The organism is Candidatus Hydrogenedentota bacterium, assembly GCA_016791475.1.
Taxonomy (GTDB): Bacteria; Hydrogenedentota; Hydrogenedentia; order Hydrogenedentales; family JAEUWI01; genus JAEUWI01.
Window position 1 is genome coordinate 1 of record JAEUWI010000006.1, and the last position, 115343, is coordinate 115343.

83 protein-coding genes and 2 tRNA genes (1 of these 85 running past the window's edge) are annotated in these 115343 nt (G+C 60.1%); 39 read left to right on the forward strand and 46 right to left on the reverse strand.

Annotation, left to right across the window (positions count from 1 at the left end):
• Positions 1-143: transposase (locus JNK74_04495; protein MBL7645433.1), on the forward strand; the 143-nt coding region annotated here is incomplete at its 5' end.
• 20 nt (positions 144-163) lie between these two features.
• Positions 164-457: an inorganic diphosphatase gene (locus JNK74_04500; GenBank protein ID MBL7645434.1), complete on the forward strand. Its 294-nt coding sequence runs from the start codon at positions 164-166 to the stop codon at positions 455-457.
• Positions 458-733: 276 nt separating this feature from the next.
• Here the strand turns inward: JNK74_04500 and JNK74_04505 are convergent, their stop codons facing one another.
• From JNK74_04505 to JNK74_04515, 3 genes are all read right to left on the reverse strand, one after another.
• Positions 734-1678, reverse strand: a complete 945-nt coding sequence (locus JNK74_04505) for a hypothetical protein (protein MBL7645435.1) — start codon at positions 1676-1678, stop codon at positions 734-736.
• A gap of 70 nt (positions 1679-1748) precedes the next feature.
• Positions 1749-2228, reverse strand: coding sequence for a hypothetical protein (locus JNK74_04510; protein ID MBL7645436.1), 480 nt, complete (start codon positions 2226-2228; stop codon positions 1749-1751).
• Positions 2229-3096: 868 nt separating this feature from the next.
• A complete protein-coding gene (locus JNK74_04515) occupies positions 3097-3675 on the reverse strand; it encodes a response regulator (protein ID MBL7645437.1) in 579 nt (192 codons plus the stop codon).
• Positions 3676-4177: 502 nt separating this feature from the next.
• Here JNK74_04515 and JNK74_04520 point away from each other — a divergent pair.
• From JNK74_04520 to gltA, 11 genes are all read left to right on the forward strand, one after another.
• Entirely contained in the window at positions 4178-4867 is a 690-nt protein-coding gene (locus JNK74_04520) for a sigma-70 family RNA polymerase sigma factor (protein ID MBL7645438.1), read from the forward strand.
• Complete coding sequence (locus JNK74_04525) at positions 4864-6936, forward strand: redoxin domain-containing protein (GenBank protein ID MBL7645439.1); 2073 nt, start codon at positions 4864-4866, stop codon at positions 6934-6936. Before JNK74_04520 ends, JNK74_04525 begins: the two co-directional genes overlap by 4 nt.
• 83 nt (positions 6937-7019) lie before the next feature.
• The gene (locus tag JNK74_04530) at positions 7020-8057 is read left to right on the forward strand and encodes a MoxR family ATPase (GenBank protein MBL7645440.1); all 1038 of its coding nucleotides are present in this window, start codon (positions 7020-7022) and stop codon (positions 8055-8057) included.
• Positions 8058-8084: 27 nt separating this feature from the next.
• A complete protein-coding gene (locus tag JNK74_04535) occupies positions 8085-8981 on the forward strand; it encodes a DUF58 domain-containing protein (protein ID MBL7645441.1) in 897 nt (298 codons plus the stop codon).
• A 67-nt stretch (positions 8982-9048) separates the two neighbouring features.
• Positions 9049-11097 (forward strand): BatA domain-containing protein, encoded by a 2049-nt coding sequence (locus JNK74_04540; GenBank protein MBL7645442.1) that lies wholly within the window; start codon positions 9049-9051, stop codon positions 11095-11097.
• Positions 11098-11100: 3 nt separating this feature from the next.
• A complete protein-coding gene (locus JNK74_04545) occupies positions 11101-14700 on the forward strand; it encodes a hypothetical protein (GenBank protein ID MBL7645443.1) in 3600 nt (1199 codons plus the stop codon).
• A gap of 23 nt (positions 14701-14723) precedes the next feature.
• A complete protein-coding gene (locus tag JNK74_04550; protein MBL7645444.1) occupies positions 14724-16964 on the forward strand; it encodes a hypothetical protein in 2241 nt (746 codons plus the stop codon).
• Positions 16961-17785 (forward strand): DUF4159 domain-containing protein, encoded by an 825-nt coding sequence (locus JNK74_04555; protein MBL7645445.1) that lies wholly within the window; start codon positions 16961-16963, stop codon positions 17783-17785. Before JNK74_04550 ends, JNK74_04555 begins: the two co-directional genes overlap by 4 nt.
• 10 nt (positions 17786-17795) lie before the next feature.
• Positions 17796-21611 carry a tetratricopeptide repeat protein gene (locus JNK74_04560; protein MBL7645446.1) on the forward strand — a complete coding sequence of 1272 codons (3816 nt, stop codon included), beginning with the start codon at positions 17796-17798 and terminating at the stop codon, positions 21609-21611.
• Positions 21612-21628: 17 nt separating this feature from the next.
• The gene (locus JNK74_04565; protein MBL7645447.1) at positions 21629-22108 is read left to right on the forward strand and encodes a hypothetical protein; all 480 of its coding nucleotides are present in this window, start codon (positions 21629-21631) and stop codon (positions 22106-22108) included.
• A gap of 207 nt (positions 22109-22315) precedes the next feature.
• On the forward strand, positions 22316-24649 hold the full coding sequence (gltA, locus tag JNK74_04570) for an NADPH-dependent glutamate synthase (protein MBL7645448.1): 2334 nt from the start codon (positions 22316-22318) through the stop codon (positions 24647-24649).
• 146 nt (positions 24650-24795) lie between these two features.
• Here the strand turns inward: gltA and JNK74_04575 are convergent, their stop codons facing one another.
• From JNK74_04575 to JNK74_04660, 18 genes are all read right to left on the reverse strand, one after another.
• Positions 24796-28836, reverse strand: a complete 4041-nt coding sequence (locus JNK74_04575; protein ID MBL7645449.1) for a tetratricopeptide repeat protein — start codon at positions 28834-28836, stop codon at positions 24796-24798.
• A gap of 119 nt (positions 28837-28955) precedes the next feature.
• Positions 28956-31424 carry a hypothetical protein gene (locus JNK74_04580; GenBank protein MBL7645450.1) on the reverse strand — a complete coding sequence of 823 codons (2469 nt, stop codon included), beginning with the start codon at positions 31422-31424 and terminating at the stop codon, positions 28956-28958.
• Complete coding sequence (locus tag JNK74_04585) at positions 31421-32089, reverse strand: exosortase-associated EpsI family protein (protein ID MBL7645451.1); 669 nt, start codon at positions 32087-32089, stop codon at positions 31421-31423. The genes JNK74_04580 and JNK74_04585 overlap by 4 nt, the downstream gene beginning before the upstream one ends.
• Positions 32090-32206: 117 nt before the next feature.
• Complete coding sequence (gene xrt / locus JNK74_04590) at positions 32207-34831, reverse strand: exosortase (GenBank protein ID MBL7645452.1); 2625 nt, start codon at positions 34829-34831, stop codon at positions 32207-32209.
• Entirely contained in the window at positions 34828-35358 is a 531-nt protein-coding gene (locus JNK74_04595; GenBank protein MBL7645453.1) for a UDP-N-acetylglucosamine--LPS N-acetylglucosamine transferase, read from the reverse strand. The genes xrt and JNK74_04595 overlap by 4 nt, the downstream gene beginning before the upstream one ends.
• A 292-nt stretch (positions 35359-35650) precedes the next feature.
• Positions 35651-37450 (reverse strand): asparagine synthase (glutamine-hydrolyzing), encoded by a 1800-nt coding sequence (gene asnB / locus JNK74_04600; protein MBL7645454.1) that lies wholly within the window; start codon positions 37448-37450, stop codon positions 35651-35653.
• Positions 37451-37470: 20 nt separating this feature from the next.
• On the reverse strand, positions 37471-38688 hold the full coding sequence (locus JNK74_04605; protein ID MBL7645455.1) for a hypothetical protein: 1218 nt from the start codon (positions 38686-38688) through the stop codon (positions 37471-37473).
• A gap of 57 nt (positions 38689-38745) precedes the next feature.
• Positions 38746-39675 (reverse strand): glycosyltransferase family 2 protein, encoded by a 930-nt coding sequence (locus tag JNK74_04610; protein ID MBL7645456.1) that lies wholly within the window; start codon positions 39673-39675, stop codon positions 38746-38748.
• An 80-nt stretch (positions 39676-39755) separates the two neighbouring features.
• On the reverse strand, positions 39756-40691 hold the full coding sequence (locus JNK74_04615; GenBank protein MBL7645457.1) for a hypothetical protein: 936 nt from the start codon (positions 40689-40691) through the stop codon (positions 39756-39758).
• Positions 40692-40953: 262 nt separating this feature from the next.
• Positions 40954-41751, reverse strand: a complete 798-nt coding sequence (locus JNK74_04620; GenBank protein ID MBL7645458.1) for a glycosyltransferase family 4 protein — start codon at positions 41749-41751, stop codon at positions 40954-40956.
• A gap of 433 nt (positions 41752-42184) precedes the next feature.
• Entirely contained in the window at positions 42185-43447 is a 1263-nt protein-coding gene (locus JNK74_04625) for a hypothetical protein (protein MBL7645459.1), read from the reverse strand.
• Positions 43448-43608: 161 nt separating this feature from the next.
• Complete coding sequence (locus tag JNK74_04630; protein ID MBL7645460.1) at positions 43609-45633, reverse strand: glycosyltransferase; 2025 nt, start codon at positions 45631-45633, stop codon at positions 43609-43611.
• A gap of 4 nt (positions 45634-45637) precedes the next feature.
• Positions 45638-46489, reverse strand: coding sequence for a glycosyltransferase family 2 protein (locus JNK74_04635; protein MBL7645461.1), 852 nt, complete (start codon positions 46487-46489; stop codon positions 45638-45640).
• Complete coding sequence (locus JNK74_04640; GenBank protein MBL7645462.1) at positions 46486-47127, reverse strand: class I SAM-dependent methyltransferase; 642 nt, start codon at positions 47125-47127, stop codon at positions 46486-46488. Before JNK74_04640 ends, JNK74_04635 begins: the two co-directional genes overlap by 4 nt.
• Complete coding sequence (locus JNK74_04645) at positions 47127-48716, reverse strand: lipopolysaccharide biosynthesis protein (GenBank protein ID MBL7645463.1); 1590 nt, start codon at positions 48714-48716, stop codon at positions 47127-47129. Before JNK74_04645 ends, JNK74_04640 begins: the two co-directional genes overlap by 1 nt.
• Complete coding sequence (locus JNK74_04650; GenBank protein ID MBL7645464.1) at positions 48713-49477, reverse strand: FkbM family methyltransferase; 765 nt, start codon at positions 49475-49477, stop codon at positions 48713-48715. Before JNK74_04650 ends, JNK74_04645 begins: the two co-directional genes overlap by 4 nt.
• Positions 49478-49665: 188 nt before the next feature.
• Positions 49666-53187: an Ig-like domain-containing protein gene (locus tag JNK74_04655; protein ID MBL7645465.1), complete on the reverse strand. Its 3522-nt coding sequence runs from the start codon at positions 53185-53187 to the stop codon at positions 49666-49668.
• Positions 53188-53447: 260 nt separating this feature from the next.
• Positions 53448-55787: an SEL1-like repeat protein gene (locus JNK74_04660; GenBank protein ID MBL7645466.1), complete on the reverse strand. Its 2340-nt coding sequence runs from the start codon at positions 55785-55787 to the stop codon at positions 53448-53450.
• 219 nt (positions 55788-56006) lie between these two features.
• On the opposite strand from JNK74_04660, the gene JNK74_04665 reads away from it, so the two are divergent.
• Positions 56007-56876: a hypothetical protein gene (locus tag JNK74_04665; GenBank protein ID MBL7645467.1), complete on the forward strand. Its 870-nt coding sequence runs from the start codon at positions 56007-56009 to the stop codon at positions 56874-56876.
• A 90-nt stretch (positions 56877-56966) separates the two neighbouring features.
• On the opposite strand, the gene JNK74_04670 is transcribed toward JNK74_04665, so the two are convergent.
• Together JNK74_04670 and JNK74_04675 are read right to left on the reverse strand one after the other, a co-directional pair.
• Positions 56967-57042: transfer RNA gene (locus JNK74_04670), tRNA-Thr, on the reverse strand.
• An 18-nt stretch (positions 57043-57060) separates the two neighbouring features.
• Positions 57061-57136 (reverse strand) — tRNA-Phe (locus JNK74_04675).
• Between the two features lie 260 nt (positions 57137-57396).
• Here JNK74_04675 and JNK74_04680 point away from each other — a divergent pair.
• The 4 genes from JNK74_04680 (at position 57397) to JNK74_04695 (ending at position 61597) form a co-directional block, all read left to right on the forward strand.
• Positions 57397-58179, forward strand: coding sequence for a hypothetical protein (locus tag JNK74_04680; GenBank protein MBL7645468.1), 783 nt, complete (start codon positions 57397-57399; stop codon positions 58177-58179).
• Positions 58172-58843: a hypothetical protein gene (locus JNK74_04685; GenBank protein MBL7645469.1), complete on the forward strand. Its 672-nt coding sequence runs from the start codon at positions 58172-58174 to the stop codon at positions 58841-58843. Before JNK74_04680 ends, JNK74_04685 begins: the two co-directional genes overlap by 8 nt.
• Before the next feature lie 231 nt (positions 58844-59074).
• Positions 59075-60421 (forward strand): exo-alpha-sialidase, encoded by a 1347-nt coding sequence (locus JNK74_04690; protein ID MBL7645470.1) that lies wholly within the window; start codon positions 59075-59077, stop codon positions 60419-60421.
• 201 nt (positions 60422-60622) lie between these two features.
• On the forward strand, positions 60623-61597 hold the full coding sequence (locus tag JNK74_04695) for a dihydrodipicolinate synthase family protein (GenBank protein MBL7645471.1): 975 nt from the start codon (positions 60623-60625) through the stop codon (positions 61595-61597).
• Positions 61598-61747: 150 nt separating this feature from the next.
• On the opposite strand, the gene JNK74_04700 is transcribed toward JNK74_04695, so the two are convergent.
• The 3 genes from JNK74_04700 to JNK74_04710 all read right to left on the reverse strand — a co-directional run bounded on the left by JNK74_04700 (position 61748) and on the right by JNK74_04710 (position 64350).
• Entirely contained in the window at positions 61748-62626 is an 879-nt protein-coding gene (locus JNK74_04700) for a LysR family transcriptional regulator (protein ID MBL7645472.1), read from the reverse strand.
• Positions 62627-62700: 74 nt separating this feature from the next.
• Positions 62701-63864: a hypothetical protein gene (locus tag JNK74_04705; GenBank protein MBL7645473.1), complete on the reverse strand. Its 1164-nt coding sequence runs from the start codon at positions 63862-63864 to the stop codon at positions 62701-62703.
• Complete coding sequence (locus JNK74_04710; protein ID MBL7645474.1) at positions 63865-64350, reverse strand: LysR family transcriptional regulator; 486 nt, start codon at positions 64348-64350, stop codon at positions 63865-63867.
• A 417-nt stretch (positions 64351-64767) separates the two neighbouring features.
• On the opposite strand from JNK74_04710, the gene JNK74_04715 reads away from it, so the two are divergent.
• From JNK74_04715 to JNK74_04755, 9 genes are all read left to right on the forward strand, one after another.
• Entirely contained in the window at positions 64768-65829 is a 1062-nt protein-coding gene (locus tag JNK74_04715) for a phosphoribosylformylglycinamidine cyclo-ligase (protein ID MBL7645475.1), read from the forward strand.
• Complete coding sequence (locus JNK74_04720; GenBank protein ID MBL7645476.1) at positions 65822-68767, forward strand: phosphoribosylformylglycinamidine synthase; 2946 nt, start codon at positions 65822-65824, stop codon at positions 68765-68767. Before JNK74_04715 ends, JNK74_04720 begins: the two co-directional genes overlap by 8 nt.
• 137 nt (positions 68768-68904) lie before the next feature.
• A complete protein-coding gene (locus JNK74_04725; protein MBL7645477.1) occupies positions 68905-69705 on the forward strand; it encodes a phosphoribosylformylglycinamidine synthase subunit PurQ in 801 nt (266 codons plus the stop codon).
• 52 nt (positions 69706-69757) lie between these two features.
• On the forward strand, positions 69758-70183 hold the full coding sequence (locus JNK74_04730; protein ID MBL7645478.1) for a VOC family protein: 426 nt from the start codon (positions 69758-69760) through the stop codon (positions 70181-70183).
• 154 nt (positions 70184-70337) lie between these two features.
• A complete protein-coding gene (locus JNK74_04735) occupies positions 70338-71492 on the forward strand; it encodes an HRDC domain-containing protein (protein ID MBL7645479.1) in 1155 nt (384 codons plus the stop codon).
• A gap of 193 nt (positions 71493-71685) precedes the next feature.
• Positions 71686-72903: a PAS domain S-box protein gene (locus tag JNK74_04740; GenBank protein ID MBL7645480.1), complete on the forward strand. Its 1218-nt coding sequence runs from the start codon at positions 71686-71688 to the stop codon at positions 72901-72903.
• 176 nt (positions 72904-73079) lie between these two features.
• A complete protein-coding gene (locus JNK74_04745; GenBank protein ID MBL7645481.1) occupies positions 73080-74306 on the forward strand; it encodes a 6-phosphofructokinase in 1227 nt (408 codons plus the stop codon).
• Positions 74307-74498: 192 nt separating this feature from the next.
• The gene (locus tag JNK74_04750; protein MBL7645482.1) at positions 74499-75290 is read left to right on the forward strand and encodes a phosphatidylinositol-specific phospholipase C/glycerophosphodiester phosphodiesterase family protein; all 792 of its coding nucleotides are present in this window, start codon (positions 74499-74501) and stop codon (positions 75288-75290) included.
• A 284-nt stretch (positions 75291-75574) separates the two neighbouring features.
• Positions 75575-76963: an IS1380 family transposase gene (locus tag JNK74_04755; GenBank protein ID MBL7645483.1), complete on the forward strand. Its 1389-nt coding sequence runs from the start codon at positions 75575-75577 to the stop codon at positions 76961-76963.
• 310 nt (positions 76964-77273) lie between these two features.
• Here JNK74_04755 and JNK74_04760 read toward each other — a convergent pair whose 3' ends face one another.
• Entirely contained in the window at positions 77274-78509 is a 1236-nt protein-coding gene (locus JNK74_04760; GenBank protein MBL7645484.1) for an SUMF1/EgtB/PvdO family nonheme iron enzyme, read from the reverse strand.
• A gap of 282 nt (positions 78510-78791) precedes the next feature.
• Here JNK74_04760 and JNK74_04765 point away from each other — a divergent pair, with 282 nt between their 5' ends.
• The 3 genes from JNK74_04765 to JNK74_04775 all read left to right on the forward strand — a co-directional run bounded on the left by JNK74_04765 (position 78792) and on the right by JNK74_04775 (position 82726).
• Positions 78792-81890 carry a family 78 glycoside hydrolase catalytic domain gene (locus JNK74_04765; protein MBL7645485.1) on the forward strand — a complete coding sequence of 1033 codons (3099 nt, stop codon included), beginning with the start codon at positions 78792-78794 and terminating at the stop codon, positions 81888-81890.
• 162 nt (positions 81891-82052) lie between these two features.
• Complete coding sequence (locus JNK74_04770) at positions 82053-82208, forward strand: addiction module protein (GenBank protein MBL7645486.1); 156 nt, start codon at positions 82053-82055, stop codon at positions 82206-82208.
• 227 nt (positions 82209-82435) lie between these two features.
• Entirely contained in the window at positions 82436-82726 is a 291-nt protein-coding gene (locus JNK74_04775; protein ID MBL7645487.1) for a type II toxin-antitoxin system RelE/ParE family toxin, read from the forward strand.
• Between the two features lie 59 nt (positions 82727-82785).
• Here the strand turns inward: JNK74_04775 and murB are convergent, their stop codons facing one another.
• A complete protein-coding gene (murB, locus tag JNK74_04780) occupies positions 82786-83658 on the reverse strand; it encodes a UDP-N-acetylmuramate dehydrogenase (GenBank protein MBL7645488.1) in 873 nt (290 codons plus the stop codon).
• Positions 83659-84014: 356 nt separating this feature from the next.
• Here murB and JNK74_04785 point away from each other — a divergent pair, with 356 nt between their 5' ends.
• Positions 84015-84311, forward strand: a complete 297-nt coding sequence (locus tag JNK74_04785) for an XRE family transcriptional regulator (GenBank protein ID MBL7645489.1) — start codon at positions 84015-84017, stop codon at positions 84309-84311.
• A gap of 458 nt (positions 84312-84769) precedes the next feature.
• On the opposite strand, the gene JNK74_04790 is transcribed toward JNK74_04785, so the two are convergent.
• The 6 genes from JNK74_04790 to JNK74_04815 form a co-directional block, all read right to left on the reverse strand.
• Positions 84770-85543, reverse strand: a complete 774-nt coding sequence (locus tag JNK74_04790) for an HNH endonuclease (GenBank protein MBL7645490.1) — start codon at positions 85541-85543, stop codon at positions 84770-84772.
• Positions 85544-85586: 43 nt separating this feature from the next.
• Positions 85587-85922 carry a hypothetical protein gene (locus JNK74_04795; protein ID MBL7645491.1) on the reverse strand — a complete coding sequence of 112 codons (336 nt, stop codon included), beginning with the start codon at positions 85920-85922 and terminating at the stop codon, positions 85587-85589.
• A gap of 825 nt (positions 85923-86747) precedes the next feature.
• Positions 86748-87731: an exo-alpha-sialidase gene (locus tag JNK74_04800; GenBank protein ID MBL7645492.1), complete on the reverse strand. Its 984-nt coding sequence runs from the start codon at positions 87729-87731 to the stop codon at positions 86748-86750.
• A gap of 134 nt (positions 87732-87865) precedes the next feature.
• Positions 87866-89437, reverse strand: coding sequence for an exo-alpha-sialidase (locus tag JNK74_04805; GenBank protein MBL7645493.1), 1572 nt, complete (start codon positions 89435-89437; stop codon positions 87866-87868).
• 263 nt (positions 89438-89700) lie between these two features.
• Positions 89701-90273, reverse strand: a complete 573-nt coding sequence (locus JNK74_04810) for a transposase (protein MBL7645494.1) — start codon at positions 90271-90273, stop codon at positions 89701-89703.
• A gap of 398 nt (positions 90274-90671) precedes the next feature.
• Positions 90672-95618 carry a hypothetical protein gene (locus tag JNK74_04815; GenBank protein MBL7645495.1) on the reverse strand — a complete coding sequence of 1649 codons (4947 nt, stop codon included), beginning with the start codon at positions 95616-95618 and terminating at the stop codon, positions 90672-90674.
• Between the two features lie 217 nt (positions 95619-95835).
• Here JNK74_04815 and xylB point away from each other — a divergent pair, with 217 nt between their 5' ends.
• The 3 genes from xylB to JNK74_04830 all read left to right on the forward strand — a co-directional run bounded on the left by xylB (position 95836) and on the right by JNK74_04830 (position 99337).
• Positions 95836-97359: a xylulokinase gene (gene xylB, locus JNK74_04820; GenBank protein ID MBL7645496.1), complete on the forward strand. Its 1524-nt coding sequence runs from the start codon at positions 95836-95838 to the stop codon at positions 97357-97359.
• 125 nt (positions 97360-97484) lie between these two features.
• Positions 97485-98609, forward strand: coding sequence for an AAA family ATPase (locus tag JNK74_04825; GenBank protein MBL7645497.1), 1125 nt, complete (start codon positions 97485-97487; stop codon positions 98607-98609).
• Positions 98609-99337 carry a hypothetical protein gene (locus JNK74_04830; GenBank protein ID MBL7645498.1) on the forward strand — a complete coding sequence of 243 codons (729 nt, stop codon included), beginning with the start codon at positions 98609-98611 and terminating at the stop codon, positions 99335-99337. The genes JNK74_04825 and JNK74_04830 overlap by 1 nt, the downstream gene beginning before the upstream one ends.
• Before the next feature lie 169 nt (positions 99338-99506).
• Here the strand turns inward: JNK74_04830 and JNK74_04835 are convergent, their stop codons facing one another.
• A complete protein-coding gene (locus JNK74_04835; GenBank protein ID MBL7645499.1) occupies positions 99507-100319 on the reverse strand; it encodes a prolyl oligopeptidase family serine peptidase in 813 nt (270 codons plus the stop codon).
• A 322-nt stretch (positions 100320-100641) separates the two neighbouring features.
• Between JNK74_04835 and JNK74_04840 the strand changes: the two genes are divergently transcribed.
• Positions 100642-101916, forward strand: a complete 1275-nt coding sequence (locus tag JNK74_04840) for a PmoA family protein (GenBank protein ID MBL7645500.1) — start codon at positions 100642-100644, stop codon at positions 101914-101916.
• A gap of 445 nt (positions 101917-102361) precedes the next feature.
• Here JNK74_04840 and JNK74_04845 read toward each other — a convergent pair whose 3' ends face one another.
• Genes JNK74_04845 through JNK74_04855 form a run of 3 tightly spaced genes read right to left on the reverse strand, consistent with a single transcriptional unit; the run spans position 102362 to position 103433 of the window.
• Positions 102362-102712 carry a hypothetical protein gene (locus JNK74_04845; protein ID MBL7645501.1) on the reverse strand — a complete coding sequence of 117 codons (351 nt, stop codon included), beginning with the start codon at positions 102710-102712 and terminating at the stop codon, positions 102362-102364.
• Positions 102709-103047 carry a hypothetical protein gene (locus tag JNK74_04850; protein MBL7645502.1) on the reverse strand — a complete coding sequence of 113 codons (339 nt, stop codon included), beginning with the start codon at positions 103045-103047 and terminating at the stop codon, positions 102709-102711. Before JNK74_04850 ends, JNK74_04845 begins: the two co-directional genes overlap by 4 nt.
• Positions 103044-103433, reverse strand: coding sequence for a hypothetical protein (locus JNK74_04855; GenBank protein ID MBL7645503.1), 390 nt, complete (start codon positions 103431-103433; stop codon positions 103044-103046). Before JNK74_04855 ends, JNK74_04850 begins: the two co-directional genes overlap by 4 nt.
• A gap of 188 nt (positions 103434-103621) precedes the next feature.
• On the opposite strand from JNK74_04855, the gene JNK74_04860 reads away from it, so the two are divergent.
• On the forward strand, positions 103622-103849 hold the full coding sequence (locus tag JNK74_04860; GenBank protein ID MBL7645504.1) for a hypothetical protein: 228 nt from the start codon (positions 103622-103624) through the stop codon (positions 103847-103849).
• Between the two features lie 6 nt (positions 103850-103855).
• Positions 103856-104236, forward strand: coding sequence for a type II toxin-antitoxin system RelE/ParE family toxin (locus JNK74_04865; GenBank protein MBL7645505.1), 381 nt, complete (start codon positions 103856-103858; stop codon positions 104234-104236).
• 123 nt (positions 104237-104359) lie between these two features.
• On the opposite strand, the gene JNK74_04870 is transcribed toward JNK74_04865, so the two are convergent.
• Entirely contained in the window at positions 104360-104740 is a 381-nt protein-coding gene (locus JNK74_04870; protein ID MBL7645506.1) for a hypothetical protein, read from the reverse strand.
• A gap of 350 nt (positions 104741-105090) precedes the next feature.
• Entirely contained in the window at positions 105091-106656 is a 1566-nt protein-coding gene (locus JNK74_04875) for a citramalate synthase (protein MBL7645507.1), read from the reverse strand.
• 448 nt (positions 106657-107104) lie between these two features.
• Here JNK74_04875 and JNK74_04880 point away from each other — a divergent pair, with 448 nt between their 5' ends.
• Positions 107105-107533, forward strand: coding sequence for a hypothetical protein (locus JNK74_04880; protein ID MBL7645508.1), 429 nt, complete (start codon positions 107105-107107; stop codon positions 107531-107533).
• 10 nt (positions 107534-107543) lie between these two features.
• Complete coding sequence (locus JNK74_04885; protein MBL7645509.1) at positions 107544-108818, forward strand: sulfatase; 1275 nt, start codon at positions 107544-107546, stop codon at positions 108816-108818.
• Positions 108819-108946: 128 nt separating this feature from the next.
• On the opposite strand, the gene JNK74_04890 is transcribed toward JNK74_04885, so the two are convergent.
• The 6 genes from JNK74_04890 to JNK74_04915 all read right to left on the reverse strand — a co-directional run.
• Positions 108947-109357, reverse strand: coding sequence for a PIN domain-containing protein (locus tag JNK74_04890; protein MBL7645510.1), 411 nt, complete (start codon positions 109355-109357; stop codon positions 108947-108949).
• Complete coding sequence (locus JNK74_04895) at positions 109354-109563, reverse strand: hypothetical protein (GenBank protein ID MBL7645511.1); 210 nt, start codon at positions 109561-109563, stop codon at positions 109354-109356. Before JNK74_04895 ends, JNK74_04890 begins: the two co-directional genes overlap by 4 nt.
• A gap of 119 nt (positions 109564-109682) precedes the next feature.
• Complete coding sequence (gene ccsA, locus JNK74_04900) at positions 109683-111746, reverse strand: cytochrome c biogenesis protein CcsA (GenBank protein ID MBL7645512.1); 2064 nt, start codon at positions 111744-111746, stop codon at positions 109683-109685.
• Entirely contained in the window at positions 111743-112909 is a 1167-nt protein-coding gene (locus tag JNK74_04905; GenBank protein MBL7645513.1) for a cytochrome c biogenesis protein ResB, read from the reverse strand. The genes ccsA and JNK74_04905 overlap by 4 nt, the downstream gene beginning before the upstream one ends.
• 23 nt (positions 112910-112932) lie before the next feature.
• On the reverse strand, positions 112933-114714 hold the full coding sequence (locus JNK74_04910; GenBank protein MBL7645514.1) for a hypothetical protein: 1782 nt from the start codon (positions 114712-114714) through the stop codon (positions 112933-112935).
• A 306-nt stretch (positions 114715-115020) separates the two neighbouring features.
• Positions 115021-115343 carry the final stretch of a 1-acyl-sn-glycerol-3-phosphate acyltransferase gene (locus JNK74_04915; protein ID MBL7645515.1) on the reverse strand. The gene runs 811 nt beyond the window's last position, so only the last 323 of its 1134 coding nucleotides appear in the window; its start codon lies beyond the right edge, outside the window; its stop codon occupies positions 115021-115023.

Genomic DNA, 115343 nt, shown 5'->3' on the forward strand with positions numbered 1-115343 from the left:
GGGGCCAACTATTTCGGGACCTGAAGGCGCGTGGCCTCAACGGCGTGGAGATGTTGATTTCCGACGCGCACGAAGGCTGTACTTCCTCCACGACGCGGCGATGTTGGAAGTGCGACGGCACGACTCGCTTCCCGCGCGGGTAGGGTGAGGGAGCACGCGACTTGTGTGTGCAATTATAGGTGGCTGTCCCTGTTTATCCCTTCAGGGCGACCCGTCCTACGGTTACTGGCAGGACATATCCCAGTGTCCCTCCATGCTGGTGGAGCGCCTGCGCCACTACTTCCTCACCTACAAGCAGGCGCCAGACGCCATGCACAAGGCCTGCGAAATAACGCACGTTTATGGGGCGGAAGAGGCCCGGGAAGTCATCCGGCGCAGCCACGCGGACTGTCTCGAAAAGTTCGAAAAGCTCGCCAAGCAACTGGCCGCCACCTTCGCCACCGCCGAAGACGACTGAGCCACGGTACGGATCCGCGCGCTGGATCCGTAGATGTTTCCGGCGGCGGAATATCGGGCGACGCCGTCGCACACCGCGGATGGCTCCCCGGTTATCCACGCCAGCCGGGGGCTCCCCACTGCCGAATACCTCCCGCCCCCACACGACGCGGCGGTGTTGGAAGAGCGACTGCGCGACTTGGCTTCCCGCGCGGGTAGGGTGAGGGAGCACGCGACTTGTGTGTGCAATTATAGGTGGCTGTCCCTGTTTTCATAGGCGGCTGTCGTAGACATTGTCTCACTGTATGGTCTGCTTCTCTACTTTCTCAAACATTCTATAGAGCACCACATCTTTACCCACAGATTTTAGCTCCTCCCGTACAACGTCTACATTAGCACCATGCCGCACCAGGTACTTAAATAGCTCTGGCTTATCCAGAACGACCGCAGAAAAAAGACCTTGGGTCGGATTGGCACCAAGACTAAGTAGATATTCCAACATCCCGGCGTTGTCATCGTCGATTGCCGCCGCCACCGAGTTTCGGGAAATAACATTGAGTCTCGTAAGGGTCTTCAGCGTCTCGTCGCTATATTCCTGGGGTTTAGCTAACAATACCTGCCTGGCCGTGAGCGAAATCTCCGCGCCGAACAAGTCGTTTGCCCCGACGGGATTTAAATCAGCACCGTACTCTACAAGCAATTTAACCATTGCCTTGTTGTTCATCTCAACTGCGAGCGGCAGTAATGAAGACTGGGTAAAGCGTCCTCCCCCAATCTCGCGAATTCTGCCGTCAGCGGGTCCAACTCCTTCCAAGTTGAAAGCTAGCCTCCGTGCAGCCAGTTCCTCGTCACCGGATTCGACGGCATACTGGAGCGACTTATAGCCACTCAAGAGCACGCAAACACCCCAAAGCAGCACCAGTAGCGCAAGGAAAAATTTCCCAACAGGCAATGGCTGCACTGTTTCCCCCCGAAAGTTCTTGCCGGGAAATCGCGAAACTATTTTCCATAGTAGAAAACCCATGAACGATGCGATTGTCATGTCCGTTCCAGCCGCCCAGGCGTGGCTTCCCGTAACCAAATCGGCCAGCGCCCAACGCTCCTTCGCAAGTAAGTTTCCAGATTGATACCCAAAAGAAAGCGTGAGCCATGACCATGCAGGAACGAATGTCAGCCCCGCAATCGGTAGAGCCGCCCATCGCTTGTCAATTCTCCACAACAGCCATTGCAGAAGTGGCGTCAAGATTGATGTCCACACTATTGAGACTTGAGCAAGATGCAGGAGTGCTTGAACCATAACTTGGATCACAAACTCAGTATGGGAAGAAACCAATGTAGGCACCAACATACCCTCCCGCCTTTTCTCTGTTCCAATTTACTAATTCATATTGCCGCTCTGCCCGACTTCTAACTGTAAGTTCACCGTCCACCCTTATGGCAAGTCCAACTGAAGCTTGGGGGTCCGTCCTGAGTAAACTCCCATCGAAATTCAGCACCTGGCTGGCAATAAATCGTTGCTTCAGTACCGTCCCGGCATCTCCCATCTGTTGCGAAAACAGTGGAAAACGTGCGGTAGACCCGACTACCAGATAAGAATATTCACCGACCTCGTCTGTCGAGAGAGACAGCGCACCGACAAATCCCATTCGAACATCCATGACTGTTGGGGACATATCAAAAAGCTCAAGTCCATAGACCGCATTGTAGTCCAACGGATTGCCTAGTGCTGGATCCGATAAGGTATAATTTTTCGACTCCCACTCCTGCTGATTACTCTTGAAATACGGCTTCAACGTGGTAGGGTCACTTACTAGCCCATTCTTATCAGTTAGCTTCAACCTCGGAAAAAACAGGGACAGCCACTATTAACTTCCTTCCACAAAGCGCTAAAGCACGCTGTGATGGCACGGTGCGTTTTTCTAACTCCCCGGACCATTACGCATACCCCGACAATGGCGTGACTTTCGAGAAAGCCCTTGCCGCCACCTTGGTCTGTGCCGTTGTTACCATTGTGATGCACCCTCACCGTTGCTTCAACTCCCTGCGACCACCGCCACCGCGATTTCCACCATAGCAGCAGGCGCTGAACAAGTCAATACCCGTCCATATGAATACGCCTCTACCGAGAAGTGTCGGCCGCCCTCCCGCTATTTGTTCCCCTTGGGACGACCATGGGGCCGTGCGCGGACGGGGCGGTGTTGGAAGAGCGCCTGCGGGACTGGCCCCGCATGCCACCAAAAGGGGTTGACCATTCCTGGTCGACACAACCCACCCTGCGATTCGCGTCGTCACTTGAAGTCTGTGGTGCAGTCCGTCGGAATCGGTGGCCGCATTCGTCGGAATATACACAACCCGCAGTTGCCTTACATTACCCCGGTGGGCCCGAGCATGCCGGGCCCCGCTTGTGTCGACCAGGAATGGTCAACCCCCTGTTCCAGGATCTCTCGCCAGCGCGCTTCGTCTCCGACGTGCGCGCGCCACGTTTCCAGGTCGAGCAGGCCATCGTGTCGCGCCGCGGAAGCCTGCTGGGGGGGGCCTCTTTCCTGTAGAGCAGCGGTGGAACATTGTTGGTCTCTGCTTCGGCGATCCAACAAAAAAAGCCCAGGCGCTGAGCCTGGACCTTGTGATTCAATATCTGCTGGATTCCGCAGGACGCCCGTGTCAGACGACCTCCACCCCCACTTTGGCAAGCGCTCTTCGCAGATCGTCCGGGGTGAAGGGCTTCTGCATCAGCAGGGACGCGCCCATTTCGACGATGCGCTGGGCGACGTCGCCTTCATAGTAGCCGGTCATGGCGATGATGTGAGAGGCGGAGGTATCGGGGTCGGACTTGATGCGGCGGCACACCTCGAAGCCGTCCATCCCCGGCAGGCGCAGATCGAGGAAGATCACGTTGGGGCGGAAGGTGGCAATCTGGTGCCCCGCTTCGAAGCCGTCCAGCGCCACTTCGATCTGGAAGGGGGTCTGGGAACGTTCGAGGAAACGACGAATTACGGACACCACGGCCTTTTCGTCATCCACGACGAGCACCCGTATACCGGCATTGTCAAGATCTTCATGAATTGGGATCTTGTTCTCGCGCAGGAAGCGAACCAGATCATCGCGCCGGATGCGGCGGTGCCCGCCAGGCGTTTTGAACACGTGGATGCGCCCCGCTTCGGCCCATTTGCGGATCGTGTCTGCCGTGACGTGACAGTACTTTGCCACCTCTGAGGTACTGAAAGACTGCTTCGATTCCATCCGGTGCACCCAACTTTGGTAGGTTTAATGGTTTTCGATACCGGGTAAATATTAGCCCCTTGCCCCCGGAATTGCAAGTTTTTTCATTTTGATGACCGTGATCGGAAGGAACGCCCCCGATACACCGCTCCGGTTTCGATATTTTCACGTTTCACGCGTTCCGGCGCGCGCAGGGAGCGACTTGTCGGCGGGAGCGCGCCGGTTCAACGAGTATACGCGGGTACGTGAAGCCGCAATGAAGGTTTGCGCACGAAGGGACCCCGGGAATGTCCCATTTTGCCCGGCGGCGGCGTCTTTCAAGGTAATCGGGAAATCGGGCCCGGCTGCGGCACGTTGAATTAAAGCGCAAACGCTCGACCTGTTGGACCCGTCAGGTACCCGGATCGCCGCGCGGAATGCCGGGGCGAAAATTTCCATGGTGGTGTTCGTGCACCGTCAAGGTAAACTAGGTACCTGACGGGGCAGGACCCGCGGCAGTCCTAACATCGGAGAGGCAGCAAGGTTGACGGAACCCGACGTGGAGATGGGCGTACCCGGCCCCGGCTGGTACACCGGGAATCAGCCCGGTCGCATCGACGACCGGAAGTTGGTGCGCCAGGCGCTGGCCGGCGATGAACGGGCATGCTCCATCATCGTCGAACGCTACACGCCCGCGGTCATGGGGTGTATCGCCGGTAAAGTCCGCAGCCGTTCCGACATGGAAGACCTGGCGCAGGAAGTCTTCCTGCGGGCCTTCCGCTTTCTCCACACCCTGCGCGATCAGGAGCGCTTCGCGCCCTGGCTCATGGGTATCGCCCGGCGAAGTGTGGCCGACTACTATCGCCGCCATGGCCGGCGCCTTCAGGTGATTCCCAGTCCGGACGGCGATGAAAACCAGCGTTGCCCTCTGGAGAATTTCCCCGACCCCGCGCCGGGCCCCGCCGATCGGCTCATGGCGCGCCAGGAGCGGGAAATTGTCTTGGAGGAGTTGGCGCGGCTCGGTGAGAAGTACCGCGTCGTGCTGTATATGCGATTGGTCGGCGAGGAGTCTTCTTCGGACATCGCGCGGCTGATGGGGCTGGCCCCCGACGCGGTGCGCAAGCGCCTTCTCCGGGGTATGGAACAGTTGCGCAAAGGACTGAGGCGGCGCGGGCTTCACTTGGATGCGGGGATGGGTGCGGACTTTCAAGGTCGCGAGGAGGTGGATTCATGAAGCCCGTGAAGGTCGATACGCGCGAAATAGTCGATGTGCTGCTGGGCCACGCCGAGCCCGCGCTGGAGAACCGCGTCCACCGCGCCGTCCAGCGCGACCTGAAGGCGGCGGCCACGTATGCGGCGTGGAGCGGCACGGCGGAAACGCTTCGCCGAGGACTTTCAGAGCAGCCGGCGGCCAGCCAGCGCATTCACGACGGGGTGATGGCCCGGCTGCGCACTCCGCTGCCGGGGGACGAAGCGCTGGATCGCGCGCTGGCCGAAGAGAGGTGGACGCCAGCGTTTCGCCCCGAAGTCATTCGACGCCGCCGGGCCCCGATTGCCGCCGCCGCCGTGGCCATGCTGGCCGGGTTGGCCGGGGTGGCGGGCTACCTTCGGAGTGGCGATCGGCTGGTGGCCGAGAGTGTCAAGGGCACGGTGATGGTGGCGCGGGGCAACGACCGGGAGGTCTTCGAGCCCCTGCCGGCGGCGACGGAGCTCCGGCTGCCCGTGGCGCTGCTGCTGAGCGAGGGCGCGGTCGCGGAGATGACGCTTCCACCGTCGACCCACCTCCGGGCGCGTGGCCCTGGCAGACTGGAAGTGACCAGCCGCGCGAAAGTCGACCAGGCCGCCGGTGTGGTGGATTACCGGGTTACGACCCTGCCGGAAGACGGTTCGGGTTTCACCGTCCTCGTACCCCAGGGGGCGGTGGTGGATCTGGGCACGGAATTCGAAGTCCGTGTGAAGGAGTCCCAGCCCACCGTGGTACGGGTGCGCTCGGGCTCGGTGCGCGTGGAACCCGCGGACGGCGCACCGGCGATTATTCGCAAAGAGGAGCGGGCCATACTCAGCTCAAGTCGAGCGATACCGGAAGCGGATCCAGAAGTACCGCCGCCCGTCGACCCAGCACCCGCAATCGCCGCGGACGATCAGATTATCGTCGCCTATGAGCCCGTGGAGCGCGCCCTGGAATCCAACAGTCCACTCCTGACCTTTATCCGGCCACAGGAAATTACGCTGCACCCCCAGACGGGGCCATGGCGGGGCGTCAGCAAGGCACCGCCCTTCACATCGACTCCGGCCCGGGCTGGAACGGTCCGGACCTTCGTCAATGGCAGCCCGATGGAAATCGCGGTGGCCAGTGACGAAAAGGTCAATGGGAGCCTGTGGGTCTATCTCGATGAGAACGCCAACACCGATCTGACCGACGATGTACATTTTGAAGAGGGCATGGACTTCGCCAATGGCGGACTGTTTGCGGCGGGTCTCATGGGCCGCAACGACGCGCTCTGGCTGCGCCGCCCTATTGCCGTGGACACGTCCGTATCGCCGCCGCAGGCGAGGGTGGTCCGTGATCGCATGGAATGCATCAACCGAATGTATCTTGATGGCGTGGTGCCCCTGCCCCGGACGGAGAACTCGCCTCAGGCGGGACAACACCGGTTCCTCCTGCTGGATACGGACGCCGACGGCGATCTGTCCGATGAAGACGGCGCGCTGGGGGTCTGGGTCTCCCGCGGCGCCGACGGGGGTGACCGTATCCACAACGCGGCGCCCCTGGGCCAGCCCAGCAGCTTCATGGGCTACCGCTGGACGTTGGCGCGAAAGCTGTCCGGCGAGTATGCCCTGATGGGCCGGAAACTCCCGGCTTCCACCGCGCTGGCCCTGCGCGTGGGCGATGCCCTGCCCCGCGTGAAGGCGCGCGCGGTGGGCGGCGAGGAACTCGAAATTGCCCCGCCCGCCCAGGGCTACCTGCTGCTCTATGCCTGGTCCACGTGGTACAGCGCCTGCAACCGGGATGTACCTTTTGACATGAACGATTTGTATCCCAAGTTCAAGGATCGCGGACTGCGGATGGTGGGGGTGTCCATGGATTATCGGAAGGAAGACCTGGAGCGTTATTTGGAGGAGCACAAGATCGCCTACCCGCAGGTGTTCAACGGGCCCGATGCAACGCAGGGCGTTGCCGCGGAGCTGGGCCTGGTAAGCTGGCCCGCCGCGACCCTCGTGGACGCCGCCGGGGTCGTGGTGAAGACCGGTGAGAGTGGAGCGGAGATCTGGTCTTTTCTGGATGCCAATTTACCGAAATAACGTGTCGGGGCGCGCCGAGCGGCGTTTCCGACACCCCGAGATCAAATTTAACCGTATACGCCGTAAGGAAAGGAATCCCGAATATGGAAGCGCAGCGCAGGCAGATCCCCGAGAACACCGGACCGGACGAAGCCGTGGTCCGGGAGGTCGCCGAATTCAGGAAACGACTGCTGACCGAGATCTCCGAGGTGGTGGTGGGGCAGCAGGACGTGATTGACCTGATCCTTACCTGCCTCCTGTCGGGAGGGCATTGTCTCCTGACCGGCCTGCCGGGGCTGGCCAAGACCCTCATGGTGCGCTCCATTGGCCAGTTGCTGGCGCTGAAATTCAGTCGGATCCAGTTCACACCGGATCTCATGCCCTCGGACATAACCGGCACGGAAATTCTGGAAGAAGAGCGGGCCACGGGGCGGCGCGAATTCCGATTCGTCGAGGGGCCGATCTTCGCGAACTTAATCCTGGCGGACGAAATCAATCGAACGCCGCCGAAGACCCAGTCGGCGCTGCTGGAAGCCATGCAGGAGCGGCGCGTCACCACGTGCGGGCGCACGTTTTCGCTTGAGGAGCCCTTTTTCGTGCTGGCGACGCAGAACCCCATTGAGCAGGCCGGCACCTATCCCCTGCCCGAAGCCCAGTTGGACCGCTTCATGTTCAACCTCAAGGTGGGCTACCTCCAGGAAGACGACGAGGTGCAGGTGGTGCTCAACACAACCTCGCAATGGAGCGACACTATGACGCCGGTCCTCTCCGCGGAGAAACTCCGCTTCTATCAGGGTCTCGTGCGCGCCGTGCCGGTGTCGGACCACGTGGCGCGCTATGCGGTGCGCCTTGCCGCAGCCACGCGCCCGAGCGAGAACAATCCCTACGCCTACGTGAACAAGTACGTGACCTGGGGCGCGGGCATTCGCGGCGGCCAGCAACTGGTGCTGGCGGCGAAGGCCTGGGCCCTGCTCCACGGCCACTACCATGTGAGCATCAAGGACATTCAGCGCCTCGCCGGCCCGGCCCTGCGCCACCGGGTGCTCACCAACTACTTCGCGGAATCCGAAGGCGCATCCGCCGACGGCATTATCGCGCGCCTGATCAAGGAACTGCCCGAGCCGTCTTCGGGCATTCGATGAGCACCACCCAGTCGAGGGGTTTGATGAATGGCCGTAGCCAATAAACGTTTCTTGAGACCGGAGCTCGTGGCGCAACTGCGCACGATGGAGCTTCGGGCCGCCACCGTGGTGGAGGGTGTGCTGGCGGGGCTCCACCGAAGCCCGTTCCGGGGCCTCTCCATCGAGTTCGCGGAGTATCGCCGCTACCAGCCGGGGGACGACCCGAAGAAGGTGGACTGGAAAGCCTACGCCAGGAGTGATCGCTACTATATCAAGGAGTTCGAGGATGAGACCAACCTGGACGCCCATCTGGTCATCGACGCCAGCGCGTCCATGGGCTTCGGATCGGGCGCGGTGACGAAATGGCAGTATGGCGGCATCCTCGCGGCGTCCCTCGCCTACCTGCTGCAACAGCAGAACGACGCGGTGGGCCTCGTCGTGATGGATGAAGCCATCCGGACCGAAATGCCGGCGAAAAACACGCGCGCCCACCTCATCGAATTGATCGGTCGCCTGGAGCAGGTGCAGCCTTCGCGGCAGACACGCCTCGCGGAGGCCCTCCATCGCGTGGCGGCGCGGATCAAGCGTCGAGGTATGGTAATTATCATTTCCGACTTGCTGGACGAGCCCGCGGATGTGGTGGCGGCGCTGCGACACCTCAAGTTTGGCGGAAACGATGTGGTGGTCTTTCACACGCTGGACGCGGTCGAGCTGAATTTCGACTTCAACGGCCCCCACCACTTCGTCGATCCCGAATCGAACGCCATGACGCCCGCGCTGGCGGAAGACGTGCGAATGGCCTACCTCGAAGCCATGAGCAAGTTCACCGCGTTCTACAAGGAGGAACTGGGGCGCGTCAACATGTCCTACACCATCTTGAATACGTCCGACCCGCTGGATCGCGCGCTGCTGTCCTTTCTGGGCCAGCCGGGCCGGGGAGGGTGAGTGTCATGGTTCGAAGGAACATGAAAGGGCCAAGCGCCCCATGCCGGCGTGTCGCGGGAGTCGATCCATGCTCTTCATGAACCCGCTCCTGTTATTCGCCGCGCTGGCGGCCGGCGGCCCCCTGCTGATCCACCTGATGCTGCGCAACCGACCGAAGCGGCAGGTGCTGCCGACCTTGCGTTTCCTGCCGGAGAGCGCGCTTCAGACGGTCGCCATGCATCGCCTCAAGAATTTGCTGCTGCTGCTCCTTCGCGTCCTCGTCGTACTGCTCATCGCGGCCGCCTTCGCACGGCCCTACCTGGGCGCGTCCACTGCGACGGAAGACGGGCCCCGGGCGGAAATCGGCGCGGTCTTCGCCGTGGACACTTCGCTGAGCATGCGCTCGGGCGAACGATGGAACAAGGCTTTGGAATCGGTACGCACCCAGGCTTCGCGACTGCCCGCAGGCAGCCCCATGGCCCTGCTCTTCTTTGACGAAAGCGCCCGCGTCGCCGTCGAAGGCGCGACGGATCTGATCGCCCTGTCGGCCGCGCTGGATGGCGCGAAGCCGGGCTATGGCGGAACGAACCTCGTCGCGGCCATGCGCGCGGGCGCCAGCCTGGGCATGAAACAAGAGGCGGCCAGACGAACGGTCTATCTCATCAGCGATTTCCAACGCTCGGGATTTCAACAGGTCGCGGAGCGGGTGGAGATCGCGGAGGATGTGGACTTCGTCATGGTGCCGGTCGGCGAGGGTCCCCTGTGGAACGCCGCAATCACCGGAGTATCAGAGCGGGATACTGAGACGGGCCGTTCGATCCGGGTGCAACTGGAGAGCTTCGGGACGGGCGGCGCCTCGGGCACCCTGACGCTCTCGCGCGACGGTACGGCTGTCGAAACGCGCGAAATCGCTTTTTTAGATACGGGGCGACTTGTGGAAGATATCGAACTGAACGCAAAGCTGAACGAAGATTGCCTCCTGAGCGCCGAGCTCACCATTCGCGACGGGCTGAAAGAAGACAATCGCTTCACCGCCCTGATTCCGGGCCGGGTGCCTCTCCGTGTCATGGTCAGCGCACCGGGACGCCGAGTCCTCGCCGACAACAAGAGTCCGGGCGGTTACACGGACAATCCCTACCTGAAGGCCGCCGTCGCCGCGTTTGGCGATCACGTGGAGGCTGCGTGGATCGAGCCGACGCGCCTGGCGGAGCTTTCTGTTGAGAAGCACCCCGTGGCGATCATTTGCGGTGCGGAGTCGGCAACACCGGCGATTCTCGCTCACCTCAAGGAGTACGTGATCTCGGGCGGCAACCTCATTCTGTTTCCCGATGGCGATTCGCGTCAGGCGCTCCCCTCGGAGGGGGCCTATCCGGAGTTGTGCGGTGTCTCCGTACGGGGGTGGAAATCCACCAATCGGGCGTCGGGCGAATACCGTCTTGTCACCTCCCACAAGACCCGCAACACGCTTGCCGGTTCCGAAGAGCGCGACGCAGCCGCACACCTTTACCCCCGAGCCTACCGCTATCTCGAAGTGGGTCTTCCGGAAGGGGTCGAGGCCGTCCAGGCCCTCATGCGTTACGACGACGCCAGCCCCTTCCTCGTGGAGCACACGCTGGGCGCGGGCAACGTGTTCCTATGCACCACCTCCCTCGATCCCCGCGCCAGTGACCTGGTGCTGCGCCCCACCTTTTCCCCGTTCCTCCACCAGTTGATTTCCGAGTGCGCGGAGCGGACAACACCCCGTGTGGTCTACCACGTGGGAGAGGTCGTGCAGGAACTGCTGACTGCGCCACAGGCCACGCTGGAGCCGCTGGATGGCGGGATGGTCCCGGACAATGGCGATGATGGGATCATGAAAGCGCCCGGGGCCTATCGCCTCCGCACTGGAGACCTGGAACGCGTCTTGGCCGTACGCCTGCGTCCGGAAGAATCGGACCTGGCGTCCATGGAGCCTTCGCATATCAAGGTCGTCGGCTCGGCGGGCGCGGAGGCGGCCCGGGTGGCTGGGGTCAACACCGAAACGCTGGAGTCACCACCGGAGCCCGATGCCGGAGGGCGATTCGGACACTATCTGCTGGTCGTCGCGCTGGCCTGCATGGCGGCGGAAACTCTCATCGCAAGCCGGACGGTACGATAAGCCATGGAACGATTCACGAGCATACCTCGAAGCGCCTCCAGCGCCCAGATGATTTCCATTACCCACGAACTGGCCCACATCTTCGGCAAGATTCACGATCTGCGCCGCCGCGTGCTGCTGCTTGCGCTGGGCCGCGCGCTGACGCGGGCCGCGTGGTGCTGGCTAGGCTCGCTGCTTTTCCTGGGCACGATGATCCTGATCATTCCCTTTCCGGAGCTACTGCGCCAGGCAATACTCCTCCTGCATTTTATCGCCATGGGCGTCGGCGCCTGGTATGGCGCGCGCTACCTGTTCCAGGGCCGCGATTCGGGCGGCAGGAATCGACTGCGGCGCTGGGCCCTGCGCTGCGAAGAGATGTTCCCCCCGCTTGGGGATCGCCTCGTGACCTGCGTGGACTTTGCCCAGGAGGGCGATGGTGCGGATCGTTTCCGGCGGAGCCCCGTGGCGCTGGCGTTGCTCCATGACACGGCGCGCCACCTCGGCGGCTTCAACCCCGCCCAGGCTGTTCCGAAGCGCGGTATTCAGCGCGCCTTCGGCCTGGCGCTGATTCCCTTCTTTATTTTCTTCGTGCTGGAAGTGTTGCTTGCCCCGTGGCCGGGCAGGATGGCGGCGGCGCTGTACCTCTACAAGAGCGAACCGGCGTGGCTGATTTCGGGAGCCGGAACCATTGAGGGCCTCGTCATTCGGCCGGGCACTGTCGAGACCCCTCGCGGCTCCAGTCTGACTATCGAAGCTGAGCTGGAGACTGCCGGTACGCTTGATCTCGCGTCGTTTCCGCCCATATTGAAGACGAGCACCGCGTCGACGGTTGAAGGCGCCGCGGACGAACGGGGCGAACAGAACATGCTGGCGGACGCGAACCGTCCCGCTGTGTACTATGTGGCGCTGCACGACATCCAGACGGTGACGGCGTATCAGGTCAGCGTGGTGGTGCCACCCGGGGAGCGGAGCTACGGGGACCGCCTCGGCGCGTGGCTCGCATCCTTTTCGCGCGACTACGAGGCCCGCGATGCGAATGCGCGGGAGAGCGAAACGTACACCATCACACCCTTCGATCCTCCGTCCATCACCGCCATGCGGGCCACGCTCCGGCACCCGGCCTATACCCGACTGCCGGAGGAAATTCAGGAAGGCTCCTATATCGCGGGTCTTCCCGGCACCTCGGTGGCCTTCCATGTGGAGTCGGATCGGCCTCTGGCCTCGGCGCAACTCCTTGACGAGCAGGGCAAGACGATCCACGCGGTGGTGGAGGATGGACCGGCGGGCATGGCCACGGTGGCGCGCTTCGATTTCCGTATCGAGGCGGACGCCTCCATGCGCCTCGACCTGACCGACCAAGCCGGGCACAACAACCTGGAGCCGCCGCTGGTGGTGGTCCACGCCCGGAAAGACGAAGCTCCGACAGTAACGGTCAAGCGCCCTGGCGCGGACTGGTCCGTCCATCCCGTGGCGGAGATCACCTTTGAGGCGACGGCCGCCGACGACTTTGGTGTAGTCCGGTTCAAGCTGGAGTACCAGGTCAATGGCGGTCCAGCCGAGACCCACATGCTCTACGAATCGCCCGCAGACAGCGGGGGCGAGCGTAATGCCGTTGGCAACCATGTGCTGGCCCTGGAAACGCTGGGCGTGAAGCCCGGCGACAGTATCCTCTACCGCTTCATCGCGGAAGACGCACGCATCGATCTTCCCGAGGCGGGCGCGGACCTCGATGCCCTGCGCGGCTTCTCTCAGCCCTATTTTCTCGCCGTCCGTCCTTTTGACGAGGAACTCTTCAAAGGCTCCGCCAGCGCGGGCGGTTCGGGCCCCCCGCCCCCCACGGAACGGAAGGTCATCGTGGCGACGCTTCGCTTCGACGAACGCCAGGGCATCCTGACGGACGAAGAGCGGCGCACGACGGCGGATGACATTGCGCGGACACAGCGGGAAGTACGGGTGGAAACGGAGCGCATGAAGGAGAGGCTTTCGGCGATGTCCGACATCCCCAACAAGGCCGAGCGCCTCAAGCACCTGGATGACGCCATTGCCGAGATGAGCACCGCCGAGAGCCTGTTGTCGGCCATGGAGCCCGACGCTGCCCTGCCCCATGAGAACTCAGCCCTGCAGCACCAGATCGCCGCGCTGGTGGGTCTGCCCATTTACCAGAACTGGATGCAGGACGCCATGCCCTCCTCCTTTCCACCGGATCCGGAGACGGCCCTGGCCGGCCAGAAGGTGGAGTTTGAGAAGGATAAATACGAGCTCTTCCAACCGGCTCAGGGCAAGGAACTGGACCAGGCGCTGCTGAAGGCCCTCGAACAGACCCGCGATTTGGCGCAGCGCCAGAAGGAGTTCCTCGAAGAGATCTCCCGCGAAGTGGAGGAGCAAAACCCCGGCGGTGGCGCTGGCGCGTCTTCCAGTTCGGCGCAGGGCGGCGCAAGCCTTCCCCCCGGCGCGCGCTATGCCGAGATGCGCCAGAAGGCGGAGGAGCAGCGCAGGGAACTGGAGCGTCTTCGCGAGTCCTTGCGCGAACTGGACGGCCTGGACACGGAAACGGCGGATAAAATCCGCGAGGCCATCGAGCGCACGGCCCGGGAACTGGCGAAGGCCAGCGAGGAGATGGCCCAGGAAAAACTCGACGAGGCAAAGACCGCCAACGCGCGTGCGGAGCAGGAACTGCTCGATCTGCAACAGGTGTTGGCGCAGGCAAAGAACGCCAACACGAAGGCCCAGGCGGAGGCGCTCGCGAAAATGATCGACGCTTGGAAGAAGGAGCAGCAGGCGCTGCGCGCCGACACGGCGAAGGGCGGAAAATCGCCGGAATCGCTTGAAGACGGTGCTCGTCGGCAGGAAGCGCTGGGCGCGCAGGTAGCGCAGGCGGCGGGGGCACTGGAGGGGTCCACAGGTGGAATGGAACCGGTTGAACAGAGCCTGGAGGCCGCGGCGCGCTGGATGGACCAGGCGGCGCAGAATCTCGCGGACGATCGGCAGCGCGAAGCGCTGAAGGGTCAGGACGCCACCTTGAAGCAGCTTCAGGCGGCCCAGGAAGCGATTGCGGGACACCTGGCCAAGTTGGAGGGCAACGGCCACGAGCCTATCCTCCAGGCACTCGCGGAAATAGAGGAGTTTAGGGAGTACCTGGAGCGGGAGGCGGAGGCCTATGCCGATCGCCAGTACATCCCCGACGTGAATGGAACGCCGCAAGAACAGGACTCCGCGCCGAGCGCCCCCCCGGCGCAAGCCCCGGACAGCGCGGTGCCGCCGCCCTCGGAGGGGCCGCCGATGGCGCCGGAAGCGGGCGATCCCCCAGCCGTCATCGCCACGAAAATGGCCCGCTTGCAGGGCCTCCTGCAGCAGCACGGCCAGGTCGGCGGGATGCTGAGCGAACTCGACCGAACCGTACGCGCGGGTAGCTCCAGTTGGGGTGATTCCGGCGTGACGGAGCTGATTCCCCAGATTATGGCCTCCCTGGAAACCATCGAGGACATCCTCCGTACCCAGGTGGAGGCGGCGGACGAACTACAGCGTCTGCGGCAGACGCGCTCGCAGGAGTTGCCCCCGCAGTTCCGCGCGATGGCGACAAAGTACTTCGAAGCGCTGGGCGCGGCGCCAGCGAGCACTCCCTGATCCGAAACGGAAAGATTTCGAGCATGGCATTATTATTGGAACAGTTCTGGAGCGGCGGCCAGGTGGTCTATCGCGGCTGGCCGGTCGCCTGGTGGCTCGCGGGCCTCGGCGTGGCGGTGGCCATCGTCGTTGCGGCGTACGTCATGCAGCGCGCGGGCGGTGGCGTCTGGATCAAGCGCATTTCCTACGGCCTGCGAATGATGGCCTGTATGCTGCTGCTCTTTCTGCTCATGGAGCCGGTGCTTCGCGCGGAAGAGGTACTGCCGCAGCAGTCCTTCCTGATCCACCTCTTCGATACGTCGGGCAGCATGGGCATCGAAGACTTTGAAGGTCAGGGACGCCTGGCGGCGGTCGACGGGTTGACCCGCACTTCCGAGGCGCGCGGGGAACTTGACCGTCTCTATCGCCCCATCGAGTTTGGCTTTGATGTGGACCTCCGGACCCGGGCGCCGGAAGACACCCTGGATGTAACCAAGAACACGACCGATCTGGCCACGGCCTTCCAGCAACTTCATGTTCAGACCAGCGGCCTGCCTCTGTCCGGTGTGGTCCTCTACTCCGACGGGGTAGCCACGATCAATGCGCGGCAGGAACAAATCGTGGAAGCCGCGCTGGCGCTGAATGCGCCGATCTACGCCGTGGGCGGTGCGCCGGAGAGGCCCGGGCCGGATATCTGGATTGAAGACGTGATGCACCCGGCCCAGGCGGTGAAGGGATCGGCCACACCCGTCACGGTGCTGGTTGGCGCCCGCGATATGAAGGGCGGCGCGACGGTCACCCTTTATCAGGAAGCGACAAAGGTGGAAGAGAAAACCCTTCGGCCCCGGTCGGGCGAGCAGACCATCAGTGCGGAATTCCAGCTTTCCATCAACGATACGGGCACCAGCGCCTATCGGGTGGAAGTGACCACCGAGAGCGAGGAGACCTATCCGTGGAACAACACGGAGAACTTCTTCATCAACGTCGTCCAGGAACGGCAGCGATTGCTCTATGTAGAGGGGTATCCGCGCTACGAGTATCGCTCCCTGCGCGCGGCCTTTGAAAACGACGAGCGCTTCCAGGTCACGTCCTACGTGATGGTGGACCGTCAGGACAACATTTATCGGCAGGGCTTGAACACGGCGGGCGAGCTGGAGCAGGGCTTCCCGAAAACCGAAGCGGAGTTGTTCGCCTACGATGTGGTGGTCATCGGCGATGTGGAGGCCGCCAAGTTCACGACGGACCAGTTGACGAATCTCCGGGAATTCGTACGACGCAAGGGCGGTGGACTGCTCTTTCTCGCGGGGGACAGCTCCTTCGCGCCCGGAGGCTTCAACGTCACGCCCCTGGCCGATGTGCTGCCTTTTTCCGTCGGCAATACGCAGCGGCTCACGGAAGAGTTTCGGGTTTCCCCCACGCCGGAAGGAATCGAACGGGGCATCTTCGGTCCCCTTAATACCGCCTCCGGCAGCGCACCCTGGGATGTTCTCCCGCCGGTGAAGGGCCTCTTTCCCCTGCAAGGCTTGAAACCGGGGGCGGTGGCCCTGTGCCGCATCGATCAGGGGCGGGGAGAAGACGATCCGCCGGTGGTGGCTTTCCAACGCTACGGCGGCGGGGTCAGCCTCATTTGTGGCGTCTCGGGCACGTGGCCCTGGCGCTTTCAGACGAAATCGGACAACCCATCGTACAACGCCTTCTGGAAGCAGATGTCCCTTATTTTGAGCGACCGCCTCAACAACCGGTTGAACGTTACCGCGGAGCCGCCCATCTCCCCCGTCGGCACCGAAGTGAAACTTTCAGTGGTGGCGCGCAACGCCGCTTTCGAGATGGACCCGGTGGCAAAGATAACGCTGGAAATCACGGCGCCGGACGGCAGCGCATCCTCCTTCACGCCCCAGCCCTCGGCGGAGGGTGGACCCGGCGCCTACGACTACACGCTTAAGGGTTCTGGCGCGGGCCTATACAAGGTCAGGGCTTTCACGACACCCGCCGCGGATGATCAGGCGCAGGAAGCTTCCAGCGTCTTTGTGGTGGAAGATGACTCACCGGAGTTGCGGGCTGTGGATCTCAACGAGGGACTGCTGCGCCAGCTCGCCAGCGCCACGGGCGGGAACTATGTGCATGCACTGGACTATGACCAGCTTCCAAAGCTGGTAAAGCCCGCCGAGGGCTCCCTCACCCAGGTTCGGGAAACCGCCATCTGGGATCAGCCGGCCTTCCTCATCGGACTGCTGGCCCTGCTGTTGAGTGAGTGGACCTTACGGCGCTGGGGAAATCTGGCATGAAGCAACACGACACGACACTCGACAGGCCGACGCGACGCACCTTTCTTGCGCGGGGCTTCCAGGCCTCGGCCACACTCCTGGCGGCGGCGCAGGGCGGCGCGCAGGCCCAACCCGGTCGTGGAGTACGGCGCGATGAGGACAGCGCGGCGGCCCCCTCCCTGCATGGCGGTCGACGCCCGCTGGATGATGAAGATCCGAACGTCTTCGTGTTTTCGCGCTTCAAATTCAAGGGAAAGCAGCGCACCCAGGACGAATGGGATACGTTGCCAAGCGGCGATGACAACCTGCTCCGCCACATCGCCCAGGCAACCAACATCAAGCTCACGAGTCGACGCTGGGAAGAGCGTGTGGTGGAGATAGACGATTTCGAGAAGCTGTACAACACGCCCTTCCTGTTCATGACGGGCCAGGTCGATTTCAAATTCGAGGAAGACGAGGCGGAGGCCCTGCGCGAGTACTTCAAGCGCGGCGGATTTCTCTATGCCGACGACTGCGACGCGGACGTGGGACGGCTCCTTTTCTACGAGGCCTTCACACGAGAAATACAGAAGGTGCTGCCCGGCCACAAAATGGAGCGGCTCCCCCATGACCACGAACTCTACCACTGCTTCTACGATATTCCCGACGGATCCTCGTGGTCGCCGCGCCAGCGGGCCTGGGAGCCGAAATACCCGGACTCCGCCCTGTTTGTCGATGATCGGATGGTCTGCTTTCTCACCGGCAGCGACCAGCATTGCGGCTGGGCGCAGCGGCGCAGGGAACTTTACAATGACGCACTTAAGCTGGGCACCAACATCGTGGTCTACGCTTTGACCCACTGAGGGAGTACCCATGAATGGAATCAAGTCTTTCGCGTGTCGCACCGGACTGGCCGCGGCACTCTGCCTGAGTGCGGCCGGCGCGCGCGGGGCGGATCATGTCCTTCTCGTCGGAGGACTGGGTGGAGAAGCGAAGTACGAGGCGGAATTTGCGGGCGCTTTGTCCTCACTGCGGGCCGCACTCGTGGACCGGCACGGATACAACCCCGCGCAGGTTCATGTCCTCGCGGCAGCCTCCGGCACGGCGCCCGCCGGGGCGGAGAACAGCACCCTCGAGAGCATTCGCGCCACCGTGACGCAGATTGCGATCGAGGCCCGAGAAGGAGACACCTTCCTGGCCGTCCTCGTCGGCCATGGGCAGTCGGACTTTCAAGAGGCCAAGTTTAATCTGCCCGGACCGGACATGACCGCGGTGGTGCTGAAGGAATTGCTGGACGTCGTGCCCTGCACGGATCAGCGGGTGATTCTCTCCTTTCCCTGCTCGGGACACTTCTCCCCTTTCATCGCCCGGACGGGCCGCGCCATCCTTGCCTCCACCGATGGGCCGAGACAGATCTACCATGCCAAAATGACCGCATATCTCGCACGCGCCTTCGAGTCTGATTTACCGGACGCCAACGGAGATAGTCGGCTCTCGGTATATGAGCTGTATAACTTTCTCAGCGAACAGGTGGAGGGCTACTTCATCTCCAGCGGCTCTCTGCAAACGGAAAACCCGTCGCTCGATGACAACGGCGACGGCAAAGTGACGACCCTCGCCGAAGGGATGGACGCGGGAGATGGCGAATACGCCCGTACCGTGTTGCTGACGCCCGCGCCTTCGACCCCGCCCGCCACCTCGCCCGCCACCTCGCCCGCAGCGCCAGAGTCGGCTGCGCCGGAGGCACTTGAGGCACCGGAAGCGCAAACAAGGGCGCCGATTATTCCACCCGCCGCGCTCCTGCTCTTGAATGCGGCTGCGGGTGCTCTGCCCCCGACCGACGACACCCTCCCCCTCGGTGAAAGCCCGGCGGAGGTGGGCCAGCAACTCGAGAAGGCCTGGACGGCGGACCCGAAAAGTGTGGAGAAGGCCGCACCCTACATTCGCTATCTGAACCGCCAGGGACAGGGCGACGACGCCATCCTGGTCCTGCGGGCCCTGGGTGATCGCGGCGATCTCGGTCTGCTGTGGGGCGAGACCTATTGGTATCGGGGCGAGCTGGAGCCCTGTCGCGATACCCTGAACAAGATCCCACCAGACGATCCCGCCTCCTGGTGCGCCGCGCAGATCTGGTTGCTGCGCACCGACTACCTCATGGGCGCGATGGATTCACTCGAAAGGCGTTGCCAGGCCATCCTCGCGGTAGATCCCCTGAACAAGGCCGCCCGGCTGTATCTGGCCGAGGCGCTGATGCGCCGGGGCAATCTTGAAGAAGCCGAGGCCACGCTGAACGCCCTGTCGGATTCGCTCGCCGACGACGTGGAGCTTCTCGAAGCCAAAGCTGTACTCTTGGACGCCTGGGATCGTCCCGACGAAGCCGCAACCCTTCGCGCGTCGATAGAAACTATCGTCACCACACAGCCGCCCCTCGGCGCCGATGGGCTCCGGGCCGCCGCCGCCGCTCTGCGCGCGAGACACCAGCCCCAGGCCGCTTCCCAGTGCCTGGAGGCCGCGCTCCGCTTCTGTCCCGCCGAGCCATTTCTGCTCCTCGAAAAGGCCCGGCTCTACCTCGCGGTTGCGGACACCGGTATTGCGGCCGCCTGCGCAAACAATGTACTCGGGCGCTACACCAACGCCCCGCTGGCGCTGAACCTCATGGCGGACATCCAATGGGCGCTGCGCAAGGACGGGACCGCCGTCGAAGCGCTGTGTCAGGGCGCCCTGAAGGGCGACCCCACCCTGCTTGACGCGCGGTGCGCCCTGATTCGGCAACGCCTGATCGCGGGCGCGTGGGATACCGCCGCCGAGTTGATCGCGGAGAATCGAGCGTTTAATCCGCGCCACCTGGGGACCATCATGCTGGATGCTGCAACGCGGCAACTTAAGGCGGAAGGTGGCGGGGAGCCCGGCGCGGAAGATTCCGCCACCTACGCCGCATTGGTGGCCGATCTCCTCGCCGCCAGGGCCGACTACGCCCGAAGCAGCGCCTGGTTCGCGCGGGCGTTGCAGGCTGGAACGCGGGATGGCACGGTGTTGAAGCACGCCGGGCTGGCGGAATTTCGAAGCGCACGTTTCGATTCGGCCGCCAGCCTGCTGGAGAAGGCCTTCGCAACCAACCCCTATGATGTCGGCACGAAGAACATGCTTGATCTCCTGGATACCGTACGGGCATCCGGCTCGGTTGCTCAAGGCGGGGTTACGGTGCATTTCGGCCCCGGCGACGAGGCCGCCGCCCACTACGGGCTCTATCTCGCCACGACCTATCTCGCGGAGGAGTCGAAACGCCTCGCCGTGGATCCCCAGGGCACGCTGCGAATTCAGCTTTGCAGCTCAAGAAACGACATCAATATCATCACCCAGGGCATCCCCGCATGCTGCGCCGTGGGCTGCGCGCCCTTTGGCTCCCTCTATCTCCCGTCGGCCGTATTCGTTTGGACCCCGGAGGCCGCGGGTGGCCAGGAGAAATCCTACCGCTATGACGAAGCGCTGCACCGGGGGGTCACGGAATATCTGCTCGATATGGCGGCGGGCGCCGCTATACCGCGCTGGTTTCGCGAGGGCCTGGCGCGCCATGAAGCCGAAGCCCTGAATCCGGAATGGCAAGCCCCCGGAATCCGGGAGCTGATCGTGGCCCTCCGCGCGGGTTACCAGCTCCCCCTCGCCACCATTGAAACCGAATATCTCGGAGAGCGCAATCCCCTCGTTCGTACCTATGCCGGACTGGTGGTGGACGACTGGGTGGCGCAAACGAGTTTCGATACGGTGCGCGGGCTGCTCGGCCGACTGCGTGACGGTGAGACATGGCCACAGGCGACGGAGGCGACTCTTGGCGCCCCCCTGGAAACCGTGGACCTCGACACGCGCGCGCGCATTCTGGAGCGCTTCCGGGAGATCCGCGTGGATGACGTCCAGCCGGTGGGGCTGAACGCGCTGGTGGCCGACGGCGTTCAGACGGAGCGGAGTCGCCTCGATATGGCGTCGGTGTTCTTTCAAAGCCATCGGCTGAGTGATGCGCGGAGCGCTCTCGCGCCCCTGCTGGAAACCGAAGCCCCGCCGACGCGCGCCCTGCTGATTTCGGGCCGGATCGCGGCAGCCGAAGGGCGCTATGAGGCGGCGCGCGACCAACTTGATCTCGCCCTGCAACTGGAGAATCTTCGCAATGAAAACCTGGCCACCGCGGAAGATTTTGCGGCGCTGGGTGCGGCCCTGGCCGAGTTGGGCGCGCGTGATGCGGCGGTGGAGGCGCTCAAGAAATCGATAGCGCTCAATCCTTATGACACCGCCGGAACCGGACCTTCCGTACTGTTGCTGGAACTGCTCGCGGCCACCGACCCAAGACCGACCGAGTACTACACCCTGCTGGAATCACGACTACCCGCCTCAAGGACGGATACTCGGGGTCGCGTTGAGCTAGCGCGATGGCTGGAGAGAAAGGGCGAAAGGGAAGCGGCGCTGCGCTGGTACAAATCCGCCGCGGCGATCCGGCCCGACTGGATCGAGGCGCATCAGGCCCTGGCGCCCCTGGCGGAATCCCTCGGCAACCACGGTCTCGCCTGCGCCTCCTATCGCATTCAATTGCTGAAGCAGCCGGAAAACCTGCGAATCCAGCAACGGATCGCTGTTTGTGAAGCCGCGCTGAGAAACAGCGAGGAAAGCGTGGCCCACGTCGAAAATGTCAAAGCGCAATAACCTCGGGGAGTGAAACGATGTACAGAACCATGACACTTGTTTTTTTTGTTCTCTTCGCCGGTTGCGGGCCCTCCGAGAATGAATCGATGACGCAATCGGTGCGCCTTCGTTTCGTGCCCGGCTCGGCACCGTCGAGCCCTATGGAATCCAGCTCCGGCGCGGTATGGTCTTCCTTCTCGCCCCCGCCCATCCCGGGCGCCGCCTACGTGATGCTCAATGGTCGCGCCGCTTTGGGCGACAAGTTTCCGGTTGGTCACCGGAATGAACCCGCGCTCTTCGAGATCCGGCTTGTGGACGGCGACGACAGCCACCTTGCTCTGGAACTGCTCTTTGACGGGGGCACGAAATTGATCGACGTGAAGCGAGACTCGCCCGAGGAAGTCATGGTCGGTGGAGTAGCGTACCGCATCAATTACCCGTCTATAGAGGTATCCTCTGCCGAAGGCAAGTCGACGACGAACAAGGCGATGATCGTGGTCACGAAATCGAAATCGTGACCGTAACGCGGGACACCGCAGCCTGCTTGCCGCGCGCGAATTCAAGACGAGGTATGTCGGATCATTAAGCCCGAACCCGGTATGAGGGGTGGTATAAGATGCGAAGGCCCACGCCTTTGCAGTATCATGTCCGGCGAGCAACCGAAAGGAGAGGGGACCTGACGGGTCACCCGCTTCGCTGCGGGCCTCGCTCCGCTCCCCGCATGCATGTTCTCGATTATCGAAACCAATCGCCTGTCCGAAGGCCTCACGGAAGTTGAGGTCAGTGCGCCGCTTATTGCCAATGCCGCGAAGCCGGGCAATTTTGTTCTGGTTCGCGGCGATGAGTATGGCGAGCGCATCCCGCTTACGATTGCAGATTCCAGCCCCGCCCGGGGCAGCATCACACTGGTGATGCAGGAAATCGGCAAGGGAACCAAGGCCCTGGGCGCTTTTCAGCCGGGCCAGGCTTACCTCGATGTGGTGGGTCCGCTGGGGAAGAACACGGAAATTCACGGTCCGGGGAAAACGATCTGCTGCGTGTGCGGCGGCGTCGGCCTGGCGCCCATGTTCCCCCAGATGAAGGCGCACCACGCGGCGGGCAATCGCGTCATTTCCATTCTGGGTGCGCGCGACGCCTCCATCCTGTTCTGGCAGGAGAAAGTGGAGGCGATCAGCGATCAGGTTTTCTATACCACGGACAACGGCTCGTTCGGTCGCAAGGGTTTCGCCACCCAGGTACTGGACGAACTGATCACCGGCGGCGAGCACATCGACGAGGTGATCGCCATCGGCCCGGTACCCCACATGAAGGCGGTCACCGATTGCTGCAAGAAGCACGGTGTGCCGGTCATCGTGAGCCTGAACCCCATCATGGTGGATGGCACGGGCATGTGCGGCGGCTGCCGCGTGAGCGTGGACGGTCAGGTGCGCTATGCCTGCGTGGATGGTCCGGAGTTTGACGGCGCGCTGGTAGATTTCGACGAACTCATCCTGCGCCAGCGCACCTACAAGCCCCAGGAGGCCGACGCGAATGCCGGAGTGGCGCCGCACCGGGAAGAAAATCACGCCTGCCGCTTTGAACAGCGCATCCAGGAAATGGTGGATGAGCTGGAGGCGGCGAAGCCGAAGTACAATACGAACTACTTTGAGGAAGCTTCCGCCCTCTTTGTACTCCATACGGTTGCGGAGTTGATGAAGCGGCGGAGCAACTTTGATGAAGTCACGCCGACCTTTTCGCCGGAGGAGGCCCTGGCCGAAGCGCAGCGCTGCCGCTGCTGCGAATCGGCCACCTGTATCGACGGTTGCCCGGTTGGCGTGAACATCCGGGACTTCATCTGGTCGATTCAGAAGGGCGACATCGCGGAAGCGGCCCGCATCCTGAAGAACAAGAACAATCTCCCTGCGGTTTGTGGTCGAGTCTGCCCTCAGGAGACCCAGTGCGAAAAACACTGTGTGCTGGCAAAGACGGGCAAGGAGCCTGTGGCGATTGGCAAGCTGGAGCGCTTCGTGGCCGACTGGGAGGCGGAGCATGTTCCGTCCAAAGTGCCGTATGTTGCCCCGCGGGGCCAGAAGGTGGCCGTCATCGGGTGTGGGCCGGGCGGCTTGACCTGTGCGGGCGATCTGGCGCGACTGGGCTATGAAGTCACGATTTACGAGGCCTTCCACGACACAGGCGGTGTCCTTCGCTACGGCATTCCCGAATTCCGACTGCCCAAGGCCATCGTGGATCGGGAAGTGAACTATATCAAGAGCCTGGGCGTGCATATCGAGCTCAACATGGTCATCGGGAAGGTGCTCACGATTGAGGGGCTGTTCGAGAGCGGCTATGAGTCGGTGTTTATCGCCGTGGGCGCGGGTGCCCCCATGTTTATCGGCGTGCCCGGCGAGAATCTGGTCGGTGTTTACAGCGCCAACGAGTTCCTCACCCGCGTCAATCTCATGAAGGCCTACCGCTTTGGCGAGTACCAGACCCCCGTTATCGTGGGTAATCATATTGCCGTGGTGGGCGCGGGCAATGTGGCCATGGACGCGGCCCGTGTCGCGGTGCGGCTGGGCGCGAAGCGCGTGACGATCATTTATCGCCGCTCTGAAGTGGAGATTCCGGCGCGCGCCGAGGAGGTGCGTCACGCCCGGGAAGAGGGCGTATTTTTCCAGTTGCTCACCGCCCCGGTCCGCATTGTGGGCGATGCGGAAGGCCGCGTCTGCGCGATGGAGTGCATGCGGATGGCGCTGGGCGAACCCGACGCATCGGGGCGACGCCGACCGGTGCCGGTGCCGAATAGTGAATTCACGATCGACTGCGACATGGTCATCCCGGCGCTGGGCTCCCAGGCGAACCCGCTGCTCACCGGAAATACGGAAGGCATCCACTTGAACAAGTGGGGAAATATTGTGGCGGATCCCGTCACCGGGGCCACCAACCTGCCCGGCGTCTACGCGGGTGGCGACATCGTCACCGGCGCGGCCACGGTCATCGAGGCCATGGGCGCGGGCAAGCGCGCGGCGGAGGCTATCGATGCTTACCTGCGTGCGCGAACTGGAAACGCGACACTGGTCTGAGCACCGCCCCTGCCGCGCGGGACAAACCCGCACGGCGGGGTTTGACACGATATAAGAGCGGAACGCCTTGCGTCCACCGGTGTTTTCTCCCCCAGGGAGCATTGGGCGGTTTTCGCAAGGCGTTCAGCCTTTATTCTTGGTGCTTCTCAGGAACTGGCGCCTCCCCCCGCCGGGGCGCCTTCACCCTGCTGCGATTTCAAAAGCTCCAGCCGGTCGGTCCACTGTCGATTGCCCGGCTCAAGTTCGGCGGCTTTCTGAATCGAAGTGATCGCGGCATCGAGATTCCCCAGTGCGGCATGGGCCTGGGACAGGGTATCCTGGACGTTGGCGCTGTTGGGTGCGGACACAGCGGCCTCCTGAGCGAGTTTCAACGCCTCTTCAAGATTCTTGTTGGAAGTGATGTAACGCATCGCGAGGTTGTTCTTCGCCGCGATCATGTCCGGCGCGAGGCTGATAGCCCGCTTGTAGTTCTCCTCGGCGAGCTCCGCCACGCCACTGACATCATAGACCATCCCAAGACGGAACAGCAGGTCCGCGGTGACGTCGGGCCGTTTGGCGAGCTCTTCCAGGATGCTCCGCGACTGGTCGCGGTAGGCGGTATTCTTGAGCCGATCCGAAAGCTGATACCAGGCAAGTGCGAGGGCGCCGCGCTCGTCGAGCGACTCCGTCGGAACGAGCGCCGCGGCTTCATTCAACCACCGTGCGGCCGTGGCTTCGTCTTGGATAACGAGGGTGGCGAGTTCGACCCACGCCATCCGAAATACCGGCTCGGCGAGACGGGGACGAAGCAGATTCTCAGCCTCTTCAACGCGACCGCCCGCGATGAACGCCTGGGCCTGGCGTGTAACCACCATGGGATTGTCAGGAGATTCCTCGGCATAGGTCTTTATGGTCTCCAAGGCTTCGGAGGATTGACCTAACTGGATCTGGGCATTGGCGATCATGAAGTCTGCGGACTGAGCGCCGAGGGGTGCTCGACGGCGCCACTCCTGGGAAGCGGCCAGGGCCTCGGTCCAATTACCCGCCGCCGCATAGGCCTGCGCAGCCAAGACGGCCGGCTCGACGGCCTCGGGAAACTCGCGCATGGACCGGGAGGCCACCTCCGCGGCTTCCGCGTGGCGGTTCAGCGCGCTGTAGATACGCACCAGTTGAGTTTCCAGGAGCAAATAGCGGCTCTGATCGGCGATTCGCTTGAAATCCGACGCGAGCCCGGCCAGGTCTCCGGCATTCTTGTCGATGGATTCGAGGGCCTGAACGGCGTCTTTGAACTGTCCGGGGTTCTCAAACATCGACAGGACGAACGGAAGCGCTTGATTGTTGTCGAGGAGTTTTTGAATCAAGGGAACCTGGGCGCTTAAGTCTTTGATCGCGGAATCTTCCGGGCATGCCGCACTGGCGTCGGCGATGCGCCGCACAGCCGCGGCGGGGTCGCCGCCGCGCGCCAGGAAGGCCAGCAGCCTGCGCCACGCGTTGGGGTCAGACTTCGCTTCGGTGACGGCCTGCTCGTACCAGCGGGCGGCCTCTTCCACGGTGCCATGGACGCGGTTGTACTCCGCAAGGATCGCGGGACGCTGGCCCGGCTTTAGCTCCAGGGCGTCAAGTCCTTGAAGCACCGCCAGGGCTTCGTCTTTTCGGCCCTGCGTGGCGTAGAGATCCGCGGCGAGGCCGATGGCGAATTCATTGGGGCTCTCCGCGAGGAAACGCTTGAAAATCGCTTCGGCCTTGTCGAGTTGACCCGCGCTACGATAGAGTTGGGCCAACTGCAAATCGAGCGGCACCGTATCGCCCTTTTCTTGGTGAAAGGTCTCCAGTATCCCTATCGCCCGGCCAACATCGTTGCCTCGAGCCAGAATTCCAGCGGCCCGGCGTCGATCCTCGTCGGTGAGCGACTTGCTCGCAAGCGCCTTTTCCACCTCCGCCTTCGCTCGGTCTGATTCACCGCGAGTGGAGAGCAGCCGCGCGAGCTCAAAATGCACGCCGGCCATCTCCGGAGCGACTTGCACGGCCTGTTCCAGGCTATCGATAGCGCCCTGAATGTTTCCCAGCTTCTCCAATGCGGACGCCAGCAAGGTATAGCGCTGGGCCTCCGGCACGGAAATCTGCATGGTCTCGTTGAGCAGTGCGGCCGCTTCCGCGGCGGCCTTGGGTGAGCTATCGCTCAGCATCATCCATCGGGCCCGGGCGACACGCCAGTTTACCGCGTTCTCTCCGGTTGCGCTCTTCAGACGCTCGATCACGCGGTCGATCAGGGCCAAATCATTCCAGGCGGATCTGGAATCCAGGATCGTGCGCAGCAACGCGGCGTCGTCGGGCGCCTTTTCCGCTATCGCGACCCAAAGCTTGAGCGCATCGGCGGAGCCCGTCAGGTCGAGAAACTGAGCCATCGCCGTCTGCCAGCGCAGATCGTCCCCACCCTTGGACGCCGCCTCGGTCAAGAACGCCTTGGCGCCTTCGGGATCTCCGCTGCGAAGGCGCGACACGGCCTGTGCATAGGCCAGGCCGGGCGTCATGCCGCCGCTCGTGCTGTTCAGTTTTGCGAAGCAGGCTTCAGACAGACCCAAGCCGTGCTGGTCGCTGAGCTGCGCGAGCTTCAGCAGTGTGCTCTCGGGAAGCTTCGCATCGCCCTGCAACGCGGACTGCACCAACTCCGTTGCGGCAGTCTTGTTGCCCTCCAGGGCGCGCAAATGAATCAAGATGGGCAGCGTACGCGGCTCGAAAGGCTGAACGGACTGGACCTGCTCGCAGAGCTTGAACAGCTTTGCCCTGTTTTCCTCGTTCAGACCTTCGACGTTGGCGCCGATGATCTCGGCGCCGGCCGCGGCCACGCCCGCGTTCTGGGGCGCGCGCTGCATCGCCGCCTGCACCAGGGCGAAGGCCTCGCCATGGCCACCGCTCGCGGCGAAGAGGGTGGCGCTTCGAAGGATGGGGTCAATCCAGGCGGGTGACGCTTTGATAGCATTTTGCAGGGAGGCGAGAGCGTTGTCGCGCTCCCCCAGTCGCTCATGGGCCAACCCGACGAAATAGTGAAAATAGGGATTGCCCTGATCATTCGCCAACGCAGCGGAGCAAATGTCCATGACTTCCTTGGGCGAGGCGTTGTCTCGCAACCACACAACCTCCAGCACGGGAGCCCAGGCATCCGCCTGGGTGTCGTCAGAACGCCCCTTGAGCTCGCCGACAACTTCTTCAAGAACGGCTTTGTTCCCCTCACGTCCGGCGGCCATACCGCGAACCGCAAGCAAGCCCGACGAGAGCGTTGAAATCTGCTCCGCTCCCGTCAGCTTCAAGACCTCCGGCGTGTTTCCCACTTCGAAGAGGCGCTGACAATAGAACTGAAGCAGGTCCGGGTTCTTCGACGCAGGGGCCGTTCGCGCGAGCAGGTTGAGGGACTCACTGTAGAGGCCAAACTGCGCCATGATGGTATTTACGAGCAATACATCTTCCGATTCCGGCTGCACGATTTCGCCGGCACGCTTCGCCGCTTCCGTGGCTTCATTTCGCCGGCCGGCCATTTCCAGTGCTAATGCGCGAATAATAGAGTAGCCCGCCTGCTCATGGTTCAGAGCGGCCTGAGAATCCGGGTAAGCGAGTAATTCCGGTGTCTCGGCTCCATTGCTCTGCATCAGGGTGAGCACCAGCACGTGGTCACGGGTGCTTTCCGGCGCCAGTTCCGTAAGCCTCCGGGCGATTTCCAAGGCTTCGTCAAACTTGCGATTCCGTGTCAGCGCTCCGGCCTTGGCGCGCAAGGCTTCCAGGTTCTCGGGCTCATCCTGCAGGATTTTGTCCGCGAGATCCAGGGCCTCCTGGCCGTAGCCGGTGAGCGAGTAGAGTTTCATCAAATCCAGCCTGGCCTCCCGGTGCCCGGGATCAACCGACAAGACCTGAAGGAATAGGCCTATGGCCTGGCCAATATGCTTGCCGTTGGGGAGCGGTACGTTCATACGGGCCCGGGCGTACTCGTAGACCGCCTCGGGATCTTTATCCTGGCCATAGCGCTGAAGATAGCTGCCGATTTGATGTAGTGCGTTGCTGTAGTCCTCGCGCGCGATGGATGCCATGCCGAGCTCCCTGTTTTCCAGAGCTCGCGAATTCAGCATCTGCTGGCGGACCAATACAGCGCCACCGCCGCCGACGATTACCACCGTGAAAAGTGTGGTCACAGCAATAATGCGGTGTTTCTTGCGCATTGGGATTCTCCTGAAAGATTACGTGTTGTGGTCGTTTATGTTTGCGCGCCCCGCCCCGCCCCGGCAACAGAAAAGCCCGGGCACGCATCGAAAGACGCGCCTCCGGGATTCCCATAAGCTCACGATGAGACTTCGGTCGGATTCATGGACGCCGAGTGTACCGTGGAGAGCCATACGGACTGGGCCAGCGGTCCATAACCGGAGACGGGCTCAAGCAGCTCGTCCCACGGGACACTCTCGTCCGCCATCTTCGCATTGGCCTGGGAGAGCTTTTCCCGCCCATTGCTGGATACGGTCGAAGACGAGAACTTGGACCGCTCGAGATCCATCGCATCGGCGCGATTGAACACCAGGCCCACCACGGGAACACTCAGCTCATTCAAATGTTTCAAGGCGCGCTGGACATCGCTCTCCGAGTCGCCGCGCGACGCCATCATAATCACTCCGTCGGCACACATGCACATTATCATCGCATCCGACAGGCCGGGCACCGGTCCCGAGTCGATCAGAATTATATCGAACATCGGACGCAATTCATCGAGCAGCTTGCGAAAAGCAACGGGCGACATGCTGTGTGAGTTGGCCATGGTTCTCCGCGAAGAGGGAAGAATGCTCAGACCGGGGATTCCAATATCGGCGAGACAGTTTTCGACATGTTCGCCGTTCAGCGCGTCGGCAAGGCCGAGACCAACATCCTTCTGCATCGCAAGGCCGTCTTGCAAATCATTCTCACTGATATAGCCCAGTTCAATCAAGGCATGGCCTATTGGACGTCCCGTCTGCCGGGCCACCTGAAGCGCGTGGCGCGACTCCTCCTCCGTGATCACCTCATAGGTTCGAAGTACGTGGCCCAGCTTGCGCCGGCCCGTGGCGCCCGTCCGCCGCGTCAACCCGGTACCCACCACATCCCCATCGATGATCAACGTACGCGTGCCGGCGGTGGCGAAGGAGATACCCAGGGAAAGAGCGAAGCTGGTCTTTCCCGCACCACTGCAGGACGCGGTGACGGTCAAACACAGGGACTCATTGGGGGGCATGTGCGCATGGAGAATGGTTCGAATATGGTGGACCGAATGGGCCGCCGCGATCACCTCGGAGGTGCTCCCGAGCGCCTGGGGAAGCAGCGGAAGCGCCCCAAGCATACGCGGCTGAATCGCCTGCGCATCGGTGATGTCGCGGATGTTCGACCGGAGGAATCCGAGCCCCATTACGAGCGCAACGCCAAGACCGGCGCCGGCAAGGCCGCCCAGTATGGTCAACTGCATACGGCGTTTTGCGTTTGAGGGACTTCCAGGGACCTCCGCCTCGCTCAAAATGCTCACACGCCCGCTTTCAGAACCTTCCAGCGAAAGCTGTTCTATGCGGGAATTGGTCAACTCGAGATCGGCTTCAAGACGCGCCAATTCCTTTTGATGGGACTTCAGCGTGTAGTCCTTGCCCCCTATCTCGATCATCTTCTTGTTGGCGTCTTCGAATAACTTCTGGAGACCCTCCACTTTTGATCTCAGTTGGGCCACAGTCGCGGCCGTAGGCGCGATACGTTCCGAGTCGACTGAAGGTTGTGTCGCCAGAAGTGGACTTTCCCGAAACGCGGTTGCATATGTTTCAATTTCAGAGTTCTGCTTCTCCAGGTCCGTAACCGCCTGCCGGTATTCCGAGCGAGTTTCGGGACGTCGCAATGTGGATTCGAATGCCCCTATTTGGCGCTCCAATTGGCTGCGCTGCTCGAGCAGACTCCGCATGTGGCCGTCGATCAACGCGATTTCTTCCACCGTCAGAGTGGAATAGTCAAGCACATCGGGTGAGTCCTCACCTCCGGCGACCGCTTCGAGGGAGTTCAGCAGGAGTTTTGACGCTTCCAATTCGGTTTGTATGGTCTGCAGGTTACTCATTTCAAACTCGAATCTGCCTGCCAGATCGTCGGAACCATACTCCTCCGAAATCTTCTTGATCTGCTCATCCAGCGCCGCGATCTGTTTGCGCAGGGCATTCGCCCGGTCATCAAGAATCTTAAAGCGCTCACCTTCACGCTGTACATCGCTATCCACATAAACACGTCTGTAGGCGTCTACGATCGACTTGGAACCCGCCCGAGCCCGCTTTGGGTCCTTATCGCTGAAGTTGACCACAATCAACTGACTGCTCTTGGGCTGAACCACAGACAGTCCCTTTGTGAACTGCTCCAGTTCTTCAAGCGAGAATTTGCCGCCAGCTTCCCGCCAAGGCTCGCTCTGCATCGCCATCTCCATCACTCGCCTGCTGCTTATCAACGAAATCTGAGTCTGGACAAAGGAATCGAACATGGGGACCATGCTGTTCGCGTCGGTCTCGAACAGGATCTTCGGAAGCACGGGAGCAATTCGAATCGTCGACGTACTCGTATATTCAAGCTGTACGGCCATGAAGCCGATAGCGGCACCGATTGGCCCTAAGACTATCGCCAGTCCGATGGCTAGCAGGTAACGTCCCCGCAAGAACTTGTGCAGGAGCAGCAGAGGATTTTCGGCGGGTTTCTGCTGGTCCGTGTATTGGTAGGTGTGGCCACCCCCTGCCCCCCCCCCGGAGGAGGGAATAAGTGCGTTGCTCATGAGTCTAATCCCGCCCGGACAACCTCTATCCAGGGCGCTGCTGCCTGGAAGAGCATGTCGTAGGCCTCGTTTTGTTCGCTTTCCGAGAGACCGGAATCCACGATCAATTGTACACTGGCGCCGCCACAAAAGGTGTAACGGCGATCGCGAGCGGCCGTTTCGAGCAGGCCCATGTCCGGGGCGATGCGCCCGTCGGGCAGCACGGTAAAGTGGGTCACATGGAGTGAATTGGACTGCTGCATGAGGTCGTATGCAAAAGCGTAACGGGTCGTGCTGAACGCACCGTAGCTCTTTGGGACGGAGCCGGGTTCGGAGGAGATCTCACTCCAGCCCTGCGACGGATAGCAAACCGGCGGGTAGTGACCGAGCAGACTTCGGGCATCGGCGCATTGAACCAATAACAGGGTCGCGGTGTGCTGGGTCTTGTAGTTGCGGTATACACGACTCAACGTGCAGTTCGCGTCGAGGATTTTGAGCGCCTCCTGCCGGATTTCGGTATCTTTACCAATCCAGTCGCCGATGTTGTACGGGATCTTGTCGAGGGCCGCACGAACACGGGCGTGATACTCGTCCACGCCGGCCGGGGCAACTTCCCGCGCAGCCTGGTCCGCGGCAATGCCCGCCAACAGGGCGCAGGTGATTATGGGGACGATAAATCTTAACACTTCGGGCTCCACAACGGGTTGTCCGGACACCGCAGGTTTCAATGAGACAGTTTCGATGCGACGCGGACGCCGCGCTATTCGCACGCTCATCTGAGGCACACAGGCACCCAGATTTCTTCAGACTTCTGAGGGACGCACGTCCGACAAGGGGGTGGGTTTCGACGCTTCCGGCGGGTCCGGATCATCCTTCAAAGCCCACGAGATCAACGCTCGAAAACCGATCAGGCCAAACAATGCGACGGGCATCATCGCCCAGCCCATGAGATCGTGAAATTGCTCCGCAAACTCAACCTCGGTGTGCCCGTACAGCCAGACCGTGGGCACCAGACGAATAATATTCACGACGATGGCGATAAGGGGACTGGCGAGCACAATCGCGAATCGAGCCCGCGTGCTCAGATCCGTGGAAAACGCATAGAAGAAGCAAACCAGCGCGAGGGCGAACACCATGCGTATACCATTGCAGGCTTCGGCAATGCCCACCGAGACTCCGTTCACAATCAGCACTTTCCCGCTCAACGTAACCGGTTCGCCAAAGGTCTGCAACAGGTACGCCGTTATCTGGGCGGTGACCGTCTGCATCGGGGGCGCGATCTGCGCCCGCAGGATGGCCGGAACGGGAATCAGGAAGATGAGCACGGCAAAGGCCGGCCAAAGGCGAAGGAATGCCTCGCGTCCAACGATGGTTACGATACAGCCGACCACGATACAAATCGCACCAAAATGCCAGATACTCTGGAAAAGTTGAAGGTCGCCATAGGCAAATAGCAACCAGCCGAGCGCAACCAACGCCGGACCCAGCCAGGTACCCACGCGCCGGGCTCCCGCCGCAAAAGTTCGTCTCGTCCACGCTATCCAGATCGCGGCTGGAATCGCCAGGAGCACGTGGCTGGATTCTTCGTCGGTAGTGCCCAGGCGATAGATGTCGCGCCACGCGTCGGCGGTCACCCAGAAGCCCACGAGGGCGAGTAAGGCCGTGACAATCAGTATCGGCTTCCGCCAATACCCGCGTGGTGCGAGTGCCGCATCGGCCTGTTTTGTCGGTGAATTCTCCGCAACCTGCATCGTTGTATCGCCCTCAGATTCTGCCGCAACGGGACTAAACGAATTCCTGAAACTGACGCCTGACTCCTCAATTGCGGAGAATGCGCTCTCCGCTTTGGCCGCCCACGTCTCGCGGACAACACGCTCGCGCAACCGCGACGCCTCGGGGGGACTCTCCAACACGCGACGGATTGCCTGAACAAAGCCCTCCGCATCCTCCGCAACTTCCACATGGTCGCTGTAGCGCGACAGCTCATCGAAGGGCGTGCTGACAACCGGACGTCCAGCCGCCAGATACTCCTTCAGCTTGACCGGGTTACAGGCCTTGATCCACGGGCTCCGGTTCCACGGCATGATCAGCACGTCGCAGGCCGCCATATACGACGCGACCTCTTCATAGGGCTTGCGCCCCAGAAAGTGGACATTGCCCAGCGTGCACCAGTCCGGCGGCAAAGAACACCCGCCCACCATCACAAAAGAACAATCCGGCATCGCTTCCGCCACCCGCACAAACAGCGCCGGGTCAAAGGTGTGAATGTCGATTCCACCCACAAACCCAATCCGCGGACGCGCAATCTCCCGAAGGTCCTCCGGCCCATCCCCCGCCGGCGCCGACGCAAACGAATCATAGTCCACGCCGTGATCCACAAAAACCGCCTTGCGACATTCCCCCTGCTCATCCGAAAAGACGCTGGTGGAACAGAAAAGCGTCAAATCGGCACGCGACTTTAGAGAAAGGTCATATTCTCTGATCAGCTTGGTATCCACACCAGGAAAGTGTTCCATCCGGTCGGTTCGCTGATAGACCATGCCCCTGGCCGGTAGACGATCAACGATCTCGGCCGCAGGAGGACAGGCCACCCAGATCAAGGGGTTCTTGATTCCCATCCAGCGGGCCGCATCCATCACCTGCTCCGCCAGCATAGCCTTTCCCCAAGCCGTGCGGTGGAATACCGGTATTGTTACCGGACTAAACACACCGAAATTCTCTCGAATCAAGCTGAGCCCGCGGTTCCAGCTCCGCAGCTTGCGGGCAACTCGCTTGAAAAAAACCCGCCCCTCGCCAACCGACGGCGTTCGCATCCCAATGGAATTCACGTACATCACCGGCATACGCCGACTGAATTCCCGCATCATTTGGATGTCATGTTCGTCGCTATCAACTGCGCTCCATACCGACCCACCAAAACAAATAATTCCATCAACATCTTTAAGGCTGCGAGCGTCGTCCAGAAAACCACCAATCACGCCCAGCAACTCCTCCGAGGCCTCCAGAGTCGTGGCATCAAACTGCGACGCGGCCAGCGCCGCATCGATCTTTTCCGGTATCTCCTGATCCGTATTCGCCACGAAGACATTCGGAAGATTGCAGAAACGTTCGCAAGTAGCCACCTGGTGATCGTTTCTGTGCTCCCCAAAATCCACGCGACGAGGTAGGATGACCAGGGGCTTGCCCGCCTCAATCGCCGAAATTATCGTGCCCATCCCCGCATGCGCAACCACAATGTCCGCTCGGTTGAAATAATCCCGGCATTCCGCAGGCGAAATGCGGGCCCGATTCGCCATGTGGGCCGGACGGTAGGTTCCTCCGCAAGTCTGAGCAAAAACATCACCCCGACCTGCCGACTCTGCCCAATGGTCCACTGCAGCGATCAGCCGGTCAAAAGGTAACTGCGTCCCGACGGTAACGAAGATCACAGGATTGCTCCCTCATAGTACGGCCCCTCATTGCTCCGCAGGTGCTTCCACTGGGTCAGCCAAAGGTCGGCAAAGCGTCCCACATGGCGACCGGAAGCAGAAAGTCGCTCGGAATTGGCAATGCTGTCTACCCAGATCGTCCGTGAACCGAGCAGCAACTTGGACCACGCCAGCCCGAAGAAGCCCGGCGCGGCGCCCGTAGAAATGACTACATCGGGCCGCTCACGCAAAACCACAAAAACCATCTGGGCCGCAAGCAAAACCAACGCAAACTTATCGGTAAGGTTGGCGTCTATTACAGAATAGAACCGCGCGCCATCAACCTCCACCCGATAATCGCGGCTCACCGTGACGTAAGAGACATCATGACCATCAAAAGCTCTGGAAAGTTTGCGTAATTGCACCCAATGCCCCCCGCACGATGCGATTGCCATCACCCGCAGACGGGCATTGGGCGAGTACACCTCACCCCCCCCCAATCGCCCCGCGTCAAACAACGACACTACGCCCAAAGCCTCTTCGCACATAGCCTCAAACCCTCTGGATGCTAATCCCCTGACGGCGATCACCATCCCCTTGTTGCGCACAGCGCAGCACCTAAATACCGGCCCTTCGCATGACCGATCCGACCGCACTGTTCACCCTGCAAAATTCCCCATCCACGCCCGATAGGATCTTACCCGTAAATCTCGGTCCTGTCAAAAAAATGGCATCTCGTAAGCAATAAAGTAATCTATTGACACAGGGGTTGTGTTCGCATTTCTGGGTATTGCTACGGATGCGCATCCTTGGAAGTTCCCTTCCATGGTTTGTCTGGGTTCACATCACCAAGAATCTTCTGTGCCATATTTCCAATCCAAGAAGAGTCCAGATTTTCAGTTCCTCATTCTTGCCTGAGAGATGTCGCGAATAAATATCCGCGATGACTTTGCGCGACAAATACTCCCCGACGAAGGAGTTTGTCCCCAGTAAATGATCCCAGACGTATTCGCGCATTTCTCCTCGAAACCACTGATCGATTGGCACCTTAAATCCTATCTTTCTTCGCTCAATGATTTGTGGAGGAAGCAAATCCTTTGCTATGTTTCGAAGGACGATCTTTCCGGTTCCGCGCTTGCATTTCAATGAACTGGGAATTTGAAAGGCGAGTTCGACCAGATTATGATCCATGAATGGCGGACGGCACTCTATGGACGCGGCCATTGACATACGATCTCCCCGTTCGAGAAGATTGTCCCCCAGCCACTGCCCGCAATCGTTTCTGAGCATGGCGTTCAAATAATCAGAGTCCACATCAGACGACTCATCGAGGATCCCACCAAATCCTTCCCGCATGGCTTCAAGTTCGTACCAGGTAAATGGCGCGAACCAGTTCAGCCACCGCTCTTGGCGCGATCTGGCGCTCAATGCTCGAACTGCCACACGCAGTCTGGACGCTCTCTGTGCGAGCCTGCGTTCAAGGAAGGGAACAATATATTTTCGGAGTCCGATTGGAAGGCGCTGAAGGGCATCCAGTTGCTGGTCGATTCGGTGCTTGGGATACCCTGCAAACAGCTCGTCCGCCCCTTCTCCGCTCAACATGACCTTTACACGTGAGGCTGCCTGTATTGCTATGTGGTAGACCGCCACATCTCCAGGTTCCGAGAGTGGTGCATCGCGATTCCAAGTCAACTTCTCGTAAGATGATATAAAGGCCCCGGGGTCTAGCAGAACAACTTCCAATTCAAGTCCGTAGTGCTCCGCTACACTTTGAGCGTAAGGCACCTCATCGAATCGAGCATCACCAAAACCCGCAACGAAACACGTGACGGGTTTCTCGTTGATAGTTGCTGCCAGCGCCGTAATCAGGCTGCTATCAAGCCCCCCACTGAGAAACGCGCCAACTGGAACATCTGCCACCAACCTGGCCTTTACCGCACTGGTAAGCGCATCTCTGACCAAACACTCCGCCTCCTGCGGGCCACTTACGTTGGAAACAGGACCAGGCAAACACCACCACTGCGTTTTCTTCAATTCGCCAGAGGCACTAAGAATCAGGTGGGTGCCTGGCTCCAGTTTATGGATTCCGCGAAACAGCGTTTGTGGTGCGCGTGTGGACCGCGTTGCCAGATAGCGCTCAACCGCATCGGGGTTAAGCTCCGCGTCGATCCAAGGCAAAGCCAGCAGCGCCTTTATTTCCGATGCGAAAGAAAAGCGTCTCCCGTCAAAGTGGTAAAAGAGCGGTAAAATACCCATTCGATCGCGGCACACCATCAGCTCGTGCTGACTTTCATCATAGAACGCGAAAGCGAATTGTCCGTTGAGCTTATGAAGCCCCGCTGGCCCCCAGTATCTTAGGACCTGAAGCAGCACCTCCGTGTCCCCTGCCGTCCTAAAGGTTGCCCCGTCCTTTTCCAACACAGCGCGCAATTCCTTGTAGTTGAAAATCTCTCCGTTATAGGTCAGGTGGAAACGCCCCTCACTTGTACTCATCGGTTGGATCGAATGAGAGAGGTCGATAATTGAAAGTCGCCGGTGTCCCAGCGCGACATCCTCTAGCAGGAGACTCCCAGAGCCGTCAGGGCCGCGATGCGCCAATTGATCAGTCATCGCGTGCACCCATTCCTGGCGTGCTTGCATTCCAAAGCATCTGAATCCGGCTATTCCGCACATAACGCCTCGCTCACCTTGTCCAAATGCGCCAAACACTCGCAGCTACGATCATCCCAGCTTGCGTGCTGGAGCAGCAGCCGCCTGGCCTTGGAATCAACTTTTCGCGCACTGTGGTCTAGAATATCGTGAACCATAGCAATAAACTGCTCGTGAGACTCCGCAATATACATGTGCTCCCTGTAAAACTCCGCCTCGGGGAAATACGTTGTCACGATCTCCAAGTCCAGCGCTAAATACTCTTTCATCTTGATCGGATTGCAGTACCTGATCCACTCGTTCTGAAGCCACGGCATGATCGCCACGTCAAACAGACTTCCATACGCGGGAATTTCCGCGTAGGGCTTCGCTCCCGTCAACACAATATTCGGATAGCGCTCCAGCCTTTCCAACGACAATGTCGCATCACCGATTAGAAGAATCGTAGCATCGGGGAAGCGTTGAGCCAGCAATTCAATGAGATCAAAGTCCACAATATAATCATCCAGCCCGCCGAAGAAGCCAATCACCGCCCCGTGGAGCGTCAAGCGAGGAAGGGACTCGCCGACAACACGCTTAAAGTGCTCGATATCAAGACCGTGATCTAGAAAATACGCCCGGTCGCCCGATTGCGCCGCCTCCTTCTCCATAAGGCTGTGACTCGAATAAAACACCGCATCCGCACCCGCGAGCAGCTCGTTCTCAAGCGGGACGATATAGTCCTTGTCGACCTCGTCGAACGCCGAGTGAATATCTGATCGATTGTACACAAGGCAACTCCTCTCCATATGCCGAGCCACCTCTATGCCCGTGGGGACGGTGATAAAAACGTGCGGACATTGGATTCCCATTAGTCGAGCGACCAGTTGAATCTGTAGCCGGATAAACAGAAAATTAAGTCGACGGAGCAGCGGCACTCCATAAAGCGGTACCATGATTGGCGTCATCACAATGAAGCCGGGCGTGGACGGCAACGGGCGGCGCACGTAGCGCAACATGCTCAACGCTTTCCGCAGAATTCGTCTTAACGGCATCGTTGACTTGCCCGGCATCGGCATACGCATCCCGATGCTGTTAATCAGCAACACCTTCCGCTCCCGCGCGATTCGCGTCATAAGCTGCAAGTCCGAATGCGCCCGGTTGTGATACCACCAGTCATGGCTCGAAAAGCAGATCACATTCCGCTGATGCTCGCTTCCAGCCTTTGGTGTCCCATTCTTGTCTAGCAATCTCGTTTCTCCTCGTGTCCCTGACGAAACCGAATGGACAATCTTAGCAACTACTTCCTACGCGCGCCATTGCGATCGGGCGGCCCAAATTCGCTTCCAACAGCCATACTCCTCGCACCGAACGCCCAGGATGAGACATGACGCACCATACCCCACCAGGCGAACAATAACCCACAGGGACAAGAGAGCCACCCCCGCCATGCGCCGCAGCTTCCCCCAGCGCTTCCGGAAAAGCAGCACCTTTGTCTGAAGCAACCGCACAATCCGCCCATCCTGCAGCGGCTCTGACGCCCCCCCATAGTGCACGATTTCCGCCTCCGGGCAAATCAAGCACTTGTGACCAAGCGCCCGCGCACGCATGCAAAGATCCCAGTCCTCCCCATACATGAAATAATCCGTGTCAAAGCCCCCCAACTCCCGCCAGAGCCCCGACCGGATCAGCAAAAAGCAACCGCTGACAATATCGACCTCTCGAACTGTGTCACGAGCCCAGCCGCCATAGCAGTCTGGATTGAACAGCACAGAATCAGGAAAAGTCACGTCAAGCGCTACCGCCCGACAAAATAGCCCCCAAAGGGACGGCGCCCGAAAACACGAAGCCGGATTCAACGTCCCGTCCCCGAAAAACGTCCGCCCGCCAAAAATACTCGCCTCCGGGTGGGCCTCCGCAAACGCCACCAGCCGGTCGATAGCGCTATTCAGCACCAGCGTATCAGGATTCAACAGTAGAACGTACTTCCCTCGAGCCTCCCGCGCGGCCAGGTTGTTTGCTCCCGCAAAGCCGTGGTTTTGCTCACTTGAGATTAGAGCTGCGCCTGGGAAATCCTTCCGGATCATGTCGGCAGAGCCGTCTTCCGATGCGTTGTCTATTACAATTATTTCAATACTAAGTTCTTGCGCGCCTTCACGTAATGAAGTCAAACATGCCTGGGTCATCTCCCGCGTGTTATAAGTCACCACTATGACTGTTACATCATGGACGCTCATACTACTCCACCCGTTCATTTCAAATTGACACTTCGACTGCTACGAGATCAACTCCCGTGCAGAGCGGCCAGTGCGAACTATTACGCGTCCTCGTTACGCAACGATTGCGGTATACCCTGAGTAAACATACGCGGACGAACCGTAGGAACGCCAACATAATGACGAGCAACACAATTCTTTCGAGAGTTAATCCCAACCTCGTAATTCGGCGGCAGCGTTCTATATGCATATTTTGCCGCAATAAGCGCATACACTGTCTGCTCGATCCAGAAATGCCTCACCCATTCTTGCGGAAACGAATTGACAATACTTGATATCGTCGCCCAGGCCTCTTTGTCGAAACGCGGCAGAAAAAGTGCACCGGCATTGAATCGTGAGACCGGCTCCCACCCAACGCGCTCTGACAGCTCCTGAGAGGATGCTGCCAATCCATCGGCCGCATTCCAACTTATGTAGGTCAGTTCCTCTTTACTGACTGCGCCATTGAACATCTCCAACATTCTCACGGGCTCTTCAAAAAAGAGAATATCTGTATCCATCAAGAATAGCCACTTGGACTCTCCGAAGAGGTGAGGGTCCACCAATTTTCGGCCACAATGTGCGTCGCGGCGAAACGTATCGAGATGAGCGTGGGCGCTAGACTGTTGCTGTTTCCAAGTTCGATCCGCCTCCGATTTATCGACTATCTTCACCCCTGGAAAGAGGCGAGAAAGAAGCGCAGAATCTTCCTCAGTTAAGCTTCCATCGCTGTGGACATAGACCGGCATTGACACGGACCCATACCTGCACAAGCTTCGAAGGCTCCAGACCGCCATGTCGACCTGGTTGTGTCCACATAAGGTATGAATTTCCAATTCACCCTTGTCAGGAAGTGGTAATGGTTGCATGTTATCAAATCGCTCGCGCAGTCTTGCACGTACTGTGTGTGAACGCCACTGGTGAAACAACGTCTGTGGAGAATGACACTGCAACCACCATTTTGCCGCCCCCGCTCGTTTTCGAATGCTGGAAGTCATTGTGCGAATCCTAGTTTGGTTCAGTTTCGGCGCTAGCGAAAAGTTCTACAACTCAATCGTCCAGTTGCCTACGCCCAAAAATATTCTGTACGCCTGATGCCTGTGTCATCGATACTAAGAAACTCCAAGCGCCCTAGCACTTCACCCACCACATGACTTCGACAAAGCAAAACCCAAGATATTGAAAATAGTCGGCGACCACTTAGGATTTGGCATTCCACGCCATCCAAAATTCTTATTGGCGCTCTCGATCAATATCAAACTAGGCTCCGTTTGCCGTCTTTGCACTAACCGCTTCTATGAGATAGGAAAACACAACTTTAGCAGTCTCTTCCCAGGTATGCTTTTCAAGAACATTTGCACGTGCACGCTCTCCCATACTTGCGAGACGGTCCGGATCATTCAGCATCTCTATGAGCACATCCGCCAGTTGGTCTGGACATGGCTCACTTACATGTATGGCGGTATCTGAGGGAAAGATTTCTTCTCGCCCCTGGCCCGCAAGCATTATCGATGGAAGACCATACATGGCTGACTCAAGAAAAACAATACCAGTAGTGTCAAAATGTGTTGGCATGCAAAACACAGACGCATTGGAAAGCGCTTGCTCGATCAGTCGCGCCTCATTCGGATTCGCTTTGCTCAGGTATCCCAGGATCTCCACGCCCTCGTCTGACACTTGTGGCGAGCAGCCGATGATCGTCAGGCGGGCATCGGCAAGTTGCCTTCGAACCCGTCGAAAAGCCTCAACGAGCAAAGGCCCACCTTTTCGCTCCCAGTCTACACCAATAAATAGTATTCGCCGTTGACTCCACTCTCTATCGACAACTCCAGGATCGCGTACACCGCATGCTGGCGGGTATACTCGAATCCGATCCTCTGACACACCCTGAGCGATGAGGCCTTGCGCGGTCCAACGCGAATTAGTCCATATCAGAGTACATTGGCCAAGGAAGTATTGCTCGCCTTGTATTGCCCGTTCAATGGAAAGATCACTCGCGTCGCTGAAGCCATACGTACGTGCGTAAATTGAATTTGAGACTGCTTGTGCTACGGACATCTCGACATGCGCGACCGTTGGCAATGGTAAAATTCCAGCTACTCCAAATTGGAGGTGGACATTCCGTGATGAAATGTCAGGCAATACCTGTTTATAACGCTTGGTTAGACGTTCAATAGTCTCGGGCCAATACCGCCACAGTGCGTTCGCACGAGGCCTCCGTGATTCTAGAGAACGTCTAACACTTAGAATACCCGAGCCAATATCTAGCGGCTTCGTCTGCCGAAGGTCAAGACACACTACATCCGACAGGTAGTTACTCAACTCCGAAGCGAGTCGCTTGGGTGCCCCGCAGTATGTACTCTCAAGCTCTGGATGTCCCCAGGCAGATAGTATCAGGCGAAGGTGCTCTGACTTGCATCTGGTGGGGTTACCTTTCGGGGCCCGTATCCGCGCCTTTGACAACTCGCCCGTCATAAAACTACTCCAATGCCTACTTGTGGGGAAAAACGTCACGATTTAGCCACGACGACCTACTTGGTATCGCTTTGAGGGGAAATGGCTTCTGAGAAGCGCGGCCATCGCGGATCCGGGTAGTTCCATATTCTTCGTTTGATACCGTTTGAGTCCTTAGCGAGCTCGCGTAAAGCGAACCAATCCCACCGAGAACCATGTACCAGCCCAACCAAATCTGGCCGTAGTAACTCACACCGATAAAATTCACAATGTGCACAAACAGCGATACCCCAACGCCCCACACCACAACGAGTTCGGTGCCAGACCCCTCCGCAGCGATACGCATTCTACCGACATACGCGAATGCAATCGCAATCAACCAGAACCATAGGCCCAGTTGGACAATTCCCCCTGTCAGCCCTTGTACAACGTAGAAATTGGTGACATCGTGAGCCATGTATCCCCAATGAGAAGTGCCCACATTGCTGCCGATTGCCCACCATTCATTCCAATGCCTAATGAACCCATCAATAAGCACATAGCGATGCCATCCGCTACTTCCTCCTATCGCGCTCACACGGCTAATCAGGTGCCAGACTGGAGCCTGCATGACCAAGTGAAGGAAGACAAGCAAAAGGACGAACGCCCATCTTGCGAACCGGAGGTGGCTTCTAAAGGGAAACATGGCCCCGCAGAATCCAGCTGCCAGTACGCCAAAGATGGGGGTGGAAGAGGCCGATGCGAAGACTATGAGAAGGCATGCGACTGCAGAAGCCTTCACAATCCACCTGTTGCTAAATGAGCCCCGCCATTCGCAGACTACTAGGGGCAAAATAGCCGCCCAGAATGCGCCTGCAAGAATTGGATGTGAAAAAGCGCCCTGGCACCGTAGACGCCCCTCCCGAACTCCAGTAATTTCTGGAACGCCGCCGAATATCGCAAAAACATTCCTTCCTGTTGCCATTTCTAAAGCAAAGAAGGCCGCAACCAGTAGGCTGATATAGATAACCGATCTGATCGTTGCCCGAAAATCATCTAAAGTGTGGAGAAGCACACGAAAAAGAAAGTACATGCCAAGGTTGTCGTAGGCCATTCCGAGCCTACCAATCAAAACAGCCGAAAGCCCAAAGAGAAGTATCGGAAAGAACACACCAGCCATTACCCAAAGCACGACTGCGGTGTCAAGTCCTATCCAGCGAAAGCCGAGGTACTCTCGTCGCGCAAAAATTCGCATACTTCCAAATACCATCAATATCCGTAAAAAGTCGAAGTCTATTCCAGCCACCACAATCCGCTGCACTGAGGGTACCAAGCATGCCATAAGAAGCAAAGGTATAGTCGCTGATCGCCTGGGAAATACAATCAGTAACAGTCCCAAAATCACAAGCACGCTCGCGCCTACCGGGTGAACTGTGGTTTGGTTGGCCCATTCGAACTTAAACGGCGAAGATGATTCCATACCTATTGGCGCCGCTGGTCGGTGAAGGCGTCTTGAACCATACGTGTACCGCCGCCGCTCTCTACGAACTCACTGACAAGTACATGCACCGACGCCGTTGTGGCCTCTATTCCCATGTTTGCGCGCGCATCCTCATACGCGTGCATAACTAAGCCATCATACTCCGCGATCGAACCGAAAAGTCGCCTCAGTTTACGTGCCGTACCATCAACATCGCTCTTATCGAACGAAATGCAGTTTACTCCTGGGGCCAAATAGTCTACTGTACCGTTCGTTTCATTCGTAACGAGAAGCGTCCGCAGGCTCATAGCCTGCACTATTGCAATTTGTCCATTGGCTGTCTCGGTGTTTGCAATCGGAAGAAGACACAGCCGAGCCCTCGCGATCCAGCGGCAGAATTCCAATTCAGGCATACTGTGACGCACATCTACATTCTCGGGTAATGTCGCATCAATAAAATCGGGGTAGGCCAAGACGACAAATCGAAGTTCAGGTGTGCGGCTGGCGACTTCGGCAAGAAATCGGAAGTCTCGCCCCGAGTAGCCGGGTGATACTACATAATCCTCCTTCTCCTCTGACAAGAGCGACTGATAGCGAATATCATCCAGATAGGGGCCGCTTAGCAGCATTGTATAAAACTTGTTCTCTTCTACCCCAAAATGTGCCGCATAGCATCGTTTCTCATGGTTGGAGTACACGACCACCCGGTCGACCGCTCGAAGTCCCCATCGAGCTACCCAGTAACGCATTCCTCCATAAAGGGACTGCATATTAAAATTCCAGATAACCATTGGCACGCGGACGCCTGTCAGGCGCGCAAACAGGCAGGTCGGAAGCCCTGTACGAGGATCCCCGCAGAAGACCATGTGTGGGCGAGCTAGCAGAATCGCCCATCGAATTGCGAGTATGTTTCGCAGTATCGACCAAATACGACCAACTTTGCTCCGTCCGGTCGATTGCGTACACACAGTCCGGTAGTCATACGTCTCATCCTGATGGAAAAACTGATAGCGCTCGGGATCACTGCGCTCAAATGGATTCTCAACAAGAATGCGGATTCGCCCGGATGAAGAGTCTTTGGGTCGCCCTTGTTTCTGCCGCCGCAGTCGTCGAATAAGCCACCACGGAAGGGCAGCTCCTGCCAGTGGTCGATAGTATCGTATATGCCTGGGCTGAAAGGCAATACTTGCAAGGGCGGTCTTCCACGCGGCCAAAAGGTTGCCTTTCTCGCGTAAACTCAAGACACTCTGCATGAAGTGAGCGTGAAGGCCATTGTCTGCGAAAATGGTAGCCCGTCCGGATATTGACAAGATTGGAAACTGATTTTCGAAAACCAACCCACGCCGCTGGCAGGCTTTACTCAAGGTCTTAATCATGAGGTGGTGGCGTTTTACCGGGTCACTGCGAGTTATCGAATCATCGTGAATCCGGTAACCGTACAGCACGTCTGGAATGACACAAAGTGGGTATCGCTCACCGAGTCGAAGTATAAAATCATAGCCCTCTGTTCCGCGCAATTCCTCATCAAAACCCAACTCTCTTCCAATCGCAGCGCGAAACATGATTGTCGGATCGTGGGAGGGCATACGAAACTGTTCAATGTCTTCTCGACAAGCTACCCTATTCTTCTTCTCCGATAGAGGAGCCAGGGAGTGGTGGTTCACTACCAAGTAGTAGCCGCTAAATACGGCACCCAAGTCCGGCTCGCCCTTAACCGCCTGGACCAGCCTTTCGATACGCTCGGGGTGGGCTATGTCGTCCGCATCCTGCATCACTATCCACTCTCCGACGGCCTCTCGCATCGCCCTGTTCATTGCCGCCGGCTTTCCAGAGTTCGGCTGGCGTATTACACGCAGTCGTGAATCAAAGCGGCTCTTCGCCAACAAATCCACGTAGCCGTCCGTACTTCCGTCGTCGACTATCAATAATTCAAGGTCGTCGAAATCCTGCGCGAGGATACTGTCCACTGCCGGACCCAGATACTCTCCAGGATTATAAGCCGGCATGATGACGGAAACATAAGGCAAAATGTTATCCCCTCTCCTTGACATGACGTGAAATAACTCGCCCGACCTTCCCGATGACGCGACGGGCGAAAGCGCGCGGGCCAATGTGTTGACGGATATCATAGGGAGTCATTTGCACACCAATCGCTTGCTCCCTGATCGTACTAACAAGTTCTTCCACTGTGAATAACCCAAGGACTTGATTCGAAAGCCCCGCGTAACGCTTGGCATCCTCGTCCGTTTTTATCCTGCAGAATTCGCTACGCGGGTCATCTAGATTCTCACAAACAATAAACGGATACAGCCAGCCAACATTGTATCCCTTCGCACAGGCACGCATCATCCACCGCGGAAATGATTCCTTCTTTCGGATCAGACCGATCTTCTTAACCAGTTCCTTCTTGACGACCACTCCGTTCCCACCCACCCAGCAGTTGAGCATCATGCTATCCCCACCCTGTAAGGGAACTACTTTTCTTTCCGCAAGCTCCGGCCGAATATCTTCCGCCATAAATGGCCATGTTCCCAATACGCCCACATCCGGATTGGCTTGGTACGCGGACACTATTCGCTGAATCCACCCGGCAGGCATCAGCAGGTCATCATCAACTTTTGCCAGATACGGTCCCTCTGCCTCGGTCAAGAACCAGTTGGTTGGCTCGCGAAGCTTCTTGTTCTCATTGCTGTGATGAAACCTGAAAAGTCGAGGGTGATCAAGATATGAACGTACTACGTTGAGGGTCGGCTGATGGTTGCCGTTATGCCAGATCCATATACGGGTACCCTCGGTAGACGTGTCAAGCAGTTGATTGAGTGTAATGCGGGTATACTCAGCACGGTCATAAGTAACCATCAGAATATCAACGTCGCCGCTCACGAGTTCTCCAATCTAAAAAATCGGTGCCAACTCATTTCCGTTACACGCCAGGTTGAATCTAGACGCCAACCTACTTCACGAATTTCACGAAGAATTCTAGTGAGTGGATATTCAGAGTAGCCAATTTCCCAATAGTGACCGGCGCCTTCCAACGCGTGATCGGGAACCGGTGCCCAACGTCGAAGTTGGAACGGGATTTTAAACTCCGGAAGTTTCGGTAGCCTTCCGGCAATATACCAATGTCTGGAAGCATCTGGGAGACTGAGTACGAGGCCTCGTTTGGAAACTCTCCGAAGTTCGCTAAGGGCAGGCGCAAATTGTTCGAATGGCAAGTGCTCCAGTACCTGGCTACATAGTGTGACATCGAAGGATTTGTCGCTGCATGGAATCTCAGTAACTGACGCCGTGATGTCTGCCCGAAGCTCCGTCTGCACATCCAACGTTGTCACTCCCAACCCCAGAGCTCTTAACGCGGACGTCACCACGCCGCCGCCAGCGCCAATCTCGAGCACCGTAACTGGTTCGAAGGAAATCACCGAATCAATCTGATGCGCATAGCTGAAAATTCGTCCACCCTTAACGTAGTCGATTGAGTAGTGAACCCGTCCTGGGACATAGCGAAGATCTTGTTGCTTCATTAAATTTCCTGACTCTTCGGAGCTACAAGTGCTTTGAATCCATCCCGCCATAGCCAATTGAGACGAACTCGTCCCGAGGGCAGAAAAGCGAACAAGGAAAAATAGACTGTCGCAAAAATTCCTAAGTTAACTAGAACACTCCCTAGAACACTAAAGCGTAAATCAGCAGTTAATTGTACGAATAGTAGGGATATGAATACCGCAAAGAATGCGGCAACTAGCGGCATGAGTAGGCAACCAGCCGTTTGCAAGAATGTCACGGGTGAGTGACGGCAGGCCATAGCAACGAATAGAGTAAAAAGCCCGCACCAACTTATAGAGAATCCCACCGCCACTCCTATAATTCCCCAGTAAGCACCTATTAGGAAGGCTACGATACTGATCGGTGCCGAGATCGCAGACCAAATGAGCGGTACCTTCGTCCTACCGAGCGAGACGCATAACCAACCCGGCGCAACATTGATGGTACCCAAAAGAGCGGCGGGCATTAGGCAGCGAAAGACAGCTGCTGCCCCCTCCCATTGGCTCCCGAGGATAATATACACTATCTCGTCTGCGACCACGAAAAGAAAAGCGACTATAGGTATACCAACGAACGACAACATACTAACTGCGCGCAAGAAGGCGCTCCGATAGCGATCTGGCTCAAACCGCAAACGACTGAGGGTGGGGAGTATAACACTATCAATTGGTCCGTTAATCTGCCGCATAGGCATCATTAGTAAACCGTAAGCCTTAGAATATACTCCGAGCGAGGGGCCACCTAAAGCATAACCGATTATAATACTGTCAGCATTACGAGTGAAGTAATTCAAAAAACTAAATCCCGTCAAGCCACCGCCGAAGCGTAGCATATCCGCGACACCACTGCGCAGAGAAGGTGCGCCTGGCCGCCAACCACATCTCAACCATACCAACACGCAATTGGCGGCAGCACACGCGATAGTCATCCCAACAAGTGACCAATACCCCAATCCTTGCAGCGACATGAAAATGGCAATGAATATGCCAGCAGCCATAGACAAGATATCGACAATCGCCAACTCTTTGAAGCGCATCTGTCGACGCATAAGTGCCTGATGCTGCACGGTGAGGCCGCTAAAAATGAAAGCGGTCGCAAGTGCGGCGGTAATAGTAATGAGACGAGATTCGCCATAGAACCAAGCAATTGCAGGGCCTGACGCGATAACAACAAACATAACAACGATAGATAGGAGAACATTGATCCAGAAGAGGGTCGAGACTTGATCATGATTGACATGCTCTCGTTGGATCGTGGCGACGGAGAGACCGGCGTCTTTGAATATTTCAACGAAGCCAGTTACTGCTGTAACCATAGCAATAAGCCCAAAGTCACCAGGGGACAGTAGGCGCGCAAGGACCATGGTTGAGCCAAATTGCAGTATGAATTTTACAGCTTGGGAGGCTAGCGTGACAGCGCCACCACGAACGGAACGACCTCTGATGTCATCCATAAGATGGCCGGTAGCAAAATGACCATTGTCGAAGCCGATTGGGATCGCAACTGCTTGGTCTGCCGCGAGAGAAGCGGCGGGGGTGTCAGGGGTGGTAGATTCGAGACGTGTCATCGGATATGAGAGTCCGAAGTGCTGGCCCATGGCGAGCAAATTACATGAGAGGGACCCCGACCAACCTGAACGAAGAGGCAGTCTCCCCAAACCCATCCCGAACGATCTACGCCACCTGAATAAAAAGCCCCGACTCGGAATTCATATTGCCTCAAAAACGACCATATCTCATCAAATAGTCCATGCGGCTCGTCTTCGCGGCGAGTGAATTCACATTCTGCTAGGATTGCTCGTATATTTCTAGCTTCGAGCATGCGCTGTGCGCCCCGGAGAACATTTGGCTCTCCGCCTTCAACGTCGATCTTAAGTAAGTCGATTAAGGGTATTTTGGTCGCCGTACAGAATTCATCAATTGTTGTCAGGGGAACAGTAACCGTTGGCAGATTCGTCCCTGTTCGCGGAATCGTCGTATTGCTGCCGGAACCAGGTTCATACGTTATACTAATGACGCCACTTTCTTCGCCAACGGCAGAGTTGATGGCTTCGATGTTCGGATGAGAGCAGATGTTCGCGCATAACATTTCGAAAGTGGATGGAACCGGTTCAAATGAATAAATTTGACAGTTAGAAAATTCTTCGCTAAGTCTCAGCGCAGTCTGCCCACGATTTGCTCCCACATCAAAAACACACATAGGCTCCTTGCCGCCCATTATGCCACGCACATCCCAACACCAATCCACACCGAATGGAATACTGGTCTGTGGTCGCAATTCAAAGCCTAAACTGCGAACACAACGCTTAACTAAGTTTCTATATCTCACACTTAACTCCGTGGTCGTGTTTTCGCAGCACAGACACATTGTTGGGTCTCGAGAGTATAGTCAATGCACACGTGCCTCTCCTTATGGAGACGACAGAGAGTTTTTAAAAGAATCTATTTGCGCGGTCGCGAGATTCAACGCTACCCTGACTCGCCAGTGGCACGTGTGAAATGCGCCATTTTAAAATTTTACGGTGATGATGGTTGCAGTGCACCGATCGCGGCGGGCATTCGCAATGGCCGACCAATCAGGTCTACTGGGACCAGGGGTTCTGTTACTCGAGCCCGGAGAGGAGAGCCGAAACCAGGCCTGTAATCGCCGAAGGCGACATCCGTAAAGCCGGGATCTCCGGTAGTGAAAGTGACGCCCCAAGTCGTATTTGTATTGGCAACTGCACCTTCTACAAAGTGGTTGTTCTCAACGTCGAGATTCGTAAACGAACCAAGAGCTAGCGCCCCCGTGATTGCCTCTAGCACGCAGTTCTTGATGCTAAGGTTGGCGATAGTATCATTTTGACTGATGAACCCAAATCTCCTCCACGTGACGTGCCAGAAGACGATGTGATTCACCACCGTACCCGTAGGTCCCCATTGCCACATGCCTGAACCCGCAGTCTGCTCAAGTAGCGCGTTGGCAACGGCCACATTCGAACACTGCGAGGCAGGATCCCCGATACTGATCCCTTGCGCCACCACGTCCCGCGCTTCCAATCCATAGAAGATTACATTGTCAACAACCGGAAATATTTGAACGACATCAGGGTGGACACCTGCATTGTGTCGCATGTGGGTCACCGAGGCATTTATTGTTATGCCGTGGCAGTTGTTGAAGTCGGCACCGAGGTTACGTGCTGAAACATTTCTTATCAGTCGGGTATTAGCGCCTAAGTCGGTATTCTGAATATCGTGGATTTCTACGTCCGTATAGAACGTAGGTCGATTCCCACCAGTTATGACAGTCGACACATTGAGGTTTTCTCCAATAAACCCGTTGCCTATGATCTCACATTCATCCACCCAGAAGTGATTGTTGTAAGGGTCGCTCAGGTTCTTGAAGACGGTACCGGCGTCTGGGAGTTGGAGTGTCACCCCTTGTACGTGAAGCATCCTCTGCCTTACACCGAGCTGCGGCCCCGTGAGCACCACCGCGGTGTGTTCCACGCCCTCGGCGGCCCGGAGCGTCATCCACCGATCCCCCGCACGGAGGCCAGCATCGCCGGTGTCATTCGGGTAGATATAGGTCCCCTCAAGGAGCGATATTGTTGCACCAGCCAAGGTGCCTCCGGCGTTGGCGCGCGAGGTTTCCACCGCACGTTTGATCGTCTGAAAGGGATTCGTGCGCGTACCATCGCCGCCCGAATCGCTACCCTCGGGAGATACGAAGACCTTCACGCCGGTGTTGGGGAGGGTTCCCCCCGCGTTCGTATACAGCTTGAGCGATTGCTCGCCGAGATCATCGCCGGACGCGTCTTGCAGCACCCTCGGCACCCCCACCTTCGGATAGGCCACGGCCCTTACCTCTATCGGCCCATCTTCGAAATCTCTCGCATCCAATCCAATCCAGTATTCCACCACGTCCGTCTCGGGGTTGAGGGTCATTTCGCGGACGGCCTGCCAGGGGCCGCCTTCTACGGAGAAGGCTACCCGGTCGATGTCGTTGATGTGGAAGGCGACGACGCCGACGTTGAAGTATTTTTCGAAGGTCTGGTAGGGGACGACGTCCCACCTTGCGATGGCTTTGGCGTCGATGCCGGGGGCGCCGGGGTCGCCGACGGGGTCGGGCTGGGGCGTTGGGCCGGTGAAGCCGCTGCCGGGTTCGAGGAGTGGGCTGACGGTGAGGGGGGCGCTGGGGCCTGCGGCGGGGGCCTGGTTGGCATCGCCGTCCTGGGCGGTGCCGGCGGCGATGGATATGGTGACTTCGCCGAGGCCGCTGAAGGCGCTGAGGGTGACGGTGCGTTCGGTGTTTCCGCTGCCGGTGACGGCGATGGTGGCGGTGACGCCGTCTTCGCTGTTGAGGGTGATGTCGGCCGGGGCGAGGTCTATTGCGGTGGCGTCGGCGTAGGTGACGGTGTAGCTGACGGGTTCTTCGAAGGTGTGTGTGGCGGAGGGCGGCCCGATGAGGAGCGTGGGGCCGGTGTTCTCCACCTGGACGGTGGCGCTGGGCCCGGCGGCGGGCGCGTCGTTGTCGGCGGCGTCGGTGGCGGTGCCAGCGGCGATGCCGATGCCCACCGTGCCGTTCCCGATAAAGTTGGCGAGGGTGACGTCGTAGCGACCACCGTCGGCCTCGGTAATCGCGGTGACCTGGGCGTTGGCGGTGCCGGTGCGGTTCAGGGTCACGTCCGCGGTCTTAAGCGTGACGTCGCTCGCGCCTTCGTAGGTCACGGGGTAGGTGACGGGCCCGGCGCTGGTGTTGTCGGTGGAGGGATCGCCGATGGTGATGGTCGGCGCGGTGTTGTCCACGGTGGCGGTGTCGCTGGGCCCGGCGGCCGGGGCCTGGTTGCCAGCGACGTCGGTGGCGGTGCCGGCAGCGAGGGATATGCCCAGGGTGCCGTCGCCCGCGATGGTGGAGAAGCGGATGGTGCGGACGGTGTCGCTGGTGGCCTCGATTTCGTCGAGGACCGCCACGACCCCGGCGCTGCCGTTGATCTGCACGTCAGACTCGGCCAGGGTGATCGCGCTGGCGCCTTCATAGGTCACGCGGAAGGTGAGGGGGCCGTTGTTCGTGGTCGAAGGGCTGGGCGCGCTGATGGTCGCGGTGGGGGGCGTGTTGTCCACCACCACTTCCCCGCTGGGCCCGGCGGCGGCGGCGGTGTTGCCCGCCTGGTCCGAGGCGGTGGCCGCGGCAATGGAGATGCCGAGGGTTCCGTCGCCATCGATACTGGAAAAGCTGACTGTGCGCTCGGTTTCGCTGGTCGCGGCCACATCCGCCAGGGTCGCGGCCACGGTGCCCGTGCCGTTCACGAGCACATCGGCGGTGGAAAGAGTAATATTGTCGGCGCCGGTGTAGTTGACCAGATAGTCCACGGGGCCCGTGTTCGTGGTGCTGACCGAGGGCGCGCTGATCTCCAGCGTGGGCACGGTGTTGTCCACGGTTACTTCGGCGCTCGGCCCTGCGGCGGGTGCGGTGTTGCCCTCGGTGTCCGTGGCGGTGCCGGCGGCGATGGAGATGCTCAGGGTGCCGTCTCCGGCGATGGAATCGATGGGGATGCTGCGGACGACATCGCTCGTCGCGACGGGTTCGCCCAGTACGGCGGTCGCGGTGCCGGTGGTATTCAGGGTGATATCGGCGGCGGCAAGCGTAATTTCGGCGGCACCGCCATAGGCCACAGCAAAGGAGACCGGCTCCTGGCGCGTGACGGCGGCGGAGGGCTCACCGATGGTGATGGCGGGCGGCAGATTCTCGGCCACGGTGACGGCGGTAGTGTCGGTCAGCTCGGTGCGGCGGCTGGTGACGGTGATCTGGGCCGAACCGACGGCGACGGCGGTAACGCGCCCCTGAGGGGACACGGACGCGATGCTCGGCTTGTCGGAGGTCCAGGTCAACGTATCCAGCGTCGCACTGGAGTCGGCGGTCAATTCGGCGCTCTGCCCCACTTCCAAATGAACGGACGCTGGACTCAGCGTGAGAAAGCTCTCCCCTCCATCGGGAGGGCAGCCCGTCAGGGACAGGGCGATACCAATTGATACCGCCATAAAGCTCTTACGCCACATGCAACGCTTCCTCGAAAAACTCCCGGAACAAAGGCCGCCACGATCCCAACGGCCAAAAGTCCACCCGTCCCGTTGGAGTGTACCACAGAAGTGACAGAAATTTGCAACCCGGATAAAGCAATCTTGCGAAGGTTTCCGCGCGCTTGGCTGCGAAAGCCTTTCACTGCCGAATTGCTCATAACGCGCCAACATCGGGCTCATGAACGACCAACGCATACGGCGACTAACCGACGCGGTTCCCCCTTTCGAACTATCGTCCGTCAAACTTCCGCCTTCATCAGCATCGACTTCTCGACTCGATGGGCGAGTTCCGCCGCGAGCACCTGCCCCTCCAGCACCTGATCCGGGGTCAAGGCGGCGGCAAACTGGTCACGGGCGGTCCTCGCTATATCAAGTGTCGTCGCGGCGAGACTGTACCACGCATAGGCCTGAGCAAAGTTTTGAATGACTCCCCGCCCGGTTTCGTAGCAACCGCCGAGGGCGAGCTGGGCCTCGCGGTGCCCCTGTTCCGCCGCCAGGGTAAACCATTCCGCCGCACGGCGGTCATCCTGGGGCAGTTGGATGCCATTTCGGAGCAACTTGCCCATTTCATACTGTGCGGCGGCGTGACCCCGTTTGGCGGCGCGCTCAAAGCAGCGCCGGGCCCTGGCCAGATCCATATGAGCCCCATTTTCCGTGGCATGGAGTTGCCCAAGCAGGTAATAGCCCAGCGCATCTTCTTTCTCGGCGGCCTGACCAAACCACTGCAGGGCCTCCCCTTCATCCTGCGCCACACCGATACCCTGGAGATACATCTTGCCAATTTCACACTCCGCACGGGCATTTCCGTGGAGGGCGGCCATGCGATACCAGCGCAGCGCCATCCCGAAGTCCTGAAGCACACCGCGTCCTTCCGCGTGCATCTGCCCCAGGTGATGCTGCGCGCCCGCGTGGCCATCTTCGGCGGCCCGTGTGAGCCAGCGAATGGCCTCGGCCTCGTTCCGTTCGACGCCGAGCCCCTGCTCATAGCGAACCCCCAGGCGGTACTGCGCCTTGGTCGCCCCTTCCTTCTCCGCCTCCCGGTGCCAGCGTTCCACGAAGCTCGCCCGGCTTCGGTCCGCACCGTTAGCCCCTTCCAGTGCTTCATCATCTCCGCCATTTTCCTGCACGGGGACGAGTTCCCGTCCGGCGGGCGATTCCGACTTTGCCTGGCCGGACTCAGTCACCGCCGCGCCCCCAGTGCCATTGCTTCCGGCACCGGTAAACGTGTCGAGAATCCTGGCGACGGCCCCGGCATCCAGTTCGGAGGCCCCCGGGCCATGATTCGTCTCCAGGCTGCGCAGGGCCTCTCCTCCGGCGTCCCCGGTTTCCGACGGAATTTCCCGACTTTGTCGCTCCGATGCCGACTCGATTAGTGTGTCGACGCGAAGCTTCAACGCGTCCCGCTCTTCTTCGGCTTCTCGAAGCCTGTCACCCAGCCGACCGAGCTCGACCGCCAATTGCGCCACCCGTTCTCGATCCGCCGCGCCTTCCGCGCGGAGCTTCTCCCGTTCCGTTTCCAGACTTGCCAATAATTCCCGAGCGGCTTCCAGCTCCCCGTCGGCCTGGGCCAGCCCCCTGCGGTCCTCATCCGCCGCCGCCTTGAGCGCGTCCCGCTCGGCGGTCAATTCGGCGATCAGCGCCTGCTGGGCCGACAAATCGGCCTCCAGTTTCAAAGACTTTTCCTCGTTCAAGCGCGCAGCCCCCGTATACTCATCCACAAGCCCCTCGGCCGCAGCCACACGTCGACCGAGGTCGTCCCGCTCTGCCTCCAAGGTATGGAGCATCTCCTGCAGACGTTCCACTTCTTCCCGATGCAAATCCCGGTCCAGATCCACCTCACGCAGGTGGTTGACCGCGTCCAGACGCGCCGCCTCCATCCCTTCATACTCATTGCGCAGCGCCTTCAGCGCATCCGTGCACACGCGGGCCTCTTCTCGCGCGCTGTCAAGATTGCGACTGGCCTCTTCCAGCATCTGCCGGGCGCAGGCCAGTTCTTCCTCCAGCGACAGCACCTGGCTCGTCGCCGCCACTTCCGCCCCGCGCGCACCCTCCAGCGCCTCCTTCAGCGCCTTGATTTCGGCGCTTTGTTTCTCCAGCTCGGCCTCCAGCGCAGCCCGGTTTTCACGGGCCAGGGCCAGATCGGACTCCAGGGTGGTGATCAGGGCCGCAGCCTCTTCGCGCGCTTTTTCCGCTTCAAGGGGGCCCTCGAGATCGATGTCGTCAAGCAGGGGGGATGGCTCCAGAGGTATCGCCTTAATGCGATCCAACTCGGCCGAAAGCGCAGCGGAGCGCCGCTGTTCCTCCACCAGGTTCGCCGCCAGGCGTGCCCGCGCTTCATCCTCCGCCGCCTTCTCCGCGAGATACTGCTTGTATTGATCCGCCTTGCGCGCGGCGTAGCTCAGCAGGTGCTGCAGGCGGCCAATAGCCTCCCCGGGCGGCAGGTCCTCCACCCGTATGACCTGGTTCCCCGAAGGAATAATGACCATTTGCTTGCATTCACGGCACCAGCCATCGCGCCCTGCAAACGAGTCATCCATTCGCAGCAACGTACCGCAGTGCTGGCAGGTGAGTTCGATCATCAATAGCTCCCTTTTGGATGTGCCCCTCCTCCGATACAGTTTGCCATGTTTTCGTCGAATTTACAAAAGGCACCCCAAAAAAACGACTCCACACGCCTGGATTGCCGGACGTCTTTTCTCTCAGTCACGCCTCCCCGGCACTACTGCTTGAGATTGCGCCCCGTGTTCCCATCAATCTATAGTGAGTGCGTCTGGGAAAATGCCGGGAGGTCCAAACACATGTTACTGGTACGCGCAACCCTGGTCGGTCTCACTATCCTGGGACTCGTCGCCTCGGCCCAGCCTCAGGAAACCGCTTCGCCACAACAGCAGACCACTGGAAAGATCAATGTCTTCATCTTCGCCGGACAGTCCAATATGGAGGGCCGCGCCGATGGCGCGAAACTGTCCGACGCGGATCGGGAGCGACTCGCCCGGGTAAGAGATCGCATTACCCTCGCCTATAACGGCGAATCGGTTCGCCCGCTTGGTCCTGTCGCGCCCTCGCCCGAAATCGGTGAGATCTATAAGTGCGAGCAGATCTTCGGACCGGAGCTTTTCTTCGGAATTGCTCTGGCCGAGGCCTGGCCCCAGGAACGCTTTCTCTTCATCAAACGGACGGCCGGCGCCACAACGCTCCATGGCGCGTGGAATCCGGATTGGAGCCCTGAGAAAGCCGCCACGACCAAGGAGACGGAGGCCCCAAAACTCTATGGCGAACTGGTGGCCTATACACGGGCGGTACTCGCCGGATATCCCCCCGAGGACTACGAACTGCGTGGAATGCTATGGGTGCAGGGTGAGAGCGATGGCAACATTCCCGAGGCTGCTCGCGCCTATGGGGACAATCTGAAGACGCTGATTGCCCGGATCCGAGCGGACACAAACCAGAATTCCCTCCCCTTCCTGCTCTTTGAAGTGGGCGGTCCCGACGTCGTTCGCGGGATGCGGCGCGTGGCGGGGGAAACACCCGACGTCCACCTGATCCCCCAGCGCCCGGAGCCACACTCCCCCGATTTTTATGAGAAACTGGAGAATGGCCACTACGACCACGAAGGCCTCAAGAAGCTCGGTCTGCGCTTTGCAGAGGTCTACCTGGAAGCCCACTGACGAGCACCCAAGTAAGCGCGATTCAATCGGCCCCAAAAACAAAACCACCAAACAACGAATCTCGTAAGTTGTTTGGTGATAAGGATATACTGGGGCTGGAACGGGGAATCGAACCCCGGACCTCTTCATTACGAGTGAAGCGCTCTACCGACTGAGCTATTCCAGCATAAGAGAGGCAAAAAAATGGTGCCAGGAGGCAGAGTCGAACTGCCGACACGCGGATTTTCAGTCCGCTGCTCTACCAACTGAGCTATCCCGGCACCGGGAAGCAGTAGTCTACAAAATATCCGGAGGCCGAGTCAAGAAAGTGACCGAATTTAGCGCGATGACGACGATGCAGGGACGGACTCGCGCCCCTTACGCTTGCGAGCACGCGCCGCGAGGGCTGCCCCAGCGCGCCAATCGTTGCCACATGGGCCTTTTCGCGCGTGCCCGTCCCCGTGGACGCGTGGGGTGACCTGGACCCGTTTCGCACGGCACATTGGGTCTACTTTGGGACGCGTCGTGACGGAAATCAATAGTGGCGCGTCTTGCCGCATCGTTGTATAGTGGCGCTATGGACGTTCACGATGACGCAAACGCCACCCCGCGCGAGCCAAGGCTGGAGCAATTGCTGTGGCCGTGGCGCTCGTTGAAGCACAAGAAAGAAGCCCCGCCGCTCGGACAAACCCCACTCGGGCACTTCGTAGCGGTGACGTTCATCTCTTGCGGTGTGATCAACAGCTTCGTGTTCTTGAACGACCTGCCCCAGATCGACTGGACCTACCGCGCCGGGCTATGGGCGGGGACGGCGATAACGGCAATGCTATCGCTGCCGATGCTTTTTCTTGCCACTCCCTGCGGCCTCGTATTCCTGCTGATACCGAAATCGCGCAGCCTCGGTCTTCGGCTCTTACTGGGCAGCGCGATCTACTTCGCCACGCTGTTCGGATCGGGCTGGGCGGGCGCAACAATCCGCATGGCTTCCTTTAGCAGCCTTGCGGAGCGCAGCATGCCGCTCGTGGAAGCGGTGAAGGCGTTCGAAGCGAAGGAGGGCCGACTTCCCGAGCGACTGGAGGAATTGGTGCCGGCGTATATCAGCGCGATCCCCGGCACGGGCTTGGCCGCCTTTCCGCGAATCGAGTATTCGACCGGCAAGGAGGCAGCTTACTGGCTCGGCAATCCGTGGGTGCTTGATGTGCGGGCGAACCGCGGCCTGGGAAGCTTCGACCGATTCTTATATTTTCCCCTGCAGAACTACCCCGAAGAATTTGAAGGCAACGGTTTTGAACGCTTGGGCGCATGGGGCTACATGCATGAGTAAAGCGCGTCCCCCGGACATTCCGCCCTTCGACCAAATCCCCTTGGGCCGCTTTATAGTGCTCTCTTTCCTCGCTTGCGGCGCGATCAATGCCTGCGTATTTCTGAGTGTCATTCCGCAAGCCCCCAAAGCCTTCCACAGCATTGACTTTATCGGCGTGCTGATGACGATTGCGCTGGCCACCGGGACCCTTTTCCTGGTCATCCCGTGCAGTATCGTGTTTCTATTGTTTGCCAAGTTGCGCGCGCTCGGCCTGCGCCTGCTGCTACTCAGCGTCATTTACCTGGCCACCGGCACCGCGCTGAGATCGGCGGCAAATACGATCCGAACCGTCAGCTTTCACTCCCTGGCCGAGCGCAGCATGCCTCTGGTCGAAGCGGTCACGGCATTTGAGAAGGCGAAAGGCCACCCCCCGAAATCACTGGAGGAACTTGTCCCCCAGTACTTGGATTCCGTGCCGTCTACGGGGTTGGCGGCCTATCCAAAGTATGAGCTACACATGGGCAACGAATCTTCCATATGGAAGGGCAATCCCTGGGTACTTTGTGTGCCGGTCGGTCGCGGGCTAAACTTTGACCTGTTCCTGTACTTCCCGAATCAGAATTACCCGCCCGAAGAGAGCAGCGCATTTGAGCGCATGGGCGCTTGGGCCTATTGGCATGAATAGCAATCCGGGACGACAATTGCGGGACTGACGCCCTCGCGGGCTCGCAGCCTGATTTTCATTAAGCCAACGAAAAATGGAACCTCAAAGAACTCAAAGAGCGCAAAGGCGGTCCTGTAATCGTTCTATTTGCGTGCTTTGAGGTTGAATCTCTTCCGCCTTCTCCTTCACTGTCCGTGTCACTGATGATTCCAACATTGCCAAGAGCTGCAACCTTTCCCCACAGGAATCCCCATGGAACGCAGAACGTTTATCCAATCCATTGCCGTAGGCGGCCTTCTCCCCGCCGCATCGGCCAGCGCACGAGCGCCGAAGAAAACATCGCCCATCCCCATTTCCGCGACGGAGTCTGCTGTCTATACCTCGCCCGATCCCGCGCGGGTCTGGGCGTATAGTCCCGGCCTGACGCTGCTGCCCTCGGGGCGTCTCGTGGCCACGATGGATCAGGGTGGCGATGGCGTTAAGGAACTTCCCGGTATTGAGACCGACGCCGATGGACGCCTGTGGGACGGCAAGGCCTACACCAGCGATGATCGGGGCAAAACCTGGCAGCACCGGAGTGACATGCCGCTGATTCATGCGCGGCCTTTCGCGGCTGGCGATGCGGTCTATGTCATCGGGCACAAGCGCGACCTGGGCATCATGCGCTCCACAGATGGTGGGGAAACTTGGGAGGAACCGGTGTGGTTTTCCAAAGGCGAGAAGTGGCACCAGGCGCCGTCGAACGTTCACTACACGCGCGGGCGGGTCTACCTGGTCATGGAGCGGGTGCTGGAGCCGAATCTGCCCTATTGGGATGTCCACGTGATGGCGCCCGTGCTCATGTCCGCCGATGTAAACGACGATCTGTCGAAGCGGGAATCGTGGACCTTCTCCAACGAACTCACCTTCAACGAGGCCATCGCGCAGCATGGCGCGCCGAATCTGATGGGTGTGCCCTTTTTCAGCGTGGGCAGCGTGGAAGCGCCCGGCTCAAAGATCAAACGGCCCATGTCGCCCATCGGTTGGCTGGAAACGAACGTGGTGCAGTTTGTGGACCCAGATCACCTGTGGTGCGATCCCTCGGGCCGCACCTTCCACCTCTGGGCCCGGGCGCACACGGGCGGCTCGGGCTATGCCTGCATTGCGAAGGTGGTGGAGGACGAACAGGGTGCACTCACCGTGTCGCTGGAGCAGGCCCCTTCCGGCGCGACGATGCTCTATGTGCCGTGTCCCGGCGGCCAGATGAAGTTTCATATTCTCTACGACGACAAAACGAAGTTGTACTGGCTCCTCTCAACCCAGGCAACGGATTCCATGACACGCCCGGATCGTCTGCCGGAAAATCGCTTCAACCTGCCGAATAACGAGCGGCAGCGGCTGGTGCTCCATTTTTCGAAGAACTGCATCGACTGGATCTTCGCCGCGCGCGTGGCCGACACAGGCAACTTTGGCCAGAGTCGCCACTATGCCTCCATGGTCATCGACGGCGACGACATCCACGTGCTCAGTCGCTCCGGCGACCACCGCGCCCACGACGCGCACAATGGGAACTTGATCACCTTTCATACGGTGAAGGATTTCCGGGATTTGGTGTACTGAGAGATGAGCTTTAAACCGGGCCGATAGGACCGATACGACGAATAGGACAGATGCTCAGGTCAATCGGTCCTATCCGTCCTATCCGTCCACGACAGCCGCCGCCCGAAACATGCACCCAATGTTTCCCCTATGGCATAATTCCGCGCTGGCTCGATTTTTTTCACCAGCCCCGTAACACTCAACCGTAGGTAATCTTCCCCCATGAAAGTTCCCGATCACATCCGCGGCAGCATCTCCCCCACCTTTACCGCGTTTAACGAAGACGGCACCCTGGACGATCAGGGCCAGCGCAATTTCCTGGACTTCCTGGAGCGGCAGGGCGGCATCAACGCCTACTTCATCCGCGCGGGCATGGGCCAGATGTATTCCTTCAGCGTGGACGATGTGAAGCAGCTCACGACCAACGTTTGCACGCACCTCAAGGGTAAGAAACCCGTGCTGGTCGGCTGCAACGGGGCCTGGAACCGGGACTACACCAAGCGGCCCGATCCCCAGGTCTTCATCCAGCAGGGCATCGAGCTGGGTAAATTTGCGAAGGACGCGGGCGCGGCGGGCGTGGTGCACACGATCCCCGAGGCCCTCTCCCTCGAAGGCACGAACCGGGAAGACCTGTTCATGCACTATTTCGGCACGCTGGCCGAAGCGGTCGATCTGCCGCTTTACATTTACCAGCCACCGGGCTCCAAAGCGGAATACCACCTCACCGGTCTCCTGCTGGCGAAGCTGGCGGCCATTGACAATGTCTGCGGCGCGAAGGTCTCTTCGCCCGATGCGGAGTTGATCTTCAACCTCGCCCATGGCACACGAAACGAAGAGTTCAGCTACATCGTGGGCTGCGAGACCGCCTTCTACGCCGGCCTCTATGCCGGCGCGAAAGCCGCCATCGGCCAGGGCACCATCCTCAACCCCCACATCCTCAACGCCGTGCAGAACCGCTACGACGCGGGCGACCGCGAAGGCGCCCTGGCGGCGCAAGAGTCGGTCAACGCCCTGTGCTACGGCTGCGGCAATCCCGTGGACTTCCTCAAGCGCTATTCCACGGAGCAGGGCTTCCCCATCAAGCCCTGCTTCCGCTCCATGAACCCCAACCCCTACGGCACCGACCCCGTGCCCCTCACGGACGACGCCTACAACCGTTTCAAGGCGCAGTACGAAGCGGAAATCGCGAAGTACTGATTAACTTACATGAAATGCGCACGGCCCGGAAGCGATTCCGGGTTTTTTGTTTTACGATGGGTCTAATGGGTCCTATGAGTCGAATGGGTCTTATGAGAAAGAAAACCTATCGGATCCGACCCATACGACCCATACGACCCATACGACCCATCAGCCCGCTTGCGCGGCCCGCTCCTTCAACATCTCCAGAAAAGCCCGCTGCGCCTTCGAGCAATAGGCACCGCGTCGCCAGACCGCGCCAAGGTTCACCGCCGGTAATCCCGCCATAGGGATGGCGCGCAGCTCCGTGTCGCCGGGGCGGATGACCATCTCCGGCAGGAAGGACAAGCCCACGCCCTCGGCCACGTAGCGCTTGATCACTTCGAAGCTGCCGCTGTCCATCACCACCTGGGGCGTGAAATCGTGGCGCTGGAAATAGGCCCGTAGCATGGCGCCGGTGCGGGTCTCCTCTTCCAGCAGGATGAGTGGCTCCTTCACCAGCTTTTTGAGGGTGACTCTGCTCTGCGAGGCCAGGGCATGCCCGCGCGGTGCCACAAGCACGAAGCGCTGGCGGAAGAGCTGCGCTTCCTCCAGTTCGGGGTGGCCCGTGGGCAGCGTCACGATGCCCAAATCCAGCGCGCCCGCCAGCACCTGCTCCGCAATCGCCGCGCTGCTCCGGTTCACCAGCACCAGATGGGTCTCCGGCATGATCGCCGAGAACTCACGCACCAGCGGCGGCAACACATAGAGCGCCGTCGTGTCGCTCGTCCCCACGCGCAGCTCTCGGCTCGCGGCCGAATCAAAATCCGCCACCTCGTGGGACAGGCTCTCGACGGCCTGAAGGATGTCCCGCGCACGGGCATAGAGCAGCGCGCCCATGGGCGTCGGCCCGCCCGACTTTCGGTCGATGAGCGGATGTCCCGCCTCCCGCTCCAGTACTTTTAGTGCCTGGCTGATCGCCGGCTGGGAACGGTGCAAACGCTCCGCCGCCGCACGGAAGCTCCGGGTTTCGATAATGGCGCAAAGGCACCGCAGGGATTCCAGGGTCACTTCGGCAATTCCAATCCACGAGGCGCCACTAACGTGTTTCGCCCAGAGAACTTTGTCCAAACATTTGTGACCATCTATCTCTCGTCCTCAATATTGCGCCACGTATCGATTACCACGGGTATGCCAGGGGTAATCACCGTTCCCGACCAGCCAAATGGATTCGGGGCGCGCTGGGCGTAGGAACATTCCAGCCAAAAGTTGTACTCTCCAGCGAAGACCCATCCGACGTCCCGTGGAAATTCAGTCTCGAATTCCAATGCATTGTCGCCCGAAACCGCCCAACGTAGTTTTCGGGCCTGTTCGACGCCCGCCAAGGATGAGGCATCGTCGGATACGAATCCGACACTCCATTTCATGAAGTAGTCCCGCCAGGGCTTTAGGTCGGCTATTCCGCTACCTTCATTCGCCGACAGTTCGACCCTGAACCGGTAAGTCGTGACTTCAAACCCCTTTTCGTCTGGTGCGTTCATTTTAGAGGACACCGCGGTCAGGGTGGCAGACACTGGAGCGGGGCCTTTGTCGAACTTCGCGCGAGTCTGTCTTAGATAAGTCAGCGTAGCGCTCAAAGACATTAGTTCGCTTAACGGATTCTTGGCCTTCCATTGCGACTTTGGGGTACCAAATACATACGCCTTTGGCACGTCCCAATAGGCCTCTGAAAACCAGACCAGTACTTCCTGCGCGCCATCCTTATCCAGATCGGTGACTTGAAATCGCTCGAATGCATAGATCTCTTTGAACTCATCTTTGAAAAGAACGGCGTCGCCTTGCACGAGACGCAGCTCACAACGCTCGGGAAAGAACACGTCGGTGCCCATCGTCGTCTCGACGACAAGACTGTCTTGAACGCCGTCGCTGCTGAAATCGCCGTCGACTTTTTGTACAGAAACAGTACCCGGTTTCATCACCTCGCTGGATTTGTCTGCTTCCGTGTCGTCCTCAGAATCGTTCGGGCCATGCGCGCTGCCGATGAAAGCCTGAACGATGGCCCACTTCCCCTCTCTGGGCTCGAAGATTTTCACAAGATAGAGGTCCCAGCTCGCGTGGGACGAGTAAGGCTGTTCGATCTCATCTTCATGTATCAGCTCCAGATCACCATCGCCGTCCCAATCCTCCATGTGCAAGGACGCTCTGGAGCCCGTTGCGGGAAGCTCCCCTATCCGTCGAAATTCACCAGCACCGGCCTGTGCGACCAGCAAAGCCACCAATGTTAAAACCAGCATCCACTTTGTCCGCATCTATTCCGCCTCCTCTTTCGGCCCGGCATTCTCGATCTTCACTTCTATGCGCGGCGTGATCAAGGTGCCGAACCACCCGAAAGGATTCGGCGCCCGCTCCACGCAGGGGCACTCCATCCAGAGTTCATACTCGCCGGGGCGAATCGAATCCCGGTCCCGTGGAAACTCTGTCTCGAACTCCAGTGCGTTGTCGCCCGAAGGTGACATTCTCATCTCCCGGACCTGCTCCACGTCAGGCTCTTCAATGGCTTGAACGTATCCGATACCCCATTTCATGAAGTAATCCCGCCAGAGGGCCGGATTGGTTACGCCGCCGCCGGCAATCGCTGAAAACTCTATACGGAATCGATAAGTTGGTTCGTCAGTGAATCTACCCTTGAGCTGCTGACTGATCGCGGGTTGGGAACGGTGCAAACGCTCCGCCGCCGCGCGGAAGCTCCGGGTTTCGATGATGGCGCAAAGGCACCGCATGGATTCCAGGGTCATGGACCCTCCAATTGTTCAGGCCACGGATGAGACGGATTTTTTTGCCGCGAAAGGACGCAAAGAGCACAAAGAAAGGGTGCTTTTCGGCTCCAGATCTTTTGAACCGCAAATTATCGCAAATTTACGCAAATAGCTTGAACGCCTATGAGTCCAATGGAAGCTGATATTCTAATTTGCGTCCATTTGCGAAAATTTGCGGTTCAATTCTCTTCAGAAGCACTTTGCGGTCATCTATCCGTGAAGTCCATTTCATCCGTGGCAAGAAACTCGCCTCCACCTTCATAATTTTGTCTTATCACTTCCATCATATCATTTCATTGGACTTATATCACCTCCCCGGCGTATCCTATCCCCCGTTCACGGTCGCGCCTTCCTCCAATCCCAGCGCGCCGCCCAACCAAACCGAGGATCTTTCCCATGACCGAACCCACTCCCGGGTTGAGCTACCGCGACGCGGGTGTCGACATCGACGCCGCGAATGTTGCCATGAAGACCATCAAGGGCCTCGTGCAGCGCACGTTTAACGACAGCGTGCTGCAGGACATCGGCAGCTTCGGCGCGATGTACAGCCTGGACCTGAAGGGCATCGAGGAGCCGGTGCTGGTTTCCAGCGTGGACGGCGTTGGCACGAAGTTGAAGCTGGCCTTCATGTCGGGCAAGCACGACACGGTGGGTATCGACATCGTGTCCCATTGCGTGAACGACATCCTGGTGCAGGGTGCGCGGCCCATGTTTTTCCTGGACTATCTGGCCGTGGGCAAGATGATCCCCGAGGTGGTGGTGGATGTGGTGAAGGGCTTGACGAACGGCTGCCGCTATGCCGGCTGCGCCCTCATCGGCGGCGAGACGGCGGAAATGCCGGACATGTATCAGGAAGGTGAATACGACCTCGCCGGTACCATCGTGGGCATTGTGGACCGCAAGAAGATCGTGGACGGTTCGAAGATCAACGAGGGCGACGTCATCATCGGCATCCCCTCCTCCGGCCTGCACACGAACGGCTACAGCCTCGCGCGGAAGATCGTGTTTGAGGTGGCGGGCCTGGAAATTCACCAGCCCATCCCCGGTCTGGGGAAGACCGTGGCCGAGGCGCTGATGGAGCCCCACTTGAGCTATGCAAAACTGATGCAGATCGTGATGAAGGTGGTGGACGTGAAGGGCATGGCCCACATCACGGGCGGCGGCATCACGGACAACTTCCCCCGCATCCTCCCCGCCGGTCGCGCGGGCGAAATTGACCTCCAGAGCTGGAAGGTTCCCCCGCTCTTCACCTATCTGCAGCAGACCGGCAACGTGGCCGACTCGGAAATGCTCCGCACCTTCAACATGGGCCTGGGCTTCCTCTTCGTGGTGCCGCGCGGCCAGGCGGACAAGGCCATGGAAACCGTGAGCCTCACGGGCACCGAGGCCTATCGCGTGGGCGAGATCATCGCGGGCGAGCCGCAGGTGCACTACAAGGGCACGCTGAACCATGGCTAATCGCATTGAAGTGGCCATGCAGCCGGGCCGTCCCGATCCCGCGGGCGGGGCCGTGCGCAACAACCTGCGCGAAGATTTACACATCGAAGCGGGCGACGTTCGCGTCATTCAGGTCTACACGATTCACGCCGAACTCACTTCCGCGGAACTGGAAAAGGTCCGCGCGGAGCTCTTCACCGATCCCATCATTGAAGTTTCCGCCATCGACCGATCGCTAGCGGCCGACTTCGACTTTGTCGTCGAGGTGGGCTTTCGCCCCGGCGTCACGGACAACGTGGGCAAGAGCGCGCTGGAAGGCATCCAGGACACGATAGGCCGCCACCTGCCCGAAGGGTCGGCGGTCTTCAAATCGAAGCAGTATGTCTTCAAGGGCATTTCGAAGGAGCACTGCCTCCGCGCCACGAAGCGCGTGCTGGCGAACGACCTCATCGAGCGCTGGGTGATGAAGTCCCCGGCGGAGATGGCCGCGCTGAACAACGCGCCCCTGCTCGACTTGCCCCTCGTGACCGATCTGAGCGACCCCGAAGTCCACGAGATCGATTTGGAAATCAGCGACGACGCGTTGATGACCTTAAGCCGCAACATGATGCTCGCGCTCGAACTCCGCGAGATGCAGGCCATCCAGGCCTACTACCGCGACGAGAAGACGCGCACCGCCCGCGCCAACGCGGGCCTGCCCGAGCGCCCCACCGACATCGAGCTGGAAATCATCGCACAGACCTGGTCGGAGCACTGCAAGCACAAGATTTTCGCGGCGGACGTGGATTACACCGACGCCACCGGCGAGACGCGCCGCATCAACGGCCTTTTCCGCAACTATGTGAAGGCCACCACGGATATCGTGGGTGAAAAAGTGGACTGGCTCATCAGCGTCTTCCACGACAACGCGGGCATCATCAAATTCACCGACGACTACCATTTCGCGCTGAAGGCCGAGACGCACAACAGCCCCTCCGCGCTGGATCCCTACGGCGGCGCGATGACCGGCATCGTGGGCGTGAACCGGGATATCCTCGGCGCGGGCCAGGGCTGCCGCTGCATCCTGAACACGGATGTGTTCTGCTTCGCCTCGCCCGACTTCGACGGCGAAATCCCCGAGCGCCTGCTCCATCCCCGTCGCGTGCTCCGCGGCGTGCATCGCGGCGTGAAAGACGGCGGCAACGAAAGCGGTATCCCCACGGTCAACGGCGCCATCGTGTTTCACGAGCGCTTCCTCGGCAAGCCGCTGGTCTTCTGCGGCACGGGCGGACTCATCCCCGTGACCGTAAACGGCCAGCCGAGCGAGGAAAAGGGCGCGCGTCCCGGTGACCGCATCATCATGGCGGGCGGCCGCATTGGCAAGGATGGCATCCACGGCGCGACCTTCTCCTCCGAAGAGTTGCACGAAGGATCCCCCGCCACGGCGGTGCAGATCGGCGACCCCATCACCCAGAAGAAACTCGCGGATTTCCTGATGGAAGCGCGGGATCTGGGTCTCTACACTTGCGTAACCGACAACGGCGCGGGGGGACTCTCCTCCAGCATCGGCGAGATGGCCGGCAAGCCCGGCGGCGCTGCGGTGCACCTTGACAAGTGTCCGCTGAAGTATGCCGGCCTGGCCCCCTGGGAAATTTTCCTCTCCGAGGCCCAGGAGCGCATGACCCTTTCGGTGGAGCCGGGCAAAGTGCAGGCCTTCCTCGATCTGGCGAAGCGCCGCGAAGTGGAAGCCACGGACATCGGCGAATTCAACGACTCCGGCAAGCTCGAAGCCTTCTACGGCGGCAAGCTTATCGGTTCGCTCACGATGGAATTCCTCCACGACGGCGTGCCGAAGATGTGCCTGCCCGCGAAGCTGGAAGACATCACACTGAGCGCGCCTGTCATCGAGCGCAAAGCCGATCTCACGGTCGATCTCAAGGCGGTGCTTGCCGCCCACAATGTGGCAAGCAAAGAAAGCTTCGTGCGTATGTACGATCACGAAGTGCAGGGCGCCAGCGTACTGAAGCCTTTCCAGGGCGCGGAAAACGACGGCCCCGGCAACGCGGCGGTGCTGAGTCCCGATCCCAATTCGCCCAAGGGCATCGCGGTGGCCTGCGGCATCACGCCGAAGTACGCCGACCTCGACGCCTACCACATGATGGCCTGCGCCATTGACGAAGCGGTGCGCAATCTCGTGGCCATTGGCGCGAAGATGGGTACCATCGCGGGCCTGGACAACTTCTGCTGGCCCGACCCGGTGCAGAGCGAAAAGACGCCCGACGGTGCCCACAAGATGGCCCAGCTCGTGCGCTGCTGCGAAGCGCTGAAAGAGGTTTGTGTCGCTTATGACATTCCCCTCATCAGCGGCAAGGACAGCATGAAGAACGACTACAAAATCGGCGATACGAAGATCTCCATTCCGCCGACGGTGCTCTTTACCGCCGCCGCCATTCTCGACGACGCCACCCGCGTGACCTCCATGGATGTGAAGCGTCCCGGCGATGTGGTCTATGTCCTCGGCGAAACCCGCGATGAACTCGGCGGCAGCGAATTCCTCGCGCTTTCGGGCCAGTTGGGCGACAAGGTGCCCGTGGTCGATCCGGTTCGTGCCCGTGCGCGCTATGAAGCACTGCATCAGGCGATTGACTCTGGACTTGTGGCCTCGTGCCACGATTGCTCCGATGGCGGCCTCGGCGCGGCCCTGGCGGAGTCGGCCTTCGCCGGTGGCTTCGGCATGGATCTCGACCTGGCACCACTGGGACTCGACGATCCGATTGTGGCCCTTTTCAGCGAGAGCCAGAGCCGTTTTGTGGCGACGGTGTCGCCAAAGAACGTCGCGGCTTTCGAAGCCTTGATGAAGTCCACCGGCTGCTACCGAGTTGGCGCGGTGACCGAGTCCCAACGCCTTGTCATCAAGGGTGCCATCGATGCGCCTCTGGCCGAGTTGAAAGAAGCCTGGCAGGTGCCGCTCAGATATTGATCATCCAACCATGGGTCGTATGGGTCCAATGGGTCGTATAGGTCTTATGAAGTTCGTCATCGGCAGTTCATAGGACCCATAGGACCCATAAGACCCATAAGACCCATAAGACCCATAAGACCCACGGAGTAGCCGCGATGCAACCCAGCGCACTTATCCTAACCGGTTTCGGCATCAACTGCGATCACGAAACCGCGCGCGCCTTTGAAATGGCGGGCGCGAAGGCGGACCGCGTCCACCTGAACGATCTCGCCGAAGACCCCGCGCGATTGAAGCAATACCAAATCCTCGCCATCCCCGGCGGCTTCTCCTTTGGCGACGACGTGGCTTCGGGCCGCATCCTGGCGAACCGACTGCGCTATCGACTGGGCGGGCCACTGAAGGAGTTCGTGGCGGCGGGCAAGCTGGCCATCGGCATTTGCAATGGTTTCCAGGTCATGGTGAAGATGGGCCTGCTCCCGCTCTTTGAGGGCGACTTCGCCCAGGAAGTGACCCTGACCCACAACAACTCCAGCCGCTACGACAATCGCTGGGTGAATCTGAAGGTCGATCCCGCCTCGAAGTGCGTGTGGCTGAAGGGTATCGACACCCTCGAAGTCCCCGTGCGCCACGGCGAAGGCAAGTTTATTCCGCGCGACGACGCCACGCTCCAGCGCCTGCGCGACGCGGGCCAGGTGGTGGTGCGCTACGCCCTGAAAGACGGATCCCCCGCCGCAGGCGCTTTCCCGGCGAACCCCAACGGCTCCACGGACGACATCGCGGGCATCTGCGATCCGACCGGACGTATATTTGGCCTTATGCCTCACCCCGAGGCCTTCCTGGATCGCACGAACCACCCCCGCTGGACCCGCGAGGCCCTTCCCCAGGAAGGCGCGGGTTTGAAGCTCTTCCAGAACGCCGTCGCATTCGCGTCGCGGGAACTACTTCAGTCCGCCTGACCCAAGAAGGAATCCGATCATGTCCGAACCAAGAGAATCATCCCTGCTTCGTATGGACAATGTCGGTATTATCGTGGAAAACCTCGACGCGGCAATCGCCTTCTTTGTCGAGCTGGGCCTGGAGCTGGAGGGCAAGGCGACGGTGGAGGGCGAATGGGTGGACCGCCTTATCGCACTGGAGGGCGCGCAGTGTGACATGGCCATGCTGCGGACGCCCGATGGGAACAGCCGTATTGAGCTGAGCAGCTTTCGGAAGCCAAAGGCCATCGGCGGGGAACCCAACGCGCCGGTAAACACGCTCGGCCTGCGCCGCCTCATGTTCGCCGTCACGGACATAGACGACGTCGTTGAGCGCCTCCGGAAGCACGGCGCCGAATTGATGGGCGAGGTGGTGCAATACGAGGATTTCTACCGCCTCTGCTATCTGCGCGGCCCCGAGGGCATCATGATCGCATTGGCGCAACCGCTGCGCGATTGAGTCGACCCGCCGCCCGGCCGGAGACCAATGGCCCGAAGCGCCCCATTGCCCCCTGCGGGCCCGCGGAAATACGCTATATGCAATAGGGTGCGCTCTCCCGTATAATAGACGTATAGAAGGAGGCGTGTCGGTAGGCACCGCCTTGGGAAAGCCTGTGACGTTAGCACCTTGCGAATATATCGACACCCAGGCGGGCTGGGACCGCTGCGTTGCATTGTTTCATCAGGAGCCCGCGGTCGCCATTGACCTGGAGGCCAACAGCCTCTTCGCCTATCGGGAGCAGGTCTGCCTGCTCCAGTTCTCCACCGCATCGGCGGATTTCATCGTGGATCCCCTGGCGGGTATCGATCTGACCGCCTTCGGCGATCTCCTCGCCGATCCCAATGTGGAGAAGGTATTTCACGCATCCGAATATGATCTGATGCTACTCAAACGCGACCACGAGTGGGGCATCCGCAACCTCTTCGATACCATGTGGGCCGCCCGGATCCTGGGTTTCAAGAACATGGGACTCGCCTGGTTCCTCCGCGAATTCTACGGCGTGGAAGTCAGCAAGAAATACCAGAAGGCCAACTGGGCCGCCCGACCCCTCTCCCCCGATCTGCTGGCCTATGCCCAGACCGACACCCACTATCTCCTGCGCCTGCGCGACGATCTGTCGGCCCTGCTGGAAGAGGCCGGGTGCATGGAAGAGGCCCGGGAGATCTTCGCCCATCAGGCCGAGGTGCGCCTGCCCGACCAGGGCTTTGATCCGGAGGGCTTCTGGGCCCTGCGCGGCGCACGCGATCTTTCACAGGAACAGATGGCCGTCTTGAAGGCCCTGTATTTTTTCCGGGACGACGAGGCGAAGCGCCGCAACCAGCCCGCCTTCAAAGTGATCAACAACGAAGCGCTGGTCAGCATGGCGAAAGAATGCCCCAAAACGGACCAGGCCCTCGCCGCCATTCGGGGGATCGGTCCGCGCAATCTGGAGCGCTACGGGGCCCAGTTGCTCCGCGTCATACGCAATGCCAGGAAGGACCCGCCCCCCCAGCGTCCCGCACGCAAGCCCCGCCAGGACCCGCGCGTCCTGGATCGCTACGAACGCCTTTCCCAATGGCGCAAAGAGCGTGCCGTGGCGCGGGGTGTGGAATCTGACGTGATTATCTCGCGTGAGACCATGTGGAGCATCGCGCGAGACAACCCCAACTCCCTGGACGCGCTGTCCCGAATCAACGGCATTGGCCCCCAGCGCCTGAATCTGCATGGCGAAGATATCCTCGGTGAACTCACGGAGGGGGACGTCTCCCCCGCACCCGAAGGGGCCTGAGCACCCCGGGGCAATTCCCATCCGCATCACCGATATGGTATATTTTTGCGATTGCGGGGCGCGCCCGAACCGGGCCGAAACCCCAGACCCGTAGAGGACCACCACCATCCATTCAGCGCTCCAACATACTGAAGCACAACGGCTTCCCGATGGCCTCGGCAACCGTCTTGCTCAGGTCGCGGGCGTGGAATCCGTGCTGGCTGCGGTTCGCTACCTGCTGGTCATGCTCTACGGTGTACTGAGCTACAAGGAAGTCGCACCCTTCGGCCCCATTCCCTTCGGCCTGCTGTGCGCCTCCTTTCTCGCCCACAACGCCTTTGTGCACTTTGTTCACTTCCGCGGCCGAAAGACCCAGTATCTCGGCCATACCAACCTGATGATACATGTGGCCCAGGCGACCCTGCTCGTCACCCTGACCGGCGCCGAGAAGAGCCCCTTCTGTATCCTCTATTTCTTTCTGCTCCTGGCCCAGGTGCTTTACGCCCCCCACTTCCGCCGGACCTATGCCGTGATGATTCTCTGCGCCGCGGCCTTTACGCTTGCGGTGTTCGTCCGCTGGACGGTGTGGGGACACGCCCCCGCGCTGCTGCCCCTGTGCGTCACCTACTTCGGACTCTTCATGTGCTACGAGCTCATCCGCTCCCTGGCGAACCTGCTCTATACCATCGAGCTTGGCCTCCAGATACGCGCCCAGGAACTCGCCTCCTCCAAGGCAACCCTGCGCACCATACTCGATTCCGCCGACGGCCCCATCGTCGTCTACGACGACAACGAGTTCATCTCCGAGGCCAACGAAAGCGCCTGCGCCTTTCTTCAATGCCCCCGCGAGTCCCTTCTCGGCACCCGCTTCCGCCAGTTCTTCTTCGACGACGGCACCCTGCCCGGCAAGCTGGCCACGTTAAAGGCCCGGGGCGAGTATCAGGGCGAAGTGATCGCCGTATTGCCCGAAGGCGACGAACTCAATGTGACCATCTCGGTACGCTCCTACATGCGCGAGGGCCGTCGCTTTTTCGTGGCCCTGCTCCACGATATCACCGAGCAGAAACACCTCCAGGAGGCGACCCGCAACGCAAACATCCAGCTCGCCAAGATCAACTGGGAATTGCAGCAGGTGGACACCCTGCGCAACGAGTTCTTCAGCACGATATCCCAGCGGCTCCGATCGCCCCTCTCCGCGATCCTGGGGTATACCGATTTGCTGCTCAACGAGGAGCTCGGCGAACTGAACGCGCCCCAGCGAAAAGCCCTGCAAACCTGCCGCCGCAGCGTCTCCCGCGTTTTTAGCCTGGTGGATGAAGCCTTCGAGGTGCAGACACCTAAGCAATTGACAAATCAGTTGACAGTAGATCCGCCGCAGGCGGAACAGTTGACAGCGAGAACGGACACTGCAACAAACGACGTCGCTGAATGATCGGACCGATCGGAGTTTTCCATAATCAGAACAGGACATTACTGTCATCTGTCAACTATCAACTGTCAACTGAATTGCATCGCTCCCGAGCAGCGTGAGACAATACAGGCCCTCGGATTCATTTCTCGCGAATCCGCCAGATAGACCTCATTTACCCACAAAAGGGAGCCCATGCCATGTCTCTGCCTGAAGGAAAGGCCCTCGTTGCCCAGGGTGGCGGACCTACCGCCGTTATCAACCAAAGCGTCGTCGGCGCCGTGCTTGAAGCCCGGAAATCGCCCCGCGTAACCCACGTCTACGGCGCGCTCCACGGCGTGAACGGCATCGTCAACGAGAACTTCATCGACCTGACCGAAGCCACCACCGCCAATCTCGAAGCCGTGGGCAACACCCCCTCTTCCGGCCTGCTGTCCACACGCGACAAACCCGACGCGGCCTATTGCCAGCGTATCTTTGAGACCTGCAAGCTCCACAACATCCGCTGGTTCATGTACTGCGGCGGCAACGACAGCGCGGATACCTGCCGCATCGTCAGCGAAGAGTCCCAGAAGGCGGGCTACGACATGCAGGTCATCCACGTCCCCAAGACGATTGACAACGACCTCCTCGTCACCGATCACTGTCCCGGCTACGGCTCGGCCGGTCGCTATGTGGCCCAGGCCTTCGCCGGCGCCAACCTCGACAACCGCGCGCTGCCCGGCGTTTACCTTGGCGTCGTCATGGGCCGCCATGCGGGCTTCCTCACGGCGGCCGCCTGCATGGCCCAGAAGTACAGTGATGACGGCCCCCACCTCATCTATCTCCCCGAGCGTCCCCTGAGCAAGAAGCAGTTCGTGGACGACATCAAGAAAGTCTACGAGAAGTACGGCCGCTGTATTGTGGCCGTTTCCGAGGGCGTCGTCGATGCCAAGGGCAAGGCCATCGCCGAGCAGTTCACCGGCGGCGAGAAAGACGCCCACGGCAACGTCCAGCTTTCCGGCACGGGCGCGCTCGGTGACTTGCTCAGCTCCTGGGTGAAAGAGGGCACGGGCATTTCCCGCGTGCGCGCGGATACGCTCGGCTACATCCAGCGCAGCTTCGTGGGCTGCGTCAGCGAGAGCGATGCGCGCGAGGCCCGCGAAGTCGGCGAAAAGGCCGCCCAGTACGCGATCTGGCACAACCAGAGCGGCTCCGTGGCCATGCGCCGCGTCGGTAATTACGCCATCGAGTATTTCCTCACGCCGCTGAGCACGGTGGCCCGCAAGAGCCGTGAGATGCCGGCGAATTACATCAACAAGGCCGGGAACCACGTGACCGACGCTTTCCGCGCCTATGTCGCCCCGCTGGTCGGCGACCTGCCCAACTTTGAGCACTTTGATGCGCCGAAGGTGGCCAAAATCGCCGGCAAAGGCAAGAAGAAATAGAGAAAATAGTCTGGAGTCTGGAGGGACGAGTCTGGAGAAAGGAGACCGGTGTTTCGGTTCTTATCTCCAGACTCCCGACTCCGGACTCCAGACTTCCAAGGAGTTCCATCCATGTCCAGCGAAGAAAACGTCACCGGAGGTAAGCGCGTATTCCGCGCAACCTTCGCCTACCTGGTGTTCATTGCCGTTTTCATCCTCGGCTGTCTCCTGATCATCCGCTGGGCCTATGGGGAAGAGATCGCCTCCACCACCGCCGGGCCCTCCCTGCTTCCCAATGCCCATTCCCACAATGACTACCTCCGGGAGCGCCCCTTGCTTGATGCGCTCGAACGGGGCTTCTGTTCGGTGGAAGCCGACATATTTCTGGTTGACGGCCAGTTGCTTGTCGCCCATGATCGCGACAAGTGCACGCCCGAGCGCACCCTGGATGCACTCTATTTGAAGCCCCTCTGGGAGCGTTTCCAGGCCCACGGCGCGGTCTATCCTCAGGCCGCCCCATTCACCCTCCTGATCGACATCAAGGCCGACGGCGAGGCCGCCTATGCCGCCCTGGACCGGCAACTGACCGTATACGACGCCATGCTGACCCATTTCACCGATACCGCGACGGAACACGGCGCCGTGACGGTGGTGATTTCCGGTGACCGGGCCATCGACACGATCCTGAAATCGAGTCCCCGGCGCGCGGGAATCGACGGGCGTCTATCGGACTTGGAGGGTCCCCTGAACCCCCACCAGATGCCCCTGATCAGCGACAACTGGCTGAAGCATTTCAAGTGGATGGGCCAGGGCGCCATGCCGGAAGCCCAGACGGAGAAACTGGCGACCATGGTGAAGAAGGCCCACGACGGCGGCGCGCGCCTTCGCTTTTGGGCCACCCCGCAGCACGAAGGGATCTGGCGCGCCCTTCACGCGGCGGGGGTCGACTTGTTGAACGCGGATGACCTGGCGAAGCTGCAAGCCGTGCTGGTCGGCGGCGCCTAGCAGCCCGTCGCAAAAGTCGCACGAAGGCGAGAACGAGGATTCTTGCCCGAAGTCAAGGCGTGAAGCCGCCGGAAATACGAGTATTTTCAAGGTTTCGCAACGCAGAATTCGGGTAAGAAGACCGTTCGCAGCCCGCGTTCGAGTTTTGCAACGGGCTGCTAGCCCGGAAATTTCACGGCCCCATGAAATAGTTGGGCCGCTCAGGGTGTTAAATAGTTAAGGAACAACAACTTAACAACCCCTTGAGGAGCGGCCCAGTGAATACAGAGTGTACACCGATTCAGATGGAATTCCAAGGTCTTGGAAAGCGCAAGGTGGTGGCTTCCTTCGATGGCGGTCACCTTTCTTCTGATGGCGGTGTGCTTCTGCTTCGGGAGCTGGATTCCCGCTTGAACATCATCGACCGCCTCGCGGCCTGTTTCACGGATCATCGGGACGCCGAACTCGTTGAGCACACACTCCCGACACTGCTCAGGCAGCGGGTCTTCGGTCTCGCACTGGGCTATGAAGACTTGAATGATCACGACCGTCTTCGGCTTGACCCCTTGATTGCCCTGGCGTCGGGTCGGGAGGACCTTGAAGGTAAGGAACGCCTGCACGAAGCCGATCACGGCAAGCCGCTGGCCTCTCCCAGTACACTCAATCGTCTCGAGCTTACACCGGAAGACGCGAATGCGAGTTCGCGCTACAAGAAGCTTGTGTATCACCCGGAGCGTATCGAGGCGCTGATGGTGGAATTCTTCCTGGAATCCTTCAAGACACCGCCGGACGAGCTCATTCTGGACTTCGATGCGACGGACGACCCGCTTCACGGCAATCAGGAAGGCCGGTTCTTCCATGGTTACTATGGGCACTACTGCTACCTTCCGCTCTACGTGACCTGCGGCGACGAGCTGCTGGTGGCCAAGTTGCGCCGCTCCAACATCGACGCCTGCGACGGGACCGTGCCGGAACTGGAACGACTGGTGACGGCCATTCGCGCGAAGTTTCCCCGCACGCGCATCATCATGCGCGGCGATTCGGGCTTCTGCCGCGAGGAAATCATGGCATGGTGCGAGATGAACAACGTCTACTATCTGCTGGGACTGGCCAAAAACGCGCGGCTCATCAGATTCCTGGAGCCGGCCTTGTTCAAAGCCGCTTTGCGCCACCGCCTGACCGGCGTGGCCTGCCGTGAGTACGTCTGCTTCGACTATCAGACCCTGAATTCCTGGAATCGTGCCCGACGCGTTGTTGGCAAGGCCGAACAGTTGTCCGGCAAAACCAATCCCCGCTTCATCGTCACCAACCTGCCCGAAGACTATGCAACGCCCGACGCCCTCTACGAGAAGCACTACTGTGCCCGTGGCGATATGGAGAACCGGATTAAGGAACAACAGCTCGACCTGTTCGCCGACCGCACCAGCACCCACACCATGCGGGCCAATCAACTGCGCCTGTGGTTCTCCAGCATGGCCTACATCCTCATGAACCGAATGCGCGCCACCACGCTGGCCGCGACGGAAATGGCCAGCGCGACTTGCGGAACCATTCGTCTCAAGCTATTCAAAATAGCCGTAAGTCTCAAGGTGAGCGTGCGACGCATCGTCCTTCAGATGCCCGACGCCTGCCCCTTCCAGGAGATCTTCGTCAAGGCGTGGGAAGCCCTTCAGGCACGGCCTCGCGCGGCATAGCCACCCGCCAGCGCCACCCCCAGGGGCCAAGGTCGACAAAATCGACCGGCCGGCGCGATAAGAACCTGTGGGGGTAGGGGGAGGTGTGTCAATACGCCGATACAAAGCGACCGAGAGGCCACCCGCCGCCCAAAAATCCGCATCAAAATCAAAAAAACGACCTACAAGCGCGATGGCTCCCCGGGTGGTGAAATATCCGGGTTAGAGGATAACATACCCGGCCTTCCCGGTCCCCAACCCGGCGTGAAAATGGAAACGCGCCGGAGAACAGATGTTCTCCGGCGCGCTGGAAACTACGAGAAGCCGGTGCTCAAGGGGTGCGGGCGACGCGGAAGCCGTAACCATAGGAGGTCGCCTGGGGGAGACTGTTGCCCAGACGCCCCGCCGTGCGGGACATGTCGCTGAACGTGTCCCAGGAACCACCCCGCTGCGACTTATATGTACCCGTAGCCGGCCCCGCCGGGTTCGAGAGGGGGCTTTCCGCGTAGTAGGTTTCGCTGAACCAGTCTTCGCACCACTCCCAAACGTTGCCGGACATGTCATAACAACCCACGGGGCTTACGCTGTTTTCGGTCTGAACGCCCGTGTGCGGACTGACATTCACTCCGTCGTACCACGCCACGGGCGACGTCTGGGGATAGTCCGACAGGCCGAGGGGGTTGGAGTCGTTGCTGTTATCCCAGTAGTTCGCCTGGTTCGTTGCCAGCGTATCGCTTGAATTGCCAAAGCGCCAGTGCTGTGTGCCGTCCCACGCGGCGGCCCGCTCCCATTCGGCCTCGGTGGGCAGGCGATAGCCATTGCGCACGGGCGAAAACCGGGTCCAGGTCGTGAAGTCATAGGCGGGATTGAGCTGGTCGATCTCACTGCGCCAATTGCAGAAGGCCACGGCGCCGTACCACGAAACGTGGGTCATCGGATTGACCTCCATGGGGAACAGGACACCGCCGGTACCTGCGCGGCTCTGAACGGTGAAGACGCCATCTTCGAATACCAGCGGAGATGACAGGGAGGATGCATAGGTGTCGGCAATCAGCTTGCCGTGGGCGTAGATGGTGCCGCCGGTATAGGGGCCGCCCACGCTGTTTTCGAGCTCACCGAGCTGGTAGGCCCAGTTCAGGACGTAGGCATACTGCCCGCAGGTAATCTCGTAAATGCCAATTTCATAGGTATCGAGGTTCACGTTGTGCAGGGGCAGCTCAGAAAGCGAACCCGTGCCCGAGTACGGCCGACCCATTACGAAGCCGCCAGCCGGTACTCCGGCCGACGAGAGCAATTCGATCTCACCTTCACCTTCACCCTCACCCTCACCCTCACCCTCACCTTCGCCTTCGCCTTCGCCTTCGCCCTCACCTTCGCCTTCACCCGCACCTTCGGGACCGAGCGAAACGATGAAATTCACGTCGGAGAACGTTTCTGCAAAGGAACCCGCTTCGGGCGACTGCGAAATGACAAAACCCTCAGCGACGGTGTCGCTGAACTCGAAACTTATCTCACCCACGAAAAAGACCGACTGATCAATCACTGTTTCGGCTTCGGTCTGGGACAACCCGACGATATCGGGAACTTCTACGCTTGAGGGACATCCTGTAAGTCCCGCCATAAAGACAACAGCTACCAGAATGCTACAACATAATCGGGGCAGGAACATGGGGGGCCTTTCGAATTCTAAGGGTAGACGCGCGGCAACGTGAAGCTTTCCGCACGGCAGAGTATGCCGGGAAGGAAAGGAATATGCAAGAACAGTGCGGCAAATCGCCGGAATTCATGGGTGCGGGCACCGTCCCGAGCTATGCTAAACTCGGCGGACCATCAACCTTGGAGTTTGCTCATGTACGGCCTGCCCAACGTCGCTATACTTATCGCACTGGCTTTCTCGGCCGCGGGTGAAGGACCAGGCGCGCCCCGGCGACTTCGATGCGAGTACGCCGTCAATCCCCTCGCCATAGACGTTGAAGCGCCGCGACTCTCCTGGGAGGTAACAGATTCCCGACGTGGCGCGTGCCAATTCGCGTATGAGGTCCAGGCTGCCCGCCACGAGGACGATCTTCAGGCGGAAGTCAACCTGTTGTGGAGCACCGGCAAGGTGGACTCCGATCAGTCCATCCATGTGCCCTACGGGGGGGCCGAACCCGGCGCGGGAAAGCGGGTCTACTGGCGCGTGCGCACGTGGGACAACGCGGGCGTGGCGTCGCCCTGGTCTGAGGTGGCTTTCTGGCAGCGGGGGCTTAAGCCAGACGATCGGAAGGCCCAGTGGATCACGCTGGACGAGCGCCGCGAAGGCACCCAGCCGGTCTTCGGCGACTGGATCTGGCACCCGGTGCTGACGGATGACGAGGATACCCGTTATTTTCGCAAGATTGTCGAGCTGCCGGAAGACGCGGTGGTGCAATCGGCCCAGCTCTGGGGCGCGGCAAACAACGAGTTCTACTGCCACGTGAACGGCGAATATGCGGGAGGGTGCGACGAATGGAAGGCGGTGGAGGCGAAAGAATTCGGCGCGCTGCTGAAGCCCGGCAAAAACATTTTTGCGATTCGCGGTGTGCACGATCGGCTTGCGGCGGGCTTCACCTTCGGCGCGCGTATCGAACTGGCGGATGGCCAGGCGATCGAAGTGCGCTCCGACACGGAATGGAGATGTCACGACGACAAGCCCGAGGGCTGGCAGTCGGCCGAATTTGACGATACCGCTTGGGTCCCCGCGAAGTTCATGGGCCGCTATGGCGAGACGCCCTATGAAGCGGCGGGCGAGCGCCTGCCGAGCCGCTCCATCGCCCTGCGCAAGGATTTCGCCGCGCGGGGCGATGTCGTCCGCGCCAATGTTTTCGCCAGCGGCCTGGGCGTCTACCAGCTTTTCCTGAACGGCCAGCGGGTGGGAAAAGACGAACTCGCACCCGGTTGGACGCACTTCAAGAAGCGCGTGCAGTACCAGGCCTATGACGTGACCGATCTTCTCCGCGAGGGCGACAACGCAATCGGCATGCTCCTGGGCAACGGCTGGTGGGGCGGCTGCATGGCGGGCGCGTGGAAGGACGGTAACCACCGCGGTATCGCGCAACTCGAGATCACCTATGCCAACGGCGAGAAGGAAATCGTCGTTTCCGACGAAAGCTGGCGCGGCACGGAGTCGCCCATCGTCTCCGACAGCATCTACAATGGCGAGGTGCACGATGCGCGGCTGGAAATGCCGGGGTGGAACGCGCCCGGCTTCGATGCAAGCGCCTGGCGTGGTGTTGCGCCGGCGGAACAATCCACCGACGTACTCACGGCCCACGTGGGGCCGCCGATTCAGGTGACGGAAGAAATTAAGCCGGTTTCAGTCACCGAATTGAAGCCCGGCGTGTTCATCTTCGACTTCGGCCAGAACGCGGCGGGCCGCGCGCGGCTGACGGTGCGCGGCGAAGCGGGCACGGCGGTGCAAATCCGCCACGCCGAAGTGCTCAATCCCGATGCCACACTCCACACGGAAATCCTGCGCGGCGCGAAGTGTACCGATACCTACATTCTCAAGGGCGGCGAAGAGGAGGTGTGGGAGCCCGCCTTTACCTATCGCGGCTTCCGCTATGCGGAGGTAACGGGCTACCCCGGCACACCCACCAAAGACGCGCTGACGTTTCGCGTGATGCATGCGAACACGCCCCGGATCGGCGAGTTCACCTGCTCCGAAGATATCATCAACCGTGTGCAGAAGAATACTGTCTGGGGCGCGCGCTCGAATTTCTACAGCGTGCCCACGGATTGTCCCCAGCGCGACGAACGCCTCGGCTGGACGGGAGACATGCAGCTCTTTCTGCCTGCGGCCGCGATGAACTTCGACATCGCGGGCTACATGACCAAGTGGATGGCCGACATCGTGGATTCGCGCAATGAAGACGGATCGATCCCCGACGTAATACCGGCCCTCAGCGCCGCGCCCGGCGCGCCGGGCTGGTCCGACGTCGTGGTGACGCTCCCGTGGAGCATGCTGCGCTATTACGGCGACATGCACATAGTCGAAGAGAGCAAAGAGGCGATGGAAGGGCACCTCGCGTTCATGCGCGCCATGGCGAAGGACGGGCTCTTCTCGCGCGGGCGCTACGGCGACTGGGTCGCGTTGGAAGACACCCCCCGCGATTCGCTGGCGGGCGCCTATCAATACCTGTCCACAACGCGCCTTTCCGAGATGTCAAGTACAGTAGGTGAGGAAACAATTGCATCCACGCTGGACAAGGAAGCCGCCCAAATCGCGGATCGCTACAACACCCGCTACTTCGATGTCGCCGAAAAGCGCTATCAGACAGGCTCCCAGACGGCCCAGGTGATTCCGCTGGCCTTTGGGATCGCCCAGGGCGATCATCGCGCCACCGCGATCGCGGCCCTCACCGTCAATCTGCACGCGCGAAACAACCACCTCGCCACCGGTTTCATCGGCTCGGCCTATCTCATGCCCGCGCTGAGCGACAGCGGCCTCGGCGATCTGGCCGGGGTTCTGGCGAACAACCGCACCTTTCCCTCCTGGGGCTACATGGCCGAATCCGGCGCGACCACCATCTGGGAGCGATGGAACAGCGACACGGAAGAAGCCACCAAGTCGGGAATGAACTCCTTCAACCATTTCACCTTCGGCAGCGTGAGCCAGTGGTACTTCGAGTATCTGCTGGGGATTCGCCCTCTGGCGCCGGGTTTCAAAGCGATCGAGATCAAACCCCATGTCGAGGCGGCGACCTGGGCCAGGGGCAGCTACCACGCCATGTATGGCCCCATCCGCTGCGAATGGAACCGGGAGAACGGGTTTACCATGACGGTGGAGATCCCGGCGAATACGAGCGCGGTGATCGTGCCGCCGGTGAAATGCGATGCTGACAATTGGGAAGGCGTAAGCGAGTTGGAGGATGGTCGCTCGGCCTTCAAGGTGGGCGCGGGCCGATATACTTTCGTGGCGCGGAAGTGACAGACTCGAAGAGCGGTGCGCCAAAGATTGCGTTATTATAAGTGTGGGCCTGATAAAGGGATGTAGATCAAAAATTTCATAAGGAGTAGCGTCCTGACCATTGAAGAGCTCGAAAAGGAAGTTCTCTCACTTGAAGAGGACGAGCGCGCCAGGCTGGGAGAGATGCTCATCGCCCGTGTAAGAAGCGAGCCCGATTCTGAAATTGTTCAGCTTTGGGCCATCGAGGCCCAACGACGGCTGGACGAGTTCGAACAAGGGCTAACCGATGGCATGCCCGAAGAAGAAGTTTTCCGGCAAGTGCGCGAATCACTTCGGTGACCAGGATCAAGTTTCAGGCTCGTGCGACTGAAGAAAATAGGGTGGCGGGTGGCGGTCAGATTCTTACGAATCGAAGGCGGGGGGGCGGTTTTCTCCAGCGGCCCAATGTGTGTGCTATCACATACCTGAGAGTTAAAGGGGCGCTTTTCATTCAATGGAGGTCCACTGATGATCCGGGAAGAAATAAGATCGGAAGATGCTCTGCGAGCGCTGCGTGAATCACGCTCGTGAAGCCAGTCCGGCTGCACCGAAAAGCGCACGCTGAATCAAAGCACATCGCCGCTCATTGCAGTGGACTCAAGCCGGGATTGGGCCTTCGATTCGTAGATGATGTGGATCGTACGCTTATGTTCTTGAGATCCAACCCCGAAGCGTTTCCGAAAGTTTTTCGAAATGCTCGGCGTACTACGCCGCGGAAGTTACCATACAATCTTGTCTACCTCGTTAAAGAGACACACGTTCTCGTATTGGCCGTCGCGCATCATCGCCAGCGGACGAATCTTGACCAAACCGGCTGAGGTAGTTTTTTCGTTGCGCGCCTCCGGGACCCATAGAACTGAAGTCCCCCGGCCACCCCTCAGGAGATGATGCGCACCTCTTCCTCCAGCACCACCCCGTGAGTCTCCGCCACCTTACCCTTCGCCAGCGCGATCAGATCCAGCACATCCTGAAAGCGCGCGTGGTTCTCGTTCATGATGAAATTCGCATGCATCGGGCTGATGACCGCCCCGCCCTGGCGCGTACCCTTCAGGCCGCAGGCCTCGATCAAGGCCCCCGCATGGCCCCCCTCGGGATTTTTGAACACGCTCCCGCAGCAATAGCCTTGGGGCTGCTTCTCCAGCCGGCGCTGCTTGTAGTGGGCGTAAATCGCCCGCTGATCCGCCTCCGCCGGGGTAAACGCAAAGGTCCCGCCGAGGATCACATCCCCCGGCGCGCAAAAGGTCTGGCCGCGATAGCCATACAGCTCCGGCGACATGGGCACCGTCACCAGCCCCGACGGCTTCATCACCTCCACCGACGCCATCCACTGGCACGTGCTCCCCTTCACCGTGCCCGCGTTCATATAGATCGCGCCCCCCACCGAGCCCGGAATCCCCGTGAACCCGCCCACGCCATCGTAATTGTGGACCAGCATCACGTTCTGCACCAGATCATCCAGATCGCGGCCCGAGCCTACATAATACTTGTGCTCCCCCACCTGCTCCATCCGGCGCAACTCCGTCGTAAACAACACGATGCCATCAAAGCCCGCGTCGTTAATCAACACGTTCGAGCCGCCGCCCAGGATCAGCTTCTTCCCCGGCTGCGACTGCATCCAGCGAAAAGCCAGTTCCACCTCGTGTTCATCGCGAGGCAACAACGCAACCCGCGCCGGCCCCCCGATGTTATACAGGGTGCAAGGCGCAAGGGGATAATCAAGACGAGCAAAATCAAAGGGTGGGGTTTTCATGGCAAGTAGCATACCGCATATGGGGTGCTAGTTCCCAGTGGAACGCAAATTCCCGACCAAACCTCACCACCACGACAATCAAGAAGATCGCGCAAGCTGGGAGCGCTGGCATCCCTGCCGGCATCATGCACCAAAGGTGCATGCGAACAAAAGGTCGCCTGCGCGTCGTCCAAACACTTGACCCCATTCCCTATTCTGCGTTCCGCATTTGTAATCCATAATTCACTATTCATAATTCACATTGCACCTCCGGTGCATGCCGGCAGGGATGCCAGCGCTCCCAAGTTCCCCAACCCCTTCGCAGCACCAGGACAACGCCGCTGGAAAAAGGGCCAGATCTGGTGCATACTAAAATCATGACACCCTCAAACAAACATCTCGGATCTTCCTTCGACGATTTCCTCGCCGAAGAAAATCTCCTCGCGGAATGCGAGACCCAGGCCCTCAAAGAGATCATCGCGATCCAGATTCGTCAATCCATGGAGACCGAAGGACTTTCCAAGACCCCCATGGCCCGCCGCATGAACACCAGCCGTCCCGCCCTGGAGCGACTTCTCGATCCCGGTAATACCTCCGTGACCCTGCACACCCTCCAACGCGCCGCTCAAGCCATAGGAAAACGCCTCCGCCTCGAACGCATTGGACCCAATTGAAATCTCGCCCAACACTTGAGCGCCCCGCCCGACACAACACCCGCCAAGTCAGGGACGTGTCGTCTCTTCTTCGTTGTCCATTGTCCATTGTCCATTGAAGACATGCTCCCGATGCCACGCCAGCAACGCCGGGTCCGGAAGAAACCGGCGCGGCATCCGCAACACCGCCCCGTACCGCGTTCAACCACGGTGCAGACTCGGCGCACCCAGCTTCGTAGAACCCCACCAAATCTCGTCCGCTGACGCGTTCAATGACCGAGCAACCGTGAAGCACCCAGCTTCGTAGAAGCGGAAGTCATTAGCCTGGGGTGAAGCGCAGCGAAACCCCCGGCAAACGCATCTCCACGTTTCGAATCCGCGAAGCGGATGGCAGAGTTTCCCGCCCTGCGCCTGAGCGCCCAGCCCGACACAATACCCGCCAAGTCAGGGGCGTTTCGTCTGTTCTTCGTTGTCCATCGTCAATTGAAAACGTTTTCCCGATGCCACGCCAGCAGCCCTGGATCCGGCAAGAACCGCCGCGGCATCCGCAACGCCGCCCCCTCCACCTCCAACACCGCGCGCGCCTGTTCCAACCCCAACTTCCGCACCCGCGACGACACCGCCACGCGATACGATTCATCCACCGCGATCAGCCCACGGTCAAAGGCTTTGTCGTGCAGCACATTCAGACAAAGCCCATTCCGAGGATTCGTCCGATTCCCCGCATCCGCCGCCCACGGCACAATGTGACTCCCCACCAATAATTCCGGCACCGCCAACCCCGTGATGCAACACGCCCCGTCATACGACGACAACACCGTCCGCCGAAAAAAGCCCTGATTCACCCGCTGCCGCACCACCGCCTCCCGCGTCTTGCCCTCGGGAAGAACAATGTCCTCCCCGTCGACCGCCGCCTCTTCCCGCACCACCTCCTCAAGGGACTTCTCCTTCAACGCCGCCATCCGCCGCTCGCTCTCGAAAACCATCCCATCCCAGTCCGCAAAGAACTCCGCCCACACCGCCCGGTCGAGCTTACCCACATTCGACGCGCCCTTGCGATCCAGATTCTCATCGATGGACGCAAAATTCGCCAGCTTATAACTCACCGACCCCGGCGTCCGCCCCAGCAACGTCGCCAGCGCAATGATCTCCGGATTGCGGATATGAATCCGCCCAAAGGGCGTCTTGCAATAGAGATTGATTGCGACGAGAAGTTCGTCGCGAGTCCATTTGGAACCATCCTTATCGGGCATACCAGATTCCCACATGACTTTAACTACGAGATCTACGCTATGCTCACGCCATCTCCATCATCCGCTCATTCACCGCCTCCGTGTCCCAAATCACCGCCCCCGCCTTCTTAAACCGTTCTATCAGTTCCTCCGCAGTCACCTCCACTGTCGGCGCATCTTCCGTCGGCTCCGCCGATACGAGTTCGTGCCAGATGTGGTCGCAATCGCGGTAGGGAAACTCTTGGAGGTCGTCGAGGCCCACTTCGGAAGGCATGAAGTGATTGCGCTCGTAGAGATGGGGCCGCAGTTGGTCGAGGGTGAATTTCCCTGCGAGCACGACTTCGTTGTACTGCTTGTAGTTGTGCCCGTCTCGATACAGGTACTCGAATCGTGTGTTCATCTGCCTGCCCTCCAATGGGGTTTCCAACATGCCTCGGGGGGATTATGCCGCAGGGGGGATCGCCGGGTCCAGGGGCCGCCCCGCGGGCGGAATGGTGAAATCAGTAACCACCGGTAGAACCGGTGGTATGAGGAAGGGCCCTAAGAGGGGCCGCGGTGGATTGAATGTAAAGTCACGTTGGGTTTTAGTCCCGCAGGGACGGCATATCGTAGCCCAGGCGCGAGCGAAGCGAGTCCTGGGATAGGGAACGAGGATTGACTAATCCCGCAAGGGGTGACATAGGAGAGACTGCAAACGCGATCCAGACTTTCCTATGCCGCCCCGCTGGGGCTGATTACGTTTTCTTATCCTACCCAGGACTCGCTTCGCTCGCGCCTGGGCTACGATATGCCGCTCCTTCGGAGCTAATACGAGGGAAGGATATATTGTCAAAGGCGGTTAGCCTCCCGCATTATCGTCACAAAGATTGACGGCGGAACGGCAGAGCCTAATGAATTCTCACCGGCAGAGCCGGTGGATTAGCTTGGATTTAGTAGCCATCCTAACATGGCGCAGAGCATCGGGCGATAGAATATGGCGGCAAGTACGGCAACGGCCTATGTGGATACGGCCACCAAGGATCTTGGACATTCTTGTCCGAGGCAAAACCCAACCGGTTGTTCGAGCGGCCTGTTGGCATGTGCGTGATCCGCGCACACCAGAAACATTACTTTGGGAATCCAGACTGAACCACACATTCAACGATATTTTCCGAGCCGGAGAACGCTCTGCCTCGGACATGAATGTCCAAGATCCTCAAAGGTGCAATCTCTGGTGTAACTTGCATTACCAGTTCTTCGGAAAATCCACGAAATACCCCGTGATCCTTTTGGACTCTTCGCGGATTTCGTAGTCCACCAGCAGGCGGCGATTCGGCCCAACGCTTACGGATGAAAGATAGCTTCCATCGGGGATGGTGGAACCCTCGGGGCCATAGCGATAGCAGAGTAGTTGATCTTCCACGTCCCACGTGGTGAAGGTCGGATCTGAGGTGGTTGCCGCGGCCACGGATTCCATGCGGCGGTTTGGATAGATCACTGTCACTTTTCCGTGCTGCAGGGTTATCTCCGCCGGGCTGGGATAGCGGGCACTTACCAGATTGGTCCGCCGCGCGGGCGACCAGGTCTGGCCGAGATCCAGGCTCTCGCTGACCCAGAAATAGCCGTCGCCGCTCTTGTCGCTGCTTCGAATAATCCCGATGAGCCGCCTTGGCGAAACTTCCAGCACGTCCCACTCGTCGCCCACGAATTGATCAGTATTTTCGATAGCGGTGGTTTTCCACGTCTTCCCGCCATCCGTTGATCGGGCCGCCAGACTTTGGTCGCCGGGGGCGCGGTAGTAGGGCAGGAGCAGGGAGCCGTCCGACAACTCCACGACGGCGGCTCGGGTGCGCGTTTCGTCGAGACCGATGGGCGCGGGAGCGGACCAGCTTTCGCCACCGTTCGAAGAGAAGGAACCCATGGTCTGGGATTTCAGATCGCGGGTATAGGTGTTGTACACCATGAATAGCCGCCCATCTTTCAATTGCTCGATGGCCACATTCCGATCATCGATCTCCGGCGCATCGATCACCGTACGGGCCTCGGTCCAGCTTCTCCCGTGATCGCGACTTATGGAAAGCATGATTTTCCCGGAGGGAGCGAAGCCGTGTTCCGTGCCTTCGCGAAAGGCGCAGTACAGCGTTCCATCCGATCCGGTGCAGATCCAGGGCCAGCCGGGATAGGCGCCTTCATGAATCACCACGTCGGGTGCGGACTTGATAGTGCTCATTGCGGGTTCGGCGCCTGCAGAAGGGAATATGAGGCCGCTACAGGTTAGCGAGATAGCCGGCAGCGCAGCGCGCACGATCAGGCCTGAGAATGTTCGCATGGTGTATTTCCTCTTGTGACCGGGGTTGCACGCAATCAGTTCGGACGTTCTTCGTGAACCAGCCAGCCCTCATCGAAGGCGACATGCTTGATGGTGTAACGGCGATAGGTGTAGCTGACGTGGATCATCCCATCATCCGTCTGGATGATGCTGGGATAAGAAAACTCGCCCCAGTCGGCCTCCAGCGTGCGCTGTTCTTCCCACGTCTTGCCGTCGTCCGTGGATTGGATAATGCTCAGCGGATAGCGATCGGACTGATCCGTGTCGTTAAAGATCAAGACAACGCGGCCACTCTTCAGTTTCGTCATGGCGATGCCGGAGCCGGGGTTCTTCAAGTTCGTTGGCGTGGCCTCGCTCCACGTCTGGCCTCCGTCGGACGAAGTGGCCATGGGAATACGGGGATCCCGGCGCAAGAGGGCGAGGAGTGAGCCGTCGTCGCGCTGAATGACGGTGGGCTGGCTGCCACCGTTCACGAAGCCACCCGGGGTCCAGGTTTTTCCATCAGAGCCGAGGAACAACAGATAAGAGCCCCGGCCTTCGTTCGTTTCTCCGCTGAGGGGGAGGGCGAATCGCCCGTCTTTCAAGGTCAGCGGCACGTTGCGCGGCAGCGATCCGAAGAGTCCAGGGATCTCCGCGTCTTCGCTCCAGGTGCGACCGTTGTCCGCCGAGGTGCGATAGAAGAGGCGGCATTCGCCCCAGCCCGTGCCCCGGCGCATGGGACGGCTCTTTTCCATGCGGCCCCAGACGATGCCGACTTTATGGTCCGGCGTGCGGAATATGACCGCATTGCCGGGAGGTTGTTCGGGGTTCCACAACATGCGCTCCGGCGTCTCCCAGACGCGCTGTCCCTTCGGCATACGCGCGAGATAGAGGGCCTGATCCTCCGCGGATTCGTAGCTCCCGCCATACCACAGACAGAGCAGGTCGCCATTGGGCGCTTCCGCCAACGTGGAGCAATGCTGCACCGGCACGCCGGGGAGTTCGTCAAACACGAAGCTGGAATAGAAACGCATGGAACCGTAAGGATTGTCGATTTCCTTCTTCTCGCCCGGAATACGCAACGGCGTGCCGGGAATCGGTGTTTCCGTCACCGTTACCGGCTTGTCGGCCATCAGAGCCTGAATCGCAAGATCCAGATTGGCCGCGCCATCGGTGCCGCGCAGACCGCCGTGATAGAGCAGCTTCCCCGCATCATCCAGCAGGAAGAATTCCGGCGTGCGTTCCGCGCCGAACTGCTTTGCGACGGCGCCTTCCGGATCGCGGTACACAGGAAATATCACACCCCGGTTCTGCGTGAAGGTCTTGATTTCTTCTGGTGTTTCTTCAGCCTTGGACACCACGCCGACAAAGAGCACTTCATCGGTTCGATAGCGTTCGTGGGTTTCGTTGATTTCAGCGATCTGCGATTCGGTCACGGGGCACCGCGTGGATAAGAACACCACCACGGTGCCTAGCCGGTCGCCGTAGTTGTCCATCGTGCGCGGGATGCCTTCAAGATTCACGAGGGACACCGGCCCGGCGGCCGACCCGAGATCCAGCGCCCCCACGGGCAGTCCCGTGAACAACAGCAACAAAACGATCCAGATAACACCACGTAGTCCCGACATAATCGCGCTCCTTGTTGGTTTGCGGCGATTATAGCACCGGGCTCGGGCGGTATCACTTCAACAATTCGAACGAAACGCGAAACTTGGGAGCGCTGGCATCCCTGCCGGCACGTGCGCCGAAGGCGCGCGAGATGTGAATCGGCCTCTTTCCTTCGGGCGGGAACTGGGCGCGTGTTCGGGTTGCGTCCCGCGGATCTGCCGGCAGGGATGCCGGCGCTCCCAGCTTGTGGATGACTTTTGTTGTCGGGGCCGAGAATTCAAATTTAGGAATCTTCTGTTCGGAGCCTCGCGCTGCTGAAGGGCCAGTCCGCTTGTGCGTGAACCAATCCGGCGGCAACCGGGTTATCTTCTATGTAGAAGAGGGTACGCTGGTAGTGCACGACCCCGCGCATGTAGCGGTCAAATACTTCCCGCTGCCAGAACGTGCCACCGCGGCCCAGTATTCGGTTCGCTTGTAGCGCGGTATAGGACTTCCAGGAGTGCGTTACGCTATCGAGCGAGTGGCCTTCGATTGTTTCAATAAGTGTGTGTACATGGTTGGGCATGACGCACCACGCGTTGAGATGATAGCGCTGTCCGTCAAAATAGTGCAGTGCGTCCACGATCATCTGGGCGATGGCGGGATTGCGCAGCCAGCAGGCTCCATGCCCCTTGTCGAGATAACGCTCGATCTTGCGCATTCGTTCCAGCTCGTCAAACTCTTTTCGACGCAGCGCCTCGTCGTAGGCGTCGAGAACTTCTCTCGGCATGGAGTCATGCAGTCGGAATGTGATGAATTGAACCCGGCCCGGCTCGTCGCAGTGAGGAAGGTAGCCCCGAGAATACCAGCCGCGCATAGAATGTAGTCTCCGAGTGTTGATTCGCTATAGAGGTAAGGCTTTTATACGATTAAGCTATCAGTATATAGCTTTGTTTTCAAGTGGTTGGTTGAAAGTCCCGGCGCTAAGGCGATGTTCGAGGCTCATCAAAAGAGATTCGCAAGCTGGGAGCGCCGGCATCCCTGCCGGCACGTGCGCCGAAGGCGCGCGAGATGTGAATCCGGCCTCTTTCCTTCGGGCGGGAACTGGGCGCGTGTTCGGGTCTGTTTCCACATATCTGCCGGCAGGGATGCCGGCGCTCCCAACTTGCGCTTTCCTTTTTGTGGTTCGGGTGGCGATCGTCAACGCGGAGACGCAGAAGGCCCCTCCGCCGACTTGGCGGAGGGGCGAGTAACTTTGTCCACCTGCTCTACTATTTATTTCACTTCCAGCGTCACCGGTGCCGCGCTGGCCTCCAGTTCGGTGTTGTAGTAGGCGTAGACCCGGGAGGCCGGGGTCTGGGCCTTGAGCGGGAATTTCGCACGGAGGCCGTAGCTGAAGTCGACGGTGGCGTTGGCCTGGATCGCGTCGAAGTAGAGGATGATCTGGCGTCCGGCCACGTCGTAGCGGGTGATCGTCTTCGCCTCTACGAGTTTATCGAGATCGGCGCGCTCGACCTGGAAGCCCGGGGGCACGCCGAGATCGACGATGGTCATTTCGGTCTGGGCCGGCATGTTGTTCTTCACGGTCACCTTCGCGGTGACGAGATCGTTCACGGCCAGCGCGGTCTTGTCGTAGTCCACGCTGATGCTGAAGGGCTCCTGCTTTGCCTGTTTCTGTGTCCAGGGGGTGTAGTGGCGCCCCACGACCTGGTAGAGCAGGCTGCCCTCGCCACTGAACTCGATGCGGACTTTATTGGCACCCGCCCGGGTCTGTTCGCCCGCATCAACAAGGCGCATGACGTCGGCGTCTTCGTTGGTGACCTTGAACTCGCTCACCACGGCGTCGTTCACGAGCACGCGTATGCTGGCGTTCACGTCTTTGGTCTGGTGTTGCAGCGAGAGGGTCAGCACTTTCAACGCGAGGATGGTGGACTGGGTGGAGCCCCAGTGGCCGCTGGCTTCTTTTTTCTGGATGATCCAGGTCAGGCCCTCGGTGGTGGTGTCGGCGTATTTCCCGGCTTTCATGAAGGCGATGAGAGCGAGGGCCGTTGCTTCCACGTCGGCCGCATCGCCGTGGGTGAAGGTGACCGTGGCGCTGCCCTTCCAGTGCGTGGTCTTGTCCTCGGTCACTTTCATGCCGTGGAGTTTCTCCAGCACCGCGCCGGCATCGGCGTCGTTCTTGTTCCACGACACCAGGGCATTCGCGACGAGGGCGAGGGTATAGGCGTCCTCCGCCTTGCGCCAGTTGGCCTTGATGTATTGCATGGCGCGATCCACCTTGTCGTCGCGCTGGCCGTTGGTCAAGAGCGCGTCGGCGATGTAGGCCGTGACCAGGAGATCGCCGCTCTGGATGTTGCCCCAGGATTCTGCGTGGAGATAGTTCGCATCGGGCGACCAGTGTCCGTCGGACTCCTGCTGGCTGGTGAGCCACGCGTGGGTGCGCTCCATCACGTTCGGGTCCACTTCATGCACTTTGGCCATGTCGTAGAACTCTTTCAGGCCCCAGGCCGTGAGTACTTTGTTCGCAGGCGGATCGCCAAACCAGGAGAAACCGCCGCCGGGCACTTCATAGGTCAAGAGGCGCTGATAGCCCGCATTGATGAAGCCCTCGGCCTTCAGTTGCAGCTCGGGGTTAATCTGGCCCGTCTCGGTCATGTACTGCACGATGAGGATGTTGGGATAGGTCGTGGAGCTGGTCTGCTCGAAGCAGCCCGAGGGCATCTGGAGCATGCTGTCGAGGCCGTCCACGATCTGGCTGAAGACGCCGGGATACACGCGCACGAGGATCTTCTGCGCGCCCGCCACGCTGCCTTCGGGGATGGTGATGGTGTGGTCCACGGTGGCCGAGAGGCGATCGCTGATGCTCTCCTCCATTTTCTCACCATCGGGCGCCACTTCCACCTCGCGGCGGATGGCATCCTGCATGGTCTTGCCGTGGGCGAAGACCGTGAGTTTGTGCATACCCAGTTGCTTCACCTGGATAGGGAAATACATGGAGCGCACTTCGCCGGGAGCCATGTTTACGGTGACTTCCGACTCACCCTCCAGGGTGAACCAGTCGGCCGCCTCAAAAACCAGGCGCACGTCCTGGGCTTCTTCAAGGTAGTTGTAGAGCACCACGGGGATGGAAACGCGGTCGTTCTGCGTCAGGAATACGGGCAGGTCGAGGTCCACGAAGAATTCCTGAAATACGCGCAGTGGCGTCTCCGTGCTGCCCAGCGCGCCCGTCGCGCTGGAGGCCATGGTGGTCATGCGCCAGGTGGTGATGCTGTCCGCCAGGCCCACGGCCATGGTGGCGCGACCCTGACCGTCGGTGATGAGCGCGGGCTCGAAGAGGAGCGTCTCGGGGAAATACTCGCGAATGCGGATGGGCGCGGCACCCGAACTCTCTTTGTCCGATTCGAGTGCTTCGACCCGTGGCGATTCTGCGGCAACGGCGGCCATCTCCGGCACGGGCGCGGCCATGGGCATGGCCACATCGGCCACGGCATTCTTGAAGCGCCGTACGGCGCCGCCAAATCCGCCGCCGCCACGACCGCCGAATCCGCCACCACCGCCAAACCCACCGACCATGGCGCCCAACTTCGCCTGCACCCAGGGCAGGTCCTGCGTGATGTCGTCGCTCGTGTTTTCGAGGCCGTCCATGCCTTTTGAGCGCATCTGGAACCAGCCACCGGTATTTTGAAGCTGGGAGAAATCAAAGACGTAGCGGTTGCCCCAGGGATCTTCCAGCTCGCGGGGCGCCAGGTATTTCTGGCGCAAGAGCGTATCTTCCACATCCGCGGGTGCCTTCCAGTCGTGCTTTTCAAGATAGCGGCGCACGGCGTCCTGCACGCGCTTCATGTCCGCCGCGAAGCGCTCGGCCAGGGCGCTCTCCGTGGCGCTGCGTTTCGCGGTGAAGCTGTTCTGGTGGATGGGCGGGGCCGGGGGCGCTTCCGCCGAGGCGAGAAGCACCTTTGCCGCTTCCTGCTGCTGGTCGTCCCAGATCATGGGCACAGGGCGGGGCAGGGGAATCGGCTGGCCGGGATCCTTGATGATGTCGTCGAAGTGGAAGCCATGAATCTCGTAGCGCGGCTTCATGATCTCCTGCTCCAGGGTGAAGAAGATCTTCTCCAGGCCGGGGTGGAGTTCCTGGAGCGCGAAGACGCTTTCATCCACGATAGCAATGCCCAGTGCGGCGGCGGCGGGATTGCCCTGCATGTCGGTCACGGCGAAATTCAGCGTGGCCTCTTCGCCGGGCCGGTAGGTGTCGTGATCCATGGAAATGGCCAGGTTTAACTGATCCGCGGGATTGATGTAGAGCAGGCGCGTGTCGCGGATGAGATCCGTGGTGGGTGAAAACATGTATGCGTGGAGCACGACGCTGCCCATGAGTCCCGGATCGAGATCCAGATCCAGTGTGGCTTTGCCGTTCTCGATTTTGCCACTGCGCGTCATCACGGTCTGCCCTTCACGCACGAGGTCGAAGTAGACGTTGCCCCGCTGCTTCGTGGCAATGACTTCCGCGTGGAGCGTGTCGCCCGCCTGGTAGAGGGTCTTGTCTGTGCGCACGAGGAGGGCGTTGGCGCCAACTTCGGTTTCGAGCGTGGCCTGGGCGCTTCCGCGCTGGCCCGATTTCTCCTGAACGTCGAGCGTTAGCGATACTGGGCCGGTCTGGGGCGTGAAGCGCAGCGTCGCCACGCCCAGGGCATCGGTGGTCGCGCGCAGTTCACCCTGTGCCTGGGGGCTCGTTGCGGTCACGTTGGCGCCTTCCAGCGGTGTGCCGTCGGGCCGGGCCACCAGTACATACACGGCGTTTTCCACGCCCGGCGCCAGGTTGCCGCCTTCGGCAATGGCGTGGATCTGCATGGCCGAACCCGCCACGGGCTTCATCACGGTCTTCTGCTCCGCGTGATCCGCCGTGTCGGTCACTTCCACCTCCAGCCGCACCGAAGCCTGGCCCTGCTCCAGCTCCGTGCCCACGAAGTGCGCGGGCAGGGGCAGGGTAAAGGACCAGTGGCCGTCCTCGTCCAGCGTGCCGTCCAGCTCCGCGAAGGTCTCGAAGTTCACGGCGAAGGTGGAGGCCGTGATCTTCACCGCACCCCCCGCCACGGGCTTGCCGAAGAAGTAATCCGACTGTATTTCGCCCTTGAGCGTCTCGCCGGGTTGATAGAATTCCCGATCCGTCGTGGCTTCAATTTCAAACTTGGGCAATACATAGCGATCCACCTGCACCTGCTTCTCGCTCTGGTCCTCGCCCAGGATCGCACGGACGATGTAGCCGCCGAGATTGACCTCGGTGGCCAGTTGAAAGCGCGCGGAGGCGATGCCGAAGGCGTCGGTCTTCGGAGACTCCTTGAAGACCTTGTTGCCCTTGCCGTCCATCACCTCGAAGGTGAGGGCGCTCTCCGCGGCGGGCTTCAGCGTGCCCGCATTGAGGCACAGGGCGCGCATCTCGATGAACTGGCCCGGCTGATACTGAGGCTTGTCGGTGCTGAGGAGAATCTTGGCCTTGCGCTGCACGTTGACCGGCTGCTCCAGGCGATCCTCGCCGTAGCCCGCCGCCGTCATCGTGATTTCAATCTGGCCTTTGCCCGCGTCTTCCGGTTTTACCGTGAAGGCGGCGTCGAGGCCGCCATCGGCGTTGGTGGTGCCGCTGAAAAGGGGAATGCGTTTCGCATCGCGCACGAGGGTGAGGGTGGCCTCCGCACCGGGGACCGGCTCACCCGTGGCATGGTTCAGCGCCACGAGCTGGAGCCCGGCGGTACTGCCCGCGATGAGGTCGGGAAAGCCGACCAACCGCGTTTCCAGTTGGGCGATGGTGTCGATGAAGAGGAAGCCGCCCTCCTCGCGATGGTCGCCGGAGCCGAAGGTGTAGTTCACGAGGCTGTCGGCCTGCTGGCCATCCTGCAGGCGTCCGATGAAGGGCAGCACGACCTCGTTTGCGCCCGGCTTCAGGGTGAGCCGTCTGGAGGCCTCCAGGCGCTGCTGGCCGTTCATCCCCACGATGGCCACGCGGAAAAGCTCGTTGGCGGGCGTCTTTTTGGGATTGTTGATGCTCGCGTGGACCGCCAGGCCGCCAATTTCGGAGCGGATCTGGAAGTTTTCCCGATCAACCCACGCGGGGGCGTTTTTTTCCTGGGCGTAGGCGGGCGTGAAGGGGCTCGGGTCGGTATCGCCGGGTATCAGCCAGGCGCCAAGGGCCAAGGTGGCCGCGATCAGGCCAAAATGATGCAGTTTCATGGGATGTTGCCTCCCGGGTTGGGGTTTTGGGTCGCTCGATACCACTTTGGACACCGGAAGAACGCCGGGGTTCGGAGAAAATCAGACGGATCAGACGGATCAGACCGATCAGATCAGTCGGATCGGTCTGATCCGTCTGATTGGCCCCTGGTTCCCTTGCGCAGCCGCGCCACTGATCGGTATAACTTAGCCCCAACCAACAAGGAGAGCACACACCATGGGTATTGTCATCGGCCTCGACGTGGGCACCAGCGGCACCAAAGCCATCGCCATGAACCAAAAGGGCGAACTCCTCGCCTCGGCCCTGGTGGAGTATCCCCTGCACGCGCCAAAGCCCAACTGGGCCGAGCAGGACCCTGCGGACTGGAACCGGGCGGCCTTTGCGGCCCTGGCGGAGCTGGCGGGCAAGGTGGACGCGAAGGAGGTCAAGGGCATCGGCCTCACGGGGCAGATGCACGGCAGCGTGTTCCTGGATAAAGACAACAACGTGATCCGTCCCGCGCTCCTCTGGTGCGACCAGCGGACCGCCGCCCAGTGCGACGCCATCACGTCGAAAGTGGGCGAGGCGCGTCTTATCGAGATGGTGTCCAACCCCGCGCTCACGGGCTTCACCGCGCCGAAGATCCTCTGGCTGCGGGACAACGAGCCGGAAAACTACGAGCGAGTGAAGAAGGTGCTCCTGCCCAAGGACTACATCCGCCTGCTGCTCACGGGCGAATTTGCCACGGATGTGGCCGACGCCTCGGGCACGCTCCTCTTCGATGTGAAGAACCGCAAGTGGCACACGGAACTCATGGGCATCCTGGGCATCGACACGGATTTCGTGCCCCGCGCCTATGAAGGCCCCGAGGTGACCGGCACGCTGACGGCCGAGGCCGCCGCGAAGACGGGCCTGCCCGCGGGCATCCCCGTGGTGGCGGGTGGCGGCGATCAGGCCGCCAACGGCGTAGGCTGCGGCATCGTGCGCAAGGGCATAATCTCCTCGTCCCTTGGCACGAGCGGCGTGGTCTTCGCCTTTGCCGACGACGTGAGCACGGACCCCCTCGGGCGCGTCCACACCTTCTGCCACAGCGTGCCCGGCAAATGGCACGTGATGGGCGTCATGCTCAGCGCCGGTGGCTCCCTGCGCTGGTACCGCGATACCCTGTGCCAGGCGGAAATCGCCCAGGGCAAGGAAAGTGGCAAAGACCCCTACGAATACATCACGGCCGCCGCCGCCGAAATCCCCATCGGCTCCGAGGGCCTGGTTTTCCTGCCCTACCTCACTGGCGAACGCACGCCCCACAAAGACCCGGATGCGAAGGGCGCTTTCATTGGCCTTTCTCTGCGCCACACGAAGGCCCACATGAGCCGGGCCGTCCTGGAGGGCGTGGCCTATGGCATGCGCGACAGCCTGGAGATCATGCGCGGCATGGGCGTGGCCGTGGCCGAAGTGCGCACCTCCGGCGGCGGCGCGCGCAGCAAGGTCTGGCGCCAGATGATGGCCGACACCGGCAGCGCGCCCATGGTCACCATCAACGTGGACGAAGGCCCGGCCTACGGCGCGGCGATCCTCGCCAGCGTGGCCGCGGGCATGTATGGCACGGTGGAAGAAGGCTGTGACGCGATCATCAAAGAGATCAGCCGCCTGGAGCCCAATGCCGCCGCGGTGAAGGCCTATGATCCGTGGTTCGACGAGTACCAGGCGCTCTACGGCGCGCTGGCGCCAAGGTTCAAGGCGCTGGCGGGGTTGTTGGGGTAGAGTTATCGTCTAACAGCGCGATCAGGATACAATCATCTAGCCGGTTGACTCCGGCTGTTGATTCATGGCTTGTTGTACCCAGCGCGTCTTGGACGGTCTTCCATTCGCCCCAGAAAGGGTCTGAAGTGAGTAATTTAAAACTGAATACTCTCGACATAAAGAACTACCGTTCTCTGGAGAACGTTCACGTCGAAAAGCTCGGCAGACTTAACCTGATAACGGGTCGAAACAATGTTGGGAAGTCCTCGCTTCTAGAAGCAGTTCGCCTTTGGGCTTCACGCACAGATGCAAACGCACTCCTGGACATTATAGAAGCACGGGATGAGTCGCTATTGCCAGACAATGAAATAAAACCTGAACGGGACGAACGCCAGGGCGATAACTCGCTATTGGGATGCCTATGCCTGTTTGCCGGTTATCCAACAATTGATTTAGTAAGAGATCGCATTGAAATTGTTGGTAACGGTGCGACCTTGTCAATCTCAATAATAGAGAAGGAGATGGAGCAGGAAAACCTTCCGGGACTTCAACAGCAACTGGACAGTCTGTTTACGAGAACTAAAGTCCTTGAACTTAGCTTCGATTCTCCCCAGAAATCGGTCTATTTGTCTCTTCCAGCGTATTACTCAAGATATCGTAGACAAAGATTTCGAGAACCGCGATTCCGGGAGAAGCAGGTAAACATACCGTGCGTCTCTCTGGGCTCCAGTACCCTCGATAGCATAGAGTCCTTCAGTACGGCCAGTCTTTGGGACAACATCGCACTAACAGATAAAGAAGAATTTGTACTTAGAGGGCTCAAACTAATAGAGCCTCGCATTGATCGAATTAACTTTATTCAAGGTGGGCGACTAGGGCGTTTTCCAGTTATTCGAGTATCTGGAATTGATCGGCCAATCCCCTTGCATGGGCTTGGCGATGGCGTGACGCGCATATTTGAAATCATGCTTGCATTAGTCAACGCGGAGAATGGCTTCCTGCTCATTGATGAATTCGAGAATGGACTACATTATTCCGTACAAGCGATGGCTTGGGAAACTGTGTTGGAACTTGCGACTATCCTGAATATTCAGGTGTTCGCCACTTCGCATTCGAATGACTGCGTCGAAGCTTTTGAAGTAGTCTCGGAGAACGCGGCTGATGAAATGGTTCTAATTCGTCTGACCAGAGGCGATGAAGGAGTCCGAGCAGAAACGCTGAGCAGTTCCAAGCTTTCTCGCCGACTGGAACTCGGCAGGGAGGTCCGTTAGTGGCACTCGACGCGCGGCACGTCATTCTTGTAGAGGGGATGGACGATTTACATACGATTGCTGGATTCTTCAATCGACTTAAACTCACAGAGTTCCGTGCAAAGGAGAAACAAACACTTTCGCTGCGGTGGCGCGATAGCGAGGTAAACTTGGACATTGTGTCGTCGGGCGGGATCGACGAGGCCAAGGATTTTGCCAAAACCCTTGCCGACATTGAAATGCTGGACGACTGCAAGGCGCTTGCGCTGGTCGTGGATGCCGATGAGAACCCAATTGATCGCTGGCGCTCCGTGGCGGCCACGCTACGGTTAAACGGGCACGAGCCGCCGCCGATCCCTTCGCCGACCGGAACCATCCTGAATTCCGCTTCCGCCGTGATTCCCCGCATCGGCGTTTGGATCATGCCGGACAATCAGCAGGCGGGCATGCTGGAGACTTTTCTCGGCATGTGCGTCCCACAACGTGGCGAGAACCCCATCTGGCAACGGGCGCTTGCTCAGACCGACTTCGTGAAGACCGAAATTTCGGAATCTTCGCGTTTTAAGGACGTGCATTTGGACAAGGCCCGAATCCACAGCTATCTTGCGTGGAACGACCCGCCGGGAGTTCCGCTGGGGCAGGCGGTATTGAAGAAGATTCTCGATCCGAGTAGCGAGCAGGCGGCGGTATTTCTTCAGTGGATTCGGGATGTGTTTGAGTTTCGCAGTCCTTCGGGGGATGAAAGCTAACGAGCCGGATTGGGGCCATTTCTAGTGCCCAAGCTCGTCTCCCTCTTGGCATCCTCCTCCGGCGGATCTAAGACCCAAACTCGCCGGAGGCGAGATTGAGGTGGCACCCGGGGTTGATTAGCGTCGTGTCATATGACCCATTGGCCTCATAGGCCCCAGCCCCTCCCCGCTATTTCTTCCGTTGCTTCAGCAGCCACTTGATGGCTTTTTCGTCCCCATACGCCGCGTCCCAACTGTTGTGGTTGGTGTTTTTCAGTTCGTCGTATTTCACGTCGCCGCCCGCGTCTTTCACGGCCTTCACCATCTCCCGTGAGCGCTCGGGCGGGACGACATCGTCGTCCGCGCCGTGGAAGGCCCAGATGGGCACGGTGCTGAGGGCCTGGACGCGTTCTTCCATCGTGCCGAACCTGGCGGCTTCTTTCTCGTCCATCTTGCCGAGGACGTCCGCCGGATTGCCGCCGCCGCAGATGGGCATGAGGGCGGCAAAGGTGTCGGTTTTCGATGCGCCCCAGATCCACGTGGCATAGCCGCCGAGGGAAAGTCCGGTCAGGGTGATGGCCTTCGGGTCCACGTTGTACTCCGCCCGCACCTGGTCCATGGCCGCTTCGATGGCGGGTACGGCTTTGTCCCAGAAGGCGCCGTCGGGGCACTGGGGCATCAGCACGAGGGCGGGGAAGCGGTCCCGGTGGAGGCGGATGGCGTGGCCGATGCCCTCATCGGTCTGCTTGAGATTGTCATCGCCCCGCTCGCCGGATCCGTGGAGAAAGACGATAAGGGGCCAGGTTTTTTCCGGATCGTAGTCTTCGGGCACGTAGAGGGCGTAGCGCGCGGCCTTGCCGTCCAGCGGCGCGGCCTTATCGAGGAAGCCCGTGGCTTTTTCGCGGGTGGAGGCGGCAAAGGCCTCGTGGCGGGGCTCTGCGTTGCACCCCGCCAGAAGCGCCGTGCCGGCGCATACCACTGTGACCCATGCCGCGCGTACCATGAAAAAAATCCTTTCGTAACAAGACGTACTGGTACTACTTTACCGGGAAACAGGCGAAATGTCACGAAAGGGGGCGCCGTTTCGACGTTGCACCTCCCCCGGGGTTATGGTAGAGTGGCCGACGGTTTATTGCCTGAATTGCTGGGTATTCCGGCTGGCGGGGGACCCCGGCCCGTTCCCAGGCCCGCCCGTCCCGCCGCGGCCGATTGGAAACTCGCGAAGCGGTCCGGGGGTCTACTGTCCGCTGGTTTGCATGGCCGTGCCACGGCCCAGGGCCGCCCTGTCGGGATGCAAGCCGAACGTGTAACGAGGAGAATATCGAATGCGTAAACGTACCTGTGGATGCCTGGCGCTGCTGCTGGCGGTCGCGCCCCTGGCCGGAGCCGAAGGCCTCGCCAATGCCAAAATCACCCTGAAGACCGGCGACACAAAGCTCGCCAATTCGCCCGTGGCCATTGCCTATGACGGCGCCGCTCCGGAAGGCCGCATCGTGGTGGAAGAGGCCAAGACGGCGAAGAAGTTCCCGGCCACCCTGCGCGACGGGGAGTTTGTCTTCATTCCCGAAGGCGCCATGCCCGGCACGGAGCACACCTACACCGTTCTGGTGGAACCCGCCACGGACTCCATCTCGCCCAAGGTCCGGCTGGAGCAGCAGGCCGACAAGCCCATCGTGGATGTCTTCATCGACGACGTGCACTTCACGAGCTACCACTATTCCAACGACAACAAGAAGCCCTTCCTCTGGCCTGTAAATTCGGAGGGTCAGGTCGGCGTAACCCGCGACTTCCCCATGGCCCCGCTTGAAGGCGAGCGCGGCAAGGACCACCCCCACCACAAATCCATGTGGGCCGCCTATGGCGAGGTCAGTCTGGTCGATCCCAATGCGGCCCCCGGCGCCGAGCCGGCCACCTGGGATTGCTGGGCGGAAGGTGAAAACTCCGGCTTCCAGCACAGCGGCGAAGTCACCTTTGGCTCGGGCGATGCCTACGGCTGGGTGAAGGCGAAGAACGTGTGGCAGGACAAGGACCACAAGCCCCTGCTGACCGAAGAGCGCGAATACCGCTTCTACGCCACGCCCGAGAGCGGCCGCCTCATCGACACCCTCGTCACCTTCACGGCGGACTACGGCACCGTGCTCTTCAGCGACACCAAGGAAGGCGGCATGGTCGCCATTCGCATGCGTCCGGAGCTCTCCTATGAGGCCGGCGTCATCACCAATGCCCAGGGCGACGTGGGCGAAGAGACCCTCTGGGGCAAACCCTCCCCGTGGTGCGACTATTCCGGCCAGATGGACGGCATCGGCTGGCGCGGTCTGGCCGTCTTCGACAACCCTTCCAACCTGCGCTACCCCACGAGCTGGCACGTGCGCAGCTACGGCCTCATGGGCGCCAACCCCTTCGGCTATTCCTATTTCAAGGAGAAGGAATACAACAAGGGCCTGCTCCCCACGGAAAATGGCGACACCATCATCAAGAACAAGGAGAAACTCTCCTTCAAGCACCGCGTCTACGTGCACAGTGGCGACGTGAAGAAAGCCGAAGTGGCCGAGCGCTTCGCCAACTACGCCACGCCGCCCGAAGTAAAGTGGGCCAAGTAAGCCCCACCGAAAACCGATCATATGCCAAGCCCTCCTTCGATGAAGGAGGGCTTTGTTTTGGGGACAGCGTCGCCCGGTGAACCGCACGGGGCTACCCCCTGGACCCCGCAAGCGGGCCCGTCGATTTAATGCCGGGAGACGATATGGGCAACAAAATTCAGAAACTATAAGGAGGCTGTCTTTCCCGCGCATGCGGGAATCCAGAAATTTCGCGAAATTAACCTTGCTCGGCCTCTGGATTCCCACTTTCGTGGGAATGACAGAAGTCCGGAAATATGATTAAGAAGTCGGATTTGAGTATAAATCGACAGGCCCAAGCGGGGGGAACCTAACATTTCAGAGCGGTACTCTTGTCCCCCCGCTTGCAGGGGGGTAGGGGGGGTAAATTCTCGGACACGGTGCATGTCCGCTGAAGCGCCACAAGGGACTGCTCCGCCCGCCGCCCTCACACGTTGTGCGACAAACCCCTGATCCACGCCCGGACACGTCGGCTCCGGGCCCGGCCCTCGGGATCAATAAAGCTCATGGCAAAGCAGGCCAGCCAGAAACCCAGATTCAGCAGCCCGTTCTGAAACCACCACACCGCCACAGCAAGCGCCGCGAATACAACCAAGCGGTACTTGAAGGGGAGTCGATACACCGCCGGATCACTCGCCAACAGCACGATGATAAGCCGATAGAGCACCATCAGTGGTCCAAATACATAGGGCAATTGATCGATTCCACCATCAATCGCAAAGGCCCCGAGAATGACAAAGGCCGGATAGCCGATCAGCTTCGCAATATCCCGTTTCAAAAGTCGTCGCTCCGCGATTGGCCGAATACGTCGGCTCCGGGTCTGGCCCACGCGAATAACCCCATGGTATGAGCAGCCATCATCCAGCCTATGTACAACGGCCAAATCTGTATCCACCACGCGGCTACGGCAAGAATTGCGAGGACAATTAGGCGGCCAATGAAAGGAAGTTGATACGCCGCCGGATCGCTCGCCAATAGCATGATAACCAACGGATACATCAGCATCAGAGGAACGAAAAGCCAAGGGAATTGCTTGGTTGCCCCATCTACCACCACGGCCCCCAGGATGACAAAGGCCAGATAGCCGATCAGCTTCGCAATATCCCGTCTCACAGGTCGTCGCTCCGCGATTGGCCGAACACGCGGTTATAGGCCCGTTCTTCCCGGTCTTTCCACCAGGGATCTCTCTGCCGTGCCACCAAGAGACAGGTCGTGACAGCCACAAACGGCAACCAGACCAGAAACAATCCGATGACTCGTAGTTCCAACACGTACAACAAAATCATAATCAGCCCCGGCACACCCATGCTCATCCGCAGGTGCGTGTGTGGTACACGAAGGATCGCGGGGTCGAAAGCAATCACGAACGTCCCAATGAAGTATGCCGCGAGCGCACAGAAAAAGATGAGAGGCGCATAGTGCAGGGACTGGTCCACCACCACGGCCCCTGGAAAGATAAAGGCCGGATAGCCAATGATTTTCGCGATGTCCTTCGTCATAAGTCAGGCTCCTGCGGCGCAGGGAAGCCCCAGCGCTCAAGAGTCCGCACCAGGATCAGCCGCTGGGTTGAGTGTACGCCGAGGTCGCTTGGATTACAACACCATGCGTGGTCACGTGGCGATAATTGACAAATATTGCCATCGCTGATAGGATTGTCGTACGGCAAATAAAATTGGAGTTCATGGTTATGGCCAGCAGCCTGAATCTATCTTTGACAGACGAATTGCGACGTTTTGTCGATTCCCGCACAGGTGACGGGGGTCTTTATTCGACGCCCAGCGAGTACGTTCGTGATCTAATCCGGCGCGACATGCAGGATTGGAAAATCGCGGCGGACATTGCTCAGGGCATCCGGGAAGTGTCGGAAGGGCGATTTGCGAACGAGTCCATTCTCGATATTCTGAACGAGGATTAGACTCGGGTGGCCCGGAAAGAGTGCGGCTATGTCCTTTCGCCCACGGCACGAAATCACCTCCGGGAGGCGAAGCGGTGGTCGTTGGAGCGATGGGGAAGGAAACTTACCGAGGCCTACTTCTCGGATTTGGACGCGTCGGCCCGAAAAATTGCCGCCAACTACACCAGCCTGCCTTCGCGAATCGACCTGACCGGCGACGCCATTCTTCACGCCTACCCCGCGCGAGAGCACTTTCTGATTTATGTTCCGCTTGAGACGGGGCAAATTGCCATCGTCGCCGTGATTCGACAAGGGCGTGATCTGCCCAGAGTACTTGCCCAGTATCGTTTCACGATAAGGAAAGAATTGGAGGCCCTCCACAAGTCCAAGGGTCAACGCTCAGAGTAATCCTTGGGCACCGTATGGCGAGCGCGTATTCCAACGGAATGCAGCCACCGATTCCGCCATCAGTCGCCAGGGCCCCAAAAATAAAGGCGGCCGGATAGCCGATCAGCTTCACAATATCCCGCTCTAGAGGTCGTTGCTCCGCGATTGACCGAACACGCGGGTGCGCACCCGTCCCCGGACACTTGCCCAGAAGCGCCGAAGGCGTGCCCGCTCCGCCGTATAGTTCGGACCCGTCAACCAGATGGCTGCAATAACCATGAACTGTAGTGGCCAACGCTGAAGCCAACAGGATATTGCCACGGCAATCCCGCTAACCAGCGCGCGGTAGAAGAAGTGAGGGCAATCCATCAGGGGATCGCGCGCCATCAGAATAACAATGACGGGGTAAATCACGATCAAGGGAAGAAACAGAATCGGCGCATGGAGAATCGACCAATCAAGCGCCAGACCGCCTAGCAATACGAAGAGCGGGAATTCGATCATTTTTTCCCAGTAGAGATTCATAGTTCACCCACCTGCGGCGAAAGGAAGCCCCAGCGCTCAAGAGTCCGCACCAGGATCTGCCGCTGGAATAAGTGTTTCCCGATGTTGTCTCGTTTGCAATACGGATGCGCAACAGGTGGCGACGCTTGACGGAAATCGTCATTGCAAACAGGATCTTGGACATTCATGTCCGAGGCAGAACCCACTTGATTGTTCGGGCGGCCCGTTGGCGTGTGCGCGATCTCCGCATACCGGAGATGTTACGTTGGGAATCCAGACTAAACCACACATTCAACGACATTTTCCAAGCCGGAGAACGCTTTGCCTCGGACATGAATGTCCAAGATCCTGTTTGCGATGGTCCCTTCGATTCACCCATGCCCGCGCGTGCGCAGCAGCTTGTACTCGATGCTGTCCACCAGCGCGCGGTAGCTCGCGGAGATGATGTTTTCCGACACGCCCACGGTGCTCCAGGACTGGTCGGCGTCGCTGCTCTCGATAAGCACCCGGGTCTTGGCCTGGGTGGCGAGCTGGCCGTCGAGGATGCGGACTTTGTAGTCGTCCAGATGGACGTCGCCCAGCTCGGGGTAGATGGGCTCCAGGCTCTTGCGGAGGGCCATGTTGAGGGCGTCCACGGGGCCGTCGCCCTCGGCCACGGTGTGCATAATCTGGCCGTCGGGCAGCTCGATCTTGATGGTGGCCTCGGAAAGGGTGCGGTCGCCGTTGGCGCTGTAGTTGATGTGGGTGTGGAAGGCGTGGGTAGTAAAGAAGTGGCGGTAGGCGCCGGTCGCCTTGCGCATGATGAGTTCGAGGGAGGCATCGGCCCCTTCGAATTCGTAGCCCTGGCTTTCGAGCACCTTGACCTGCTCCAGAATGTTTTTCGTGGCGGGATCGTCCCGCTCCAGGGTGATGCCGAACTCCACGGACTTCTGCATGAGGCTGGAGCGGCCGGACATCTCGCTGACGGCGATGTGGGTGCGGTTGCCGATGAGCTCGGGGTCGATGTGCTCGTAGCTCGCTTTTTTCTTGCGCACGGCGTCGGCGTGCATGCCACCCTTGTGGGTGAAGGCGTCGCGCCCGGTGAAGGGGGCGTGGTCGCGGGGGGTCATGTTGGCCAGTTCGGCCACCAGGTGGGCCGTGTGGGTGAGCTGGCGAAGCTGCTCGGGCGTGATGACGTCGTAGCCCATTTTGAGCTGCAGATTCGGGATGACGGAGCAGAGGTCCACGTTCCCGGTGCGCTCCCCATACCCGTTGATGGTGCCCTGGACGTGGACGGCCCCTTCGCGGACGGCCGCGAGGGTATTGGCCACGGCGCAGCCGGAGTCGTTGTGGGTGTGGATGCCGATCTGGGCGTCTTTCAGGCGCGCGCGCACGGCCCGGGTGGCTTCGGCGATGTCATGGGGCAGGCGCCCGCCGTTGGTTTCACAAAGAATGAGCACCTCGGCCCCCGCGCCCCAGGCGCGCTCCAGCACACTGAGGGCGTACTCGGAATCCTCGAAGTAGCCGTCGAAGAAATGCTCGCCGTCCAGGAAGACCCGGCGGCCCTGGGCCTTCAGATAGGCCACGGACTCTTCCACGATCTTCAGGTTCTCGTCCAGGCTGACCCGAAGCACCTCTTCGGCGTGGGAGGGGGAAGACTTGGCGAAAATGGTGACAATCTCGGTCTGGGCGCTCAGGAGGGCCTTGATGTTGGCGTCGTCCTCCACGGCGGACTTGGGGTTCCGCGTGCTGCCGAAGGCCGCCATTTTGGCATGTTTCAGGTCCAGATCGCGGGCCCGCTCGAAAAGCTCCACCGCTTTGGGGTTCGAGCCGGGCTGGCCGCCCTCAATATACAGAATGCCCAACGCGTCCAGCGCCCGGACAACCTGCAACTGGTCGTCCGAGGAAAACTTAACCCCCGGCCCCTGGGCGCCATCGCGCAGGGTGGTGTCATACATTTCGATGCGTTGGGACACGATGAACTCTCCTGATACATACTTCGGGTGGACCCGTGATCATACGCTAAAGGGGGGATAAATGGGAAATGGGGGGGAGTCAGGCTTGAGGCTTGAGGCTTGAGGCTACAGGCTACAGGCTTCAGGTTTCAGCCTACAGCCTACAGCCTACAGGCTACAGGCTACAGCCTACAGCCTATAGCCTACAGCCTACAGCCTACAGCCTACAGCCTACAGCCTACAGCCTACAGCCTACAGCCTACAGCCTACAGCCTACAGCCTACAGTTGACTGCGCCCCCGTGGCTGGGCTAGGCTCTTCCATGGTGCATGGCGTCTTGCCTGTCCGTGTCATCGCGATGCGTGTGAATGGCGTTGCCCGTGCAGTCCGGCCCGTTTGCGGGTCCAATTTCTCTCACCCTGGCACCCGCGGCAAGCGGGCGGAGCGTTTACATGATCAAGCGTACAACCCTCACCCTCGGCCTCGTTTCTCTGCTGGCGGGCTGCAATTCCCTGGGCGGCGTGCCCGAGTTCAAAGCGGGGGGTATCGTGCCCGCCCAGTTGCACCCCGGCGATACGGCCCTCATCACAATTGAGGTCAAGGACAAGAACGCCATCGTCCACGCCATTACGGGCGTGATCAAGGAAGTACCTTCCATCCAGCTTAAGCTCCACGACGACGGCCTGGAGGGCGATGTGGCCGCGGCCGATGGTATCTGGTCCCTTGCGGTGCTGGTGCCGGACGAGTCTCCGGAGGGGCAGTTCAACGTGACTTTCACGGCCTACCGGAAGGACGGCGTTCCCGTTCCGATCCGGGGCGAGGGCGGCGCCATCCATCCGCTGGCCCTGGAACTTCCGATGATTATTTCACCGAAAGCCTAGCAGGTCCACCGTGAGATCGCTGATTCTAGCGGGATTCTTCCTCTGTGCCGCTGTGGCGGGGGCGGCTCCCAATATCGTTCTGTTCTCCGTGGATACCCTCCGGGCGGATCGTCTCGGGGCCTATGGCTACCCGCTGCCGACCAGCCCCCATCTTGACGCTTTCGCGGCCGAGGCCCGGGTCTTTGAGGATGCCGTCTGCGAGATTCCCCTCACCAATCCCTCCTTCGGCGCCATGCTCAGTGGTCGCTTCCCTCGCATGAATGGGACCACGCGCAACGGTCTGCCCATGCCGGCGGAGGTGCCTCTTGTGACGGAGCAGTTCAAGGCGGCGGGCTATCACACCTTCTGCGTGCAGAGTAACTGGACACTGAAGGACAAACTGAGCGGTCTGGGCCGGGGTTTCGACATCTACGACGACGCCTTCACGAAGAAGCGCTGGGGTTTCCTCAAGGCCGAGCGGGATGGTGATGACGTGACGCGTCTGGCGCTGGAGTACCTCCAGAAGCGCCCGGCCGACAAGCCTTTTTTTGCCTGGATTCATTATTCCGACCCCCACGCGCCCTATAAGATGCATAAGGGCCTGAACCCTGCCGGGAAGCGCGCCATCATGCAGGGGCGCAAGGAAAAGGTCCGGGTACGCTATGATTCGGAGGTCGCCTTTACCGACCGGGAGATCAGCCGGGTGCTGGCGGCCCTGCCCGCAGATACCATCGTGCTCTTTGTGGCCGATCACGGGGAAAGTCTCTTTGAGCACGACTACCTGGGCCACGGGCGGCGGATATACCACGACAACCTCCATATCCCCCTTATGGTGCGCGGCGCCGACATTGAGCCTGGCCGGAGCGCGGCCCCCGTGCGCGGTATCGACGTGGGGCCCACGCTTCTGGGTCTCGCGGGCCTGCCGAAGGTGGAGGGCATGCTGGGGCTGGATCTTCTTCGCGACGCGGCGCCCCAGGACCGTCACCGGGTCGTGGAGACGTATGGCGGCGCGGTGCTCAATTTGCCCGGTGTGAAGGACGCCATGGCCGAGTCGGGCCCGTCCCACCGGAGCGTGATCCACCAAGGCTGGAAGCTCATACTGGACGGAGACAAGCCCGAACTGTATTACCTGCCGGACGATCCCGGCGAATTGACGGATCGCGCGGCAACGGAACCGGCGAAAGTGGAGGAATTGAACGCGTTCATCCAGGCCTGGGAAAGCGCCGCACCCGCCACCGGACAGGCCACGGAGAACCTCGACGCGGACGACCGAAAGGCCCTGGAGGCCCTGGGGTATCTGGAGTAGGGTTGGGGACACAGCGCTTGCCTCCTACTTGCGGGCGGTGGCGTATCGCTGCTCGGGATTTATCTTGTTGCAGCGAGATCGTAAGCGCGCGTGCCCGTCTCAGAGGATGGGCGGCACACGTCGCCCCGCTAAGCCAATCGTTGGAGAAATTCCGTTGGGCTCAATGTGGGGACGGGCGAGTTACGGAAATCGAGACTGTTGCGCGTGACAATAGCATCGCATTGGCACTCAGATGCGGAATAGGCCACCACTGCATCCTCAAAGTCTTTGAATTCTGCCACTGCCGCCTGTTTGAGCACAACGATATTGCATGGGGCGATTTCAAACGCGCCCAGCAGCCAGCTTACAGCGTTCGCCGCAGTGGTTTGGTCGGTATGCTTTCGCAAAACATAGGAAATCGTCGGAACGGCGTGTGCCGGGAAATAGCCGGTCACACTACCCTCAATCGCGGCATTAAGAGCGAGCGCGGACGCTTCGTAAAATAGCTCTCGACGCTGGAAGACATCGAGTACTATATTGGCGTCATATAACACTTTCACGCGTGCTTGGCCCGCATGGCTTCGTAATACTCGGATTGGATGTCTATGTCTTGCGGGATAATGCCTGTGAAGCGAACGATATCTGGGTGTAAGGAACCTGCGGACGCTGCTGAAATCAGTTGAACGAACACTGCTGCCCCTTCTGGCAGATCCACCGCGTCTTCCAGGACAATGCACCCCTTTTCAATGTGGCCTTTGTATACCATGAGTTTGCTCCTTTTTCGTGTCATTTTATCACGAACTTGCTCAAACAGGGGCAATGAATGCAAAGAGCACAAAGAGGAACTCCTCTTTGTGCTCTTTGCATACTTTCTCGGCTAAATCATCAGGCCTTCGCTGGCTTGGCCTTCTTTGGGAGTTTGGTTTCCTTTGGCGCTTCGGGCGGGGCGGGCTCCCGTTCGCGCATCCACACCCAGGCGCCCGCGGCGATGGTGAGGGTCTCGAAGGCCCAGTAGACCACCAGGGCGTTCATGATGCCGCTGGTGAAGCCGTAGCTGTGGAGACCGACGCCGAGCTGGTTCACGCCCCACCAGGAGAAGGCCACGATCATGGCCAGCACCACGGCGCCCTGAGAAATGCCCATGTCCTTGATATGGCGGCCCATTTTGGCGTGGAGAATTACCAGACTCCACAGGCAGATCATGAGCGCCCCGTTTTCCTTGGGATCCCAGCCCCAGAAGCGTCCCCAACTGTCGTTGGCCCAGATGCCGCCCAGGATGGTCCCGACGGTGGAGAAGAGCAGGCCGAAGCACAGCACGCCGTAGACCATGCGGGTCAGGCTGCGGTAATACTCCTTGTTGTCGGCCTTGAACTTGAAGAGCCGGCTGAAGATGTAGATATGGGCCAGGGCGCCCGAGAGCATACCCGCGGCGTAGCCCACGTTGATGATGGTCACGTGGGTGGCGAGCCAGAAGTTGGTGTCCAGCACGGCCACGAGGCTGGGCATGGTGTCCACGCCCTCTTTCATCTCATAGCGGAAGGCCAGGAACATGCCGGCCATACCCAGGAAGGAGGCCATGGCCAGGGCGATGCGCTGGCGGTTGGCGTATTCGATGAACATCGCGACAAGCACGGCGCAGGCCGTAATAAAGAGCACGGTTTCATAGAGCGTGGAGATGGGCGGACGCTCGCGGATGATGCAGCGCAGCGTGATGCCGATAATCAGCAGGGCCGTGGGGAACAGCACGCCGGCAATGGCCGCCTTGTGCAGGGCGCCGCTGCGGGGGAACAACCAGCCGAAGGCCACGAGGATGAAGGACAGCACATAGAGCCACTGGCTGTAGAACAGGTACTTGCCCTTGTAGTAGTGGACTTCGAGGGGGACTTTGGCGTACTCCCCTCGTGATTCGGCGCGGGCCACGGTGCCTTTGTGGAATTCCTGCGCGGCGGCCAGGAAGGCGGGGCGATCCTTAACCAGCGAAGGAAGCTTTTCCAGCGTGCCGAGCAGGGCAAAGGTTTCGGGCTCGTTCTGGGTCATGCCAATGGCCGCGGAAAGGATGTCGGCGGGCGTCTGCCAGGCCTTGGTTTCGGCGTTCGCGGGGGGGAAGAGGGGCAGGCCCTGGGCGCGGCCCGCGGTGGCGTCGAACTCGTCCAGCAGTTTGCTGAAGGCCGCCACCTCCGCCTGGACGGCATCGTTGCTCAGACCGGCGGGATTGCCCTTCAGGCTGGCGAGGACCTTGGCGGCGCGCTCCAGCGCCACGCTCATGGTCACACCGTCGGCCTCGGGAAAGGACTTGGCCAGGGACGTGTCGCCGGTTACCGTGAACCGCTGGCCCGCGAAATCCATGAAGTGAATAAGCTGGGTGAAGGTGAAAAATTTGTTGGCCAGATCGAGGACGCCCTGCTGCACCAGATCGCGCTTCTTGGCGTCGATGGCGTTGTAGTCGTCGGCCAGCCTCATCAGCTTCTCAAAACCGGGTTCAAGTTCGTTGTAGGAGTAGCGGCTGCGCCGGTTGTCGTGGATGTCCACGCCGATGGCCGACACGACATCGTAGTTGTCCACCACGAAGTGCTGGTAGGTCTTGGCGATCTCGGGATAGAACAAGGCGTCGAGCAACCAGGGAATCGGCGTGAGCTTCTCACCGGACTCGGTCTTGAAGGTTCGCTTGCCGTTCATCTGGAGCATGGCGAACTGGGCATAGGTGTCCAGGGGTTTCACACGACCGCCGTCCTGTACGGGCAGGGTGGCGAAGGTCTCCACAATCTCTTTGCTCCAGGGCTCGCGGGCTTCCGGGGCGGGCTTGGCGGCTTCCGGAGCGGCGGCCTCGGGAGCGGCGGCTTCGGCGGCCGGTGTCGGGGTCGCGGGCGTCTCCTGCGCCTGTGCGCCCGCCAGCGTGGCGAGGCCGAGGGCCAGGGCAAGGGTCAGCAGCAGGGGGGTACGGGCGATCATGCGGTGCGCCTCCGGTTTTCGGCTCGCAGGTACGAGATGAGTTTTTGAAGGAAGTGGATCAGCAGCCCCGCCGAAATAACGAGGCAACTGTAGAGCGGCCACTGATCGGCCGGATTCTTGACGACGGAGAAGGTGGAGAAGAGCCGCTCGCCCGGTTTGGCATTTTGCGGGCCCCAACCGGACTGGAAGAGGGTATAGCCGTTGTGGCGGAGCGGTTCGTTCATGCGGATATTGACCTTACGGTCAATCGGGCCTTCGGTCTGGGTCACCACGCTCTCAAAGTTCGCCGCCATGCCCGTGCGGGGGTGGAGATCCCGGATAAACTCGTCCAGCGTGATGGTGAAGGGCAGGGGGAAGGTCTTGTGGCGCAGGTCGATGGCGTAGTCCTGGCCCTTGACGGTGACCACCCAGGGGGCCATGGAGAAGCCGAAGAGAATGCCGTTTTGAACCTGTTTGGTTTCCTTGTCCATGACCATGGCGTAGGCCCCGGCCACGTTTTGCTCCGCGTTCATTTCCGGCTCCCGGGAAACCAGGCGAAGGCCGTCCACGCCCGTGCCATCCGTCGAGGGAGCCGGGGCGCAATTGAACAGAAAGTTCTCCACCATCAGGCTGAAGGGCAGATTGGGATGGCGGAATTCCCGGGTGTCCTCCGGGGACATGTCGGAGAATTGTTCGTCCTGGATAATGTAGGACTTGCCGTAGAAGCCGTCCTTGAGCTCCGAGATTTCAATTTCCCAGTCGTAGTAGCTCTGGTACTGGCTTGACTTGTCCTGGGGGTACAGGGTCATGTGGCCGGAGGTGGAATAGTGAAAGGTGACGAATCCGGCGATGAGCATGTAGAGGATGCCGCCGTGGGCGATGATCATCCCGGGGTGGCGCCAGTCTTTTTTTACCCGGATAATTCCGCCGCACACGAGATTGATGAAAAGAAGGACCGACAGCAGGTAAACCCCGGGAAGGGGGATGGGGATCTTGTTGAACAGGTGATGCACGAGGATGAACGAGTTGAAATACTTGTTCTGCACGTCGAAGAGACTGGATTCGGTCTGCTCCAGTGTCCCGAAGAGGGTGAGGATGGTGAGGAGAATCAACACCACCACGGCGAAGCCGTAGGAGGCGAAGAAGTCGAAAACTTTCTTGGGTACGGATTTTTCAGAAGTCATGGGTATCACGCCGTAAGTTGGGTTCAGTGGAGGGAAGCGCAGAAGGCGGTGAAGTTTGCCTTTTGCGCGTCCACTTCACTTGCGGGTCCGGTCAGTTTGATAAAGATGGTGCTGCCGCCTTTGGACGCCAGCGCGCCCAGCAGCTTGTAGTCCGGTTTGGCCGCGCCACCCATGTCGGTGAAGCTGCCCGCGAATTCAACCAGAGGCGATTCCACGCCGAGTACGCTAATCTTCGGCAGGGCCGCGATGGCCGCTTCGTCCAGGGGCGCATTGCCCATCTGGTTGGCCCAGCGGTTGATGTTGGACACCGCGCCGCCGCCTTCACCCGCCAGGGTCGTAACATAACATTCCACGCCACCGACGTTGTAGGTCACCGCGCGCATCATTTTTTCCGGTCCAAGCTGCCAGCCTTCGGGTGCGGTCCACTGGAGGGCGTTCGGATTGAAGCCGCCCTCGGGTGTCGGATCGGCCACACCGTGAGGATTCTCTGCCGACGCCACCGGCGCGGGGGCCGGCGCTTCGGGCATGGGCGCGGCCTCTGCGGGGGCGGCCGCTTCGGGCGCGGCGCCTTCGGCGGACTTACGCAGTGATGCGGCGAAGGCCAGGAAATTGGCTTCCTCCGCCGCCAGCAGGTCTTTCGGGCCGGTCATTTTCACGAAGTAGGAGGTGGTCTCGTTCATAAGGGCCAGGCCGTACATGCGGAAGTTTTCTTTGACCACCGCGCCGCTCATGCCGCCATAGGAGCCGTCGATGGTAACGAAGGAGGCCTCGCCGCCGAGTAGGGGATGCTTCGGCAGGGCCGCGATCTGCTCGGGGGTGAGGGCGGGCTGGCCCATTTGCTGCTGCCAGCGATTGATGTTCGAATCCAGACCGCCGGCGGTCCCGCTCAGCTCGGTCAGGTAGCATTCCACGTCCGGTTGGCCCGTGATGCCGAGATTGGCTACGCGCATCATGCCGGGCTCTTTGTTCTCCCAGCCGGCGGGGACAGTCCAGGTATACCCGGAGTCGGCGGCGGTCGGCGCGGGCTTTACCTCGCCGGGGGCCGCCGCGGCGTGGTCGTGTCCGTCGCCTTCGGTGTGGACATGGCCGTCGCCTTCAGCCGCACCGTGATTGTGGTCGTCACCGGGCGCCACGGCGTGCAGGGTCGATGCGATCAGGTCGAAGTTCGCTTCCTGACCTTCCAGCACGGCCCTGGGTCCCGTCATCTTCAGAAAGAAGCCCTGCTCCCGGCCCGATTCGGGATCGGTGTGGGTAAGCATCAGGCCGTACATGCGATAATTCTCCTTGGGAGCCGCATTGTTCATGCCGCCGAAGGTCCCGTCGATGAGAATAAAGGTGCCGGGCTGGCCGAAGATCTGCTTCTTTGGCAGGGCCTCGATGGCTTCCGGCGTCAAGGGGTCCAGGCCCATCTGGCCGCGCCAGCGGTTCAGATTGGCCGCCAGGCCGCCGCCGCCGCCGGGCAGCAGCGTGAAGTAGCATTCCGCCTCGGGCGTTTCGGTCATGCGCAGGTTGACCTGGCGCATGTCAGTCTTGGCCACCGCTTCCCAGCCCTGGGGCATGTCGTGGTGAAAGGTGATACCGCCCAGGGGATCCTCGGAAGCGCCTTCCTGCTGGCCGCCGTGGCCCGCCATGCCGCCGGACTGGGACATGCCCAGGCGCTGCTCGGTGGAGGCCTTTGCCGGGGCCGGACGCGCTCCGGCGCCGGGTTCGCGAACTTCCGTTATTTCCTGTTGGGCGGGTTGGGAGCAACCCGAAATCAGGAGAAGGGGGGTCATCATGGCAAGAGTGAGAACACGAAGGGACATGGCGATGATGTAATCCTTTGTACGGTGCTATCCGGGGTTTGATGCACCGCTGGGGAAAATCCAGTGGCCTCCACGAATCATTTTTCGCGACTGCCCTGCCCCCGACCTGATTGCGCAGAACTGCGCGCCTTGTTAGATCCACGGGCAATAGTCTACCCGTCGGAGGGAACTTAAGTCAAAGATTCGGGCCTGCTTCCGGCGCTGAATGCCATACCTCGGCCGCGGAAAAGGTTCCAGGAAATTTGGGCTCCAGGACGGATTGGAGCGATATGACGGATTGAATCGGTCGTATTCGTCGTATCGGTCCTATCGGGACGGCGAGAGCACTTCCCTCTCACAGCGTGCCACCACGTCCGCCAGATGGAGGATCTGGTTCACGTGATACTTCACGGGGTTCACCGTGCGGTACCGGGTGTCCATTTCGGGGCAGGCCAGCACGGTGGCGGGGTCAAGCAGGATGCGGTCGCCGCGCAGGTTCAGGATGCGCTGGCGCCGCAGGTAGTCCAGTGCGTCGCGGAGGTCGCGGTCAAAGTCCGAATCCAGCGCGGGATCGAGATAGCGGTGGCGCAGGGCATCGCGCATCCGGCGCACGGCGTCGGCCAGCACCGTTTTCGCCACTTCGGGGGGAT

Bases quoted from the DNA above. Each gene is read 5' to 3' on its own strand.
- JNK74_04555 (MBL7645445.1), top strand. From the start codon at position 16,961: ATGAAGCAACACGACACGACACTCGACAGGCCGACGCGACGCACCTTT.
- JNK74_04910 (MBL7645514.1), bottom strand. From the start codon at position 114,714: ATGTCCCTTCGTGTTCTCACTCTTGCCATGATGACCCCCCTTCTCCTG.
- JNK74_04565 (MBL7645447.1), top strand. From the start codon at position 21,629: ATGTACAGAACCATGACACTTGTTTTTTTTGTTCTCTTCGCCGGTTGC.
- JNK74_04575 (MBL7645449.1), bottom strand. From the start codon at position 28,836: ATGCGCAAGAAACACCGCATTATTGCTGTGACCACACTTTTCACGGTG.
- xylB (MBL7645496.1), top strand. From the start codon at position 95,836: ATGGGTATTGTCATCGGCCTCGACGTGGGCACCAGCGGCACCAAAGCC.
- JNK74_04695 (MBL7645471.1), top strand. From the start codon at position 60,623: ATGAAAGTTCCCGATCACATCCGCGGCAGCATCTCCCCCACCTTTACC.
- JNK74_04560 (MBL7645446.1), top strand. From the start codon at position 17,796: ATGAATGGAATCAAGTCTTTCGCGTGTCGCACCGGACTGGCCGCGGCA.
- JNK74_04745 (MBL7645481.1), top strand. From the start codon at position 73,080: ATGTCTCTGCCTGAAGGAAAGGCCCTCGTTGCCCAGGGTGGCGGACCT.
- JNK74_04815 (MBL7645495.1), bottom strand. From the start codon at position 95,618: ATGAAACTGCATCATTTTGGCCTGATCGCGGCCACCTTGGCCCTTGGC.
- JNK74_04645 (MBL7645463.1), bottom strand. From the start codon at position 48,716: ATGACACGTCTCGAATCTACCACCCCTGACACCCCCGCCGCTTCTCTC.
- JNK74_04655 (MBL7645465.1), bottom strand. From the start codon at position 53,187: ATGTGGCGTAAGAGCTTTATGGCGGTATCAATTGGTATCGCCCTGTCC.
- JNK74_04860 (MBL7645504.1), top strand. From the start codon at position 103,622: ATGGCCAGCAGCCTGAATCTATCTTTGACAGACGAATTGCGACGTTTT.
- JNK74_04545 (MBL7645443.1), top strand. From the start codon at position 11,101: ATGGAACGATTCACGAGCATACCTCGAAGCGCCTCCAGCGCCCAGATG.
- murB (MBL7645488.1), bottom strand. From the start codon at position 83,658: ATGAAAACCCCACCCTTTGATTTTGCTCGTCTTGATTATCCCCTTGCG.
- JNK74_04905 (MBL7645513.1), bottom strand. From the start codon at position 112,909: ATGACTTCTGAAAAATCCGTACCCAAGAAAGTTTTCGACTTCTTCGCC.
- JNK74_04640 (MBL7645462.1), bottom strand. From the start codon at position 47,127: ATGAAGCAACAAGATCTTCGCTATGTCCCAGGACGGGTTCACTACTCA.
- JNK74_04665 (MBL7645467.1), top strand. From the start codon at position 56,007: ATGTTACTGGTACGCGCAACCCTGGTCGGTCTCACTATCCTGGGACTC.
- JNK74_04725 (MBL7645477.1), top strand. From the start codon at position 68,905: ATGCAACCCAGCGCACTTATCCTAACCGGTTTCGGCATCAACTGCGAT.
- JNK74_04875 (MBL7645507.1), bottom strand. From the start codon at position 106,656: ATGTATGACACCACCCTGCGCGATGGCGCCCAGGGGCCGGGGGTTAAG.
- JNK74_04550 (MBL7645444.1), top strand. From the start codon at position 14,724: ATGGCATTATTATTGGAACAGTTCTGGAGCGGCGGCCAGGTGGTCTAT.
- JNK74_04720 (MBL7645476.1), top strand. From the start codon at position 65,822: ATGGCTAATCGCATTGAAGTGGCCATGCAGCCGGGCCGTCCCGATCCC.
- JNK74_04795 (MBL7645491.1), bottom strand. From the start codon at position 85,922: ATGAACACACGATTCGAGTACCTGTATCGAGACGGGCACAACTACAAG.
- JNK74_04690 (MBL7645470.1), top strand. From the start codon at position 59,075: ATGGAACGCAGAACGTTTATCCAATCCATTGCCGTAGGCGGCCTTCTC.
- ccsA (MBL7645512.1), bottom strand. From the start codon at position 111,746: ATGATCGCCCGTACCCCCCTGCTGCTGACCCTTGCCCTGGCCCTCGGC.
- JNK74_04705 (MBL7645473.1), bottom strand. From the start codon at position 63,864: ATGCGGACAAAGTGGATGCTGGTTTTAACATTGGTGGCTTTGCTGGTC.
- JNK74_04615 (MBL7645457.1), bottom strand. From the start codon at position 40,691: ATGACTTCCAGCATTCGAAAACGAGCGGGGGCGGCAAAATGGTGGTTG.
- JNK74_04755 (MBL7645483.1), top strand. From the start codon at position 75,575: ATGGAATTCCAAGGTCTTGGAAAGCGCAAGGTGGTGGCTTCCTTCGAT.
- JNK74_04525 (MBL7645439.1), top strand. From the start codon at position 4,864: ATGAAGCCCGTGAAGGTCGATACGCGCGAAATAGTCGATGTGCTGCTG.
- JNK74_04790 (MBL7645490.1), bottom strand. From the start codon at position 85,543: ATGCCCGATAAGGATGGTTCCAAATGGACTCGCGACGAACTTCTCGTC.
- JNK74_04765 (MBL7645485.1), top strand. From the start codon at position 78,792: ATGTACGGCCTGCCCAACGTCGCTATACTTATCGCACTGGCTTTCTCG.
- JNK74_04535 (MBL7645441.1), top strand. From the start codon at position 8,085: ATGGCCGTAGCCAATAAACGTTTCTTGAGACCGGAGCTCGTGGCGCAA.
- JNK74_04595 (MBL7645453.1), bottom strand. From the start codon at position 35,358: ATGTGCGAAGAGGCTTTGGGCGTAGTGTCGTTGTTTGACGCGGGGCGA.
- JNK74_04715 (MBL7645475.1), top strand. From the start codon at position 64,768: ATGACCGAACCCACTCCCGGGTTGAGCTACCGCGACGCGGGTGTCGAC.
- JNK74_04540 (MBL7645442.1), top strand. From the start codon at position 9,049: ATGCTCTTCATGAACCCGCTCCTGTTATTCGCCGCGCTGGCGGCCGGC.
- JNK74_04840 (MBL7645500.1), top strand. From the start codon at position 100,642: ATGCGTAAACGTACCTGTGGATGCCTGGCGCTGCTGCTGGCGGTCGCG.
- JNK74_04855 (MBL7645503.1), bottom strand. From the start codon at position 103,433: ATGACGAAGGACATCGCGAAAATCATTGGCTATCCGGCCTTTATCTTT.
- JNK74_04685 (MBL7645469.1), top strand. From the start codon at position 58,172: ATGAGTAAAGCGCGTCCCCCGGACATTCCGCCCTTCGACCAAATCCCC.
- JNK74_04530 (MBL7645440.1), top strand. From the start codon at position 7,020: ATGGAAGCGCAGCGCAGGCAGATCCCCGAGAACACCGGACCGGACGAA.
- JNK74_04785 (MBL7645489.1), top strand. From the start codon at position 84,015: ATGACACCCTCAAACAAACATCTCGGATCTTCCTTCGACGATTTCCTC.
- JNK74_04710 (MBL7645474.1), bottom strand. From the start codon at position 64,350: ATGACCCTGGAATCCATGCGGTGCCTTTGCGCCATCATCGAAACCCGG.
- JNK74_04805 (MBL7645493.1), bottom strand. From the start codon at position 89,437: ATGTCGGGACTACGTGGTGTTATCTGGATCGTTTTGTTGCTGTTGTTC.
- JNK74_04660 (MBL7645466.1), bottom strand. From the start codon at position 55,787: ATGATCGAACTCACCTGCCAGCACTGCGGTACGTTGCTGCGAATGGAT.
- JNK74_04620 (MBL7645458.1), bottom strand. From the start codon at position 41,751: ATGTCCGTAGCACAAGCAGTCTCAAATTCAATTTACGCACGTACGTAT.
- JNK74_04800 (MBL7645492.1), bottom strand. From the start codon at position 87,731: ATGAGCACTATCAAGTCCGCACCCGACGTGGTGATTCATGAAGGCGCC.
- JNK74_04515 (MBL7645437.1), bottom strand. From the start codon at position 3,675: ATGGAATCGAAGCAGTCTTTCAGTACCTCAGAGGTGGCAAAGTACTGT.
- JNK74_04610 (MBL7645456.1), bottom strand. From the start codon at position 39,675: ATGAGCGTCCATGATGTAACAGTCATAGTGGTGACTTATAACACGCGG.
- JNK74_04730 (MBL7645478.1), top strand. From the start codon at position 69,758: ATGGACAATGTCGGTATTATCGTGGAAAACCTCGACGCGGCAATCGCC.
- gltA (MBL7645448.1), top strand. From the start codon at position 22,316: ATGTTCTCGATTATCGAAACCAATCGCCTGTCCGAAGGCCTCACGGAA.
- JNK74_04895 (MBL7645511.1), bottom strand. From the start codon at position 109,563: ATGGTATACAAAGGCCACATTGAAAAGGGGTGCATTGTCCTGGAAGAC.
- asnB (MBL7645454.1), bottom strand. From the start codon at position 37,450: ATGCAAGCACGCCAGGAATGGGTGCACGCGATGACTGATCAATTGGCG.
- JNK74_04580 (MBL7645450.1), bottom strand. From the start codon at position 31,424: ATGAGCAACGCACTTATTCCCTCCTCCGGGGGGGGGGCAGGGGGTGGC.
- JNK74_04835 (MBL7645499.1), bottom strand. From the start codon at position 100,319: ATGGTACGCGCGGCATGGGTCACAGTGGTATGCGCCGGCACGGCGCTT.
- JNK74_04870 (MBL7645506.1), bottom strand. From the start codon at position 104,740: ATGAATCTCTACTGGGAAAAAATGATCGAATTCCCGCTCTTCGTATTG.
- JNK74_04880 (MBL7645508.1), top strand. From the start codon at position 107,105: ATGATCAAGCGTACAACCCTCACCCTCGGCCTCGTTTCTCTGCTGGCG.
- JNK74_04810 (MBL7645494.1), bottom strand. From the start codon at position 90,273: ATGCGCGGCTGGTATTCTCGGGGCTACCTTCCTCACTGCGACGAGCCG.
- JNK74_04770 (MBL7645486.1), top strand. From the start codon at position 82,053: ATGCTCATCGCCCGTGTAAGAAGCGAGCCCGATTCTGAAATTGTTCAG.